Origin of the sequence: Butyrivibrio sp. XPD2006 (genome assembly GCF_000420865.1) — a bacterium.
In the GTDB taxonomy this organism is placed as follows: domain Bacteria; phylum Bacillota; class Clostridia; order Lachnospirales; family Lachnospiraceae; genus Butyrivibrio.
Map to the genome: position 1 here is coordinate 57,672 of NZ_ATVT01000004.1, position 115,343 is coordinate 173,014.

The 115,343-nt window shown below is 45.3% G+C and carries 91 protein-coding genes, 3 tRNA genes, 1 other RNA gene and 1 other annotated feature (2 of these 96 cut by a window edge); of the genes, 19 read left to right on the top strand and 76 right to left on the bottom strand.

The features are described from left to right. A protein-coding gene (gene ispE, locus G590_RS0105970; RefSeq protein WP_022764765.1) for a 4-(cytidine 5'-diphospho)-2-C-methyl-D-erythritol kinase crosses the window boundary here: on the bottom strand, positions 1-528 show its 5' portion. The gene continues 342 nt to the left of window position 1, outside the view; only the first 528 of its 870 coding nucleotides appear in the window; the start codon lies at positions 526-528; the stop codon falls past the left edge of the window. 231 nt (positions 529-759) lie between these two features. On the opposite strand from ispE, the gene G590_RS0105975 reads away from it, so the two are divergent. Further along, on the top strand, positions 760-1,383 hold the full coding sequence (locus G590_RS0105975) for a hypothetical protein (RefSeq protein ID WP_022764766.1): 624 nt from the start codon (positions 760-762) through the stop codon (positions 1,381-1,383). A 74-nt stretch (positions 1,384-1,457) separates the two neighbouring features. Here G590_RS0105975 and G590_RS0105980 read toward each other — a convergent pair whose 3' ends face one another. The 3 genes from G590_RS0105980 to G590_RS0105990 are packed head-to-tail and all read right to left on the bottom strand — an operon-like array spanning position 1,458 to position 4,504. After that, positions 1,458-2,357 (bottom strand): dihydroorotate dehydrogenase, encoded by a 900-nt coding sequence (locus tag G590_RS0105980; RefSeq protein WP_022764767.1) that lies wholly within the window; start codon positions 2,355-2,357, stop codon positions 1,458-1,460. A 23-nt stretch (positions 2,358-2,380) separates the two neighbouring features. Continuing rightward, positions 2,381-3,172 carry a dihydroorotate dehydrogenase electron transfer subunit gene (locus G590_RS0105985; RefSeq protein ID WP_022764768.1) on the bottom strand — a complete coding sequence of 264 codons (792 nt, stop codon included), beginning with the start codon at positions 3,170-3,172 and terminating at the stop codon, positions 2,381-2,383. Between the two features lie 9 nt (positions 3,173-3,181). Then, complete coding sequence (locus G590_RS0105990) at positions 3,182-4,504, bottom strand: dihydroorotase (RefSeq protein ID WP_022764769.1); 1,323 nt, start codon at positions 4,502-4,504, stop codon at positions 3,182-3,184. A gap of 118 nt (positions 4,505-4,622) precedes the next feature. Here G590_RS0105990 and G590_RS0105995 point away from each other — a divergent pair, with 118 nt between their 5' ends. Continuing rightward, positions 4,623-5,360: a lysophospholipid acyltransferase family protein gene (locus G590_RS0105995; RefSeq protein ID WP_022764770.1), complete on the top strand. Its 738-nt coding sequence runs from the start codon at positions 4,623-4,625 to the stop codon at positions 5,358-5,360. 54 nt (positions 5,361-5,414) lie between these two features. On the opposite strand, the gene G590_RS0106000 is transcribed toward G590_RS0105995, so the two are convergent. From G590_RS0106000 to tadA, 7 genes are all read right to left on the bottom strand, one after another. Continuing rightward, entirely contained in the window at positions 5,415-6,611 is a 1,197-nt protein-coding gene (locus tag G590_RS0106000) for a D-alanine--D-alanine ligase family protein (RefSeq protein ID WP_022764771.1), read from the bottom strand. A gap of 33 nt (positions 6,612-6,644) precedes the next feature. After that, the gene (locus tag G590_RS0106005; RefSeq protein ID WP_022764772.1) at positions 6,645-8,276 is read right to left on the bottom strand and encodes a Mur ligase family protein; all 1,632 of its coding nucleotides are present in this window, start codon (positions 8,274-8,276) and stop codon (positions 6,645-6,647) included. Positions 8,277-8,289: 13 nt separating this feature from the next. Beyond that, the gene (locus G590_RS0106010; RefSeq protein ID WP_022764773.1) at positions 8,290-9,084 is read right to left on the bottom strand and encodes an alpha/beta fold hydrolase; all 795 of its coding nucleotides are present in this window, start codon (positions 9,082-9,084) and stop codon (positions 8,290-8,292) included. Positions 9,085-9,111: 27 nt separating this feature from the next. Next, positions 9,112-10,623 carry a glycoside hydrolase family 9 protein gene (locus G590_RS20475; protein ID WP_022764774.1) on the bottom strand — a complete coding sequence of 504 codons (1,512 nt, stop codon included), beginning with the start codon at positions 10,621-10,623 and terminating at the stop codon, positions 9,112-9,114. Positions 10,624-10,660: 37 nt separating this feature from the next. Then, positions 10,661-12,952 carry a hydratase gene (locus G590_RS0106020; RefSeq protein WP_022764775.1) on the bottom strand — a complete coding sequence of 764 codons (2,292 nt, stop codon included), beginning with the start codon at positions 12,950-12,952 and terminating at the stop codon, positions 10,661-10,663. 95 nt (positions 12,953-13,047) lie between these two features. Then, complete coding sequence (locus tag G590_RS0106025) at positions 13,048-14,595, bottom strand: extracellular solute-binding protein (RefSeq protein ID WP_026493968.1); 1,548 nt, start codon at positions 14,593-14,595, stop codon at positions 13,048-13,050. Beyond that, the gene (gene tadA, locus G590_RS0106030; protein ID WP_022764777.1) at positions 14,588-15,109 is read right to left on the bottom strand and encodes a tRNA adenosine(34) deaminase TadA; all 522 of its coding nucleotides are present in this window, start codon (positions 15,107-15,109) and stop codon (positions 14,588-14,590) included. The genes G590_RS0106025 and tadA overlap by 8 nt, the downstream gene beginning before the upstream one ends. 94 nt (positions 15,110-15,203) lie before the next feature. Between tadA and G590_RS0106035 the strand changes: the two genes are divergently transcribed. Next, positions 15,204-15,605, top strand: a complete 402-nt coding sequence (locus G590_RS0106035; RefSeq protein WP_022764778.1) for an RrF2 family transcriptional regulator — start codon at positions 15,204-15,206, stop codon at positions 15,603-15,605. A gap of 72 nt (positions 15,606-15,677) precedes the next feature. Beyond that, an RNA gene (gene ffs, locus G590_RS21980) (signal recognition particle sRNA small type) lies at positions 15,678-15,777 on the top strand. Positions 15,778-15,890: 113 nt separating this feature from the next. Here the strand turns inward: ffs and G590_RS0106040 are convergent. From G590_RS0106040 to G590_RS0106175, 28 genes are all read right to left on the bottom strand, one after another. After that, on the bottom strand, positions 15,891-16,979 hold the full coding sequence (locus G590_RS0106040; RefSeq protein ID WP_022764779.1) for a PucR family transcriptional regulator: 1,089 nt from the start codon (positions 16,977-16,979) through the stop codon (positions 15,891-15,893). A gap of 111 nt (positions 16,980-17,090) precedes the next feature. Continuing rightward, a complete protein-coding gene (locus tag G590_RS0106045; RefSeq protein WP_022764780.1) occupies positions 17,091-18,200 on the bottom strand; it encodes an ABC transporter ATP-binding protein in 1,110 nt (369 codons plus the stop codon). A 207-nt stretch (positions 18,201-18,407) separates the two neighbouring features. Next, positions 18,408-19,850 carry a GGDEF domain-containing protein gene (locus G590_RS0106050; protein WP_022764781.1) on the bottom strand — a complete coding sequence of 481 codons (1,443 nt, stop codon included), beginning with the start codon at positions 19,848-19,850 and terminating at the stop codon, positions 18,408-18,410. 11 nt (positions 19,851-19,861) lie between these two features. Next, the gene (locus G590_RS0106055) at positions 19,862-20,656 is read right to left on the bottom strand and encodes a YesL family protein (protein WP_022764782.1); all 795 of its coding nucleotides are present in this window, start codon (positions 20,654-20,656) and stop codon (positions 19,862-19,864) included. A 16-nt stretch (positions 20,657-20,672) separates the two neighbouring features. Next, the gene (locus tag G590_RS0106060; RefSeq protein ID WP_051142122.1) at positions 20,673-21,095 is read right to left on the bottom strand and encodes a GNAT family N-acetyltransferase; all 423 of its coding nucleotides are present in this window, start codon (positions 21,093-21,095) and stop codon (positions 20,673-20,675) included. A 52-nt stretch (positions 21,096-21,147) separates the two neighbouring features. Continuing rightward, entirely contained in the window at positions 21,148-22,098 is a 951-nt protein-coding gene (locus G590_RS0106065; protein WP_022764784.1) for an alpha/beta fold hydrolase, read from the bottom strand. A 72-nt stretch (positions 22,099-22,170) separates the two neighbouring features. Continuing rightward, complete coding sequence (gene metG, locus G590_RS0106070; RefSeq protein ID WP_022764785.1) at positions 22,171-24,219, bottom strand: methionine--tRNA ligase; 2,049 nt, start codon at positions 24,217-24,219, stop codon at positions 22,171-22,173. A 22-nt stretch (positions 24,220-24,241) separates the two neighbouring features. Then, positions 24,242-25,117, bottom strand: coding sequence for a methionyl aminopeptidase (locus G590_RS0106075; protein ID WP_022764786.1), 876 nt, complete (start codon positions 25,115-25,117; stop codon positions 24,242-24,244). A 122-nt stretch (positions 25,118-25,239) separates the two neighbouring features. After that, the gene (locus G590_RS0106080) at positions 25,240-26,772 is read right to left on the bottom strand and encodes a bifunctional metallophosphatase/5'-nucleotidase (protein ID WP_022764787.1); all 1,533 of its coding nucleotides are present in this window, start codon (positions 26,770-26,772) and stop codon (positions 25,240-25,242) included. Between the two features lie 3 nt (positions 26,773-26,775). Beyond that, the gene (gene phnE, locus G590_RS0106085; protein ID WP_022764788.1) at positions 26,776-27,585 is read right to left on the bottom strand and encodes a phosphonate ABC transporter, permease protein PhnE; all 810 of its coding nucleotides are present in this window, start codon (positions 27,583-27,585) and stop codon (positions 26,776-26,778) included. Positions 27,586-27,601: 16 nt separating this feature from the next. Next, positions 27,602-28,429, bottom strand: a complete 828-nt coding sequence (phnE, locus tag G590_RS0106090) for a phosphonate ABC transporter, permease protein PhnE (RefSeq protein ID WP_022764789.1) — start codon at positions 28,427-28,429, stop codon at positions 27,602-27,604. Positions 28,430-28,434: 5 nt separating this feature from the next. Then, positions 28,435-29,208: a phosphonate ABC transporter ATP-binding protein gene (phnC, locus tag G590_RS0106095; protein WP_022764790.1), complete on the bottom strand. Its 774-nt coding sequence runs from the start codon at positions 29,206-29,208 to the stop codon at positions 28,435-28,437. A 98-nt stretch (positions 29,209-29,306) separates the two neighbouring features. Further along, complete coding sequence (locus G590_RS0106100; RefSeq protein ID WP_022764791.1) at positions 29,307-30,416, bottom strand: phosphate/phosphite/phosphonate ABC transporter substrate-binding protein; 1,110 nt, start codon at positions 30,414-30,416, stop codon at positions 29,307-29,309. A gap of 154 nt (positions 30,417-30,570) precedes the next feature. After that, positions 30,571-31,914: a glycoside hydrolase family 30 protein gene (locus tag G590_RS0106105; protein ID WP_022764792.1), complete on the bottom strand. Its 1,344-nt coding sequence runs from the start codon at positions 31,912-31,914 to the stop codon at positions 30,571-30,573. After that, positions 31,911-32,927, bottom strand: coding sequence for a LacI family DNA-binding transcriptional regulator (locus G590_RS0106110; protein ID WP_196802472.1), 1,017 nt, complete (start codon positions 32,925-32,927; stop codon positions 31,911-31,913). The genes G590_RS0106105 and G590_RS0106110 overlap by 4 nt, the downstream gene beginning before the upstream one ends. Positions 32,928-33,047: 120 nt before the next feature. Further along, positions 33,048-34,697 (bottom strand): DUF3502 domain-containing protein, encoded by a 1,650-nt coding sequence (locus G590_RS18595; protein WP_022764794.1) that lies wholly within the window; start codon positions 34,695-34,697, stop codon positions 33,048-33,050. Between the two features lie 42 nt (positions 34,698-34,739). Further along, positions 34,740-35,666 (bottom strand): carbohydrate ABC transporter permease, encoded by a 927-nt coding sequence (locus G590_RS0106120; RefSeq protein WP_022764795.1) that lies wholly within the window; start codon positions 35,664-35,666, stop codon positions 34,740-34,742. Between the two features lie 14 nt (positions 35,667-35,680). After that, the gene (locus G590_RS21635) at positions 35,681-37,108 is read right to left on the bottom strand and encodes an ABC transporter permease (RefSeq protein ID WP_022764796.1); all 1,428 of its coding nucleotides are present in this window, start codon (positions 37,106-37,108) and stop codon (positions 35,681-35,683) included. Between the two features lie 195 nt (positions 37,109-37,303). Next, on the bottom strand, positions 37,304-37,960 hold the full coding sequence (rpe, locus tag G590_RS0106130) for a ribulose-phosphate 3-epimerase (protein WP_026493973.1): 657 nt from the start codon (positions 37,958-37,960) through the stop codon (positions 37,304-37,306). Continuing rightward, a complete protein-coding gene (locus G590_RS0106135; RefSeq protein WP_022764798.1) occupies positions 37,957-38,898 on the bottom strand; it encodes a transketolase family protein in 942 nt (313 codons plus the stop codon). Before G590_RS0106135 ends, rpe begins: the two co-directional genes overlap by 4 nt. Positions 38,899-38,913: 15 nt before the next feature. Then, on the bottom strand, positions 38,914-39,747 hold the full coding sequence (locus tag G590_RS0106140; protein ID WP_022764799.1) for a transketolase: 834 nt from the start codon (positions 39,745-39,747) through the stop codon (positions 38,914-38,916). Between the two features lie 33 nt (positions 39,748-39,780). Next, the gene (locus tag G590_RS0106145) at positions 39,781-40,482 is read right to left on the bottom strand and encodes an L-ribulose-5-phosphate 4-epimerase (protein ID WP_022764800.1); all 702 of its coding nucleotides are present in this window, start codon (positions 40,480-40,482) and stop codon (positions 39,781-39,783) included. 77 nt (positions 40,483-40,559) lie between these two features. Next, positions 40,560-42,155, bottom strand: coding sequence for a xylulokinase (locus G590_RS0106150; protein WP_022764801.1), 1,596 nt, complete (start codon positions 42,153-42,155; stop codon positions 40,560-40,562). 33 nt (positions 42,156-42,188) lie between these two features. After that, positions 42,189-43,268 (bottom strand): GntR family transcriptional regulator, encoded by a 1,080-nt coding sequence (locus tag G590_RS0106155; protein ID WP_026493974.1) that lies wholly within the window; start codon positions 43,266-43,268, stop codon positions 42,189-42,191. A gap of 178 nt (positions 43,269-43,446) precedes the next feature. After that, positions 43,447-44,265: a DNA-3-methyladenine glycosylase family protein gene (locus G590_RS0106160; RefSeq protein WP_022764803.1), complete on the bottom strand. Its 819-nt coding sequence runs from the start codon at positions 44,263-44,265 to the stop codon at positions 43,447-43,449. Positions 44,266-44,267: 2 nt separating this feature from the next. Further along, positions 44,268-44,723, bottom strand: a complete 456-nt coding sequence (locus tag G590_RS0106165; protein WP_022764804.1) for a restriction endonuclease — start codon at positions 44,721-44,723, stop codon at positions 44,268-44,270. Next, positions 44,723-45,802, bottom strand: coding sequence for a PTS transporter subunit IIC (locus G590_RS0106170; RefSeq protein ID WP_022764805.1), 1,080 nt, complete (start codon positions 45,800-45,802; stop codon positions 44,723-44,725). The genes G590_RS0106165 and G590_RS0106170 overlap by 1 nt, the downstream gene beginning before the upstream one ends. A gap of 90 nt (positions 45,803-45,892) precedes the next feature. Further along, positions 45,893-46,762, bottom strand: coding sequence for a LysR family transcriptional regulator (locus G590_RS0106175; RefSeq protein ID WP_022764806.1), 870 nt, complete (start codon positions 46,760-46,762; stop codon positions 45,893-45,895). 122 nt (positions 46,763-46,884) lie between these two features. Here G590_RS0106175 and G590_RS0106180 point away from each other — a divergent pair, with 122 nt between their 5' ends. Continuing rightward, positions 46,885-47,403, top strand: coding sequence for a hypothetical protein (locus tag G590_RS0106180; RefSeq protein ID WP_022764807.1), 519 nt, complete (start codon positions 46,885-46,887; stop codon positions 47,401-47,403). Between the two features lie 23 nt (positions 47,404-47,426). On the opposite strand, the gene G590_RS0106185 is transcribed toward G590_RS0106180, so the two are convergent. The 7 genes from G590_RS0106185 to G590_RS0106215 all read right to left on the bottom strand — a co-directional run bounded on the left by G590_RS0106185 (position 47,427) and on the right by G590_RS0106215 (position 55,373). Then, positions 47,427-47,951, bottom strand: a complete 525-nt coding sequence (locus G590_RS0106185; RefSeq protein ID WP_022764808.1) for an adenylate kinase — start codon at positions 47,949-47,951, stop codon at positions 47,427-47,429. Between the two features lie 13 nt (positions 47,952-47,964). After that, positions 47,965-48,717 carry a GNAT family N-acetyltransferase gene (locus tag G590_RS0106190; protein WP_022764809.1) on the bottom strand — a complete coding sequence of 251 codons (753 nt, stop codon included), beginning with the start codon at positions 48,715-48,717 and terminating at the stop codon, positions 47,965-47,967. Positions 48,718-48,833: 116 nt separating this feature from the next. Continuing rightward, a complete protein-coding gene (gene rlmD, locus G590_RS0106195) occupies positions 48,834-50,294 on the bottom strand; it encodes a 23S rRNA (uracil(1939)-C(5))-methyltransferase RlmD (protein ID WP_022764810.1) in 1,461 nt (486 codons plus the stop codon). 32 nt (positions 50,295-50,326) lie between these two features. Beyond that, complete coding sequence (gene trmL / locus G590_RS0106200; protein ID WP_022764811.1) at positions 50,327-50,821, bottom strand: tRNA (uridine(34)/cytosine(34)/5-carboxymethylaminomethyluridine(34)-2'-O)-methyltransferase TrmL; 495 nt, start codon at positions 50,819-50,821, stop codon at positions 50,327-50,329. A 3-nt stretch (positions 50,822-50,824) separates the two neighbouring features. Continuing rightward, complete coding sequence (locus G590_RS0106205; protein WP_022764812.1) at positions 50,825-52,261, bottom strand: HAMP domain-containing sensor histidine kinase; 1,437 nt, start codon at positions 52,259-52,261, stop codon at positions 50,825-50,827. Beyond that, on the bottom strand, positions 52,262-52,963 hold the full coding sequence (locus G590_RS0106210) for a response regulator transcription factor (protein ID WP_022764813.1): 702 nt from the start codon (positions 52,961-52,963) through the stop codon (positions 52,262-52,264). It abuts the gene before it with no gap. Between the two features lie 16 nt (positions 52,964-52,979). Continuing rightward, a complete protein-coding gene (locus tag G590_RS0106215; protein ID WP_022764814.1) occupies positions 52,980-55,373 on the bottom strand; it encodes an endonuclease MutS2 in 2,394 nt (797 codons plus the stop codon). Between the two features lie 157 nt (positions 55,374-55,530). Between G590_RS0106215 and G590_RS18600 the strand changes: the two genes are divergently transcribed. The 5 genes from G590_RS18600 (at position 55,531) to G590_RS0106240 (ending at position 61,402) form a co-directional block, all read left to right on the top strand. Further along, on the top strand, positions 55,531-56,877 hold the full coding sequence (locus G590_RS18600) for a S1C family serine protease (RefSeq protein WP_022764815.1): 1,347 nt from the start codon (positions 55,531-55,533) through the stop codon (positions 56,875-56,877). A 24-nt stretch (positions 56,878-56,901) separates the two neighbouring features. After that, positions 56,902-57,846, top strand: coding sequence for a 3'-5' exoribonuclease YhaM family protein (locus G590_RS0106225; RefSeq protein ID WP_022764816.1), 945 nt, complete (start codon positions 56,902-56,904; stop codon positions 57,844-57,846). A 166-nt stretch (positions 57,847-58,012) separates the two neighbouring features. Beyond that, complete coding sequence (locus tag G590_RS0106230; RefSeq protein ID WP_022764817.1) at positions 58,013-59,494, top strand: ABC transporter substrate-binding protein; 1,482 nt, start codon at positions 58,013-58,015, stop codon at positions 59,492-59,494. Positions 59,495-59,574: 80 nt separating this feature from the next. Beyond that, positions 59,575-60,492: a carbohydrate ABC transporter permease gene (locus G590_RS0106235; RefSeq protein WP_022764818.1), complete on the top strand. Its 918-nt coding sequence runs from the start codon at positions 59,575-59,577 to the stop codon at positions 60,490-60,492. A 13-nt stretch (positions 60,493-60,505) separates the two neighbouring features. After that, the gene (locus G590_RS0106240) at positions 60,506-61,402 is read left to right on the top strand and encodes a carbohydrate ABC transporter permease (RefSeq protein WP_022764819.1); all 897 of its coding nucleotides are present in this window, start codon (positions 60,506-60,508) and stop codon (positions 61,400-61,402) included. Between the two features lie 63 nt (positions 61,403-61,465). On the opposite strand, the gene G590_RS0106245 is transcribed toward G590_RS0106240, so the two are convergent. The 8 genes from G590_RS0106245 to G590_RS0106280 all read right to left on the bottom strand — a co-directional run bounded on the left by G590_RS0106245 (position 61,466) and on the right by G590_RS0106280 (position 70,913). After that, positions 61,466-62,389 (bottom strand): ArsR/SmtB family transcription factor, encoded by a 924-nt coding sequence (locus G590_RS0106245; protein WP_022764820.1) that lies wholly within the window; start codon positions 62,387-62,389, stop codon positions 61,466-61,468. 43 nt (positions 62,390-62,432) lie between these two features. After that, complete coding sequence (locus G590_RS0106250; protein ID WP_022764821.1) at positions 62,433-63,938, bottom strand: alpha-N-arabinofuranosidase; 1,506 nt, start codon at positions 63,936-63,938, stop codon at positions 62,433-62,435. After that, positions 63,916-65,478, bottom strand: a complete 1,563-nt coding sequence (locus G590_RS0106255; RefSeq protein WP_022764822.1) for a glycoside hydrolase family 43 protein — start codon at positions 65,476-65,478, stop codon at positions 63,916-63,918. The genes G590_RS0106250 and G590_RS0106255 overlap by 23 nt, the downstream gene beginning before the upstream one ends. After that, positions 65,478-66,446: a glycoside hydrolase family 43 protein gene (locus G590_RS0106260; protein ID WP_022764823.1), complete on the bottom strand. Its 969-nt coding sequence runs from the start codon at positions 66,444-66,446 to the stop codon at positions 65,478-65,480. Before G590_RS0106260 ends, G590_RS0106255 begins: the two co-directional genes overlap by 1 nt. 200 nt (positions 66,447-66,646) lie before the next feature. Then, a complete protein-coding gene (locus G590_RS0106265; protein WP_022764824.1) occupies positions 66,647-67,804 on the bottom strand; it encodes an aminotransferase class I/II-fold pyridoxal phosphate-dependent enzyme in 1,158 nt (385 codons plus the stop codon). Then, complete coding sequence (locus G590_RS0106270) at positions 67,801-68,289, bottom strand: Lrp/AsnC family transcriptional regulator (RefSeq protein ID WP_022764825.1); 489 nt, start codon at positions 68,287-68,289, stop codon at positions 67,801-67,803. Before G590_RS0106270 ends, G590_RS0106265 begins: the two co-directional genes overlap by 4 nt. 51 nt (positions 68,290-68,340) lie before the next feature. Next, the gene (locus tag G590_RS0106275) at positions 68,341-69,309 is read right to left on the bottom strand and encodes an AIR synthase-related protein (RefSeq protein WP_026493976.1); all 969 of its coding nucleotides are present in this window, start codon (positions 69,307-69,309) and stop codon (positions 68,341-68,343) included. Between the two features lie 17 nt (positions 69,310-69,326). After that, a complete protein-coding gene (locus G590_RS0106280) occupies positions 69,327-70,913 on the bottom strand; it encodes a VanW family protein (RefSeq protein ID WP_022764827.1) in 1,587 nt (528 codons plus the stop codon). A 120-nt stretch (positions 70,914-71,033) separates the two neighbouring features. Between G590_RS0106280 and G590_RS0106285 the strand changes: the two genes are divergently transcribed. After that, complete coding sequence (locus G590_RS0106285) at positions 71,034-71,606, top strand: hypothetical protein (protein WP_022764828.1); 573 nt, start codon at positions 71,034-71,036, stop codon at positions 71,604-71,606. Here the strand turns inward: G590_RS0106285 and galT are convergent. The 4 genes from galT to G590_RS20480 form a co-directional block, all read right to left on the bottom strand. Then, a complete protein-coding gene (gene galT, locus G590_RS0106290) occupies positions 71,575-73,119 on the bottom strand; it encodes a UDP-glucose--hexose-1-phosphate uridylyltransferase (RefSeq protein ID WP_026493977.1) in 1,545 nt (514 codons plus the stop codon). The genes G590_RS0106285 and galT overlap by 32 nt on opposite strands. Before the next feature lie 38 nt (positions 73,120-73,157). Then, positions 73,158-74,321, bottom strand: a complete 1,164-nt coding sequence (locus tag G590_RS0106295) for a galactokinase (RefSeq protein ID WP_334291210.1) — start codon at positions 74,319-74,321, stop codon at positions 73,158-73,160. A gap of 189 nt (positions 74,322-74,510) precedes the next feature. Then, entirely contained in the window at positions 74,511-75,683 is a 1,173-nt protein-coding gene (locus tag G590_RS0106300) for a toxic anion resistance protein (RefSeq protein ID WP_022764831.1), read from the bottom strand. A gap of 46 nt (positions 75,684-75,729) precedes the next feature. Next, positions 75,730-76,974, bottom strand: coding sequence for a 5-bromo-4-chloroindolyl phosphate hydrolysis family protein (locus G590_RS20480; protein ID WP_155828731.1), 1,245 nt, complete (start codon positions 76,972-76,974; stop codon positions 75,730-75,732). A gap of 127 nt (positions 76,975-77,101) precedes the next feature. On the opposite strand from G590_RS20480, the gene G590_RS0106310 reads away from it, so the two are divergent. Beyond that, complete coding sequence (locus G590_RS0106310; RefSeq protein ID WP_022764833.1) at positions 77,102-78,016, top strand: AraC family transcriptional regulator; 915 nt, start codon at positions 77,102-77,104, stop codon at positions 78,014-78,016. Between the two features lie 45 nt (positions 78,017-78,061). Here G590_RS0106310 and G590_RS0106315 read toward each other — a convergent pair whose 3' ends face one another. The 14 genes from G590_RS0106315 to G590_RS20485 form a co-directional block, all read right to left on the bottom strand. Continuing rightward, complete coding sequence (locus tag G590_RS0106315) at positions 78,062-80,542, bottom strand: glycogen/starch/alpha-glucan phosphorylase (RefSeq protein ID WP_022764834.1); 2,481 nt, start codon at positions 80,540-80,542, stop codon at positions 78,062-78,064. A 187-nt stretch (positions 80,543-80,729) separates the two neighbouring features. Next, entirely contained in the window at positions 80,730-82,043 is a 1,314-nt protein-coding gene (locus G590_RS0106320) for a carbohydrate-binding protein (RefSeq protein ID WP_022764835.1), read from the bottom strand. 267 nt (positions 82,044-82,310) lie between these two features. Next, positions 82,311-84,479, bottom strand: a complete 2,169-nt coding sequence (locus tag G590_RS0106325) for a hypothetical protein (RefSeq protein WP_022764836.1) — start codon at positions 84,477-84,479, stop codon at positions 82,311-82,313. 18 nt (positions 84,480-84,497) lie between these two features. Further along, on the bottom strand, positions 84,498-85,727 hold the full coding sequence (locus G590_RS0106330; protein WP_022764837.1) for a protoporphyrinogen/coproporphyrinogen oxidase: 1,230 nt from the start codon (positions 85,725-85,727) through the stop codon (positions 84,498-84,500). Next, positions 85,724-86,437 carry a glycosyltransferase gene (locus G590_RS18610; RefSeq protein WP_022764838.1) on the bottom strand — a complete coding sequence of 238 codons (714 nt, stop codon included), beginning with the start codon at positions 86,435-86,437 and terminating at the stop codon, positions 85,724-85,726. Before G590_RS18610 ends, G590_RS0106330 begins: the two co-directional genes overlap by 4 nt. 10 nt (positions 86,438-86,447) lie before the next feature. Next, complete coding sequence (gene ileS / locus G590_RS0106340; RefSeq protein ID WP_022764839.1) at positions 86,448-89,639, bottom strand: isoleucine--tRNA ligase; 3,192 nt, start codon at positions 89,637-89,639, stop codon at positions 86,448-86,450. 40 nt (positions 89,640-89,679) lie between these two features. Next, positions 89,680-89,921, bottom strand: a binding site (T-box leader). A 51-nt stretch (positions 89,922-89,972) separates the two neighbouring features. Then, complete coding sequence (locus G590_RS0106345; RefSeq protein ID WP_022764840.1) at positions 89,973-90,911, bottom strand: ABC transporter ATP-binding protein; 939 nt, start codon at positions 90,909-90,911, stop codon at positions 89,973-89,975. Continuing rightward, positions 90,895-92,031, bottom strand: a complete 1,137-nt coding sequence (locus G590_RS0106350) for an ABC transporter ATP-binding protein (RefSeq protein WP_022764841.1) — start codon at positions 92,029-92,031, stop codon at positions 90,895-90,897. The genes G590_RS0106345 and G590_RS0106350 overlap by 17 nt, the downstream gene beginning before the upstream one ends. 6 nt (positions 92,032-92,037) lie before the next feature. After that, a complete protein-coding gene (locus tag G590_RS0106355; RefSeq protein ID WP_022764842.1) occupies positions 92,038-93,093 on the bottom strand; it encodes an ABC transporter permease in 1,056 nt (351 codons plus the stop codon). A gap of 1 nt (position 93,094) precedes the next feature. Beyond that, positions 93,095-94,030 carry an ABC transporter permease gene (locus G590_RS0106360; RefSeq protein WP_022764843.1) on the bottom strand — a complete coding sequence of 312 codons (936 nt, stop codon included), beginning with the start codon at positions 94,028-94,030 and terminating at the stop codon, positions 93,095-93,097. Positions 94,031-94,111: 81 nt separating this feature from the next. After that, on the bottom strand, positions 94,112-95,845 hold the full coding sequence (locus tag G590_RS0106365; protein WP_022764844.1) for a peptide ABC transporter substrate-binding protein: 1,734 nt from the start codon (positions 95,843-95,845) through the stop codon (positions 94,112-94,114). Between the two features lie 206 nt (positions 95,846-96,051). Next, a complete protein-coding gene (locus G590_RS0106370) occupies positions 96,052-97,113 on the bottom strand; it encodes a threonine aldolase family protein (protein ID WP_026493980.1) in 1,062 nt (353 codons plus the stop codon). 24 nt (positions 97,114-97,137) lie between these two features. Then, on the bottom strand, positions 97,138-97,602 hold the full coding sequence (locus G590_RS0106375) for a GAF domain-containing protein (protein WP_022764846.1): 465 nt from the start codon (positions 97,600-97,602) through the stop codon (positions 97,138-97,140). 95 nt (positions 97,603-97,697) lie between these two features. Continuing rightward, the gene (locus tag G590_RS20485) at positions 97,698-104,525 is read right to left on the bottom strand and encodes a hypothetical protein (RefSeq protein WP_022764847.1); all 6,828 of its coding nucleotides are present in this window, start codon (positions 104,523-104,525) and stop codon (positions 97,698-97,700) included. Positions 104,526-104,948: 423 nt separating this feature from the next. Between G590_RS20485 and G590_RS0106385 the strand changes: the two genes are divergently transcribed. Next, positions 104,949-106,238 carry a GNAT family N-acetyltransferase gene (locus G590_RS0106385; RefSeq protein ID WP_026493981.1) on the top strand — a complete coding sequence of 430 codons (1,290 nt, stop codon included), beginning with the start codon at positions 104,949-104,951 and terminating at the stop codon, positions 106,236-106,238. Between the two features lie 108 nt (positions 106,239-106,346). On the opposite strand, the gene G590_RS0106390 is transcribed toward G590_RS0106385, so the two are convergent. Continuing rightward, positions 106,347-106,419: transfer RNA gene (locus G590_RS0106390), tRNA-Gly, on the bottom strand. A gap of 250 nt (positions 106,420-106,669) precedes the next feature. Here G590_RS0106390 and G590_RS0106395 point away from each other — a divergent pair. Continuing rightward, complete coding sequence (locus G590_RS0106395; RefSeq protein ID WP_022764848.1) at positions 106,670-107,848, top strand: MerR family transcriptional regulator; 1,179 nt, start codon at positions 106,670-106,672, stop codon at positions 107,846-107,848. 45 nt (positions 107,849-107,893) lie between these two features. Here the strand turns inward: G590_RS0106395 and G590_RS0106400 are convergent, their stop codons facing one another. After that, complete coding sequence (locus G590_RS0106400) at positions 107,894-109,138, bottom strand: class I SAM-dependent rRNA methyltransferase (protein WP_022764849.1); 1,245 nt, start codon at positions 109,136-109,138, stop codon at positions 107,894-107,896. 102 nt (positions 109,139-109,240) lie between these two features. Here G590_RS0106400 and G590_RS0106405 point away from each other — a divergent pair. The 4 genes from G590_RS0106405 to G590_RS0106420 all read left to right on the top strand — a co-directional run bounded on the left by G590_RS0106405 (position 109,241) and on the right by G590_RS0106420 (position 113,607). Further along, a tRNA-Gly gene (locus G590_RS0106405) sits at positions 109,241-109,313 on the top strand. A 97-nt stretch (positions 109,314-109,410) separates the two neighbouring features. Then, positions 109,411-110,337, top strand: a complete 927-nt coding sequence (locus tag G590_RS0106410; protein ID WP_022764850.1) for an AAA family ATPase — start codon at positions 109,411-109,413, stop codon at positions 110,335-110,337. Then, entirely contained in the window at positions 110,334-111,404 is a 1,071-nt protein-coding gene (locus G590_RS0106415; protein WP_022764851.1) for a DUF58 domain-containing protein, read from the top strand. Before G590_RS0106410 ends, G590_RS0106415 begins: the two co-directional genes overlap by 4 nt. Continuing rightward, positions 111,331-113,607, top strand: coding sequence for a transglutaminase-like domain-containing protein (locus G590_RS0106420; RefSeq protein ID WP_081641002.1), 2,277 nt, complete (start codon positions 111,331-111,333; stop codon positions 113,605-113,607). Before G590_RS0106415 ends, G590_RS0106420 begins: the two co-directional genes overlap by 74 nt. Here the strand turns inward: G590_RS0106420 and G590_RS20490 are convergent. Further along, positions 113,604-114,695 (bottom strand): GGDEF domain-containing protein, encoded by a 1,092-nt coding sequence (locus G590_RS20490; RefSeq protein WP_022764853.1) that lies wholly within the window; start codon positions 114,693-114,695, stop codon positions 113,604-113,606. The genes G590_RS0106420 and G590_RS20490 overlap by 4 nt on opposite strands. Before the next feature lie 109 nt (positions 114,696-114,804). Between G590_RS20490 and G590_RS0106430 the strand changes: the two genes are divergently transcribed. Next, positions 114,805-114,878: transfer RNA gene (locus G590_RS0106430), tRNA-Pro, on the top strand. 66 nt (positions 114,879-114,944) lie between these two features. Here the strand turns inward: G590_RS0106430 and G590_RS18635 are convergent. Continuing rightward, positions 114,945-115,343: the 3' portion of a hypothetical protein gene (locus tag G590_RS18635; protein ID WP_022764854.1), read on the bottom strand. 534 nt of this gene lie beyond the right edge of the window; 399 of the gene's 933 nt are visible here — the last part of the coding sequence; the start codon falls outside the window, past its right edge — the gene reads right to left on this strand; it ends in the stop codon at positions 114,945-114,947.

The following is a 115,343-nucleotide window of genomic DNA, read 5'->3' on the forward strand; positions in this document are numbered from 1 at the left end:
AGATACAGCTATTGCAGGCTTGGCCACCACCAGATAAAAGTCAGGTATTGCCTTAATGACAGTAAGCTCTTCACCGATTCCCTCTGAAAGAGCTGTTCCTCCGATTATGCAGTAAGGAATGTCAGCCCCGAGCTTAACAGCGCGCATGCACAACTCTTCCTTGGAAAGTCCAAGGCCCCACAGCTCATTGAGAGCCAGGTAAGCAGCTGCTCCGTCGGTGCTTCCTCCTGCCATCCCTGCTGCCACCGGAATTCTCTTTTCCAAAGCTATATCAGCTCCGGCCTTTACACCAAATTCCTCTTTCAGCTGATTTGCCACCTTGCAGATAAGATTGCTTCCGTCCGTCGGAACAGTCTCGGAATTAGCCTTTAAGGTTATCCCACCCGACGCATTTTCCTCAAACGTTAACGTGTCGTATATATCTACGTTCTGCATTATCATCTTCACAAGATGATAGCCGTCATCTCTTTTTCCTATTACATCAAGTCCCAGGTTTATCTTGGCATAAGCTTTTCTGGTTATCTTCATCTCTGAAATCCGCTCCCCTGCTGGTAATTGTCAATAAAACGCTCTATATCCCCCACTAATAGACATCTTCTCACTATAGCTATTTCATTACAAGAAAAAAAATACAAAAAAATTGAAAAATTTTTATTTTAGGGGTTAAGTTTTTCCAAAATCTGCCGATAGTCAGATTAGGTAAACTATAGTTTCGTTTCAGCGCGGTATTAGTTAACCTGTGCGGAAAAGGAGTTCTATATGGGCGTAAACGGAGTTACCGAGGTTACTAACAACATCGCAACGACCTATACTTCAGCTGTTAATTCTCCTGTCGAAGACAAGAAGAAAGACAAAGAGGTAGAGGTCAAAAAAGAAGCGGCTGCCGTATACGAGAAATCCGAGGAAAATTCAAGTACCTCCAAGGTTTCATCGAAAGAGACAGACAGAACCAAGATCATTCAGCAGTTGAAAGCCGATGACGCGCTTCGCCAACAGCAACTTCTGGACATAGTCCACAAGATGATGGGCAAGCAGGCAAAGACCTATGGAATCGCTAATACTGATAATGATGAAGATTCTATCTGGAAATTCCTTGCAAAGGGTGATTTCACAGTAGACGCAGCTACCAAGGCGCAGGCGCAGGAAGACATTTCAGAAAACGGATACTGGGGCGTAAAACAGACCTCAGAGCGTATTCTTGATTTTGCCAAAGCGCTTGCAGGAGACGATCCTGAAAAGCTCGAGAAAATGAGATCCGCTTTTGAAAAAGGGTACAAACAGGCTGAGAAGACCTGGGGTGGAGAATTACCCGATATTTCAAAACAGACCTTTGACGCTGTCATGAAAGGTTTCGACGAGCTCACAGGAAAAGTAGAAACTTAATACCGTTGCTAGTAACACAAAAGAGGAAGGGCCCCAAAAAGCTCTTCCTCTTTTCCTGTCTTTATCCTCTGATATCACAATATCTTTCTAAGTTCGTTTATATCCTCCACTCCGTACTGTTTCATGTAGCTCTCTATTCCTTCTATAACATGAACAGTAGCATACGGGTCATGGAAGTTCATGGCACCGACAGCCACAGCGCTTGCACCTGCCATGATGAACTCAATGGCATCATCGCCGGTAGCTATTCCGCCCATACCTATTATCGGAATATCCACTGCATGAGCCGCTTCATAAACCATTCTTACTGCAACAGGCTTTATGGCAGGACCTGACATTCCTCCTGTCCTGTTGGCAAGAGCAAACTTTCTTCTGTGAATATCAATCTTCATTCCGGTAATAGTATTAATGAGTGAGATCGCATCTGCTCCTGCTGCCTCAGCCGCCTTGGCCATCTCTGAAATGCTTGTAACATTAGGGCTGAGCTTCATGATAACAGGCTGCTTTGCGTGCTTTTTGATCTCAGTGGTTATCTCTGTAAGCGCCTTGGCATTCTGACCAAATGCGATAGCTCCCTCCTTGACGTTGGGGCATGAGACATTTATCTCCAGCATATCCACATGCTCATCCGAGAGTCTCTCAACCACATCCACATAGTCCTGAATGCTCTTTCCGCAGACATTTACAATGACTTTTGTGTCATATCCCTTGAGGAATTCGAGATCTCTTTTGACAAAAGTCTCTATTCCGGGATTCTGAAGTCCGATGGCATTAAGCATTCCGCCGTAGACTTCCGTTACTCTCGGTGTGGGATTCCCCTCCCAGGGTATATTCGAAACACCCTTGGTCACCACCGCGCCAAGTTTGTTTAAATCAACAAAATCAGAATATTCCATACCGGAGCCAAAGGTTCCCGAAGCAGTCATCACAGGATTTTTAAACTTAACACCGGCTATCTCTACTGAAGTATTCAAAGCTTCACCTCCAACAGTCTTTATTACATATCTAGGTCATCTGCATCAAAAACAGGTCCGTCAGTACATATCCTGGCATTCTTAACCTGTGAGTGAGCATCGATCTCTTTTGTCTTGCATATGCATCCGAGGCAGGCTCCGACACCACATGCCATTCTCTCTTCCAGTGACAGATATGCCTTCATGCCGTTTTCTGCAGCATAGGTTTTGATTGCCTTAAGCATCGGCATCGGTCCACAGGCATAAATAACATCCGCCTCAAGACTGTTAGCCCTGATAGCATCGATTACATTTCCCTTTGTTCCAAGACTTCCGTCCTCTGTTGCGATAACAAGTTCAGCTGCCTTCTCGAAATCCTCACGAAGGAAAGTCTGTGAATCTCTGTATCCGAGGACACTGACTACCGATGCAGCCTTTCCGAGAGCCTTAAGCTCTTTTGCAGTCTGAAGAAGCGGAGGAACACCGATTCCTCCTCCCATGAGAAGAACTCTTTTGCCTTCTGACTTCTCAAGCGGAAAGCCATTTCCGAGAACGCCAAGGATACTGATATAATCTCCGGGTTGATAGAGTGTAAACTCGGCAGTTCCCTGTCCTACAACTCTGTAAACCAACCTTATCGCACGTTTATCTCTGTCCACTTCGCAGATACTTATCGGGCGTGGAAGCAGCGTCGCCTTCCCTGCCGGGTACACCCCGACAAACTGTCCCGGATTAGCATCTTCTGCCAGCTCCGTCTCAAGCCACATATCATATATCCCGTCAGCTAAGAGCTTCTGGGTGAGGACCTTCGCCTCTGTTTTCATCTTTTTTGCCATATCTCCACCTCAATCAGCTTTATATACTATTTTGCCCCGGCATATTGTGAAGAATATCTTCCCGGGAAGCTTCTCTCCCAGGAACGGTGTATTTGACGCCTTGGAAACACTTTTGTCAAATACCCACTCTTCATCGGGATTAAAGATCACAATGTCCGCATAGGATCCCTCTCTTACGGTACCGGCATCCAGTCCGTACAGCGCAGCCGGCTTGGCACTCATAACAGATAAAAGCTCCATCATGCTAAGGTGTCCGGGTCTTACAAGCTCCCTTATGCCAAGCGCAAGCGAGGTCTCAAGTCCTGTAATTCCGCTTGGAGCCTCTCTAAAGCTCTTTGCCTTCTCCTCTTTGGAGTGCGGAGCATGATCCGTTGCGATCATATCTATTGTTCCGTCCTTGAGGCCTTGAATTATTGCAAGTCTGTCGCTCTCAAAGCGAAGCGGCGGATTCATCTTGGCAAGTGTCCCATGAGTCCTGACTGCATCCTGAGTAAGAGTAAAGTGATGGGGAGTTGCCTCGGCGAATACCTTGACCCACTCTCTTCTTGCCTGCCTTATAAGTTCCACCGATTCAGCAGCACTGATGTGCTGGACCACGATCGTAGCTCCGGTCTTTTTGGCTATTTCTATATCTCTTTTGACCATTGAGATCTCAGCATCTCTTGGTGAGCCCTTAAGTCCTAGCTCTTCTGCGACCTCGCCGGCATTGATACCGTTGTCTGTTATAAATGAAGGATCCTCTTCGTGAAGGCTTATCACTCTGTCGAGCTTAACTGCCTCTTCGCAAGCCCTCTCCATTACTTTTGCATCAGTAATGGGTTTACCGTCATCGGTGAAAAGAACTGCTCCCGCCTCTACAAGCTTATCCATAGGCGTAAGTTCTTTTCCCTCCATATTCATGGTGACATTTCCGCAGGTGTACACGTTGATCCCGGTCTTGCTGCCTCTTTCAAGTACATCCTTAACAGTGTCAACATTGTCCATGTGAGGATCGGTGTTACCCATCATGATGACACTGGTAAATCCGCCTCTGGCCGCAGCTGCCGCACCTGTGTCTATATCCTCTTTATAAGTAAATCCCGGATCTCTGAAATGAACATGTCCGTCCACCAGACCCGGTGCAACAATGCACCCTCCGGCATCTATTTCCGTAATACCCTCTTCATGAGCCTCTCCGCCTGCCTCTCTCATGAAAAGGCTCTCTCTGGCCATCTCATCCAGGCTTCCGCTCATTCCGATCTTTACAATCCTGTCTCCGTCAATGAGCATGTCATAGACACCCTCAGTCTCTGTGGCAGGATCCATGATTCTTCCGTTCTTTATAAGTAACATGCATGCCTCCTTCGTGGTACGCTCCTATATACTTTAACATAAAACAAGAAATCTATTCCATTTTTGAGCCACTCATGAGAAAATAAATACGATATTTCTTAAAGAGAGGCACAGATAAATGATTCGTACAATAATTATATTTATATTTCTCATTATCTTCCTGATAGTCAGCCTGCCCATGCAGCTTGTGCTCTTCATAATGCACAAGTTCAATGATGAAAAGGCGAGAAAGGCATCTCTTGCCATCGTAAGCTGGGCTTTCAACGTGATACTGTTTATCGGCGGAATCAAACGCATCGTCATCGGCGAAGATAATGTTCCCAAGGACGAAGCTGTGCTCTATGTCAGCAACCACCGCAGTATCTTTGATATCGTAGTCACTTACCCAAGAGTCCCCGGACGCACAGGCTACATAGCCAAGCAGGAATCCATGAAGCTTCCGGTTATCAGCTTCTGGATGGTATATCTTGACTGTCTTTTCCTTGACAGATCCGACATCCGCAAGGGTCTTGAAATGGTACTGACAGCAATTGACAAGGTTAAAAACGGCATTTCAATCTTCATTTACCCGGAAGGCACCAGAAACAAAACTGATCAGCCCCTTGGTGAGTTCCATAAGGGAAGCTTCAAGATTGCTCAAAAGGCTGATTGTCCCATCGTTCCGGTAGTTGTAAATCATACCAGAGACTGCTTCGAAAACCATATGCCCTGGATCAAAAAGACCACTGTTGTTATTGAGTACTGTGAGCCCATCAGGATAAAAGAGCTTGATAAAGAAGACCAGAAGAACATCGACCAGTACGTTAAGAACATAATCGAGCAGACATATATAAAGAACGAAAATCTCGAAATCTGAGCATAGAAAACCGCTTTGCATCTCCCGAAAGGTGATACAAAGCGGTTATTTTTTTTACATCTTGCTTCCCTTGGCGCCTCCGCCGAGCTTAACGCCCTCAAGAACGTTGGTCTCAAAGGAATATACAACCTTGTGATTCTCTCTGTCTGCCTTAAGAGCCAGCTGGATCATGTTGTCCAGAAGATGCTCATACTTCATTCCGAGAGGCTCCCAGAGATAGAAAGCAAGAGATCCCGGAATTGTGTTGATCTCATTGAGATAAACTTCATTGGTGTCCATATCGATCATAAAGTCGATTCTGGATACGCCGCTGCATCCAAGAGCAATGAATGCGTCAACAGCCATCTTTCTGATCTTATCTCTCATCTCTGAAGAGATGTCTGCGGGAATCTTTCTCTTAAGAGAAGCCATTCCCTTAGATCCGCCTGTCTTGGCACCGCCCTTAGAGCCGCTGATATATTTATCTTCAAAAGAAAGGATCTCATCTGAGTTTACAGGCTCCTCACACTCGGAAGCTTCTGCTGACTCGTAGTCACCAAGAACTGAGCAGTTGATCTCTTTGAGATTTGAAATAGCTCGCTCTACAAGTATCTTCTTGGAGAACTCAAAGCCAAGGTCCAGTGCCTCCAAAAGCTCGTCCCTGTCCTTAGCAACCTTGATACCGATACTTGATCCAAGGTTCAAAGGCTTGATGATAACGGGATAAGTGAATGCTGACTCAATCTTTGAAACAAGAGCATCAACATCCTCGTAGTCTTTCCATGTGTAGCACTTGCAGTCAAGAACAGGAATTCCGCTGTCCTTAAGAACTGTCTTCATAACATATTTGTTCATTCCAACTGCTGAAGAGAGAACGTCACAGCCAACAACAGGAAGTCCCATTGTAGCAAGGTAGCCCTGAAGGGTTCCGTCCTCAACATTGGTTCCGTGAACTATTGGAAACGCAACGTCTACAGTAGTGATAACGTTGTTGCCAAACTTCTTCATAGGGTATCTTACAAGAGAAACCTTGTCACCGTCCTTAACCCAGATGACCTGAGTGCTCTTTGCGATAAGATCCTTAATGTGAGTGTACTCCTCGATATTTCCGATGGAATCACCAACATAGAAGTCATTGTTCTTGGTCATATAAACAGGGATGACATCGTACTTCTCCTTGTTGATATATCCGATTGCCTGGATTGCTGAGATAATTGAGATCTCATGCTCTGTACTTTTTCCGCCAAATAATACTGCTACCTTCAGCTTCATTTTGTTCCTTCTTTCATCTTGTATACTAAAAATTTACTTATAGTTATCCGGAAGATCATTCTCAAGTAGTATAACCTTTTCTCTGCCCGCGTCAAGTTCATACATTAAAGCGCTGGCTTCATTAAAGGTGTTCTTTACAAAAATCTTCTCGGGATCAAATCCCGCATCCACAGCGCCCTTCTTGATATCTGCGCTGTTAACATTTCCGACCAGAATGATGTAATCGCAGACAGCTGCTGCCTGAGCGCCAAATGCTGTATTGTACTCTTTAGCCTTGTCTCCAAGCTCAACCATACCCGGTGTTACCAGTATCTTAACGCAGTTCTCAAATAGAGAGAGTGTATTAAGTGCAACCTTTGCGCCGTTTGGATTGGCGTTGTAAGCATCATCAAGGATAGATACGTTGCCGTGTCTTGTCAGCTCAAGTCTGTGAGGCACAGACTGAAGACGCCTTACTGCCATCTTGAGCTTGGTCATCGGGATTCCGAGCGAGTTAGCACAGGCAATTGCACCGAGAATGTTCTGAACATTGTGCTCTCCAACAAGCTTGGTTGTAAACTCTGCACTCTCACCGCCGGGAGCTGTAACCGTAAATGCTGTTCCCGCTCCTGTGACCTTAACATCTGTTGCTCTATAGTCAGAACCCTCAGACATACCATAAGTAACGGCATCCGGGTACTTCATATTCTCTCTTATAACTTCGTTGTCGTAATTGACAAACTTAAGGTGTTTGCCCTTCTGTTTGCCGCCTTCAGCCTTCTCTTTTTCATCAACCGCATCAAGAAGTTCGTACTTGGTGCTTATGATATTCTCCATGGAATGGAATGTCTCAAGGTGCTGAGGTCCAATAGATGTGACAATACCGTCATCCGGATGAACGATGTCCGTTATCTCTTTTATATCATGAAGATGCCTTGCTCCCATCTCGCAGACAAATATTTCGTGAGTGGGCTGCATGTGCTCTCTGATGGTTCTCACAATGCCCATTGGAGTGTTGTAGCTCTCAGGAGTCATCAGGACTCTGAATCCCTCTGACAAAAGAGTGGTCAGGTAGTACTTGACGCTTGTCTTACCGTAGCTTCCGGTGATACCTATAATGCGAAGTCCCTCATGCTCCCTGAGAATCCTCTTGGCGTCATCTATGAACCACTTGTTGATCCTGTTCTCGATGGGCTTGTTGATAAGATTTGCAAGAGCTGTAACAAAAGGAAGAAGTCCGCAATAAATCACCATGCCAAAGAGCGCAAACAGCATCGAATTGATTTCGGAATACGCCTCATCTCCGCTCAGAATCCTCACAACGATGTAAGGAACCAGCACCATAATAAGCGCAAGTACAGCATAGGTTATAAATAATCTCTTTACCCTGTCGGTTACTACAAACTTTTTCTTGGCCTTCCTGGGAATATGGGCAATGATAAGCCCTATGAGAATCGGGAAGATAGCTATAGCTGCCACCAGCTGAATGCCCTTTATCACCGGAACCGGCGCAAATGCCATAAAAACACTGATCATAAAGAGCAGATGAAAAAGAGGCTTCACCCAGTTTGTCCTGAGGAACCTGAAATATCCTTGAAACTGATAACTGGAGAGCTGCAGCATGTGCGTATAGTATCTGAGTCCTAATATTGCCAAACATATGAGCGGCAAAAACAATAATATCATTGAGTATTACTCCTTACATTTCTATTCCGAGGAAGCTTCCAAGAATCTTGTAAAAAAGATACGGATTATCAAGGAACGAATAGTGACCGGCCCCTTCAATAACAGCGAGCCCTGCCTCCGGCATCTCTTTCTCCATCTTCTGCCCGTCCGATAACGGAGTTGCAGTATCCTGATCTCCCCAGATAAGAAGAGCAGGCATTGTAACGGACGACATATAAGGAACCAGATCTTCGTTGACCACCTTCACAAGACTCTGTCTCATAACGGGAGATGCTGCTGCGTAATCCGCACTTCCGAATTTCTTCTGAAGAGCATCGATGGTTCCGGGGAATGCCTTGGCAATTCCGGTTTTGATCAGAAGATTCTTGTAGAACTTGTATCTTCTGGTTCTCTTATTCTGCCCCTCCGTCCTTACAGGCTTAACTCCCGCAGCATCTGTCAGGATGATCTTGGGAATTGTAAATCCGGCGGTAAGTCTTCCGTCCTTAAGCCCTGAAGAGAGCTTGATGATGATCCTTCCTCCCATAGAGTGTCCAAGGAAGATGATCTCTTTCTCCTCCGGATAAAGCGTCCTGATAAACTCCAGAACAAAGTCCACATAGGCATCTACATCCATTGGCTCTGCCGGTTCATCACTCTTTCCAAATCCGGGCATATCCATGGCTACCACGTGGTACTTCTTTTTGGCAAAGTTTATGACTCCGGCAAAAAGATCTATGTTGGATCCCCAGCCGTGAAGCATCACCAAAAGCGGACCTGTTCCCTCATCTATGTAATTGATATTTAATCCATTAATTGTTGTATTCATGACCCATCCATATTAACACCACAGGCGCTACTTTTCCAGTACGCTCAGCATAAAAATGAACAGCGCATCACTTCCGGGATCCACTGCAATTCCCGCTTTTTTGGCAGTCTGGTATGTCCTGTCGGTATCCGTTGTCACATAATTGACGGCATCGGGGTTTCTGCCCATGAGAAAGTGTGCGTGATTCTCAATAATCGTGGTGTATTCGTAGTTGTAAATAATGTGATCTGTGATCGTAAGACATCTCATGTCCCTGAGCATCTTATCAAAATTATCTTCTCTTCCAAGATCCGTCACAAGATATGTTGATTTGGATGCTGCGGAAGCTATTGCCTCTGACTTTTTCATCAATGCCTTCATTAGGGCCTTACAGATATCCACATCCACAGACTGATTTATGGAAAGATATGTCACCCCTCCAATAAATATGTTCTCATCGGAGTCAAACAAATCGATAAAATCGTCTCTCCGAAAATATGAGTTGATGACTTCATTGTAAGACGCTGCCCCTGTCGCTCTGTACAGCTGAACTGCCGCCTTAAATGCAGCCGTATTGTCCGAAGCCTTCTGGTTGTTCAAAAAACAGCTGTATGCCCTGTCAGCCGCCTTGAGGCACTGCGTTGCAAACTCCGCGTCAAACTGCTGATATATATAGCTGAACCTCGCCATCATTGAGGCAAAAGAGATTGTGGCTTCCATTGATACCGGCGACACAATAACAGGAGCGTTGATCGCTTCTCCGCCCCTTACCGGATCAGTAAGAGCTGCTCCGTATTCTCCGCCGGTCCTTGGATCCTGCATCTTTAAAAGCCATTGTGCCTCGTACTTAACTTCATCCAGAATATCAGGAATGCCATTTCCGCTCTCCGGAATTCCCACTTCGTCGGTAAAGGCTGACGGATTCATCTCATAAGCCAGGAGCAGATTCTCTGCAATATTACTTCCAAGGGTTGTATCCCTGCCGGCCGATTCATCCATGTGCCATCCGCCTGTAACATCTATCTCTGTAGCTGGGTCCTCCTGAAGATGCGCCGGTTGCGTGTGACAAGCGCTGTGAGCATTATCTCCCGCATAGTTCTCGGAAAGCGCAATTCCGCATCTGTTGATGTAGTATTTCTTGCAAGCTTCGTCAAAGGCATCCTTAAAGGCGTTTTCCTGTATGGTAAAAGAGTACGACTCTCCCACCACATCTGTACTTATAAAATAGCTTCCCGCTTCGTCAAAATCGGTGAAATAGCCCATGCTGTCATACTCATCAAGCTCTTCATTATATACACCCTTAAGTATTTCTCCGGAAAAGACCTTTTTACCGCTCTCCAGGTCATAAACACCAAAAGTCTTAGGAAGATCTTCCCCCTTGAATACTACTGCCTTTTCCGAACCGACACTGTATCCGACCTGATCGACCATGATCCCGGGTATCTGTTCGGGCACTTCATAACTAAGAGTAGTCTCAGCTGTGCCCTCGTTCACAGAAACATCCGTTGTCATTTCAGCAGAAGAAGCGCCGCAGCCTGCGACGCTTCCTGTTATTGTCATTATTAACCCTAAACTTAGTATCTTTTTAAACATACTATTATTTTACGCGGTTGTAGTTTATAAGACAACCGTCGAGGATTATCTGCCTTTCGTCATCAGTAAGATTTCCGAGCTTAAGTGAAAACTCTTCCATCTTGCCGTCCTTGACAGCATATGCCTTGATATCATCACTCTTCTCAGCCACTGCTGTTCTGATTCCGGGAAGGAAGATGTAATCTTTATTCTTGAACGGAAGCTCTCCCTCTTTAATGAGGAACGGAAGCATTCCCCAGTTGATAAGATTGGATCTGTAACGCTTTGTAGCGTATTCATTGGCAATATTAGCCCAGCCTCCAAGTACCTTCTGGCAGGATGCTGCCTGCTCTCTGGCAGAACCGTCTCCGGGCTTAACAGCAAAGATTGTTGATCCAAATCCAAGATTTGAATTGTTCACATCGCTGAATTCCTTGCTGATAGTTGCCATTACACCTTCAAGCTCGCCCCATGCACTTATAGGATCACTGCCCTCTGTAAGAGCATCCTGAGCTGCTCTGATCTCTTTTGCAAGACCCACATAATTAGGATCCTTTCTTGAGAGTGTAAACTCAGCAAGGCCAAGAGGATTGGATCTGTATGATGAGGTTTCTCCTGATGGAATAAGCTCATCTGTTGTTGTTACAGGATCATGGATCTCTGAAACCACCCTGAGCACAAGATTCTCAGGAAGCGCACTCATCTTGGGCCAATCTTTGATGTTCGGACCGAGAACAAGCTCTACTGAAGGATCAGCCTTGCCCTTTGAATCAAATACTCTGTTCTTATAGATCTCACTGTCAAAGTGATATTTGTACTTCTTGAGGTCTGCATCAAACTCTGTTGCAGGTGTAAGAACACCCTGGTTAGCAGCTGTTGCAGCAATTGAACGTGCGTCCATAAGCGCAACTGAAGCCACCTGTCCGTTCTGTACCTTGGAACCTTCTCTGTTAGGGAAGTTTCTGGTTGAGTGTCTGATACTGAATGCATTATTGGCAGGTGTATCTCCTGCACCAAAGCAAGGTCCGCAGAATGCTGTCTTGAGTATTGCTCCTGTCTCAAGAATTGTAGCAGCAGCTCCGTTCTTGACAATCTCCATATAGATAGGTGTAGAAGCAGGATAAACGCTCAAAGTGAACTTATCGTTACCGATAAAGTGTCCCCTAAGGATATCTGCTGCAGCACAGATATTTTCAAATCCGCCGCCTGCACATCCTGCTATGATTCCCTGATCGACCATAAGCTTGCCGTCTCTTATCTTGTTCATAAGAGAATACTCAATCTTATCACCGAAGCTGACCTTGGCACGCTTCTCAACGTCAGCAAGGATATCTGCTGCGTTTGCATTTACTTCTGATATCTCATAGACATTGCTCGGGTGGAAAGGCATAGCGATCATAGGATTGAGTGAATCCAGATCAACCTTGACAAGTCCGTCATAATAAGCAACCTTGCCGGGCTTAAGTTCCTTGTAATCTCCGCTTCTGCCGTGGATATCATAGAACTCTTTTATCTCATCATCTGTCTCCCAGATTGATGTAAGACATGTGGTCTCTGTGGTCATAACATCAACACCGATACGGAAATCAGCACTGAGGTTCTTGACACCGGGGCCTACAAACTCCATAACTTTATTCTTAACATATCCGTCACCGAATACCTTGCCGATAATAGCAAGCGCAACGTCCTGAGGTCCGACGCCTTTCTTGGGTGCGCCCTCAAGATAGATTGCTACAACTCCGGGCATATCGACATCGTAGGTCTGGCAAAGAAGCTGCTTAACAAGCTCCGGTCCGCCCTCACCGATAGCCATGGTACCAAGAGCACCGTATCTGGTGTGCGAGTCTGAACCAAGGATCATTCCGCCGCCGGTTGCCATCATCTCTCTGGCATACTGATGAATGACTGCCTGATGAGGTGGTACATATACTCCGCCGTATTTCTGAGCTGCAGTAAGACCAAAGACATGGTCATCCTCATTTATTGTGCCGCCTACTGCACAGAGTGAGTTGTGGCAGTTGGTAAGCACATAGGGAATTGGGAATTTCTCAAGACCTGATGCTCTGGCAGTCTGAATAATTCCAACATAAGTGATATCATGTGATGCAAGCTTATCGAACTTGATGCAGAGCTTGTCCATGTTGTCAGATGTGTTGTGCTCTTTTAAGATTCCGTAAGCAATTGTTTTTTCTTTGGCGCTGCCGATCTCCTCGTCTGTGACGCCCATAGACGTCAGTGCTGCCTTAGCTTCGTTGTCATCAGGAATAATGGTGCTTCCGTTTACAAGATAGCACCCCTTATCCAATGTGGTTACCATCGCAATTCCTCCTAAACTTTTATCCGCTATACATGTATACAATTATCCATGGGCATTATTCTATCATTAATCCCACGGACTTGGTAGGATGTTTTTTATTGAGAATTATAAATTCTCTGGATTTTACCCGTTATTCTCTCGAATCCGGCCTTCATGAGTTCCTCTCTGAACTCGGCAACTTTCTTTTCAGCGGTTCCTGAATACTGTCCTGTGGCCAGCTGAGGTATATACTTGTCAAAGATCTCTTCGATCGGTCCAAGCTCCGCATTTATCTGCGGCGTAGAAAAGGGGACTCCGTCCCAGGGGTAGTCAATAGCAACATGCTCGTAGCTGTCCACCAGACTGTAGTATTTATCCCATGAATATGATGAGTCCGGAATCTCAAACTCATCCCTTCTGCCCCACCAGAAATCAGTCACAATACCGTCTGCGCTTTCATTATATCCGCTTGGTTTTTCAAGCATACCTTCCTTGGTGATCTCGTACTGTATTCCCTCAATGCCGTTTTTGAGAAGTCTGTAGCATTCCTTATCATTCCTTATCATGTCATAGACCATGAGAGCTCTCTCAGGATGCTCCGATCTCGCCGATACAGCCATTGCTCCATGGAAATTGCTTACTCTCATAAGAGTTCCGCTCTCTCTGCCAAACCAGTAAAATCCAAGCTGAACTTCCGGTATTGAAATATTCATTGTGGGTTCAATTATTGTGTAATAGTTTTGCGTATGATGCTGTACTACCGAAGATTCTCCGCGATAGAACTCATCCTCATTATTTCCCATCTGGGACAGATCGGCTCTCCAGACGCCAAGTTCATTCCACTGCTTCATCAGCTTGGCGTATTCTATAAGCTCATCGCCGCTGTAATACGGTGATATTATCTTGCCCTTGTTGTCCAGATCCTCACCCCAGATGCCATAGGTTGTCAGCTCATAGATAGGAACGTATCTCTTTGCAGACATGAGATATCCGAGTGTTGCAATCCCATTACTTCCGTCAGTATCCCACGGGATCATATCCGGATGATGATATATCACATTTTTAAAATAAACATCCAGGTCCTCCCAGGAGGCTACTTCTGAAAGTCCTGCTTCCTTAGCAAGGTCTTTTCTGTAAACAAAGCCATGATTTGTCCACTGAGTGTATTCATTCTCCGGGATAAGATATATCTGTCCTTCATAACTGCCCTCTTCCCACTGGGCCTTGGTAACATTGGTGTATGTAATGCCGCAGTATTTCCTCAGCATTTCCTCAGAAAGAGGCATAAAATTGCCATTAATGATATTGGGCCAGGCATCAAGCCAGTCCGTTCCCGTTCCGACAAGATCAACATGTATGTCTTCAGAAGCAAGAGTCCTGTCATAGTTTTTCAGATAGTCATTCCAGCCCACATAAAAAATATCCAGCTTGGCATTGAGTCTTTTGACCAGGATCTTATTGAGCCTCTCAATAGCCTCTTCCGTTCTTCCGTTTGTAGGCTTGTCTCCTATGGTCATGTAGGTGATGGTGATCGGCGGCTCTGTAAAGTCAATTTCTTCCATTGCCTGGCTGTGAAAATATCCGCCCTTTTCATCCTGGCCACATGCCACAACTGATAACAGCATTATAAAGACAAGTAGAATCGATGCAATTCTCTTATTCACCGGAATCGCCTTTCCGCTCTTTTTCAGCCTTATTCCTAGCTCTCAGTTCCACGAAAAATTCCTTCAGAAGTGCACTGCACTCTTCCTGTAAAACGCCCTTTTTTACTTTTACCTGATGGTTAAATTCAGGATTATTCAGTATATCCATCACAGATCCAGCACATCCTGCCTTGGGGTTCTCGGCAGCCATAATAACTTCCGGGATTCTGGCTTGAACTATAGCTCCCGAACACATCTGGCAGGGCTCAAGTGTAACGTAGAGCTTGCATCCTTCAAGTCTCCAATCCTTCATGAATTTGCCGGCCTTTTTGATTGCCGTGATCTCCGCATGTGCCAAAGGAGTTTTGTCTGTATTCCTTCTGTTATAGCCTCTTCCGATTATCTTGCCCTCATAGACAATAACACAGCCAATGGGCACTTCACCCAGGGCATATGCCTTTTTAGCCTGAGCAAGGGCAGCTCTCATATATTTAATATCCTGTTTTTCTTCTTCTGATAATTTAACTCTATTCATAAATCATACTAAAATGGTAGAAATTCCCATCCGTTTTTGCTATTATGTTTTTACGACTTTATACTTATTATATGTTTTTTAACCGAGGTACACAATGAAGATATCCACAAAAGGCAGATACGCCTTAAAAGTCATGACTGATCTTGCACTCCACAATGATGGAGAATACATAGCATTAAAAGACATTGCTGCTCGCCAGAATATTGCAGTCAAATATACCGAACAGATCGTTTCGGTTCTGGGTAAGGCCGGATATGTCGAAAGTATGCGCGGAGTGAGCGGAGGTCACAGACTGGCCAAGGCGCCAAGCGAATATGTTATTGGTGACATTCTGCGGACCATGGAAGGTCAGCTTGCTCCTGTAGGATGTACAGCAGATATCAAGGGCACAACCTGCCCAATGTCAGAGAGTTGCTCTACCGTTTCATTCTGGAGAGGCCTTGATAAAGTGATCAATGAATATGTAGACAGCTTTACGCTTCAGGATTTAATTTGACATAAGTCGCAAAAATAAGTATATTAGTATAGCGGTTTTGTAAAGGGTGTATGTAGCAGTCCTTCCGTGCTTAAGCGGGTCTTATGCAATGGAAATCTGCGAACCGTGTCAGGTCGGGAACGAAGCAGCACTAAGTAGAACCTTCCATGTGTTGTAAGGTCGCCTGTTTAGGCCGGGAGCAAACGTACATGCATCCTTTACAGAGCCGCTGAGAACACTTGCCGAGGTCTTGTCGAGGCTAGTGTGAACGTGTTCCCCCTCCGGAAGGTAGGGCGAACTTCCTTATTATTTCTTACTTTCTAAGTATCTCATATAGCTGACAACCATCATTGCAATCTTGAAGGTCAGCGCATCATCAAATTTCCTTACATCAAGTCCACAGCTCTTTTCCAGTTTCTCAATCCTATAAACAAGAGTATTTCTGTGCACAAAGAGTTGTCTTGAAGTCTCTGACACATTCAGATTATTCTCAAAGAACATATTGACGGTGTTAAGGGTCTCCTCATCAATCTCCTCCGGAACCTCTCTTCCACCAAAAATCTCATCGATGAACAGCTTGCAAAGGCTCTCAGGAAGCTGGTAAATGAGTCTTCCGATTCCCAATGTATTGTAGGCATTAACTCTCTTTTCAGCATAGAATATCCTGCCTACTTCAAGTGCCATCTTGGCTTCTTTGAAAGATTTACTGAGGTCCTTGAGTTCATCGACAATAGCTCCGTATGAAACACGAACATTGAGCATAGCCTCAGTGTTCATCATATCTACAATAGTTGTCGCTATCCTCTGAACATCTTCATAATTCTGATTTTTCTGGAGAGTCTTAATGAGGATTACACTCGTTTCATCAACAGCTGTAACAAAATCTCCCGAGTGAGTTCCGAACATACCGCCAAGCAATTCCTGAGCTGTATTGTCTCTGGCTGATCCTGTTTCCACAAGAATGATAACTCTCGGGGCATTTACCTCAATCTTAAGCTTTCTTGCTCTGTTATATACGTCGATAAGGAGCATGTTGTCCAGAAGAAGGTTCTGGAAAAAGTTGTTCCTGTCAAATTTCTCTTTATACGCCACGATAAGGCTCTGCAACTGGCTGACGCCAATCTTGCCAACCATATAGGCGTGTTCCGAATCTCCTTTTGCCAGGAGCACATATGCAGGTTCTGTCTCATCCAGAATCTTAAACAGATGAACATCTCCAATAACCTGTGAATCAACAGGTGAATTGGCAAAACTGGTTACTATTGATACGTCCAGAAAATCTTTGTCGCTGGTCGAAGCCACTTCAGATCCGTTTAGATCCATGACGCACAGGTCAACCTTAGTAATTGTGCCCAGTTCTTCAATACTGCTTTTAATAATCTGAGAAGAAATCATATTATAGCCCCTTTCAACAGTGAAAACCCTCTATATTCTGAGTATAACACGCATTTCTTTATTGCACAAAAAGAGCTGCGCAAAATCGCGCAGCTCTCATAAGTTTCTGAATTAGTTTGTGATTGTGAGCTCTGTTTCCTTATCAAAGATATGGATCTTCTCAACATCAAATGCAAACTTAACCTTGTCGCCAGGTCTAGCTGTTGTACGAGAATCAACTCTGGCTGTGATAGGGAACTCAGCGAGATCGAAGTACAGATAAACTTCTGCACCAAGAAGCTCGTATACGTTGATTGTTGACTCGAATACAGCCTTAGATGTGCTAACAACCATCTCTGAATCATCAACATCCTCAGGACGGATACCGAATGTAACGGTCTTTCCAGCGTAGCCACCATCGATAACCTTCTTAGCCTTTGCAGGAGGAAGCTCGATTGACTGTCCGGCGATCTTGAGGCAAGCCTTGTCGCCATTTACTTCTACTTCTGCATCAAGGAAGTTCATCTGAGGTGATCCCATGAATCCGGCAACGAAGAGGTTACCTGGCTTGTCATAGAGGTTCTGAGGTGTATCAACCTGCTGAACAACACCATCTTTCATAACAACGATTCTGGTACCAAGAGTCATAGCCTCTGTCTGATCGTGTGTAACGTAGATGATTGTTGTGCCAAGTCTCTGGTGAAGCTTAGCAATCTCTGTTCTCATCTGAACACGGAGCTTAGCATCAAGGTTTGAAAGAGGCTCGTCCATAAGGAATACCTTAGGGTTACGAACGATAGCACGTCCCATAGCAACACGCTGTCTCTGTCCACCTGAAAGAGCCTTAGGCTTACGATCAAGGAGCTTCTCAAGGTCAAGGATCTTAGCAGCATCTCTAACCATCTTGTCGATGTCTGCCTTAGGAACCTTACGAAGCTTAAGTCCAAATGCCATGTTATCATAAACAGTCATGTGTGGATACAGAGCGTAGTTCTGGAATACCATCGCGATATCTCTGTCCTTAGGCTCTACGTCATTAACTACTCTGTCACCGATCTTAAGTGTACCTGAAGAGATATCCTCAAGTCCTGCGATCATACGAAGTGTAGTTGACTTTCCACATCCTGAAGGTCCTACGAAAATAATGAATTCTTTATCCTCAATGTTAAGGTTGAAGTCTTTTACAGCTTCGAAACCGTTAGGATAAACTTTAGTTACATGCTCAAGTGATAAACTTGCCATACCGATTAATCCTCCTATTTTGTATAAAGCTTTTTGCCTATGTAAGAAAGTATATATTCCCCTCTGTTTATTGACTATTCACCAATTTCACAAATATTTTATTTTTCATTAGCCAATCTGCCAAGAAATCCTGTGAATAAAAGCTTCGGCAGAAATGTTGACGAAGAAAACAAAATAACACTGTGCAATTTGTATATTGCTTTATTTTCAGAATGATAATATGCCTCTGCCTATTGTCTTGGACCTTTCCAGCGCCTTTTCCGCCGCAGCAATGACGTCAGGCACATTTCTACCGTTATCGGGATAGAGAGCCGCTCCGGCATTCGGTGTTACTTCTTTGTCATCATCAAAGAATCTTGAATCGTGAAGGAACAGCTGCATCTCATCGGTTTGCTTTCTGATATCCTTCTGTTCAAAGATGTCCTTAAGGAAAATCATAAACTTGTCATCATCATATCTGGATACGATGTCAGTAGCTCTAAATCGTCCATAAAGTGTTCTGGAAAACTCTTTTATCTTCTCATCAGCAAAAGCATCGCCTCTGCTCTTACGTGCATTCTGAATATCCGGCAATTGCAGCACAAACAGGATTCCCCTCTTATTCCCTTCTGACTCTGCATACTTTCCTATTTCCGCCACTGCAGATTCTTTGGTCAAAAGTCCGGACAGTTCATCAAGCTCCAGGGCTTCATATCTCTTTTTCCTTGCTTTCTTCTCAATAAAATCGCTCAGATAATATGAGAGCATTACCAGCGCTATAAGACCTGCTGAAGCAATAATCAGCTTAAATGCCTCCGCACTGTAATCATCCATCGTTTCATCCGTCATGGCACGCATGGCATTTTCGTCAACAAAAGCGACCACTCCTCCGCTTGCGGAACTAAACGGCGACACAATGACATAACCGTAGTCCGGAACGGTCCCCATATAGACATTCTTTTGGGAAATGCTGAGTTTAATTGTATCTTTTGAAATACCGGGAGGAATCTGCTCCCAAAAAGATGCTTCCTCGCTAAAGGCTTCGGGTTTGTCATCCTTGCCATCCGCGAGAATATCTCCGTTTAGAGTGACTACAGCACATTTATCCAGAATAAAATGTTCTCTAAACAGCTGATCGGTTAATGTATTGATTGGAAGAGTGGCAACCAGATAGCCACTGTCCCTGTTTTCAAATTTTACTCCCGACACTATAAGGCACTCGGTGTTTCTTGCATTTTCGCTGCTGTCGGGAAGAACCATTCCGGTTCCGCCTTTGGAATACGCCGAAGTTATTGCAGAGAAGTATTCCTTGTTTCCTATCGAGATCTCTTTTCCCAAATAATCATAGCCCTTACCGTCTGCATCACAGACAAGGGCATAGATTATCTCGGTTTCATCCACAATATCCTTGAGAAGAATCTTGATCTGATTATCATTGTAATTCATGGCATAAAGAGACATGGCTCTACCGGACATGGTCATGGCAGAAATGGCATCGCTCATCACAATGTCCTTATCTCGAACCTCTTCACCGATGGCCAGAGCCATCGCTGTAAGTTTGGCTGAAGCTGCGCGTCTGTAAATGGTATCTTTATACACGCCCAGTATGATGACTACTGCTATAAGATATACAGCAATCGGAATAAGCCATCTCAGATGAGATCTCTTCATACCCACCTCTCTTAATCAGTGCTTTCTTCGTCATCTATCTTCTTTATTGCATTTTCAAGTTCCTGTTCTTCTGTTAAGACCTCTTCCTTTGGTTCAAATTTCTTGAAGGTATCGTTGTAAAGGGCCGCACACATATAACCCGGTCCGGCGATTCCGACAAGGATAAGGAACGGAACAACCTTAAGCTCAAAGAAATAAAGGAAAAGAACAGGCATCAGTGTAACTATCGCCATGGCAAAAGTTCTTGGAAGTGCCATGATCGAAACAAGGAAAGAATTCTTGATGGTTCCTGTAATCTTATTCTCAAACTTGGACTGAAGCGGGTAAATGTAAAGCGCTGCAAAAAACAATACGATAGCTACAGCTACGGTCACATATTTCAGAATCTGATTCTGTCCTCTCATCAGCAGGAAATCAATTACTATAATTCCGCCTGCAGCAAACTGAATGATCTGAAGGATCATACTCTGAACAAAGTTCTCTTTAAAGGATTTAAAGAATGTCTTTGTAATATAGCTTTCTTCTTCCCTTACTATCTTGAGCAGCACAAAATGCATAGCCGTAAGTGCCGGTCCGACTGGAATAGAAGCCACAATGCCAACAAGCCATGCCCAGAATACATAACTGATCACAACGCCCTGGGAAGCTGCTGCCTGTTCATCAAAAGCAATCGCTCCCAGCATGAGATACTGCTGTACTATCAGCGGAATGCAGAATATCAAAACAAGAATATTGAGCCACATCACATCCGCAAACTTATTTAATCCTCTGATAAGAGGGCTGTCCAAATCAAAAAATTTACCCATTACAAAAATCCTTTTCTTAATTCTTTAATACCAGTTCCATTGGCGTAAACCTGATGCCATCAGCCTCAGTCTCGCCCTGCAAATCCCGAAATCCCTTTTTGTGATAGAAATCCACCGCATATGGGGAGGAATTAACAGTCAGCCTGTCGATACCCTCTTCCAAAACCGCATATCTGCGCACAAATGCAAGAAGGGCACTGGCTACTCCGTGTTTGTGATATTTTTCGTCCACAAACAAAAGAGAGATATGCTTCTTTTCACGCAAAGAAAGCATACCTACACATCTGTCTTTGTCCGTGGCAATAAACAGCTGATAATGTCCTGCCACAAACATTTTTCTCAGCATATCATCATTAACAAATTTATAGAAATTCTCTATTCCCTCTTGAGAATAGTCAGGGGCGTCAAATCTTACAAAGGTATCCCATGCAAGCTTCATCGCCCCATCCCAATCAGAATGGTAAGCACACCTTACCATTATTTTTGATGTATCAATTTCCTGCTGCACTGTCGACTACTTTCTTGATCCATTCATACTGATCAGCAAATACCTGCTCTCTTCCGATCTCCTGCTGAAGCTCATGGCGGAAACCGTCATAAAGCTTGATATCAACATTCTTGATCTGAAGATCGTTCTTGTAGATATTATAAAGCTTCTCAGGTCCTTCGCCGTAGTTGCCTACAGGATCCTCTTTGCCGGCAGTAACAAGGATTGGAAGGTCCTTGGGAATATCTTCCATCTTGTCAGTATCCTGGACTCTCTTAAGGAGCTCAGCCATAGTCTTGAATCCGTTTAATGTGAACACAAAGTTACATGCCGGATCTGCTGCATATTTATCTACGCTGGCCTCGTTATGTGAAAGCCAGTCGAAATTGGTTCTTGGGTTAGGAATCTTCTTGAGGTAGCCCTTGAACGCCATGTTGTTAACCATAGTGCTGCGATATTTCTCGCCCATAACAACCTGAAGGAAGTTTACAAGTCCGCCAAGGCTCTTGATCGTTCCGCTTGGCATGAAAGCTGTTCCCTGAATAATTGCACCCTTGATACCTGTTCCATATCTGGTGATGTACTCTCTGGCAACAAATGATCCAAAACTGTGGCCAAGAATAAAGCATGGGATTCCGGGAAAATCTTCCTGAGTCATCTTTTTAAGTCTGTGAGCATCACGAACAAGAACGGTAGCAGGATCGTTCTTGCAGAAGTAACCATAGGTACCCCTCTCGCCGACAGAACCGCCGTGTCCGAGATGGTCATTACCTATTACGATAATACCTTTCTCAGCCAGGAAGTTTGCAAACTCGTCATAGCGGTCGATGTATTCCTGCATTCCATGGATGATCTGCAGAATAGCAATAGGCTCACCCTCCGGAATCCATCTAATCGCGTGAAGCATAGTCTGTCTGTCTCTAGATTTGTAAGTCAGTTCCTCTTTGCGTACCATTTGGAGTTCCTCCCCATAAGAATAGTTTATATATATATAATACTACAGATTGTTACGCTTAGGTCTATTAAATTAGCATATCTCGGCGCCTGCGGGCATATCCTTCTCAGGAGTCATAAGCGCAAGGTTTCCTTCTGCATCCTCTGCACAAAGGAGCATTCCCTCTGAAAGCACTCCGGCCAGCTTGGCAGGCTTTAAGTTAACGAGTACCATTACCTTCTTGCCAACCATCTCCTCAGGTGAATAGAACTTCCTGATTCCTGATACTATCTGCTTAACCTGGCTTCCTATCTTAACCTGTGAGCAGAGAAGCTTCTTGGAATTCTCCACAGCTTCACACTTTATGATCTCTCCTACCTGGAACTGCATTGCTCCGAACTGGTCAAAAGAAATCTCGTCTTTGGCAGGGATATCGATAGGTGCCTTCTCATCAGATCCGCCCTCTGCAGGAGCAGCCTCTTTTGCGGGAGCAGGTGCAAGGCCTGCCTTAGCAAGGTTAATAGCTGCCTTCTTCTGAGATTCCTCGAAATCTGCTTTCTGCTTCTTGGTGATCTCAGCTGCTTTCTCAAGGACATCCTTTAAGTCTTTTCTTGCAAAGAGCATCTCAGGAGCCTCTGAAACCTTGGTTCCGTTTGGAAGCTTGCCAAACTCTGAAAGAGTATCAAAATCTCTCTCAGGTGCTGAAAGCTGCTCTCTGATCTTCTGAGCTGTCTCAGGCATAAACGGATCAAGGAGAGCTGCACCGATGGAAATGGATTCAACAAGATTATAGAGAACAGTTGAAAGTCTGTCCTTCTTGGCCTCGTCCTTACCAAGGATCCATGGCTCAGTCTCATCAATGTATTTATTGCATCTCTTGAACAGAGCAAAAATCTCAGTGAGGGCATCAGCCACACGGAGCTCATCCATCTTGGCTTCTACCTTGTCATAGCATGAAGTAACAACTGCCTTGAGGTCATCATCTACAGCCTCTTTCACACCCTTATCAGCTACGACTCCGCCGAGATACTTGTTGCTCATAGCGATGGTTCTGTTCACAAGGTTGCCGAGCGTATTGGCAAGATCAGAGTTAAATCTCTCAACCAAAAGCTCCCATGTAATAACACCGTCGTTATCAAAAGGCATCTCGTGAAGAACAAAGTATCTGACAGGATCAACGCCGAAGAGGCTTACAAGGTCATCAGCGTAAATAACGTTGCCCTTGGACTTACTCATCTTCTCTCCGCCCTGAAGGAGCCATGGATGTCCGAAGATCTGCTTTGGAAGAGGCTCTCCAAGTGCATATAAGAAGATTGGCCAGTAAATAGTATGGAATCTGATAATGTCTTTTCCTATAAGATGAAGATCTGCGGGCCAGTATTTCTTGTAAAGGTCTGAACTGTTTCCGTCTGCGTCGTATCCGATACCGGTGATGTAATTGGTAAGGGCATCAAGCCATACATAAACAACATGCTTGTCATCAAAATCTACGGGTATTCCCCATTTAAAAGAGGTTCTTGATACGCACAGATCCTGAAGTCCCGGAAGAAGGAAGTTGTTCATCATCTCGTTCTTTCTTGCTACAGGCTGTATAAACTCAGGATGTGTGTTGATATGCTCGATAAGCTTGTCGGCATATTTGCTCATCTTGAAGAAGTAAGCTTCCTCTTCAGCGGGATGAACAGGGCCGCCGCACTCAGGGCACTTGCCGTCTACAAGCTGAGACTCTGTGTAGAAAGCCTCACACTCTGTACAGTACATTCCCTTGTAAGAACCCTTGTAAATATCTCCCTGATCGTAAAACTTCTTGAATATCTTCTGAACCTGCTTAACGTGGTCTTCATCAGTTGTTCTGATAAATTTGTCATAAGATGTATCCATGAGGTTCCAAAGACCTTTGATAGTATCGGATACCTGATCTACAAATTCCTTGGGGCTGCTGCATCCGGCCTCAATGGCTCTTGTCTCAATCTTCTGACCGTGCTCATCGGAGCCGGTCTGGAAGAATACGTCAAATCCGTCTCTTCTCTTGTATCTTGCAATTGCATCGGCAAGGACTATTTCATAGCTGTTTCCGATATGTGGCTTGCCGGATGTATAGGCAATTGCTGTTGTTATATAGTATTTCCCTTTATTCTGCATTGTTAATCACCTTCCTAATATATTACCAGCATAAAAGCTCGTAACCTGTCTCAGTCACAAGCAGCTCAACCTCCCACTGCGCAGAGGGCTTTAAGTCTGCTGTATAGACAGTCCAGTCATTTTCTTCATCAACGAATATCTCATTGCCACCCATATTGACCATAGGCTCAATGGTAAACACCATACCGGGTACCATCAGCATTCCTGTGCCGGGCTTACTTACAAAGCTTACCCATGGCTCTTCGTGGAAATCGTTGCCACAGCCGTGACCGCCGATCTCTCTGACTACTGTGTATCCGTTCTTAAGAGCGTGCTGATGTACTGCATTGCCCATATCTCCAATAGGTGTCCATGGAATAACTGCCTTAAGACCTTCCTCAAGGCACTCTTTGGTCACATCGACGAGACGCTTCTTCTCGGGGGAAACTTCGCCGATGCAGAACATTCGTGAAGAATCCGAATAATAACCGTCAAGGATAGTGGAGCAGTCGACGTTTATTATATCCCCTTCTCTCAGAATAATGTCTTCGGAAGGAATGCCGTGACATACTTCTTCGTTAATAGATGTACACACACTCTTTGGAAATCCCTGATATCCGAGATCTGCCGGAATACCTCCCATCTTGGTGGTGGTATTGTAGACTATATCATCGATCTCCTGTGTGGACATACCGGCGTGAATCTTCTCACCGATCTCATCCAGGACAGCCATGTTAATGACCGCACTCTTCTTAATACCCTCGATATCCTTCTCAGTTTTAAGAAGATCTCTGCTGGGTACTATCATGCCCTGGTGCTCGAAGTTTATTATCTTGTCATCAAATGCAGCATGGCAGTTTTTGTATTTTTTACCGCTGCCACACCAGCAAGTATCGTTTCTGTCTAATCTTTTGTACATAATTTACCTTCTTTTATCGATAGTTACACAAATATAGTATGCCTTCAAAAGCTTTTAGAGTCAAGGGAGTGAGTCAGTGGGGACGTTGTACCCACTGACTCACCACTGACCTACCCGCCGGTTTATGTTCTGCATGAGAACTTACTGTTAACAATATCCCCGACAGGACTGTTTCTTCTGATAAAATCGATCAATAAATCAGGCATCTCATCCGAGTAACTCTTCACAGTAGGGCTCTTGCCGATGCACTCATAGCCGCCGGTACCTGTTGCTCTGTAGTTGCTGGTAACAAGAGTGTACTGCTGATCATCGGAGAGCTCTGTGCCATCAAACTTTCTCAATGTGATAACTCTGTCTCCGACAGGTCTTGTAAGGTCAAACTCGTATTCAAGTCCGCCATAGAAGTCATAGTTGTAGTGCTCAACCTTAGGCTGAAGGAACACTTTGGAGATGCTGACTTCTCCTGTTTCCTTATCATAATCAAAATACTCCGCGCATCTCTCCAGCGCCTCTTTTAATACCGCCCTGGTGACACCTTTAACCTCAACGGTATTTGCAAACTGATAAATTCCAAGCACATCTCTGACGGTAATCTCCTTCTTAAGTCCAAGGGGATCATTCGATAATGAGGTGCATGAGAAATCTGCGCCTGTATATTCAAGCTCAACCTGGTTAAATATAGATGCAACCTTGCTTCCATGAAGCGCAGCATAGAGCTTATCCTCAGGAAGGATCTCTTTTTCAAGACATCCGATGGGTATATCCAGCCATTTATCCAGCTTAAGGCTAAGCTCATCCATAAAAGCATGCTCAGCCCTGATCTTGTTATAGGCCTCTCCCGGCTCGCCAACAGAAATCAGCGCAGATGAAATGTTCCAGACATCATCTTCTCTTACAGCCTCTATTTCGCAGTACTTCCTTGCCTTGTCCGGAGGCTGTACGCCATAGGTTCCGTCTATTACTACTCCCTCAACAGCCATGTGCTGATGCCCTGTGAGCAGGATGTCAAAATCCATTTCCCTTGCAATCCTGCACGCTTCATTCTCCCTTGTATCTGAGAGCTTCTTGCCTGTCAAAAGATCTTCTTCAAACCCTCCATGGTAGATGCAGACTGTAATGTCACACTTACCTTTTAGTTCTTCAAGCTCCTGCTTAAGGCACTCAACAGGGTCTTTTACCTCGAGCTCAGACAGGTTTTCCTTCTGCTCCCAGACATTGACATATCCGGTGACTGCGCCGGTTATTCCGACTCTTGTGCCGTCCTCAAGAACATGGATGACATTTTTCTTAATGCCAAGAGCGCCTCTTTTATCCACCACATTGGCGCATATAAGAGTTGCCTTCATAGCTGATACGTAGTCCAGAATTGCATCATATCCGAAGTTGAAGTCATGATTACCCAGCGTGTAGTAATCAAGTCCCATCTCATTAAAGCCCTCTGCCATTGGATGGAAATCATACTCGTTTCTGTGCTCAAGATAGTAAGAAATGAGCGGTGTTCCCTGAAGAGAGTCGCCTCCGTCTATGACAAGGGTGTTACCGTCCTTTTCAATTTGCCCGGCAACACAAAAAAGCCCCGTGTTCTCGGGGCGATTCTGTGCATAGTTTATCGGATATAAGCTTCCGTGAGTATCTGATGTAAAAATGATACGCATATATTATCCTCTTGTAAGTTTTACTCTGATCCTGGTTGATATGAACTCAATGATAAGAATAAGGACAATAAGTCCTGCCAAAAGAGCTCCTGCCTCATTCCATCTGTAGGAGTTCATCGCAAAGATAAGCGGAGCACCAAATCCACCGGCGCCAACCATACCAAGGATTGTAGCATCACGAAGGTTGATATCAAATCTGTAGATGGCTGTTGATGCAAAGTTTGGCATAAGCTGCGGAAGAATACCGTAGCGGATCTTCTGCCAGGTGTTACATCCTGCTGCATCAAGTGATTCGATGACACGGGTATCAAGGTCCTCAATTGCCTCAATATACATCTTGCTTATCATACCTATTGAGCATACACCCATAGTAAGGAGACCTGCAAAGGCTCCGGGTCCTGTTACACGGATGAACATAAGGCCGTAAACAAAGGCCGGAATTGTACGGGCTGCCATGATAATAAGTCTTCCTGCGAATGCTATCGGAAGTGGAGTTAAGTTTGATGCTGAAATAAATGCCAGCGGGATTGAAATGATAGCTCCCACGATTGTACCCAGGAATGCGATACAAACAGTCTCAAGCATCAGGTAAGGAACTCCCTTTGTTGAAAAATCAAATAAAAAGCCAAGGTCAGGATGGAAGATTCCAGATAAAACGTTAAGTGCAATCTGTCCTCCGTCCTGTGTGGATCCGCTGGTTTCAACAGCACTGCCGCTCCAGATAAGGAGTCCCACAACAATCACGGCAGTTATCAAATTGTAAACCCAGTCCTTGGGTCTTTTGTCATATGCCTCTTGTATTTTCTGATTCATTTTGCTACCTCCGCCTTCAGACGAGCTTCTTACGAAGCATACGGCTGACAGACTCTATGATGAAGACTGTCACAAAAAGTGCCACAAGGATCATTCCCACACTCGGGTACTCTCTCCAGCTGATCTTCTCGTTAAGGATAAGACCGATACCGCCGGCTCCTACATAACCAAGAACTGCAGCATATCTTACATTACCCTCAAAGTTAAATAGGCAATTTGAGAGATAGAATGGAAGAACCTGCGGAACGATTGCTGAAATGAAAGCCTCAGATCTTGTAGCTCCCATTGCCTGCATAGCTTCAAACGCTCCCATATCAACAGTCTCGATCTCCTCGTAGGTAAGCTTTCCGATGTAGCCAAAAGAGAAAACTGCGATCGCAACAGTACCTGCCAGTGTTCCAAGTCCAAAAACAAGAGTTGCAACAAGGGCAATTACGATAGTGGGCAGTGTTCTGATAAGAGAGAACATAACTCTCATCACGGAAACCACAATCTTGCTTGGGCACACATTGGTGCTGGCAAGCATTGCAAATGGTACGGACAAAAGAGCTCCTACCACCGAGCCAAGCAGTGACATCTTAATGGTATCAAAAAGAGGTTCCCATATCTTGGGCATGTAGTCAGTCTTAGGCGGGAACATCTCTCCCAGGATAACAAAAAACTGTCCTATCCTGTCTACCAAAACCTCCATATCAAATCCTGTTATCTTAACCGAAAGCACACACATTGCAAGAACAAGGATGGTATAGATAGGTGCTCTTGATGCCTTCTTGTAGGCCTTTTTGCCATTGGGAAGAACGTATTCTTTCGGCTTAAAAATCTTGTCATAAAAAGTAAGATTCACCTAAATCACCCCTCTTCCTGAATATTGCCTTCGCGGTCAACCTTTCCAACATAGATAGAGTCAAGTACCTTATCCCACTCTGTACCCTTTGCAGGTCCGTCAAAGACAATCTTGCCTTCTCTGATACCGATTACTCTGTTGGCATATTTAAGAGCAAGGTCTATGTGGTGGATGTTAATGAGAATTGTGATGTTCATATCCTCATTGATCCTCTTGAAGTCTCCCATAACCTGATTGGCAGTTACGGGGTCAAGAGCTGCAACAGGCTCATCTGCAAGGATGATCTGCGGATTCTGGGCAAGAGTTCTTGCAAGAGCAACTCTCTGCTGCTGTCCGCCTGAAAGCTGGTCTGCACGAACAAAAGCCTTATCGAGAATTCCAACCTTATCAAGGCACTCAAGGGCTTTGATCTTTTCTTCCTTGGTATAGATTCCGAATGCAGATCTGTACCATGGCATATCAGGAACAAAAGCTGTGAGCACGTTCTTTATAACAGTTGTACGTGTGATCAAGTTGAAGGACTGGAATATCATTCCTATCTTTCTTCTGAATCTCCTGAGAGTCTTGCCGGAAAGACTCATGACATCAACACCATCCACGGTGAGTTTACCACTGGTTACATCGTGCATCCTGTTGATGGTACGAATAAGTGTAGACTTACCGGCTCCGGACAAACCGATGATAGCAACAAATTCTCCCTGTTCAATCTCGAGGTTGATATCCTTTAATCCCTCGAAACCATTGGGGTATACTTTTCCTACGTTTTCAAACTTGATCATTTCTTTTCTCCTGAATCTATCTCCAAACTCGAAAAAATAGGGGAGGCGTTATGTCCTCCCCCATATAATATTAACAAATCAGTTCTGCTAAAGCGCGATCACTGCATTGATTTAATAAGCTCCTGAGCAGCTCTCTCTGACTCGTAGTCCTCAGCCTTAGCCTCTACATAACCGTTGTGGTTGTAGATAGAGATAACTTCCTTACCTGCATCTGAGTTTCCGATGTTGATGAATGCCTGTGTGATAGCAGCCTTGAAAGCATCATCCATAACCTTGGATGTCTTGCTTACGCTGATTGTATCGTTGTAGATACCATCTGTAACACCGATAACGTTTGTCTCATCCCAGATAGAAGCTGTTCTTCCGAACTCTGATGTCCACTTCTCCTCGTTGTCACGTCTTGCATCTGCATAGCAGCAAAGTACGTCGATCTGGCCTGAAGCAAGTCTTGCAAAAGCGTTACCGTATGAATCAGCCTGTACAGCATGTGTAAGGTCTGTGATGTGCTTCTCATAGTTCTCCTGAAGCCAGAGTGAAGGATAGATATATCCTGCAGAAGATGAAGAGTTCATAACGCTCCAGTTAAGACCGTCAAGATCTTCCCATGTTACTTCCTCACCATTGTTAACCTTCTCAGCGATAGCCTGACCAGCCTCTGAAGGACCTGCGATGATAAGTCCGCGATAGAATGTTACCTGCTCCTCTGTAGGCTCTGTAGGCTTGTTGTCGTTCCAAGTCTTAGCATCAGGGCTCTCGATTGAAAGACCATCTCTTGTAGCTGTAAGGATAACATCGCAGCCATCCTCATAAAGTACATAAGTACCACCGGGGATAAGACCTACATCGATAGTACCTGCTGAAAGGCCCTCACCTACTGCCTCGTAACTTGTTCCAACTGTAATGTCAACTTCGCCAACCTCATAGCCAAGTCCTGCAAGCTCTGTTGTAAGGAGCTCCTTAAGTGGCTCTGTAGCTGTAACGATCTCATCAGGATCACGTGAAGGTACGAAACCGATTGTAAGCTTGTCAACCTTTACGTTCTCAGCTGCAGCGGGAGCAACTTCTGTTGTCTGTGTTGCCTCTGCATTCTCTGCAGTTTCTGTTGCAGCAGGTGTCTCTGCTGTCTCTGTTGATGCAGAATTGCCGCATCCTGCAAGCATTGTCACGCATGAAATGCCTGCGATCATCATTGCGAAAAATCTCTTCATAATTCCTCCTGCCTAAATAGGCGTCTTTAAAATTTGTCGCAAAAAAATACCCACGTGAATTACACATGGGTACTCCTTGCTAATTACACGACAAGCAATTTTAAGTGATACAAACCTTTTTGTCAATGAATTCTTTAATTTATGTAATCCTGTTTTATTTATAATATGTCAAAGTCTGGATAGAATGCGCTTTAACAATGAGTTTTGCTGAAGACTCTCCCTCAGCAACCGTAACTGCAGTGTCTACATCCGATTCGCTGAGCAGGATCAGTACTCTCTCTCCATCGGGATTTACAAATCCCACACTTTTAATCCTGTCTGTGTAACAAGATGTCCAGATAAGTTTCGCGCCTTCCTTGATGTATCTTGAGAAGTGGCCTATATAATAATAAGAAAGTTTCTTCTCATAATCATCGCCGGCCTCATTGGCCTTGATAGGTGCATCACAGTAGTTGCCCACATGATTGGGGCCGCCCTGATAATCAACCATAAGATTCCAGTCAAAGATTGCAGTTATGCCATTCTTCAGATTGCCCAGCATCTGGTGCGCGTACATCTCTGCATTGTGAATGTCACCCTCTCCGGCAAATCTTGAATACTCTACACATCCTTCGGTAAAGAAAATCTCTTTTGCCGGGAAGTGCTTCCTGATAAGGCCCAGGTTCTCGAAATGATCTCCTGTATACCAGTGAACAGCGCAGCCGAAAATATACTTGTCGGCTCCGTCTTTGCTCATTATATCCTTAAATCTCTTGTAGCTGACTTCCTTGTTGTGATCCCAGACAAGTATTCTGGTATCTTCAAGCATTCCCGCCTTCTCAAGCGCAGGTCCCAGAAAATCTACTGCAAAATCCGCTTCCTGCTCGGCTGTATATCTGCAGGAATCCCATGTCTGTGTCGCATTGGGCTCGTTCTGTATAGAGGTAAAAGAAATCTCGAGTCCCCTCTTCTTGTACTCCTGTATGAATCTTACGAAATAGTCTGCCCACAGCTGTCTGTACTCAGGCTTAAGTTCTCCTCCGTGATTCATCTCACCGTTGGTCTTCATAAAAGGTGGTGGAGACCAGGGGGCCATCATAAGAACCAGAGGCTTTCCAAGCTCTTTTTCAGCCGCTTTTATCATAGGAATGATCTCTTTTTCATCATGCTCTATGTTAAAGCTCTCAAGGCTTTCATCACCCTCATCAATGTAGGTATAATTGCCCAGAGCAAAATCACAGCTGTTCATATGGATACGCCCAATGTTGTATCTAAGGCCGTCTGCCCCGAATATATCGGAAATGAGTCTGCTGCGAGCCTCCTTATTAAGGCCGCTGTATGTATGCGCTGCTGCCTCAGTGAAAGCGCCACCAAATCCGCGTATTGTGGTCTCCTCTTCCTCCGGAAAAACCACCAGGGCTTTCATCTCACCGGCAGGACCTGCATCCTCTAAGGCTGTGCAGCTCCAGTACTTGCCACCGGCAAGATGGGTCTCAATTGCTGTTATATTTTTCATCATAAATCCTTTGCTATTGTAGAATCGCGCGGGATTATCCTTCCGTTTAAGGTTATCAGTCTTCCTTCCTCTCCGCCTATCATACGGATCAGTTGTTCCACTGCTATGATGCCCTGTTTTTCAAAGAATGTTCTGATGGTGGTGACAGATGGGCTGACAAGTCTTGTGAGCTCAATGTCATCGCATCCCATAACGTTTACCTGCTCCGGTACCTTTACTCCACTGTCCCTGAGTGCCTCGAGCACACCGATAGCACTAAGATCGTTAGCTGCAAAGATTGCATCCGGAAGCTCTTTTCCCGAATCGATGAACTTGGTAACTGAGTTATACGCTGCAAGTCTCTCGAACTTACCGGGAAGAATATAATCGTCCTCAACTACAATTCCCGCGCGCTTTAAAGCTTCAAAAAATCCACTCCTACGCTCATGATTATCGTAGTTATCCTCTTCGCCTTCTATATACATGAATTTCTTATGGCCAAGCTCAAGTAAAAACTTCGCAGCCTGTTCGCCGCCGTTGCGAGAGTCAAATACTACGCTCGAAGATTTTTCTCCCACAAGGATCCTGTCAATGTACACCGTAGGAATCTGCTGATTCTTGAGGATTTCTTCCTGAGCGGGTCCGATAGCCGAATTCAGTATGATGGCCCCGTCAACTCTGTGTCCCAGTATATTGGTCATAATATGTGAAGGGTCAGAGCTTAAAAAAATCTCAAGTTCATATCCGCCTTCTACGCAGGCTCTGTAAATTGAATCAGAAAGCTCACCGTAATACGGTCCTCTTATGGCTCCAAGGAACAGTCCAAGAACGCCTGTGGCCTGTGCCTTCAGATTTCTTCCGTTGAGGTTGGGCGTATAGTTAAGTCTTCTTGCCACCTCAAGGACTCTCTCCTTGGTGTCGGGATGAAGAACATTCACATTATTAAGGGCATTTGAAACAGTAGAGATTGATACTCCCGCTTCTCTTGCCACATCTCTTATTGTTATCTTTTTGTTAACGTTTTCCCTTTTTGCCAAGGTCTGATCCTCTTTTCCTTCATTCAATCCGCTGTTTCTGTATTCAGCAGAGGGCAAAAACGTTTTTCACCCTCTGCTATTATAACATATCAAACTCAGGTCAAGAGATGATCGCCCTGATTAGTTGTAGTTATACTCCTCGCAATATGCCTTCCACTGCTTGGTGTATTCTTCACGGCACTTATCAATGCCGGCCTCAGTCATCTTATTTCTGAACTCTTCAACTGCTGCATCAACATCATCAACAAGTCCTGCCTCAAGTGGAGCGAGATACTGTCTCATTACGTTGCTGACTGCTGATCTCTCAGCACTATATGAATCATAGTTCTCTGAGAATCCATCATAGATGTTTACGTTAGGGAACTTTGTCTTTTCACCAAGAGCTGCGTACTTGTCAAACATCTCCTGAAGCTTAACGTCTGTCTTCTGAGGAAGTTTTGTATCGCCGTTACGAAGGTTCCATGTGTTGAATCCCTCATAAGGGAATGTAGCTGTCTCGCCTGCTTCTTCCTGAAGGTTCTTGTAGATACCGTCAGCCACGTCATAGTGTGTTCCCTTGATACCGTACTGAACGATAGAGTTGATCTCGTCATCGCAGAGCATTGCCTGAAGTACAAGAAGTGCTCTCTCAGGATCCTTGCAGCCTCTTACGATAGCTGTTCCGTTCTGTGTTGCGTGTCCGGGATAGATAACTCCGTTTGTCTCGCCGTATGCTACATAAGCTGACTCCCAGCCCTGCCCTGCATTCTCAAAATCAGCGATAGCTGTGATCTGCTTGTTAGGGTTCTGACCTGCAACTTCTGCTACACAAAGACCGTTCTTGTATGCATCAGAGTTGTTTGTATCAGAAAGTGCACTCTTACTCCAGAATCCAAGATCTGCCCACTTCTTCATGAGCTTCATATCATCTACGAAATCATCTGAGTACCAGTAGTCATAAACATCTGAAGGTGTGTCATAGTTTGCTGCAAGACCATAATCAAGACCATTGTTAGCAACCCAGTTGTACTTGAAGTTAAGTGCCCATGCTGCATCGAAACCGGTCTTAAGACCCTGGCTCTCTTCTGTTGTTACTGTAAGAAGTCCCTGGCCCGGCTCATTCTCCTTGATTCCAAGAAGGTATGCCTCGAGGTTCTCAAGTGAATCAGGTACAGGAAGATCATACTTTGCTCTGAGGTCCTCTCTGTACTTAACACCGTTGCATACGTACTCAGCCCATGTGTTTGGAACTGCATAGATCTTGCCACCAACTCTGCACATGTTGAGGTTTGCATCACCTACAAGTGCCTTGAGATCAGGTGCTACTGTGTCGAGCATATCATCGAGCTCTTCGAAAGCACCGCTGCTTGCAAGCTGGCCATAGTTGAGCCAGTTAGCGATGTAGATAAGATCAGCGCTCTGAGCTGTGATCTCGTTAGCATACTTCTGCTGGAAATCTGTCCATGTTGAGAACTGCATGTCAACTGTTGCATTGCACTTCTCAAGGAGCTTCTCGTTGAGAGCTGCCTCTACAAGCTCCTCATCCTGTGGTGCATCACCCATTACATAGAATACGAGATCAACCTGCTGTGACAGGTCAAGCTCTGCAGGCTCAGCTGCAGGTGCTTCTGCCTCTGTAGCCTCTGCTGTAGCCTCAGCTGCAGGAATTTCTGTAACACCCTGCTCTTCAAGCTGATCAGCAGCTGACTGTGTTCCGGCTCCGCCACAACCTGTGATCACGCCGGCAACCATTGCCATTGATAACAATGTTGCTAAAACTTTCTTTTTCATATTTGCCTCCTTTTAATATATAAATTTACTTTTTTACTTCTCTCAGCCTTTTACCGCGCCTACTGTAATTCCTGAAACGAAGAATTTCTGTACGAAGGGGTAAAACAAAAGTACAGGTCCTGTTGCTACCACCGCCATTGCCAGCTTAACCGACTCTGTAGGAAGGTCTGCTGTCTTCATGCTGACGTTGGATGCCATCTGCTTCATGGCTGTTGTGGCATTGAGCAGATCATAAAGGTAGAACTGCAGCTGCCAGGTGGAAGAGTTGGTACTGAACATTGAAGATCTGTACCAGTCATTCCAATAGCCAAGAGCCAGGAAAAGACCTACTGTAGCAAGTCCGGGTTTAAGCACCGGAAGTACTATCCTGAAGAAGATTGTGAAATGTCCAGCTCCGTCAATCTTGGCTGACTCTGTGATGGCATCTGGAACGGCTCCCACAATAAAGGTTCTCATAAGGATTACCAGGAACGGACTCATCAGAGCCGGGAACCAGATAGCCAGTGTTGAACCCTTAAGCCCAAGTACATTGGCATACATAAGATACCAGGGGATCATTCCTCCTCCGAAGATGCTGGTGAAGTAAATAAGGAATGACACTGTATTTCTGTACTTAAACTCTTTTCTTGAAATAACATAGCCCGTCAGGGTTATCATCATAAGTCCGAGGCCGGTACCAACAACCGTGTAGTAGATGGTCATCTTATAGGCCTGAAGGATGTCCTTGGGAGACTTGAAAATCGTCTGATAAGCAGACCATGTGAAGTCCCTTGGAAGAAGTGAATATCCCTGTGTAAGTATCGTTGCGTTATCCGTAAAGGAACCCGAAACGATGATAATGAAAGGCAGCACGCATACAATTGATCCTATTACAAGGAGAGTATATGCAATGGCCTCAAAAACCTTGGTGCCTGTAGACTTCTTTATGGTCTTTGGCGCTGAAGGCTCATAGTCTAAATCTTTTGCCATTTTGTGCTCCTTTCTCAGAATAATGCGTATTCCGGATTTCTCTTTTTAACAACATAGTTCACAAGTACGATGATCAGGAATCCGAACAGGGACTGGTAAAGACCTGCTGCCGTTCCAAGTCCTATTGAAAGAGGCTGTGTCATTGTAATTCTGTAAACGTAGGTGTCAAAGATATCCGTTGCATTGAACAGTACGCCGTTGTTACCGATGAGCTGATAGAACAGCTCGAACTGTCCCTTCATGATGCTTCCAAGTGCATACAGCAGAAGGATGATGAAGGTGGGCTTGATATGGGGCAAGGTAATGTACCATATCTGCTGAAGTTCATTTGCTCCGTCAACTCTGGCTGCCTCGTAAATCTCATTGTCAATGCCCATGATGGTTGCAAGGTATACAACCATTCCATATCCGATGTTCTTCCAGAGATAGAAGAATGTGATCAGGAAAGGCCAGTAGGACGGATTGTTGTAGAAGTCAATCCTCTCTCCTCCCATAGAAGTAACCAGGTTGTTGATAAGACCGTACTGATATTCAAATACGTTGTACACAATAACCTTCAGGATAACGAAGGATACGAAGTATGGCATGAACATCAGGGTCTGTGAAGTCTTTTTAAACCACTTCACTGTTACTCTGCTGACCAGAATGGCAAATATTATCTGAAGAATATTGCCGACACCGATGAACACAACGTTATAGAGCACCGTATTCTTGGTGAGTCTGAACAGGTCAGCTTTGATCAGGAACTCGAAGTTCTTAAATCCTGTAAACGGAGAGGACCAGAGTCCGTCTCTGAAGTTGAAGGATGTGAATGCAAAGTACACACCAAGCATTGGCAGGTAGTTGTTGATCATGAAATACACAAAGGTCGGTATCAACATAACAAACAGTACCCAGTTTCTTTTAAGCTCAACCAAAAGTCCGTGTTCTCTGTATTTCTCCCTCTCCTTTTTCTCCAGTATCTTGATGTAGATGTAGGACAAAAGAGATATCACCAGCGAAATTATTACTGCTGCACCGGGAACAAATCCGGTGGTTCCGAAGCGGCTGTTTGAAAAAACTATAAAAACGATTGTTGCAAGTGCAGTCAGAAACTGAAACAGGAATGCACATTTACCTGCTGCCAGAAGGCCAAGCTCTCCTTTTCCCTTCTTAAGGCCGAAGATAGTTCGGATGATAAATGCTGCGTTGAAGTAGATAGCTGCTGCTGCAAGTATTAGCAGGACCATTGCGAACAGTCCCAAAACTCCCTGATTTGCATACTGGACGAAGGAGAGCAGATTGTACAGGTTGTATCCTGTTAGCAGATCTGCAGCCATGTCCTTGGTAACACCTATTCTCGAAAACAGATCCACCAGGTTCACGACCCTTATCCAGTTGAAAAATGGGAGTAACAGGATCAGACAAACTGCGCTGATCCCGCAAATCCATTTTTTCCTCATAAAACCTCCCAAAAGCGCTTGAAGCCATAATAAAAACGTTTTTACTTATTTGATATCCGTAGTCTAGCATTTTGTAGCTATGTTGACAATATACTTGGTGTATTTTTGTATAATTACGACAATTGGAGCAATGAAATTTCTACTGTTTCCACAAAAACGTTTTTATTCATGTGCAAATAAAAAGCTCAAGGAACTTTAATGTTCCATGAGCTTTAATAAATCTTTGGTATTCTGCGAAGCATCACCTCTGTATACTGTGGATCCCGCAACGATAACATTGGCTCCGGCAGCGATAACGCTCTGAATATTCTCTTTGGTGATTCCGCCGTCCACCTGGACATCAGTTTCAAGTCCTCTTTCTGTGAGCATAGCTCTTACAGCTTTTATTCTCTCATAGCTGGCTTCAATAAAGGGCTGTCCTCCGAATCCAGGTTCAACTGTCATGACAAGTATCATGTCAACTTTGTCCAGATACGGGATAAGCTCCTCAACTGCTGTTCCGGGTTTGATTGAAATTCCGGCCTTTTTGCCAAAAGAATGTATCTCATCAATTACAGCCTGCACATCAGGTGCAGCCTCAAGATGGAACGTAATTATATCTGCTCCTATCTCTGCAAACTCCTTTATGTATCTGATGGGATCCACGATCATGAGATGCACGTCAAACACCTTGTTTGTCGCACTCCTTATGCTCTTTATCAGTGGCATTCCAAAGGAAATGGATGGCACAAAACTGCCATCCATAACATCAATGTGAATATACTGGGCACCGGCAGTATCTACATCGATAATCTGCTGGCCCAGGTTTTTAAAATCTGCTGCTAAAATTGAAGGACTTAAAATGTTCATCAACCAAGAAATTCCTTTACTGATGCGTAAACACCATCGCCGTCAAGACCGTACTTCTTAACAAGGTCTGCTGCAGATCCGGACTCACCGTACTTATCCTGCATACCGATCTTCTTAACAACAGTAGGGCACTCCTCTGAAAGCACATCACAAACTGCGCTTCCGAGACCACCGATTACAGAGTGCTCCTCAACAGTAACTACCTTGCCTGTCTTCTTGGCAGTAGCTACAACAAGCTCTCTGTCGATAGGCTTGATGGTGCAAATGTTAACAACCTCTGCACTGATTCCGTCAGCAGCAAGCTTCTCTGCTGCCTCAAGTGCAGATCCAACTCCGATTCCAGTAGCAATTATACTTACATCTGTGCCTTCGCGCAATACTGTTCCCTTGCCGAGCTCAAATTTGTAATCAGGTCTGTCATTAACAACAGGGCAAGCAGCACGTCCGAATCTGATGTAAACAGGGCCCTCGTGCTCAGCTGCTGCTCTTACACATGCTCTTGCCTCGATATCATCTGCAGGGCACATAACAACCATTCCGGGGATTGTTCTCATAAGAGCAAGATCCTCATTACACTGATGGCTGGCTCCGTCCTCACCTACTGTGATTCCGGCATGTGTTCCACCGATCTTAACATTGAGATGTGGATATCCGATTGAGTTACGAACCTGCTCGAAAGCACGTCCTGTAGCAAACATAGCAAATGTACTTACAAAAGGAATCTTGCCTGTTGTTGCAAGTCCTGCTGCAATTCCCATCATGTTGCACTCTGCGATACCACAGTCAATGTGACGATCAGGGAACTCCTTCTTGAACCATCCGGTTCTTGTTGCTGCTGCAAGGTCTGCGTCAAGTACTACTACCTTGTCATTAACCTTTGCAAGCTCTATAAGTTCTTTTCCATAGCTGTCTCTTGTAGCTATCTTCTTAACTTCACTCATGCTTCAACCTCCTTCTCAACCTTCGAGCTCTTTGCCGATCTTCTCAAGATCTGCCATAGCAATAGCGTACTCTTCATCATTAGGTGCTACGCCGTGCCATGAAACCTGACCTTCCATGAAGGAAACGCCCTTACCCTTAAGGCTGTGAGCGATGATGGCTGTAGGCTGACCCTTAGTCTCTCTGGCCTCCTTGAAGGCTGCTCTTATTGCATCAAAATCATGTGCATCTATATTGATTACATGGAAGTTGAATGCTTCAAACTTCTTATCAATAGGATATGGTGAACATACCTGATCGATAGGTCCGTCAATCTGAAGTCCGTTGTTGTCAACGATGACTACCAGGTTGTCCAGCTTGCGGAATCCTGCAAACATAGCTGCTTCCCAAACCTGTCCTTCTTCGATCTCACCGTCACCTAAAAGTGTGTAAGTTCTGAAAGACTTGTTATCAAGCTTGGCTGAAAGAGCCATACCACAAGCAACTGAGATTCCCTGACCGAGAGATCCGCTGCTCATGTCAAGTCCGGGAAGGTACTGCATACTGGGATGTCCCTGAAGTCTTGAACCGAGCTTACGAAGAGTTGTGAGCTCCTCAACAGGGAAATATCCACGCTGAGCCATTGCTGAATAAAGGCCCGGAGCTGTGTGTCCCTTTGAAAGAACGAAACGATCACGATCCGGGTTCTTTGGATCTTTTGGATCGATGTTCATCTCCTCAAAATACAGATATGTGAAAATATCTGCTGCTGACAGAGATCCACCGGGATGTCCTGCCTTAGCTGCGTGAACCGCTGTAACAATGCCCTTGCGGACTTCGTTTGCAATTTTCTGCAATTCTTTGTTCTCCATAATTCCTCCACTTCCTCTTATCTTTTTCTTTGGTTATTTGGATGACTGACCGTAATACGCATTTGCTCCGTGCTTACGATAGTAGTGTTTGTCCTGAAGCTCCTGTGGAGCAGGTTTAACCTCAGGATTTATCATTTCACAGCGAAGTGCCATCTTGGCAACTTCCTCTGTAACCACTGCATTGTGGACCGCCTCATGGGCGTCCTTACCCCAGGTGAACACACCGTGATTCTTGCAAAGAACCGCAGGAACTGCCACAGGGTCTTTTCCCATGCGCTCAAACTCATTGACAATCAGATGTCCTGTGTTCTCTTCGTATGCACTCTCGATTTCATCCTTGTTAAGGCATCTCACACATGGAATCTCTCCGTAGAAATAATCCGCATGAGTTGTTCCGTAGCATGGAATGCTGCGTCCTGCCTGAGCCCAGCTTGTAGCATAGGATGAATGTGTGTGCACAACTCCGCCCACTTCCTTAAAGGCTTTGTAGATCTCCACGTGTGTGGGAGTGTCCGATGAGGGATTGAGCTTACCCTCAACCTTGTTGCCATTAAGATCCATGACAACCATATCATCCGGAGTCATTGTATCATATTCTACGCCACTTGGCTTTATTACAAAAAGACCTGACTCTCTGTCGATAGCACTTACGTTGCCCCAGGTGAAGGTAACAAGGCCGTACTTAGGCAGTAAAATATTTGCTTCATATACTTTTTTCTTAAGTTCTTCTAACATAATCTCACTCCATTTTTCATTATATTACGGAGCATCATTACAATGCTCCGTAAATATTGCGCTTTATTTATCAAAAATTACTTAAGAGAATCCACTGCTGCTCTCTCTACTGCGAGCCCTGCATTGTAATCCTTCATGAACTTATCAAATCCTTCAACATCCTCTTTTACCGGATCACAGGTCTCAACCTTACCGCTCTTGAATACCTTGTTGGCAAGATACTGCTCTAATGTCTCACCCTCTTCCTTCTGGCACATGAAGCCTGCAAGGATAGCCTGTCCCCAAGGACCACCTTCTCCTGCTGTCTCCATAAGCTTGATGGATGTGTTCAGTGCTGCTGCCATTACTCTGTCACCAACTCCTCTAACCTTGAAGAATCCGCCCTGGCCAAAGAAGAAATCAGCCTTGACGTTTTCTTCCTTCATAAGGATGTCGTTACCAACCTTGAGCGCTCCGAGTGCTGTGTAGAGATGTGTTCTCATGAAGTTTGAGAGATTGAACTTGTCGTCAGGTCTTCTTACGAAGAGAGGTCTTCCCTCGTTGAAGCCTGTAATGCTCTCACCTGAGAAGTAGTTGTATGCAAGAAGTCCGCCGCAGTCAGCATCGCCTTCCATAGCCTTGCGATAAAGTGTTCCGTAAAGTGTGTCGTCGTCAACGTCCTTGCCGATAGCGCCAGCAAACTCTCTAAAGAGTCCTACCCACGCGTTGAGGTCGGAAGTACAGTTGTTGCAGTGTACCATGGCAACTTCTTCGCCGCTTGGAGTTGTAACAAGATCAAGCTCAGGATATGCCTTTGAAAGGCTGTGCTCAAGAACAACCATTGAGAATACAGATGTTCCGGCTGAGATATTACCTGTTCTTACGCCAACGGAATTGGTTGCAACCATACCTGTTCCTGCATCTCCCTCAGGAGGACATACTGCGATTCCTGCCTGAAGTGTTCCGGTAGGATCAAGCTTCTTAGCGCCTTCTTCTGTAAGCTTACCTGCTGATACGCCTGCAGGAAGTGACTTCGGGATAATGTCTCTGATCTTCCAGCCAAGGTTCTTAGGCGCAATGAGCTCATCAAACTGATCCAGCATCTTCTCATTGTAGCTGCAGGTAGCCGAATCGATGGGGAACATTCCTGATGCATCGCCGACACCAAGAACCTTCTCACCTGTGAGCTGCCAGTGAACATAACCTGCAAGTGTTGTGAAGAAATCAATCTTGGAGATGTGCTCTTCACCGTTTAAGATTGCCTGGTAGAGATGTGCAATGCTCCATCTCTGAGGAATGTGATATCCGAAAAGATCTGTGAGCTTCTCGGAAGCCTCTTCTGTTATTGTGTTTCTCCAGGTTCTGAATGGAACAAGGAGATTTCCGTCCTTATTAAATGCCATGTAACCGTGCATCATAGCCGAGAATCCCATGGCTCCTACTGTAGTGAGCTTCTCCCCATACTGCTTCTCAACATCTGCTGCCAGATTCTTGTAGCAATCCTGAACACCGCCCCATACATCATCCAGTGTGTATGTCCAGATACCATTGTCCAGTCTGTTCTCCCAGCCGTGTGAGCCGGAAGCGATGGGGTTGTACTCCTCATCTGTAAGTACTGCTTTGATCCTGGTCGAGCCAAACTCGATACCAAGAAATGTCTTTCCCTCTGCAATAGCCTTTTTTGCGTCTCCCATAATAAACCTCCATTTTATAAGTGTGTTTATAGTTTAAGCCCTTGGGCTAATTGAATCCCTGATAATAACATCCTCTTCAAACTCGTAAGTGGCGTTAAAAGACAGCTTTCCTTCATGTATCATCCTGATCATATTCTGCGCTGCCTTCTCCCCAAGCCTCTCCTTGGGATGGGGAATTGAAGAAATTGTAACTCCGCAGCTCCCCTGTCTTGCTATATCCGAATCATCCATTCCAATCACCGAGATATCCTGCGGAACTCTGATACCCTCATCGGCGAGCATCTCAATCATCAACCCTGCCACCTGATCGTTGTAGCAAAAGACAGCTGTACAATCCCCAAGTCTCTCCCTCGCCTTGATAAGGCAGCTCTTGCCTTTCCCGATGTCTATGGTATCAATCCAGTTGACATGATCATAGGAAAAAGACAATCCGGCTTCCGTTATTGCCTTAAGATACCCCCTGTATCTCTCGCGTCCCTGTCCGTCGTCCAGCTTGAGTACACAGCCTATATCCCTGTGTCCTGCCTCAATAAGCGCATGCACCGCCTTGTAGGCGCACCGGGCATCGTTCAGGGAAACATGAGGAATATCCAGCTCGGGATAAAAAGAATTGATGAAGAGTATCTTGATCTTCTTGTCCATAAGTTTCCTGTACAAGTCCATGTTAGGATTTGGAAGGGCACTCTTTACCGGCTCCATGATAAGTCCCGCCACATCATTCCTTCCAAGCAGTTCATGAAGAATCTGTCTCTCCTTGCCAACAGTGTTGTTGGACAGAGATATCTGCATCGAGTAGCCCTTGTCACTCAATGTTCTCTCTATACCTCTGATGGTGCTGGGGAAAATGTAGTCATCCACATAAGTTGTAACTACAGCGATGACATTTCTCTCACCATCTTCAGCCCTCTGGTCTGCCACATAAGTTCCGCTTCCCTGACGGCTCTCCAAAAGTCCGTCCTCAGCCATCCTGGCAATAGCATGCCTGATGGTCTGACGGCTAAGGCCAAACCTTGCGCAGAGCTCATTTTCCGAAGGAATCCTCTCCCCCGGCTTAAGGGCTCCGGAATCTATGTTTTCATTTATCCAATTAATAACATTTTGATATTTTGCCACGTCTGTATTCTCGCCTGATTGTGTTTTTTCCTGCACAACCATGTTCCCATAACCCGTACAGGCAGTCAATGTGAATATTATACATTTTTATCAACTTGTATATGTACAAATTTCTGATAATGGTCCCTGGGGACGGAGTCAAGGGGTCATTTTCGCCCAACAAAAAACTGCCTTCGATTTACATCGAAGACAGCCTTGAATAAAAGAATAAATATTGCTGCATGATCCCGTTATACGGGGCATATTTCTCAAACAAAAATCCATTTGGATAATGATTCTCCAAAACCCTGTTGATCCATACATCCTTAGGGAAGGCATCCAGTCTGTGGTAGCCGAAGAGTATCTCGCAGTTGGCAACCTTGACTCCGACGCCGAAAAGTTTAAGAAGTTCTTCCATAAGCGCCTCGTCATCAAGAGACTCAAAAGCCATCAGATCCACGGCTCCGCTTGCCACATCCATGGCAGCTTTTTGAACGTACTTATCTCTGTAGCCGAGGCTGCAGGATGAGAGCTGCTCCAGCGTAAGCCCCGCCAGCCTCTCAGGAGTCGGGAATGAATAGATGGGATTCCCGTCCGCATCCTCTTTTATAACGTCACCAGCCATTGCACACAGTTTCTCAATAGAAGCCTTGATCGCCGGAATGTTCTTGCGCTGGGATATGATAAAAGAGATGAGCATCTCCCATGGGTCCTGTCTTAATATCCTGATTCCCTTGCCAAATTCAGCGGCCGCAAAGAGGTATTCATCTTCCTCTTTGCTAATCCTCTTTCTGAGGCTCCTATAATCCAGGTCAAGATCAAAGTACCCTCTCCAGAATCCGTCAAACTCATCCTTGCTGCAATCCAACTCGTACTCACCACTTCCAAGACTCTTTATAAAAAGATTCTTATCAAGAGCGGTAGCACTGTAGCCATCGGCCACAGCATTGAATCTGAAGCACTGTCCGCTGTCTGCTATTTTTGAAAGATCAAAATCATCCTTAATGGTAATCTTCATAATTACTCCGCTTTATCCATATCGTCCAGGTATCCTCTGTCCCAGAGCATGATGTTCAGCTTCCTTGCAAGTTCCACTGCCGGCTGCGTAAAGTACTGATTGGTCATGACAACACCGACCATTCTGTCATAGTAATCACGGCCTGCATAGACCTCCTGAACTGCCTTGACACCAATAGGCTTGTCGTAGCACTTGCACTGAACAGCATAGGTAATACCGTCTTTCTCTGCCAGAATATCAGCCCCGAAATCTCCGCTTCCCTTAGTGACCTCAACTTCCAGAAAGCCATTAGCCTTTAAAAGATCCGCACAGTAATACTCAAAATCATGGCCTTCCATCTCGTCCATAGGAAGTTCATGGGGCAGTCTGTTTATGATTGCCCTCACCACAAGCACAATCAGAAGCACGACGATAATTGCAAGGATCAGATATAGGATCACTACAGGTATCTGTGTCATTAGAGTTTAAGATCTCCTTCTTTTACCCATCCAAGCTTCATAACGCCCTTGTGGATTACCAGTGAAAGAACTGCAGGAAGCACAAAAGAAATAAGGACAAGCCCCAACCAGTCAAAGCCTGTGATGGCTGTCTTGGTTCCGTTTGCTATGTCGTTAACCCAGCCGGTGTAAACACCAATCTGTCCTACAAGTCCGCAGGTTCCCATACCTGATGATACAGGAGCTCCGTTCATCTGAAGCCTGAAGATGCATGTTGCTATCGGTCCTGTGATGGCCGATGCCAGTGTAGGTGCGATCCATACTCTTGGGTTCTTGATGATATTACCCATCTGGAGCATTGAGGTTCCGATACCCTGTGAAACAAGGCCTCCCCATTTATTCTCCTTGAAGGAAATAACTGCAAAGCCCACCATCTGAGCACAGCATCCTGCTACAGCTGCTCCACCCGCAAGACCTGTGAGTCCGAGAGCCGCACATATAGCTGCGGAAGAAATAGGAAGTGTAAGCGCCATACCGACAACAACCGAAACGATTATTCCCATAAGGAACGGCTGCTGCTCAGTTGCCCACATGATAATGTTTCCAACCCACATTGCTGCCTTGCCGAGAGGCGGCGCGATGAGCCATGAAAGGAACACACCCACTGCTATTGTAACAAGTGGAGTGACCAATATATCGACCTTAGTCTCTTTTGAAACTGCTTTTCCGAATTCAGCGGCGATGATTGCCACAAAAAGAACCGCCAGAGGACCGCCGGCTCCGCCCAGTGCGTTAGCTGCAAATCCAACTGTGATCATAGAGAAAAGAACCAGTGGCGGACACTGCAGTGCGTAACCGATGGCTACTGCCATTGCCGGACCACTCATTGCTGTTGCGAGGCCACCAACCGTGTAATCAACGCCTGCAACTGTAGCAACAGTCTTCATTAAAAACGGTATATGGAACTGAGTTCCGATGGTATTGATGATGGTTCCGATAAGAAGGGAACAGAAAAGTCCCTGTGCCATTGCTCCCAGGGCGTCAATACCATAGCGCCTTAGGGAAATCTCGATGTTTTTCCTCTTTAAAAACTTTTTCATACCTTATTTTCCTCCAGTCGACGCCGCACCTTGTTGTGGGTCGCCGCATTTATTTGCAAATGTTACCATATCCCATTCAGTTTCACAAGTTCATTCTATAACCTCCACCAGGCTACTGATTGCTTTGCTTATATGCTTATCTTTATGAACGAATATCTGTGAGTAAATGGGAAAAGAGCTGCCTCTCCAGTCCAGTTTTTTGAGGCTTCCATTCTCCACTTCTCTTGTCGCAGTCATATCGGGGATAAATGCGATCCCCAAACCGTTTGATGCAAATTGTTTGAGTATTTCCTTGCTGCTGGTTTCTATCAGAGATTTTGCTTCTACTCCGCATTTCGCCAGATCCTCCATGAGCATATGCCTGAAGCTGCAATTATGTCCGGTCAGAAGCAGTGGATAGTCTGCCAGATCCTTCTCTTTTATCTTCTTCCCAACAAGCTGATGATCCGGCGAAGCATAAAAGCCCAGCGTCTCTTCTTTCTTATACAGCATGGTCAATCTGTCATCCTCCATGTAAGGATTTAATGTGTAAACCAGGTCCAGTTCTCCTTTTTGCAGCATGTCGGGAAATGTATCATGCGTAATGAACACAAGCCTGATATCTATTCCCGGAATCTCTTTTCTATACTTCATAAGTGCCTCCGGAACACGGCTATAGCACAGAGATTCGGAAACGCCGATCTTCAGCACTCCGGTCGGCTCTTCCTCATCCGATATTTCAAGATGGATCTCGCGCTCCAGCTGAAGCATCTTTTCCGCATATGCTATGAGCTTCTCTCCCTGCGGCGTAAGAACAATCGTCTTACCAAGTCTGTCGAACAATTGGCACCCAAGTTCTTCCTCCAGCTGCTTTATCTGCGTTGTCACCGTGGATTGTGCATAACCAAGGCTATCAGCTGCTGCCGAGAAACTGTTTTGCTCTGCAATTTTCAAAAACGTACTTAACTGAGTTATTGTCATGATCACTATACCTCTTGAATTCAATTATTTTGAACATTTATATTATTTGTTTCAATTTTACAGATATGTGTTTCAGCGTTATTATACATTCAAAATAAAGCAGACACAAGGAGGTACCACAAATGAACGAATTATGTATGATCATCAAGGATACGGTAGAGCCCAATTTCCTCAACATCCGCACAGCAATAAGAGCTTATGACAGGGATGCTCTCTGCGTAGGCGCACCTTGCTGGAGATGGGCTTACCACGCACTTCATTCTGCGGACAAATGGTTTATCAACCCATTCGATTACGAAGAGCCTTCCTTCCACGTAGAAGGATTGGACAATCCGGATGTTCCGTGCGATGTCGTCCTTTCAGACGAAGAACTTCTTTCCTATCTTGATTCTATTGAAAAGAAAACTTTGGAGTACCTGGACACTCTCACAGACGAAATGCTTTACGAAAAGCCAAAGGGTTGTAAATATACCAGAATGGAACTGGTTCTCAGGCAGTACAGACACCTCTCATTCCACACCGGAATGTTGAACGGACAGACTGCCCTGGCTACCGGACAGTTTCCCATGTGGGTATCGGAAACCGAGCAGTTCCTGGATGATGGAATACTCTTTGGAAGATACAGAAAGTACAGAGTTTAAATGTAAAAAGACCTCTCGTCCGCCTATAGACGAGAGGCCTTCTCTATAACCTGTTCATAATTCGAATCTATGAGTTCGATATGTTCACCTGTCTTTGCAAATCCTTCTATAAATCTTTTGTTATCTGCTTTTATCAGGTCGACCGTGCAATACGAATCATCCAATCTTGATTCTATGTCGGAAGCATGGCCCCTAATCTTATCGAAATTCGCATCAATGTAGCTGTCTGTCAGCGCAAGACAGATAAATCTGATATCCTGCAGATACTCTTCGCCAAAATCCCTGCGCCAGTCAAAGGGGATATAGCATCCTTCAACGATCAGATTCTGTCTGTTCTCTATAGCAGTCTTTATCATCTCCCGTACTATAGGCCAGATATACGTCGTCATCTCCTCATCATCTTCAGGAGTAAGATGAGTATTTCCGCTTCTGATAAGTCCCATCTTCAGATGATCGATAGACATGTACGGATATTTATATTTTTCAAGCATCCGCTGCGCAAGTAATGTCTTGCCTGTATGGGATGCTCCCGTTATTAGTATTACCACGTAATGTATCTCCCTACTTGTGAATGACTGTGTTTATCCTGCATGGATTAAAGCCAACGCTGAGCGCAGTTTTCTGCGAACCTGCATTTGTTTCAGCATGCGCCCACACGGGTCTCCTGCCTTGCTGTATGATTTCTTCACACATCCCGTACGCAAGGTATGATGCCAGTCCATGGTGTCTATGTGCTTCAGCAGTCTCAACTCCAATATCCACTTCTTCAGGACTGACAGCACCGGAAAAAGCCACCGCAGCAAAGCTGCCATCCGCCTTACTTTTGGCCGCGAATCCGAATCCATTTCGAAGAAACGCTTCGCTGTCTTTCCAGGAAAAAGAGGGTGTGATCCTTCCCGAAATGTCACCTATATTGTCTGCTGTGATGCGCTCAACAACATAGTTATCATCAAGTATCGGCAGGTGTTCAGGAATCCCGCCATGGTTATATTCAATCCTTTTATCAATTCGAAGGGCGTTATTGCCTGAATAGTAATTCGAAACAACCTCCGAATCTGTGATCAATACAAATCTTCGTTCCGTTTCAGACACAAAAAACTTTTGATATATTTCTTCAAGAACATCCTCACTCACATTCCCCGAGATATATGCAAAGCCGCAATAATGCCAAAACAATACGCATCCCTTATCATCTGTATATATATCGCCATCCTGAGTTCCGGTCACAATTGATATTGGATAAACACGGTTCGCTATACACTCATTAGCAAATTCAAGATATTCTTTATATTCATTTCTGTCGATTTTTCTCAAAATTCTCCCTTCGCATCCCACCACTACTTCACAAGGAAGTTTCAGCGGTTCGCTGTTTCTGCTCTGTCTTCGTCCGAAGGACTTGCCAATCGCAGACAGCTATCGCATGGACAGCGTTAGCCTTCTGACGTCGTCCCTTCGGTCCTAGTCAAAAGGACTACTGTCTCAACATGTACGCTCCAGCTGAACATATCGCAGGGGCGCACCTTCTTTATCTCATAGCCGCCGTCGCACAGGATTCGTAGGTCTCTGGCGAGAGTCGCAGAGTCGCAGCTTACATAGACGATGCGATCGGGCTGCATCTTGAGCATGGTTTCAAGGCAGGCGCTGTCGCACCCTTTACGGGGCGGATCTACAACGATGACATCCGGATGAAGCGCAGCATCTGACACAGAATCTCCCTCTGCACCAAGCCTCTTCTTCTCATAAAACTCAGGCAGGACTTCCTCAGCCTTACCACAGTAGAAGTCCGCGTTATCAAGTCCATTCCTGTCAGCATTTCTCTTGGCATCCTCCACGGCGTCCGGAATAACCTCAACTCCGTAGACATGGCCTGCTGCCTTTGCCATGGACAAAGAGATTGTTCCTATTCCGCAGTAGAGGTCCCAGACAGTCTCTTTTCCCGTAAGGCGCGCATACTCAATGGCCTGTCCGTAGAGCTTCTGGGTCTGAACAGGGTTAACCTGATAGAACGACAAGGGCGAAATCTCAAACTCTAGGCCGCACAAAGTATCGGAGATAGTATCCTTCCCCCAGATCGTGCGGATCTTAATGCCCATGATCACATTTGTCTTCTCTGTATTTATGGAGACGGAAATGCTGGTCATTCCGTCAATTTCAGACAGCCTATCCGTAAGCTCCTTCTGCCCCGGAATATACTCTGTGCCTTTTCCGGTGAAATTTATCACAAGACAAACCATGATCTGACCACTGGTAAAGCCTTTCCTTATCAGCACATGCCTTAAAAGTCCCTTGCCGCTTACTTCGTCATAAGCAGCGACCTTATATTTCTCCATGTGGGAGAGGATAACGTCAAGGATCTCCCGATTCTCTTTTACCCCGATAAGACAGTCCTTAACAGGGATGATGCTGTGAGTTCTTCCCGCATAGTACCCGGCAACGGGCTTTCCATCCTTGCCTGTGCCGATCGGGTACTGGGCTTTGTTCCTGTATCTCCAGGGTTCGTCCATTCCGATGATGGGCTCCATGACACTGTCAACAAAAGCTTCATCAAAACCGCCAAGACGCACAATGTTGTTCCTGACCTTGTTCTGCTTGAACTGAAGCTGCCTATCATAGGTCATGTTCTGGATCTGGCAACCGCCGCACTGACGGGCGATGGGACACCTGGCCTCCTGCCTGAACGAAGAAGCCTCCAGCACTTTTTCAAGATGCGCATAAGCGTAATTCTTTTTGGCCTTCATGATCTTGGCGCTTACCTTATCGCCAATTACCGCATCTTTAATAAAGAGGGTATAGCCATCAATTTTGCCTATGCCCTCTCCGTCGTTTCCGATATCGACGATGTCAACAGTCAGAACATCGTCCTTCTTATAAAGAAAATTTTCTTTTCCCATTTATAACCTCTCACAAGGAAGTTCTGCTCTCACTACGTTCGCCAATGCAGTCTGTGAAGCTCTCCCTCTCTCTCAAGCCCTGCAAAATCATTCTGCCTCAGGGCCTCGTAGAGCACAATAGCAACAGAATTAGACAAATTCAGCGATCTTATATCCTCGCCCATTGGTATCCTGATGCAGGTCTCTTCGTTGTCCACCAGGATCTCCTCCGGGATTCCCGCGCTCTCTTTTCCGAACATGATATAATCGTCCATGCCAAAAGACACTTCGGCGTAGGTGCGCTTTGCCTTGGTGGTGGCGTACCATATCTTAGCCCCGGGGTGCTTCTCTAAAAAGTCCTGATAATCCATGTACCTTGTGACATCGAGCTTGTCCCAGTAATCCATCCCGGCTCTCTTTAGCTCTTTTTCTCCGAGACGAAAGCCCAGGGGTTCTATAAGGTGAAGACTTGTTCCCGTCGCCACACAGGTTCTTCCGATATTGCCGGTGTTCTGCGGAATCTCCGGCTGGTGCAGTACTATATGCATTTATTACTCCTCGTCATCAGCATCCATCACAGCGGATTTGGGCAGAGAAAAGATAAACTCGGTTCCCACACCCTGGGTACTGATAACATTGATATTTTCGTCGTGGGCCTTGATGATTTCTTTTACTATTGCAAGGCCAAGGCCTGTGCCCTTCTTGTCCTTACCTCTTGAAGCATCGGACTTATAGAACCTGTCAAAGACGAGCTTCTGATCCTCTTTGGGAATTCCGATACCGCTGTCCTTGACGGAAACAAAGACCTTGCTGTGCTTCTCCGTGGTCTCAATCTTGATGGATGAGTCGTGATGGCTGAACTTGATGGCATTATCAACCAGGTTGTAAAGCACCTGCTGTATCTTGTCAACATCAGCATTTACCAGCATCTTGTCATCGGTAAGGACCAGTTCTATGGATATGTTCTTGTCCATACAGCTTCCGCCGAAGGACTCGGCAACCTTTCTGATCACGGCATTTATGTCAAAGTCGCTCTTATCAAGGAGCATTCCCTTACTGCTCATATTATTCAGCGTAAGGAGCTCATTGGTGAGCTTGGTCAGTCTGTCAGTCTCATTGATGACAATCCCGAGATACTTCTCATGCATCTCCTCGGGGATCGTTCCGTCCTGCATCGCCACCAGATATCCTCTGATGGAAGTAAGGGGTGATCTGAAGTCGTGGGAAACATTGGCCACAAACTTTTTCTGGTCATCCTCCTGCCTGGCGATCTCACCTGCCATGTAGGACAGGGAAGCTGCCAGATAACCCATTTCATCCTCCGACTCCACCGAGAACTCATAGCCCATATTTCCGGCAGCATACTGCTCCGTCGCCTTGGTGATCTTGCGAAGAGGCACATATACCAGCTCAGTGAAGAAGATAAGGATTATCAGGGACAGCAGGAAAAGAACTATCAGCATCAGGTAAGAGATATTAAGGAAGGTATTGGCTTTTTTCTCCAATGCAGCCATAGATGTGTGGATTACAACATAAGCCTGTACCTTGTAATTGGCGGTTATCGGCGCAAACACGCTGAGCATGTCCTGGTTAAAAGAGCCCCAGAAATTCCCGGTGGTGTAATAACTTGAGCCGATGGCTGTGGGATCAAATCCCGATATCACAACCTCTTTTCCCGGATCAAGCTTCCTGGAGGAATCAAGAACCAGTCGACCTGAAGGATTGACAATCCATATTGGGGAGTTGTCCATGTACTTGGACAGAGACGACAGTTCTCCGTGCACAGTATCAAGGGACGTCTCCGCGTTGTAAAGATCTGCTGCATAAGTGTTGGCAATCTGTGTCGCAACCTGATACATGTTATCTGCCTTATCACGCCTCAAACGGTCAAAGGTCATTCCGTACACAAAGGTCGCAACCACAATAAACCCAAATATGCCGAACAAAAGATATGCCAGCAGAAATTTGATGTAAAGGGTCCGTTTCATTTACTGTTGTACCTCAAATTTGTAACCGATTCCCCAGATGGTAGCAAGTCTCCAATTCTCGTGGTCACTCAGCTTCTCACGAAGTCTTTTGATGTGAACATCTACTGTTCTGGTATCTCCGATATACTCATAGCCCCAAATCTGGTCAAGGAGCTGCTCTCTGGTAAATACGTGATTCGGTGATGCAGCAAGGAAATACAAAAGCTCCAGTTCCTTGGGTGGCATGTCAACTCTCTCGCCCATATATGTTACTGAGTAGTTGGTCATGTTGATCTCAAGGTCAGGATATCTGACAACCTTGTCATCAGACTCCTGAACCTCCTGAACCTGAGGTTTGTATCTTCTGAGGACAGCTTTTACTCTTGCCACAAGCTCTTTTGAATCAAAGGGCTTCTCCATGTAATCATCAGCCCCCATCTCGAGTCCGAGAACCTTGTCAAAAACCTCTCCCTTGGCAGAGAGCATGATCACAGGCACCTGACTCTTGGTGCGAAGTTCTCTGCAGACCTGATATCCGTCAATTCCGGGAAGCATCAGGTCAAGGAGCACAAGATTCGGCTTAAAAGTATCAAAGGTATTGATGGCTGTCTCGCCGTCGTTGCAGATCTTGGTCTCAAAACACTCTTTTACAAGATAAAGAGAAATAAGCTCTGCAATGTTATTGTCATCGTCTACGATTAAGATTTTCTGTTTGCTAACCATTTTTACCGTTCCCCTCTTACTTAATAAAAGTAACTATTGTAACCCCTGCGTCTCCCTCGCCGAACTCGCCCAGCTTAAAGGACTTCACATAGGGTACCCCCTTAAGATATTGATGCACAGCCTGTCTCAAAGCTCCTGTGCCTTTGCCGTGGACAACTCTTACATTGTTGAGATGCGACATGTAAGCATCGTCCAGGTATTTATCCAAAGCAGCGACTGCATCATCGCTGTTTTTTCCTATAAGATTGATCTCCGTCCTGATGGTTGAAGCCTTGGAAAGGTCCATCTTGCCGCTGCCGGCAGTGTTTCTTCCGTAGAACTTCTTCATGGCAGCCTTTGGATCCTCATCCCCTATAAGCACAAGGTCTTTTATGTTGGCCTTGGTCTTCATGATTCCGCACTGAATAAAGAGATTTCCGTCCTTGTCAGGCTTGGATGAGACGGTTCCCTTAAGTCCCATGGATACAATCTTGACGCTTTCTCCAAGCTTAAGCTGAGATTCCTTGAGTATCTTGTGGTCAGCAGGAATCTCTTTCTTTTTGGAGATGGCCTTATTCTTATCGGAGATCTTCTCGTTGAGCTTGGTCCTTGTTCTCTCAAGGTCCTGCATGGAAGCATTTGGACCGGCTTTTCTGTATACCTTAATGGTCTCATCGGCAACGTCTTTGGCTTCCTGGAGGATCTGCCTTGCCTGTTCGTGGGCCTCGCGCAGGATGTCTTCCTTTTGCCTGTCGAGCTTGTCAGTTTTCTGCTCGAGCTGTCTGCGCAGTTCCTCTGCTTCCTTCTTGTACTGCTCTATCTCAAGGCGCTCATTCTCGATGGTCTTTCGGCTCATCTCAAGATCTGCTATAAGATCCTCAAAGCGCTTGTCCTCTGTGCTTATCTGCTCACTTGCTGCCTCGATGATCCTGTCCGGAAGCCCAAGCTTTGAAGAAATCGCGAAGGCATTACTCTTGCCCGGAAGTCCGATGAGCAGCCTGTATGTTGGCTTAAGCGACTCCACATCAAACTCACAGCTTGCATTCTGAACACCCTTGGTGTTGAGCGCGTAGACCTTGAGCTCTGAGTAGTGCGTTGTTGCCAGGGTCCTTACCTTCCTCTTATGAAGGTCATTGAGAATTGAGATCGCAAGCGCCGCTCCCTCAGTAGGATCAGTTCCTGCACCGAGCTCATCGAAGAGACACAGGCTGTTCTCATTGGCGTTCTCAAGGATTGCCACCGTATTTGTCATATGTGATGAGAAGGTTGAAAGAGACTGCTCAATACTCTGCTCGTCCCCTATGTCTGCGTAGACCTCTTCAAACACCGACAGTTCCGACCTGTCCCCGGCAGGAATCGCCAGCCCCGCCTGTCCCATCAATGTCAAAAGACCTACCGTCTTTAATGTAACTGTCTTACCTCCGGTATTTGGTCCCGTTATGATCAGCATGTCAAAGTCGCGCCCGGCGTATACGTCAATGGGAACCACCTTGTCTTTTGCTATAAGAGGATGTCTTCCCTTCTTGATATCAAAAATGTGCTGTTCATTAAATATAGGAGTAATGGCATTTATTTCCAGGGCATAAGAGGCCTTGGCAAAGACAAAGTCGAGGTCTGTCATGATCTCGCAGTTATACCTTATGGCATCAACATGCTCAGCCACAGAAAGACTGAGTTCCATAAGAATCTTCTCGATCTCGGCACTCTCCTGAAGTGCCATCTCGCGGATCTTGTTGTTGAGTTCAACAACTGCTGCCGGCTCAATAAAGAGCGTCGATCCCGAGGATGACTGATCGTGCACCAGACCGTTTACCTGGGATTTGTACTCAGCCTTAACCGGGATACAGTATCTGTCGCCTCTGACTGTTACCACCGCATCCTGAAGGTAAGTTCTGAGCGGGCCGTTGATCATCCTGTTCAGCTGTTCATGAATACGGTCACTCGCCAGCATCATTCCGCGCCTGATGTGCTTAAGCGCAGGGCTTGCGTCAGAGCTCATCTCATCTTCCGATACAATGCATCTTCTGATCTCAGCCGATACAAAGGTGAGCGGCTCAAGCATCTGGAAAGACTCAGTGAGTGAATCTCCCGCCTCATCATCCCTTGGAGGTCTGCCGTAGCTCTTTACCCTGTTTACGTTATCCAGAAAAGAAGCGAGTCTAAGGAGCGATGCCATATCCAGTGACGATCCGATCTTCAGCGCTTTCAGAATTCCGCCAAACTCCTTGTTGTCCCCAAAGCTTATTGAACCCTTCTTGAAGATTCTGGCAATAGCGTCATTTGTCTTTTGCAGGTTCTTCCTTATCTCCTTAATATCCGACGACGGCTCAAGCTCAAGGCAGAGCTTTCTTCCGGGCTCAGAGCTTGCGTGGTCAGCAAGTTTTTCTATTATTTTGTCGTACTCAAGTACGTGTAATGCTTTTTTGTTCATTTCCTAAAACCTTATTTTCTGCCTATTTACATAATTGTCCAAATTACAGTTTACCATTTAAAGCGCTCCGTGACTAGTGAGTCAAACTGCGAATAGCAACAACAGCCAATCTATAATATAATGTATGTAATGTTTTGAGTCAGGGAAGGGTAAAGATATGCCTCTTAATCAGGATGAGAAAAAAGAAGTATTGGCGGATACAGGTTTTATCAGCGAAAAGATAAAGCAGCGCCCCATAAACAGAAAAAAACTCTTAAGAAGAACGGCTATCACGTTCTTTCTTGCAATAGTATTCGGAATTGTTGCGTGCTTCACGTTCCTGTTCCTGCAACCGGTATTCAGTGACAGGCTCTATCCGGAACCGGAACCCGAGCCAATCTCATTCCCGGAAGAAGACGTCCAGGACGAGCTTACTCCCGAGGAGATGTTTGCGGACGAGCATGCCATCGCTGAGATTGAAGCCCAGTACCTTGAGGCCAACCAGAAGGATCAGATCGATGAAGCCATTGCATCCTACACCTTCTCAGCCTCTGACTACGGCAAAATGATGACTTCGCTTAAGGCAGTAGCCCAGAGCGTCGGAAGCAGCATCGTTACTGTTACGGCAGTTTCCAATGACACCAACTGGTTCAGTGAATCCTTTGAGAGCAGCGGATCTGCTTCAGGTGTGATCATTGCCAACAACGGAACCAACTACTATATCGTCGTTCCATCTTCAGCAATAAGCGATGCCGAGACCATAAGAGTCACATTTTTTGACGGTGCGGTTGCAAATGCTGAGGTCAAACTGGCCGATGATGTTACAGGCATAAGCGTGATCAGTGTCAGCCGTACTAATCTTTCAGACAGCACAAGGCAAAAGGTAACCACAGCCTTCCTCGGAAGCTCCAACAACGGAACAATGACAGGCCTTCCTGTAATTGCGGTCGGAAGCCCTATAGGAGTACAGGGTTCCATCTCGTACGGAATCATAACAAGCGAAAAGACAACCCTTGACCTTGAAGATTCCTACTACAAGCTTCTTACCACCGACATTTACGGAAGCACCCTCGGAAGCGGAGTTCTTGCAAACTTAAACGGACAGATCATTGGCATTATCGATATGTCTTTTAACACAGATGATCTGCAGAACCATATATGTGCCATCGGTATCACAGAATTAAAGTCCCTGTTCGAGGACCTATCAAACGGTCGCAACAGAGCATATCTTGGCGTTCACGGAACAACTATTCCCGCTGATATCCAGGATCAGCAGAATATCCCTGCCGGAGCATACATCACCAAGACCGAGCTCGGTTCACCTGCCATGCAGGCCGGAATCCAGAGCGGAGACATAATCACAGCCATAGAAGGTACAGAAGTCGCATCCTATGAGCAGTTCATATCCAAGCTTGCGCAGTGCTCACCGGATGATATAATAACTGTTGCAGTAAAAAGACAGGCTCCAAATGATTACATAGAGCTTGAAATAGAGGTGACTTTAACAAGCGCCACCCACAATTAATTTATTGTTAGAAATGAGGTTTTTATGAAATTTATCAAGGATCTTAAACCTGGAGACAGAGTCGCTGACATCTACATGTGCAAGCACAAGCAGTCAGCCACTACCAAGAACGGCAAGGAGTATTATTCAGTAATCCTCCAGGATAAGACAGGTACAGTCGATGCCAAGATCTGGGAACCGGGAGGAGCCGGTATCGATGAATTTGATGCTCAGGACTGCATCGATGTCTTCGGCGAAGTTACCAGTTTTAACGGAGCCATCCAGATCAACATCAAGAGAGCCAGAAAGTGCTCTGAGGAGGAATACGATCTCTCCAACTTCCTTCCTGTATCAAGCAAGGACAATGACACAATGTATAAAGAGCTTCTGGGGATAATAGACACCGTAGAGAATCCTTATTTAAAGAAGCTCCTTCAGGAGTTCTTTGTAAACGACAAGGACTTCATAGAGAAATTCCGCAAATCAAGTGCGGCCAAGACCGTACACCACGGCTTTATCGGAGGTCTTCTGGAGCACACCCTCAGCGTTACCAAGCTCTGCATCTATATGGCAGGTGCCTATCCGATGCTCAAGAGAGATCTTCTTATCACAGCTGCCATCTGCCACGATATAGGTAAGACAAAAGAGCTGTCTCTCTTCCCTGTCAACGATTACACCGATGAAGGTCAGTTCCTCGGTCACATCGTAATGGGCGTAGAGATGGTCGGCGAAAAAGCCCGTAATATTGAAGGCTTCCCTGAGCTGCTCAAGCAGGAGCTCCAGCACTGCATCGTAGCTCACCACGGAGAATTCGAGTACGGCTCACCCAAAAAGCCCGCCATCATGGAAGCTGTTGCCTTAAACCTTGCAGACAACACTGACGCCAAGATGGAAACCTTCACTGAGATCCTGCAGAATATCACTACTCCGGGATGGCAGGGATACAACAAATTCTTCGAGACCAACATCTACGAAACCAAAATAGACTGATTACCATTTATAGATTAACAAAAACAACTTTAGTTTTTTGTGTAAAACGACAAAAATTTAAAATATTTAAGAAAAATCTAAAATACCCATTGACGCCCAAATATCCTGTTTAGTAAAATTGCTATAACAGATGCTAGTTAACGCAATTTTTTTAGGAGGATTTGCTATGAAGAAGAAAGTTTTGAGTATTCTATTAGCTGGCTGCATGTCAATGGGTATTCTTGCAGGCTGCTCAACAACAACTGTTGAGGAAGCAGGCGAAGCTACTCCTGACACAACTCAGACAGACACAGCAGCAGCTGAGACCACCTCAGAGTCATCAACCGAGACACTCGCAGGTGAGGGCGACGAGACCATCCATGTATTCCTTTACATGCAGGAGCACGAGAAGGAAATCTATCAGCAGCTCATCGATGAGTTCGTTGAAGAGCACAAGGATCAGGTTAAGGAAGTTGTATTCGAGGTTACAACTCAGGATGAATACAACCAGAAGATGATCGCCAACATGACAGCAGGCGATATGCCCGATGTATTCTATGTAGGACCTGCAGCAGTTCGTTCTTATGTAGACAACGGATACATCCTTCCACTCGACAACTATGTTGACGATGCTACTATCAGCAGCATTTGGGGAACAACTCAGGAAATCTACCGCTATGACGGCAGCGAGATCGGAAAGGGTTCACTCTACGCATTCCCTAAGGATCTCTCATGTTTTGCATTTGCTTACAACCAGGACCTCTTCGACGAGGCAGGTCTTGAATATCCCGATCCCAACAAGCCATACACATATGCAGAGTTCGAGGAAGTATGCAAGGCTCTTACCAAGGACAAGGACGGCGATGGAGAAATTGATCAGTGGGGTGTTGCCTGCGCAGATCAGTGGGGCATGACACCTATTCTTTATTCAAACGGCGTTAAGTTCCTCAATGACGACATGACCAAGGTTAATGTTGCCAATAACCCTCAGCTCACAGAGGCTCTTACATTCTACACAGATCTTACCAAGAACGGCCTTACACCTTCAGTTGAGCAGGATACAGCTCTTGGCGGATACCAGAGATGGCTCGATGGACAGGTTGCTTTCTACGCTTGCGGTACATGGGACGTTGCAGCATTTATGGATGATGCCACATTCCCTTACAAGTGGAATCTTTGCGGATGGCCTGTAGGACCTTCAGGTGACGGAAGATCACATACATGGATGGGATCAGTTGGATACTGCGTATCAGCAACAACCGAGTACCCAGACCTCTGCGCTGAGCTTGTTTCAAAGCTTTCAACAGACGCTGACGGACAGAGAGCAGTTTCAGGTATCTCAACCGGCGCTTCCATCCAGCTTCCTAACATCACAGAGCTTGCATACGGCGAGTTCAAGGATGCTGTGAACAGTGGCAAGGTTCCTTACGCTTCAAACGTAGACGTTATCTTCGGCTACTTCGATGGTAATGACAACTATGCAGCAGCTCTTCAGGAGACAGATTACACATACAACTCAGAGTGGTTCACACCTTTCTGGTCAGGTGTATTCAACATCAAAAACGGCGATATCTCTGTAGAGGATTACCTCAAGCAGGTAGAGCCTGAGATGCAGGAGCTTCTTGACGAAGCTATTGAACTTCAGAATTCAGCTACCAAGAACGGCTGATAAACGCTTAGAACCAGACAGAGCCCCTCTGTATACTTTGCTGAGGGGCTCGTTTTATAAGATTTTCAGGGGAAGAGAAAATGGCAAAAACAAAAGTTAAAGTACACAGATCGGCCATGGCAAAAAGGGAAGAACGCTGGGCCTGGCTCTTTATCGCGCCGCCCTTCATCGGATTCATGCTCTTTATGGCATATCCTATCGTATTCGCCCTTATAGCCAGCACCAGTAAATGGACAGGAATGAATTCCCTTTGGGGAAATATCGTAGGACTTGGTAACTACATCAAGATCTTCGGCGATTACAAATTCTGGAGATCCATGGGCACAACCATCATCTACATGATCGGTATTCCCATCGGTATGATCCTGGGCATCCTCATTGCTATGGGCCTCAACAGGAAGATTCCCGGCAAAAGAGTCCTTACCACAATGTACTATGTTCCTGTGGTTTCATCTCTGGTTGCTGTTTCTATTCTGTGGGCATGGGTTTTCAATTACGACTACGGTCTTTTGAACGGTATTTACAAAGCACTCACAGGAATGCACGGTCCCAACTGGCTTGGCGACGAGCACATGGTCAAGATTTCACTTATCATCTTCATGGTCTGGAAGGGTCTTGGCGGAACTGTAATCCTGTATCTGGCAGGACTTCAGAACATCCCCAGAGACTACTATGAAGCAGCCATGATCGACGGAGCCAACGGCTGGAATAAATTCACCAACATCACTCTTCCGCTTCTGTCACCTGTAACATTCTACGTACTTATCACCTCTCTCATCGGAGGTTTCCAGGTATTTGTAGAAGTTCAGGTCATGACACCAAACGGCGGACCGAACTACAGCTCAGCAACTGTTGTATTCTATCTCTACGAAAAAGCCTTCACCAACGGCCAGCTCGGATACGGGAGTGCAGTTGCGGTAATTCTTGCGACAATAATATTCATTATCACGGCCATCAACTTCTGGGGCCAGGATAAATGGGTTAAGACCATAGACTAAGGAGGTGTGACAAATGGCTACAGCAATATTATCAAAACCCAAAAGCAGCCAGAAAGACTATATGAATGACCGCGTCACATCCCCCAAGGAGAGAGCGCTCAACATTATAATCTTTATCCTGCTGTTCTTGTTTGCAATAACAATGGTGTTCCCGCTTATCTACATGGTGGCAACATCCTTTATGACCAAGAATCAGATCCTTTCAGGAACACTTACAATCATTCCCGATCCGGTCCTTATCGGTAAGTACAGCGAAGTTATGAAAAAGGGACAGTTCATAAGCGGTATCATCAACACCATCAAGGTTGAGATCCCCGTGCTCCTCATCGGAGGCTTTACTTCATCCCTTGCAGCTTTTGCCTTCGCCAAGATGGAATTCAGAGGCAAAAATGCCCTGTTCCTGGCACTTCTTGCAACGATCATGATTCCCTTTGCGGTTGTTATGATCCCACAGTACGTACTGTTTACCAAGCTTCACTGGACCAATTCCCTGGCACCCCTTATCATTCCCGGATGCTTCGGAAACGTCAGCATGATATTCTTCCTGAGACAGAATCTCTACAGCATCCCTTCAGACCTTATGGATGCAGCCAAGATTGACGGATGCAACTACTTCGGTATCTACTGGAAGATATTCCTTCCGCTTATGAAAGGCGCACTTGGCACACAGCTCATGCTCTGGTTCATGGGAATATGGAATGACTACCTTGCTCCCACAATTTTCCTTAGAAGCGAAAAGACATGGACCCTGCAGGTAGTTATCAGATCCTTCAACCACTACTACGCGATCCAAAGCGATTATGCTCTGATCATGGCAGCATCGGTAATAGCAATGCTTCCTACTCTGATACTGTTCTTCCTGTTCCAGAGAGTTATCATTGAATCCATCGCGATCAGCGGAATCAAGTAATAAGGCAAAAGATATAAATAAAGAGGTTAACCATCCAAGGCTAACCTCTTATTTTGTCTTTTTTTATGGCATTTCTATAGGGCTGTATGCCATCTTAACGTTAATATCCTGATTGTAATTACCAAAGCCTCTTCCAAAGATTGTAAGACCGCCTACATGCTCAGCATTCTCAGGAACCTCAAGCTTGAACTTGAGAGGACTCTTGGTGGTGATCTTGAACTGATCTATGGTGACGTCTGAAATCTGAAGTCCGTCGATAAATGTGCCCTTGTGATTTATCACAAGCATTTTGAGAAGTCCGTACTGATTCCAGTTAGGGAACCACCAGTCCGGTGTGAAAATACCCTTTACATCGCCAAAATCTCCGGGTGATGTCCATGTTCCAAGCAGCGTCTCATTCAGATAAAAATAAATATCAGAAGGCCATACATTGTTAACACCCGGCGCCTCAGAGCTCAGCTCCATTGAAATACATATCTCATCAATCTTCTGATTGGAAGGAACAAAGTTAGGAATGGCATATTCCACATATCCCTTGGTAAACCAGAGAATATCAGCTTCATATCTGTCAGGATGAGCAAAGTATCTCGTGTCATCAACTTCACCTATAAGCCTGTTGCTCGTTGCAAGACCACATGTCGGATAGACACAGTAGTCAGCAAAAAGCCCAACCTTGATATCCGTTGTGTAGATATTCTCATTCTCAGGCTTATCCTGGAGCTCTATCAGTATCTTGTCCAGATGGACAGAGCATACCTTTTGGTTGCCGTGGCCGGATGCCTCAGAGGAAACAGTAACCACTCCGCATTCTTCCAGCTTCTTGATATGGCTTGTGAGTGCGCCGTTTGTGATATTGAGGCGACTTGCAAGCTCATTCATGTTCATGGCATTTTCATTTAGAAGTATCTTGATTATCTCTACACGAATGTCAGAACCAAGAGCCTTAAAAAGCTCCAGTCCCTCATCCAGCGACTTGATATGCAGCATATTGAACACCCACCCTTTTATATAAGATTAAAACATTATACCTTTATTTTAGTCTAATCTCAACTACACTTGCTGCAGGAATGTTAAGTTTAAGTCCGCCTTCTGTCTTATAGTCCTCAAAATCCTTCTCAACTACCTTCTCAGGATCTTCAAAAGTGTTGTGATCATGAGGATCAGCGCCGCCTACAAGCTTAGCTTCAACGATCTCAAAGCTCTTCTTCTCAGCAAATATTACATCAAGCTCTTTTGCATCGGTAAGAGACTGATTGCTGACTGTGATAGTGATGATTCCGTCCTTCTCTGATACAGACTCTGTGAGATCAGGAACCTTAAATCCGTCCTCAACACCGATCTCTGTTGTACCTGTGATGCTGCTGCCAAGAAGCTCAGCTCCCTGGTGATGACGATACATGTGGAATACATGATATGTAGGAGTCTTGATCATCTTCTCTCCGTCTGTAAGGATAACGGACTGAAGAACGTTGACCATCTGTGCAATGCAGGCCATCTTGACTCTGTCGCAGTGCTTGTTGAAGATATTGAGAGTAATGCCTGCTACCAGGGCATCTCTTATTGTATTCTGCTGATAGAGGAATCCGGGATTTGTTCCGGGCTCAACCTCGAACCATGTTCCCCACTCATCAACAGCAAGTCCGATCTTCTTGTCTGGATCGTACTGATCAAGGATATCGCAGTGTCTTGATACATACTCATCCATTACATATGCCTTGTTGAGGGTTCTGTAGTAGCACTCATCATCAAACTTTGTAGCACTTACCTTGGGATCCCATCCGTAAGGCATGTCATAATAGTGCAGAGAAATAAGATCCATAAAGCCATGCTCGTGCTCAGGTGAATGATCAAAACATGTCTTAAGGACTTCCTCTGTCCAGTGATAGTCGTTATTATTAGCTCCGCAGGCGATCTTCTTGAACTTCCTGTCAGGATTGTACTGACGAAGATATGTCTGATATCTGCGGTAAAGATCTCCGTAGTACTGAGGTCTCATGTTTCCGCCGCAGCCCCAGTTCTCGTTTCCTACTGCAAAATAGTCAAGCTTGTAGGGCTCCGGATGTCCGTTCTCTTTACGCAGGTCTGCCATTGGAGATACTCCGTCCAGGGTCATGTACTCAACCCACTGGCTCATCTCCTGTACAGTTCCGCTACCGAGATTTCCGTTTACGTATGTCTTGCAGCCAAGCTGTCTGCAGAGCTCCATGAACTCATCCGTTCCGAAGCTGTTGTCTTCCATTACTCCGCCCCAGTGAGTGTTGATCATCTTTTTGCGCTTTGACTTATCGCCTATACCATCCATCCAATGGTACTCATCAGCAAAGCATCCGCCCGGCCAGCGAAGCAGCGGAACCTGCATCTCCTTAAGGGCTTCGACTACGTCCGTTCTCATACCGTTTACGTTAGGAATATCTGAGTTCTCTCCTACATAGAGTCCCTCATAAATACATCTTCCCAGATGCTCGGAGAAATGTCCGTATACTTCAGGTGCTATCTCTCCCATTTTCTTTGTTTCATTGATCACTAGTTTTGCCATATCTTACTCCCCATATTGAATGATTATTGTCACCGACCGCACTTATGCAGAAGGTGTTGTTTCCTGCTTCATCTGTCATCTCCACCATAACTCCCTTAAAGGTTGTATCCCCGGATTTAACAGTGATAAAGTTTGTACCCTCTTTTACTTCGTAGGTACCGGTCATTCCTCCTGTGATATTTCCGTCTGCAAACTTGCATTCCACAGGCTCATTAACCAGGTTGTTTATATCAAGGCCGTGGTCAACCACGTAGAAAGTACCCTGGATGTCTTTTGTCTTATACCCTTCTTCCGAAAGCGTCTCACCGTTTGTGGCAAAAGGGAAAACACAAGGCCAGCCGTCTTCATTCATGGCCATCTGATGAACCCTTACCGAATGGAATTCACCGTTATTCTTGAATCTCTGATGATATACAATGTATAAATTGCCATCTGCCCCCTCAAAAGTGGACTGACCACCCGGTGCCATATAGGTAACGTTAAGACTTGGCAGTGTGTAGTTGCCCATTAACTTAACGCCGTAATCTGCATAAGAATCCAGATCTCCCTTTATGCCAAGGCTGTTCCCCTTAGCATCAACATATGGACCGTCCGGGTTCTCGGACCTTAAGACTCTTATCTGATATCCGCCGTCTGTCTGAAGATTACCGTAGGACAAAAACAGATAGTAGTAGCCTGATGCCTTGTCATAGTGGATATAAGGCCCTTCTATAGAGTGATGGAATCCTCCGATGAGTCTTTTGCCAAAATATGCATCGACCTCGCCGGCGTCATCTGTCTCAGGATGAATGGGCTCTCCCGTCTCCTTATCAAGCTCCAGGATGAAAATTCCGCCTGACCACGAGCCGTACACCATCCAAAGCCTGTCATCAGCGTCATAGAACATAGCCGGGTCAATGGCGTTTGGCCAGAGCTGATTATTGTATGCCCCACCCGAAACATAACGGTTTCTCGTGGCAACATCCTCTCCCATTATCTCATAAAAGTTTGTGAGGTCTATATCAGATTTTGCGAATCCTGAGTAAATTATTGTCTTTTCGTAATGATAGGGACCACCGATATTATCTGAGGTCGCCAACACAATATTTGATTTGATGTAGGACGAGGTTGTGCAGAAGTACATCATGTACTTGCCGGTAGTCTTATTGTAGATAACACTCGGAGCCCACACAGAATAGCCGTTCTGCTCATTCTTGCCAACAAAAGAAAAGGCATCAAAGGGTTCGGTCAGCAGATTGTCATAGATCTTGTTGCTACCGTTCACCCCATCAGCCCAGGTGTCCCACTTTAAAAGATCTGTAGATGTTGCAGCAGTCATGTGCGTTCCATAACAGTAATATGTACCATCATCCCCCACAATAACCTGAGGGTCATGAAGCGATGCTCCCGAATTTACCGAACCCTTCGCTATTTCCTCCATACTTGCCTCCTTAGGAAGGTCCATGCTCTCACCGTCAGAAGCAGAAGAACATCCGGTCCCAAGAGCAGCAAGGACAATGCTCAATCCCGCTGCAATACATTTATATATTTTCCCGCGCATCATTTCTCTCCCTGTGTAAAAGAAAATACAGGTCTGCCATCCGCGTCCCACACAACCGGCATCAGTCTGGCGTGTCTGTTGGGGTTATAGAGAGGATCGCCTGTTATATTCTCCTCATTTCTCGCATGATATACACAGATATCCCTTCCCTCTTCATCGACGGTAAAGCTGTTGTGCCCGGGGCCGTAGATACCGGCCTTTTCATCGGATTCAAGAACCGGATACCTATCCTTGGTCCAGCTCTTAGGATCAAGAAGATCGCTGTCCTCGTCAGCACTGAGCATTCCCATGCAATAAGGCTTGCCTGTCTCACTTGCAGAATATGTCAAAAAGATCTTGCCTCCATGCTTTATCACCGAAGGGCCTTCATTTACCCAGTATCCAACTCTCTCCCAGTCGTAATCAGGAGTTGTAAGCATAACCTGGACCGTTGCAAGCTTCCACGGTGTCTGCATCCTGGCAATATAGAGATTACTGATCTGTCTTCCGACTCCAACCTTCTCAGCCCAGACGTAGTACCTCTCGCCGGCATTTTCGAAGACCGTACCGTCAAGTGAGAATGCTTCAAAAGAGAATTCATCTTCATCTGCTCTCTGTATCTTGCCAAGTTCTGTCCACGTCCCTGTAATCGGGTCCTCATCCTTGCACTGAAGAACATATGGCCTTATCTCCCAGATGTTATCCTTGTCTCCGCCTGCATAGTATATGTACCATGCACCATCCAGATAGTGGAGTTCCGGAGCCCATATATGAACGCTCATAGGTCCCGACTCATGCTTGTGCCACACTTCAACTTCTTCTGCTTCTGCAAGACCTGTAAGAGTATCGGATTTTCTCAGAACAATCCTGTCATATTCGGGAACAGAGGCTGTAAAATAATAGCTTCCGTCCGTATGTCTGTACACATAGGGATCTGCTCTCTGAAGTATCCACGGTTCATTGTATTTAAGCTCTTTTTCTGCTGTCATAATGTCTGATTTCTCCTAATACACCTTGTTATGATTAATTCTAAAGTGCGAGAAATCCCAAGTCAACGAATATTTTAGATTTTAATGAATTATTTTAGATGTTTTCGCTTTTTCACAAAAAAACTCCTGCTTTTTGTGCATTTTTGCTCACAAAAGCAGGAGATTTTAGTTTTGACTAAAGATATTTAATTCATTATACATCAAAGTTTGCTGATAAAGCGCTCCAGTCTCTCCATGGCAGCTTTCAGGTTCTCAAGAGAATAAGCATAGGAAACCCTGATGTAGCCCTCTCCGCAGTCACCGAACGCTGTTCCCGGCACCACAGCAAGCTTCTCTTCCTTAAGAAGTCTTGTGCAGAATTCATCGCTGCTCATGCCAAACTTCTTGATACAGGGGAACACATAGAAGGCTCCGTACGGCTCAAAACAAGGAAGTCCGATCCTCTCAAACTCGCTGAGCAAGAATCGTCTTCTGTGATTGTACTGCTCCTTCATCATAACGACATCGTCATCACCATTTCTCAAGGCCTCTACAGCTGCGTACTGACTGGTTGTAGGTGCACACATGATAGCAAACTGATGGATCTTGACCATCTGCTCCATAATAGCCTGAGGTCCGCAGGCGTATCCAAGTCTCCAGCCCGTCATGGCATAAGCCTTGGAAAATCCGTTTATAAGGATTGTTCTCTCTTTCATACCCGGCAGAGATACAATGGAAACGTGCTTGCCGCTGTATGTGAGTTCGCCGTATATCTCATCGGATATGACATAAAGGTCTTTTTCTATAACAACCTTGGCGATTGCCTCAAGATCTTCCTTCTCCATAATGGCACCGGTTGGGTTGTTGGGGAACGGAAGAACCAGAATCTTAGTCTTGTCTGTAACCTTATCAAGAACTTCCTGAGCTGTCAGTCTGAACTGATTTTCTTCCTTGAGCTCGATGATAACAGGAACAGCATCTGCCAGAATTGCGCAAGGTTCATAGGATACATAGCTGGGCTGCGGGATAAGAACCTCATCCCCCTCATCGATCATTGCGCGAAGAGCAAGGTCAATGGCCTCAGATCCTCCTACTGTCACAAAGATCTCTTTTATCGGGTCGTAGCTTACTCCCTGAGTCCTGTATATATAATTTGATATCTCTGTCCTGAGCTCTTTAAGTCCTGAATTGGATGTATAGAAGGTACGTCCCTTTTCCAGGGAATAGATACCCTCGTCTCTTATATGCCAGGGAGTATCGAAATCCGGTTCACCAACACCGAGGGAAATAGCCCCTTCGGTCTCAAGGACGATGTCAAAGAACTTTCTGATACCCGATGGCTTTATATCTACTACTTTCTTTCCGATTGGGTTTCTCATGGTGATACTATCTCCCTTGTGTCTTCATATTTCTTGGTCAGAATTGTTCCATGGTCCTTGTACTTCTTAAGAATAAAGTGTGTAGCTGTGCTCAGGACCGTATCAAGCGTTGAGAGCTTGTTGCTGACAAAGCTTGCCACCTCATGAAGAGACTTACCCTCCAGGATTACCATAAGATCAAAACCACCGCTCATGAGGTATACGCTGGTAACTTCCGGATACTTGTAGATCCTCTCGGCAATGCTGTCAAATCCGATTCCTCTCTGTGGTGTAACCTTAACCTCAATAAGGGCATTGACCTTCTCTATATCGGTCTTGGACCAGTCTATCATTGTGTGATATCCGCAGATGATGCCCTCATCCTCAAGGCTTTTAAGCTCATTGGCAACCAGAAGCTCGTCTGCTCCCAGAAGAACGCTGAGTTCATGTACATCTATACGGCTGTTTTTCTCAATAATACCTAGAATTTCTTCTCTTGTGCTCATTCTTGTTATTCTCCCCTTCTGACTTTATTTACTATAATACCACTAATTACGTCATAAGACCTTATGTATCTCATCTGCTTGAGGTGATTCGAGATATCTCTTCTCATCTCCGTTGACAATTATCTTGTCATTGCCTTCTCTCAAAGAGCCTATGACAGCTGCAGGAATTCCCTCCTGCTCAAGTTTTCTTACCAGTCCTTCTCCGTCAGATGTCGCTATCAAAAGAGCTCCTCCCGACGTAAGCTGATAAGGATTCACCTCAAAAAACTCGCAGATCTCGATAGTCTCCTGTCTCACAGGAATCTTTCTAAGGTCCACTTCAAGTCCGCAGCCTGCTTTTTCTGACATTTCCCACAGGCAGGCATAAATCCCCCCTGAAGAAACATCATGTATAGCGGTGACTGAGGACTCCACCGCGACTGCAGCCTCCGCTCGTATATCAAGCAGCTCTTTAAAACGCTGAGCCTCCTCGATAAAGGGTACCGGATATCTTGCAGAAAGCTCCTCCATTTTCTCTGAGGCCAGCATGGCTGTACCTTCTAGAGCTATCCACTTCGTGACCACAAGGTCATCTCCTGCAACGGGCTTTGATGTAGCCAGGGAACTCTCTGTACTTCCGGCGACTGCGCAGGCTGTAACAAGTGCTCTGCTCACAGCTCCGGTAACCTCAGTGTGTCCGCCACAATACTGAACATCGCAGAGCTTTGATGCAGCTATAGCTCCCTTTACGATGTCTTTTACCGTCTTCTCCTCTGCATCTGCAGGAAGCATGACAGAGACTGTTACATGGTCAGGTATTATACCCTGCGAGAAAAGACCTGTAAGCGCCTTCACAACTGCATAAAATCCGGGATCTGCAATATCCGCAGTAACAGTTGCCACTGCACTGAATGCATTTTTATTTGAAGAAAAAGCGCAGTCTGACCCTACAGCTGCGCTTTTAACATCTTTATATTCTGTTCTAAGTAGCTTTAAAACCGAGCGCTTAAGAGCATTCTCAGTTATCTTACCAATTCTCATATAATCTCCGGGAGGCATTAGTTAGTCTGGATGGATTCTGCATCACCTTCTGGCTGCTGTGCCTGTGCTGCCTGCTCAGCCTGAACTCTCAGCTGCTCATTGGCGGCATTAACAGCATCTGCTGCTGCCTGATTGGCTGCCTCAGCGCCCTCTGTTCCGGCTGCATTTCTAGCTGCTGCCAGAGCACCTGCTACTGCCTTGACCGTTCCGACATCCCTTGTTGCTATTGCTGTCTGAAGCTGTGAAAGAGCTGCCTCATCTGCTCCTGCGGTTCCGACGGTAACAATCTTGGGCACCATCTTATAAGTGCTGGAATTAACAACTTCTCTGGAAGTCTCACCGTTCTCTGTTACAATCTTCCAAAGCTGCGCCTTGTAGCCAAGGTGAGCCGACTGTGTTCCAACATATCCAACGCCCTGAGACGGATCTGTTACAAATTCATCAGCAGAAGCCGGAGTTGTCTCCAGAACCTCGCTCTCGTAAGAAACCTTACGGCCTGACGGTCTGGTCTCCACACCATAAATAGTAAAGGTAATGTGCTTGTCTGATGTAGTGTACCCCTCGATATAAATAGGGTGCTCGGTACTGTTTACAAATTTAAAGTTCTTGCCTCCTGACTCTGCAATAGCTGCATCAGCCGAAGGAGAAACATATGTTACGATCATTGAATGGTTGTGTCTCTCAGTAACTTCCAGCTCTGAAAGAAGCACAGCGTTATAAAGAGTTGTTGAAACCTGGCAGATACCGCCACCAATACTCTCAACAACAAGTCCGTTCAGATATGAACCTGCAGGAAAATATCCGTTTGACTCTGTGAATGGTGTAATGGTATCAAGTACGGAGAACTCCTCTCCGGGGTAAATTGTTGATCCGTTGATCAGTCTGCATCCGTTGGCAACATTGGCACTTCTCGATGCTCCTGATGTCTTGTAGCTTGTTGTGTATGTTCCCAGAACATCTCTTACAAGTGCGAGTTCTTCCTCGCTTCCCTGAGGCTCATCAGCCTTAACGGAGAGCTGTACAGTATTATCGCCGCCACCGAGCTTGTTCTGAATAAAATCTTCTACTATTGATACTGACTCCGGCTGGTCTACAAGATATCCTGTCTGTCCGTCTGATACCTTAAAACCGTCCTCTGTCTTGGTCAGTGTATAATTGATCTTCTCCTGATCGTAAGCCTCAGCACATGAAGCTATTATGCCCTCAAGAGTTTCTCTCTCATATCCGTAGGCAATATCATAAGTATGATTCTGATGCTGAAGATCTTTGAGTGCCTTGTATCTCTCTATTACGTTGCCCTGATGACCAAGGGAATACGCATCCTCAACAACTGATGTATTACTCCAGTATAGTCCTATATCCAGGCCAGTGAACTGCTGCTCCTTGCCTTCACCGACAACCAGGGTAATGGGCTGCGTCGAAACCTCATCTACATATGAAGTAACTGCACTTTCTGCCTCACTAATGCTCATACCGGAAACATCAACCGGTCCAATGAACACGCCCTTTGCGATTTGTCTGCCATCTGAAGCATATGCTCTTGTTGATGGGATAAGTACCATCAGCAAAACCGCAATTCCAACGGCCCCAAAAAATTTTTTCATAATACTTCCTCTGTGATATTATGTAAATGGAATCACCACGTTTTTACTGAAAGGATATTATAGATGAAATTCCCCTTTTTAGCAAGCTTCATACTCATATGCATTGTTGTGAATCTACTGATGCGCAGAACCTCAAGAAAGACAGAAGAGCAGGAAGCCAGCTTCTGGGAAAAAGAGCTTGCGTCGAACAATGTCAGGAAAAAGAGTCTTGAAAATCTGGAGTACATACACATTCCCTTCGACCTTCTCCCCTTCGGAACAGCAGGCGATGATTCCGCCCTTCAGACTGCGGAAGATGAACTTACCGCACTCAAGGATGAAAAGATTGTAAATCTCACCGGTATCAGCAATACCGATCTTAAGCTTGAATACGGCACAGCCAATATAACCCCTCTTACGCAGTATGACCAGAACTACACAGCTCTTGTCTGCTCACTGCAGAAGTGGGGTCAGGCTCTTTATGACCGTGGCAGATTTGAAGATGCTGCAAGTGTCCTGGAGTTTGCCGTCAAGACCCGCACAGATATCACTGCAACCTACAGGATTCTCATTGATCTGTATAAGACAAAGCTTGGTCTTAGCGAAGAAGAGATCCGGAAAAAACTGGACGGTCTCGTTCCAATCGCCAAGAACCTCAATGCCCTCAGCAGACAAACTATCCTTAAACTGCTTCAGCCGGAAGAGAACGAATAAATCTGTCGAACGCTTCCTGTCCGTCAGGTGTGCGTTTGTAAACACCTGCGTCCTCAAGAACGTGCATGAAGACCTCTCCGATCTCATTCTGAATTATCTCATCTATATTAGATTCGTCTATATTCTCATATTTTGTCTTAAAGGCATCCACCCAGTCTGCGTGCTTCTCAAGCTCTTTGTCAGCTCGCAGGTCTGCGCCTTCAAGCATGGCCTTTTTAAGAGAAGCCATCTCACCTTTAAGTCTCGCAGGAAGAACTGCAAGTCCCATTACCTCTATAAGACCGATATTCTCCTTCTTTATATGATGTAGCTCAGCGTGAGGATGATATACCCCCAGAGGATGTTCCTCTGTTGTTATGTTGTTTCTGAGTACAAGGTCAAGCTCATAGTTTTCTCCGCGTTTTCTGGCAATCGGAGTTATGGTGTTGTGCGGTGTTCCGTCAGTCTCAGCATAGATAAAAGCCGCTTCATCGGTATAGCTTCTCCACTTGCCAAGGATGACATCCGCAAGAGCTATTATCCTCTCATAGTCCGGAGCAGAAAGCCTTATTACAGACATCGGCCACTTAACAACTCCGCTCTTTACATCCTCAAATCCTTTTACGGTAAAAGACCTCTCGACAGGAGCCTTGGCCATTGCAAATGTATAATGTCCTCCCTGGAAATGATCGTGGCTTAAGATCGATCCGCCAACAATCGGAAGGTCAGCATTTGATCCCACAAAATAATGCGGGAACTGCTTAACGAAATCAAAGAGCTTGCAGAAAGTGTCATGCTCTATCTTCATCGGAATATGCTTTGAATTGAACACGATACAGTGCTCATTGTAGTAAACATACGGAGAATACTGGAATCCCCACTTTGAATCCTGAATGGTAACCGGGATTATCCTGTGATTTTCTCTGGCAGGATGATCAACTCTTCCTGAGTATCCCTCATTCTCCCAGCAAAGCTGACACTTGGGATAGCCACTCTGCTTGGCATTTCTGGCTGCCGCAATGGCCTTGGGGTCCTTCTCCGGCTTGGAAAGGTTGATGGTAATATCAAGATCCCCGTACTCGCAAGGTGCGATCCACTTCATATCTCTGGCAATTCTGTAGCGCCTGATATAATCGGTATTCTTGGAGAAGTTGTAGTAATAGTTCGTCGCTTCTTCAGGACTCTTTTTATAAAGTTCTTTAAACTTTGCGATTACAGCGCTTGGTCTCTCTGTCAAAAGACCCATTACCTTCGTGTCAAAAAGATCTCTGTAGACAACACTGTCATTCTCTATCAGTCCTTTTTCGACAGCAAAATCATCGATCTCCTTAAGAACACCTTCAAGGTAGGCTGAGAGTTCTTTTTCGTCAGTAGAAATCTCTCCGGCAAGAACCTCTATATCTGATATCTCATACTCTGCGCTCTCCAGTCCCAGCGTAAGAAGCAGAGAATTTACAGTATAAATGATATCTTCTTTTTCAATAAGACCTGTGGCAAGTGCATATGCAGCCAGCTTTTTAACAGCTTCCATCATATCTCCTTTGTATTCCTCAAGATACGGATCACTCCAACTTAGCAAACCTGTGGGCCTCCACCAATTTCTACAGTATAGAAAGTAGCGTCATAGCCGATCTTCTTTTTGTAGTTCTCGCCTACTGTCTTCTTGAAGTTCTCAATGGCTTCATCCTTGACAATAGAAACAGTGCAGCCTCCGAATCCGCCGCCTGTCATACGTGAACCGATGACTCCCGGAATCTTCCATGCTTCCTCGGCAAGAGTATCAAGCTCTACACCTGTTACGTCATAGTCGTCTCTGAGAGACTCATGAGACTGTCTCATCAGCTCACCGAAGTGATTGATATCACCGGCCTTAAGAGCCTTAACAGCTTCGATTGTACGCTGATTCTCATATACAGCGTGTTTTGCCTTCCTCTGCATATCAGGGTCTGTAAGCAGGTGCTTGTTGGCTTCAAACTCTTCAATAGTAAGATCTCCCAAAGTCTTGATATCAAGGCTCTTCTGAAGAATTGCAAGAGCTGCCTCGCAGGTACTGCGTCTTGCATTGTACTGGGAATCTGTCAGTTTATGTTTCTTATTGGTATTGGTGATTATGATCTTGGCACCCTCAAGTGCGATAGGTGCATATTCAAAAGAAAGATCGGCAGTATCGAGGAAGATCGCATTGTTTTCCTTACCCATGGCTGCAGCGAACTGATCCATGATTCCGCAGTTGCAGCCGTTGTAATTGTTCTCTGAATACTGTCCGATAAGGGCTATATCCTGGTTGGCAACATCAAAGCCATAGAGGTCTCTTAAGATAAATCCTGTGAGTACCTCAAGGGATGCTGAGGATGAAAGACCGGAACCGTTAGGGATATTTCCGTAAATGACCATATCAAATCCGGTATCAAGCTTCATGCCTCTCTTTTCAAACGCCCAAACAACTCCCTTTGGATAGTTGGTCCAGCCGGCTTCATCATAGGGCTTAAGATCATCGAGAGATGTCTCGACAACTCCGCGTCTGTCCTGATTAACAGAATAGAACCTCATTTTGTTGTCATCTCTTTTAACAGCAGCGCCGTAAGTTCCGATTGTCAGCGCGCAGGGAAAAACATGTCCGCCGTTGTAATCGGTGTGCTCTCCGATAAGATTTACTCTGCCCGGGGCAAAATAAGCCTTTACCTTATCGTTTTTTCCAAAAACCTTCTCAAAGTTTTCAAGGACCGCTTTCTTCATCTCCTGATCGATCATATAACCCTCCTGTTTGTTACAAATAAATTGAATTGTCTTATGGCATAATCATACCTTCTTAATCAGCTATTTTCCATACCACATTGTTCACATAACCTGTCGAAATGTTAAAAAATACGCCCCGTGACCAATCGGTCACAGGGCGCATGTAGCAATCTTATTTTTAAACACTTATCAGTTCTTAGCTGCTTCGATGAGCTTATCCTTGAGCTGGTTCTCGATCTGAGCAAGCTCAGCCTCAGCCTCACGGCGCTTAGCCTTACCTTCAGTCTGGATCTTAAGAACTTCATCAAGAGTTGAGATAAGGGACTCATTGGTATGCTTAAGAGTCTCAATATCAACAATTCCTCTCTCAGCCTCTTTAGCACTCTCAATTGTAGCAACCTTAAGAGCATCTGCATTCTTTCTAAGAAGGTTATTGGTCATATCGTTAACCTCTCTCTCTGCTCTTGCAGCCTGAGTAGCGTGCTCGATACCCATAGCGATAACCATCTGGTTCTTCCAGAGCGGGATTGTATTAACAATTGTAGACTGGATCTTCTCAGCCATCATTGTGTCAGATGACTGTACCATACGGATCTGAGGACCTGTCTGCATTGCAATTGTTCTTGTAAGCTCGAGATCATAGAGCTTTTTCTCGAATCTGTCGCACTTGTTGGCGAAGTCCTTGGCTGCCTCTGCATCCTCAGGAAGTCCTGACTGCTCAGCCTTCTTCTGAAGCTCTACAAGAGTTGTGCTTCTCTCCTCCTCAAGTCTCTTCTTACCTGCAAGGATATACATTGTAAGCTCCTTGTAGTAGTTGAGGTTGAGGTCATACATCTTATCAAGTACATCAACGTCCTTAAGAAGCGTAACCTGATGCTTCTCAAGCTCGTTGGCGATTGTCTGAACGTTAACTTCAGCCTTGGCATATTTAGCCTTCATGCCCTCAAACTTGTTGGCACTCTTCTTGAAAAGAGCTCTGATTCCCTTCTCATCCTCTTCGATCTCAAAACCTTTAAGCTCGGTAACAAGATTTGTGATCATGTTTCCAACTTCGCCCATATCCTTGGTTCTGACATTCTCGATAGCCTTCTCTGAGAAGTCTGCAAGCTTCTTCTGTGTGCCAACACCGTAGTTCATAACACCTGTGGTATTGGAAATGTCGATCTGTTTGCTGAATTCATCAACCTGCTTGAGTTCCTCAGCAGTAAGCTGTGCCTCAAGTGCGATGTTTCCGTTTGATGCCTCAGCTTCAGGTGTTGCCTGCGCTGCCTGTGCTGCAGGTGCCTCCGCTGTCTGAGCCTCTGCTCCGAAACTAAGTGATGGTGCAGCAGGTGCTGCTCCGAATTCTAACTCTGCTCCCATTGTCATCCTCCTAAAAACTATATATTCATATAAAATCATTTACAAATTATTCAGGCTTGGTCAGAGTCTGTGCTCCGCCCTGTGACTGAATCTGTGCCTGCGCCTGAGCTGCTCCTGCGCTCATGCCCATAACCTGTGCCGAAAAGCCCTGGCTCTCATTGGTAAGACCGTCCTGAGCCATCATAGTCTTCATTACAGAAATATCCGATGAGATATCCCATGCCATATCCTGGAACAGGCTGTCCAGAAGATTTTCAAAGGCCATGTTGATGGTATCGATAGCTGCATCTATTTCAAGCTTGGTCTTGGTAATATTATCTCCAACCTCAGGCTCTTTATCCAGTTCCACATAAGCATTAAGAAGCTTCTTGGTTGTGGGCAGATAATAATTCATCAGCTTGTGAAGCTCATCTGCACTGGATGGATCCTTTTTAACCTGTGCAAAGATCCTGTTCATGATCTCTTCAAGTCTGTAAAGCTTGTTTGAAAGCTCTTCCGTATCAGGAATCTTGTCGTTTATTCCTCTTACAAAGTTGATATACTCTTTGCCCTCTTCCAGGATTGAGATAGCCGCCTCGGGAAGTTTGGCATATTCGGCATTCCTTGCCTTGAGCTGCTCCATCTCGGCTTTCTTTTGCTCGTTTTCTCTCTGCTCTCTTGCAATCCTGTCCTGCTGAGCTCCGAGGTACTGCTCGTATGCTCTGTCTGTAACCATGCAGACCGTTTCAGTGCTGTCGAGCCTTGCTCTGGGAAGGAAGCCAAGCTTTATCATTCCCTTGATGTCTTTTAATACTTCTTTGTCGCCCTTAACTGCGACCTTGGCAAGATCTGCTATATTGAAGTATTCAGCCTCACCCAAGATGTTTCCGTACTGGTAATACTTCTTGGCAAGGTCGTATTTCTTCATTCCCCTAAAGAATCCAAAAGTACAGCCTGCTGTAATAAGTCCGGTTGCAATGATTCCCCCTACAGATCCTGTAAGCAGCGCTCCAAGAAAACTCATGAAGACGAAAGATCCGATGGCTCCTGTAAAGACCATCTGCGGTACTCCGAGGTACTTGCTGATCCTCTTCTGGAAGAACGGGATTATCCTGGGCTGAGCCTTGGCCGCCCTCTGTCCGTTTTGTCCCATCTGACTTGCGTAGTTGACTCTTCTCTCTATGTTGACGGACTTGATTGCCCTTGCAACATCTGCATGGAGCGTACTGTAGTCATTCCTGTCAATAGCGCTGGAAACACTGTCCAATATTTGATTTCCTGCTTGTAAAAATTCCTGTATATCTTTTGCCAAAACTACATCCTTTCACACTTTGAAGCTATTATCAAAATGCAACTTACATTGTACAGTAAAAATAAGGAAAAGACAATTACTGCTTCTGTCACTTGAAGCCCTATAATTTGCATATTACAATAACTTTATGGAAAAAGCATACAAATTACTCTTTAATACAGAAGAATCAGATGATCTTTACGTATATTGCTGCGGCCTCTCCCAGACGCTTCCGGGGCACAGTTTCGGACCGGCTCTTAAGCCTCACTTCATGATCCACTACTGTCTGAGCGGGAAAGGGAAATTCACTATGGGCGGCAAGACTTATCCGCTAAAGGCCGGATACGGATTCCTGATTGTCCCGGATGAACTTGCCTATTATGTCGCTGACGACAAAGATCCATGGACCTATGCCTGGGTAGGCTTTGGCGGAAACAGGGCTCAGGCCATTGTGTCTCAGCTGGGGCTCTCCGTCAATCAACCGGTCTTTAAGAGCACAGCCAGCGAGGACATCTATGACCTGGTAAAAGACATGATGGACCACAATACCTTCAGTGTAGAAGATGTTCTCAGAAGAAACGGTCTGCTCTCAATGTTTTTGTCAGTCATAGCCTCCGGCATCAGCGTTACAGCAAAAAGCGATCAGGGAAGTGCCAATGACTATGTGACCAAGGCTCAGGACTACATCCGCAGCAACTACTGCAATCCGATCAAGGTCTCTGATATTGCCAATTATGTCTGCATCAACAGGAGCTATCTGTACACTCTTTTTGAAAAGACCCTTGGGATATCCCCACAGCAGTACCTGACCAGTTACCGCATTGCCAAGGCTGTTGAACTTTTACAGCTCACAAGGCTTTCCATCGAATCAATAGCCATATCATGCGGATATTCGGACCCTCTTGTATTCTCCAAAGCTTTTCGCCAGGAGAAAAAGATGTCTCCGTCCCAGTACAGGAAGTCGCTTCCAAAGAGTGACTCCCAGGCTGCCAGCAAGGAGCATCTGTTGCAGGTGGAAAAACTTATCGAAGAAAGACATTTGGAATCCAACGATCCCAACTAAAAAATGCCCTCCACGCGTTGTGGAGGGCTTTCTTATCGTATTATCTTATTTTACTTCAATCTGAAGCTTGTCGAGATGCCATACTTCATCAACATATTCCTGAATTGTTCTGTCAGATGAGAACTTACCGCAGCATGCTGTGTTCATCAGTGACATCTTAGCCCAGCGCTTCTTGTCAGCGTAGGCATCAGTGATCCTCCTCTGAGCCTCAAGATATGCCTCGAAGTCCTTAAGGATGAAGTACTGATCTGCCTTGTTGGAGTTGATGGTGTTAAGCAGGCAGTTGTAAAGCGGTCTGAAGAGCTCTCTGTCCTGTGAGAAAGTACCGTCCACCAGCTTATCCAGAACAGATTTAACGTTAGGATTACTGTTGTAGATATCCATCGGATTATATCCGCCGTTTCTCTCATAGTCCATAACCTCCTGGGAGGTAAGTCCGAAGATAACAGCGTTCTCTTCACCAACTTCATTAACGATCTCAACGTTGGCTCCGTCCATGGTTCCAAGAGTTACCGCTCCGTTGAGCATCATCTTCATGTTACCGGTTCCGGAAGCCTCTTTACTTGCAGTTGAAATCTGCTCTGATACGTCAGCTGCAGCAAATATAAGCTCTGCATTGGAAACCTTGTAGTCCTCAATGAATACAACCCTGAGCTTGCCCTTGATATCGGGATCATTGTTAACAACATCCGCAACGGAGTTGATGAGCTTGATCGTAAGCTTGGCTGTAAGATATCCGGCTGCTGCCTTTGCTCCAAAGATATAAGTCTTGGGATAAAAATCTTTTCCCGGATGCGCCTTGATATCGTTATATTTATGGATTACCTGAAGGATATTAAGGAGCTGTCTCTTGTATTCGTGAAGTCTCTTAACCTGAACATCAAAAATTGACTTGGGATCAACATCAACACCGTTGTGCTCCTTGATGTACGCGGCAAGACGTTTCTTGTTCTGATACTTTATGTCCATGAACTCCTCAAGGGCCTTCTTGTCGTTAACAAATGCCTTGAGTTTCTCCATCTCAGACAGATCTGTTATCCAGCCGTCCCCGATCTTGTCAGTAACCCAGTCTGCCAGGAGCGGATTTGCATGCAAAAGAAATCTTCTCTGAGTGATACCGTTAGTCTTGTTGTTGAACTTCTCGGGCATCATCTCGTAGAAGTCCTTAAGTTCTCTCTTTTCAAGGATCTCGGTATGAAGCTTGGCAACACCGTTTACCGAATGACCTCCTACAATGGCAAGATGAGCCATCTTAACCTGGTTATCATAGAGGATAGCCATACTTCTTATCTTGGCCTGAACATCAATTCCTGCATGGTTTGTGTACTTACGCATGATCTGGTCAACGAATCTTCTGTTGATCTCATCTACTATCTGATAGATTCTCGGGAGCAGTCTCTGGAAAAGATCTACCGGCCACTTCTCAAGAGCCTCTGCCATGATTGTGTGGTTTGTATAGCAGCATGTCTTGATCGTAACTTCCCAGGCCTCGTCCCATGAAAGATAATACTCATCCATAAGCAGTCTCATAAGCTCTGCAACAGCCACTGTCGGGTGGGTATCATTGAGCTGGAACACTGCCTTCTCATAGAATTTTCTTACATCGTCATGATGCTTTAAATATCTCTTTATCGCGGTCTGAACCGAAGCAGAGATAAAGAAATACTGCTGCTTTAATCTAAGCTCTTTTCCCGCAATATGGTTGTCGTTGGGATAGAGGACTTCACATAGCTGGCTGGCAAGGTTCTCCTGCTCTACAGCCTTCTGATAATCGCCCTTATCAAAGGAATCAAGCTGGAAGCACTGAACAGGCTCAGCGTCCCAGATCCTGAGCGTGTTAACAACACCGTTTCCATATCCAACAATAGGAAGATCATATGGTACAGCCTTAACTACCTGATATCCCTCCTGTGTAAACACGGTTCTTCCACGTTCATCGGTGTGCATGTTCACATAACCGCCAAATTTAACTTCCTTAGCGTATTCATTTCTTCTAAGTTCAAAAGGATTTCCGTTCTCAAGCCAGTTGTCAGGAGCCTCAATCTGGTAACCATCATGGATTTTCTGGCGGAACATACCATATTTATAGCGGATTCCACAGCCATAGGCCATGTATCCAAGCGTTGAGAGCGAATCAAGGAAGCAAGCTGCAAGCCTTCCAAGACCACCGTTCCCTAGAGCCGGATCCGGTTCCTGATCCTCTACAAGATTTACATCTATGCCGAGTTCATCAAGAGCTTCTTTAACAGGCTTATAAGCCTGGAGATTGATAAGATTATTACCAAATGCCCTGCCCATAAGGAATTCCATGGACATATAGTAAACAATCTTTGGATCCTGTTCGGCAGCTGCCTTCTGTGTTGTCATCCAATGATCAACTATGGCATCCTTGATAGCATATGCCGAAGCCTGATACAGCTCCTGAGGCGTAGCCTCTTCCATCGTTTTTCTGTAAAGGGTCTTTACGTTATACTGGACACTTCTCTTGAAAAGATCCTTGTCAAAAGAAAGCTTTTTCTTTCTCATGTTCCCTCCTCAAAGAATTTGTTACTCTTACCTGTCTGAATTGTACAAATAATATGTACACCTTTATATTTTACCGCAAATGGACGCTCTTTTCTATAAAGAATCCCTAAAATCAGCATACAACAAGGGCTACCCACTATATGTGGGCAGCCCCTGCCATGTTTTCCCAAATTATTCAATCATTCAATCACTCAAGTGTATAAGAAATGCTGCTTCCAATTGCTCCGCTTCCCTGGATACCGAAATCTGCTGTCTGACCGTTTCCTACTGTTGAATTCCAGGATTCAGGTGTGATTACATAGTAATCGCCCTCTGATGCAACCTTTACGCACCAGCTTGAATCGATCACAACATCGCTCTTAGCGAGTTTAAGCTTCCAGCCGTTAACAACATTACCTTTATTAACAACCCTGAAGTTTACTGTATAACCTGTTCCCCAGCTGTTGATCTGATACTCAAGGCCAAGATCTCCTGTTACTACAGGCTGTGGCTCCGGCTGAGGTTCCGGCTCTGGCTCAGGCTGTGGCTCGGGCTCTGGTTCAGGCTGTGGCTCGGGTTCGGGCTCCGGATCCTGCTGTCCGGGTTTTGCAAGAACCTTCCAGGAATCTACATTAACTGTTCCAAGCTTAGCTATAAGATAAACGTCATGTGTTCCATCAACCTGTGTAACCTTAGCGTTTACAGTTGCGAACTCATTGTTTGTGTTTGAAAGTCTTGCAAATGCAATCTGTGTTCCGTCAACACCATCAAGTCTTACGTCAAGTGCTGTTGCTGCGTTTGTTGCAACTACTGCTGAAAATGCACCTTCTGCCTGTGAGAAGTCTACATTCTTAACTACTAAATAGCCGTTCTGTCTGATGCAAGCATACTGTGTGCCGTTCTTTGAAAGAACTACTGCTGCGTTAAGCTCACTTGATGCTTCTGCTTCTACAGTCTCATAAGGGCTGACTGTGGAAGGCTGAGGCTCCGGCTGTGGTTCTGGCTCGGGCTCAGGTTCGGGCTCCGGATCAACCACAGGAACAGGAGGCATCTCCTTCTTCTGTGTGCATGACCAATAATCGAAATCAACACTGCCCATTGCGCCAACAAAGTAAAGAGTATTCAGGCCTTCATCAACACCTGTCATTGTTGCTGTAAATGCCTTAAACTCGCCGGCTGTGTTGCTAACCATAACGTTTGCAAGCTTCTCGCCGTCAGCACTGCCCTTTCTGACTTCAAGAACTGATGGGCCATCTGCTTTTACCTGAACGGTAATGGCTCCAACACCTTTATCGAAATAAACATCTGAAACTTTGAAATAATCACCTTTATCAATTCCCTTAACATAAACCTGTCCGGGAGTTCCTTTTTCTTTTTCAACTCCTGAGCTCTCAAACATAAGCTCTGCCTGAACTGTGTTATAAGGATCAATCTTTGGTGCTGCGAAAGATGTTACTGAATTTGAAAGTACTAATCCCCCTGCCAGGAATAAACTCGTGGCAAATGTTACAATTTTCTTCATACTTCACCTCCGTATACCACTACTTTTCACGTAATTGCGTACACAATTTATAAATATACATCCTCGAGTAAGACAATTGTAGCAGAAAACGTTTAAGTAAACCACTAATTTGTTACAAAAAATGTCACAATCTTTTCGGTCAAAAAGTAGTCCTTTTTACTTAAAATAAAAGTTTCGTTATTGGAGGAGACTTAGAACGCCCTGATTTCGGGCAAAAAAAGCCCCATTCCTTTCAGAACGGGGCTAATCCTCACCGGTTTAAAACACTCAATTGCCTATAACTATGTACTTGTTTCCGCTTGGGGTACTCTCAACAGCCTTCTCAAGCTCTTTTGTCAGAGTCTCATCGTACTCTCCGCTCTCTGCGACTGCCACAGCGTCCTCTCTCTTCATACAGATATATTCAGACGGGCTGTACCTGTCAGTAAGGCTCTGCCATGTATCGTCCGGCAAAAGCTCGCCGTTATATACATCAGGCCTGTACCAGGAGCTCCTGTAGTCGATATCGTTCCAGATGATCGTGCTCTTTACGGGTATCTCCTTGTAAGCTTCATCCCACTCGGCGCAGGTAATGTCATAATAAGTGTTCTGTCCTGCCCAGTCTCCGGCTTTGTCTGCCATATCAATCAGCGAAACCACAGTGATGACGCTCATAAGGGCTGCCATAACCCCAAGAAGCTGCTCCGGCAGCAATCTCTTTTCCAACACCAGGTCTATGATCCCCATAACCAGAAGGACCGTAGCGGGAGCAAAGAACCTGAAATAGAAGGTATCCATGCTGGATCTGTACCTGACAACAATAAACATCACGTAGTAAAATGCCGCCATTGCAACAAGGACCGCTCCTCTGTTCATGATGCCCTTATCCAGGCACATTCTGACAACAACTGCGATTAGCACGATAACCAGCAGTACAAACAAAGCCTTGTAGCCCATGGACATCTCACTTATATACTCAGGAACGCTCAGGGAAAAGACATTGAACACCTCCGTCACAAGACTGTTAAAAAGGTCATCTGTCAGAGTAACATAGTCATCCCACCAGGTTCCTCTTGCAACGCCGGTTGGGTATCCGTTCCTTAACTTATTCATCACAAGGTATGATACGCAAGCCACTCCGCTGCATGCAGCGCTTATGAAAAGACCTTTGAGCTTTCCAAAAACAGCTCCGCTCTCATGACCGTTTTTCCTGCCCTTTATATATCCAATAAGCATGACAATCCAGTAGAATCCCGCAACAAACCAGGCATATATTCCGAAGTATCTTGTAAGGAACGCTGCTGTTCCAAATACGCCAAGAAGCACATAGTGCCTGATTCCGGGATTATCCTGACTCACAATCTTCCCAAGCATCAGAGCAAGCAGAAGAAGAAACAGCTCAAAAGGCACTTCACTCCAGGTGTAGTAGCATAGTGTAAGAAATCCTATATTGGTAAAAGCAAGGGCATATAGCCATGCTCTGTCCCTGAACTCAGCCCAAAGGATAATAAATATCAGAGCAACGATGGCCATTGCCACAAACTTGCTGGCAAGATACGCTCCGGTTCCTGTAATCGTCATCATAGCTGCGATCAGAGCCGGGTAAATGATAGGCCAATTGGCGAAATGACTGTTATATCCGGCCAGTCCTTCATAGGAAAAGCCATTGCCGGCCACAAGATTAACCGCCTCTCTGAGATACCCGTCTGAATCAGCGGAAATATATACACCGTCCATAAATCCGGCCTGATAGATCTTAAGAGAAACAGCTGCAAACAAAGCTGCCAGAAATGCCATGTTCCAGATCTTTTTAAATCCCGCTGAAGCAAGCACCCCTGCAATCCCGGCAAAAAGCGAACCACCAAAGATCATGTACAGCACAAAAAGCGCTGTAAGTATGATCACCAGCGGCGCAGAGAAATAAAACATCTCGGCAAGTGTCACGTGGTCATCCAGGACAACCATAAACCCTGCAGAAATTCCCATCTCATATCCTGCAACCTTCATAAAGTAAGGCTCGCAGTTGTTGGCTGTGAAGGTGAAGCTGTACGTCCGACCCTTCTCCATATCAAAAGACATTGATACATCATGCCATGAACCGGCCTCAATTTCAGAAATATCAATGACCGCATCCGAAAGAGTATCCCCGGATTGAGCATCCTGAACCTTAACATCAACCGTTGCCTCAGTAGTTCCTGTCGGAACATCGGTATTGACCATGAGTACCTTAAGAGCCTGAACGCAGTAATTATCGCCCGCAGTATAAGGAAATGTCATGCTCTCCCCGCTCTTCATTTCAACATAAACCGGTTCTTTTCCGAGTCTCGGAAGAATATCTCCGGTCCTGACAGACCCCGGCACCTGTTTTTGAAGAACAAAAAGTAGTCCAAGGCAGACCACAACTGCCAGGACTACTCCAATAATTTTTGTAATTGAAAGCTTTTTTGAATTTGTCATATGCACCCCAAACCGGTCTTAAAGCTCTTTTGCCAGCTTCATTGCCAGCTCGACCGTAGCATCTGAATTGTAGTGATTATGCTCGCCCCAACGGCCAAGGCCATAGACACCACACCCTTTCATATATCTAAGTATACTATCTATTGCTTTCGGTTTGTCTATCGTGTTAACAGGATAAGCATATTCCATGTGGAAATTGATATCTCCGGCTTGCGCGTGATATCTCTCGGTTCTGGTCTCTGTCCAGTAGCCCTTAGCTCCCTCATAGAAGTTGCCGCGAACCAGTATCCTGTGATGGTCCATGTTGTTGCTTGGATAGTATATCCACTGCGCGTCTGTGTTCATGTCTTCAGGATGATAAGTAACTTCAATTGATGTGTGGATGAGCTTGCTGACAGCATCTGTGATTTCCTGCGGAACACCTGTCAGCTTCATGGATGTCCACGGAACTGTCGACACGATTATTTCTGCCTCTATAACGGTTCCGTCCGAGAGCGTAACTCTCTTGTCGGCAGGACTAAGCTCAGTGACGCTGACACCTGTAATGAGCCTCTCACCAAGCGCCTTGCCCATCCTGAGCCACAGCTCGCCGTAACCGTATTCTTTTGGGTAAAAGAACTGTGCGTGTCCCGGCTGTGAACCGGCGGCCTTTTTTTCTCTGCAGGACTTAAGCGTATCCTCATAACTTACATTGGGGAGCTTTTCGAGCCAGTATGTACCAAGCGCGTTGAGATTATCACCAAACATCTTCATGTTATAAGGAAGCATGTACTCTTTGGCGATGAGATCTCCGAGTTTCCAGCTGATCCAGTCCACGAACTTTTCAGGCATCTCCTGCCCAGCATTACATCCTGCAGCTGCTATGGAGTCGAGGAAAGGCTTTTGAATATTCTCAGGGAGCTCCCACAGATTGGCCTCAAAGGGATGATGGATCTCATATTCGCGCTTATCTGCATCCGGAACAAATCCCGGTGTAAAGCGGATCCTGCTGTCCCTGTCATATTCACGCCACTCATCCTTTGGCATAAAGCCAAAAAGAAACCGACAAACTTCAGGTCTCCTAACATCAAGAAAATGGCCTCCTCCGATATCAAGAGGAGAACCATCTACATCCTGTGACCTGCACAGTCCGCCGGCCTGCGCTTCTTTTTCAATTACCGTAAAATTTTCTTCGCCGCGCTGCCTGAGCACATTGGCGAAAGATAGCCCCGCAGGGCCTGCTCCGAGAATCAGATACTTTGTCTTCATGGTAATTTCTTAACCCTTTTCTCATTGTCTTTTAACATAAAAAGAATTCTGAGTGCCTCTGTAACTGACTTAAACTTCAAAGAAGAACTGCTGCCCGTGTAATGGATAGGAACTTCCACCGTATTAAGATCACGGCAGTAATATCTCATCTCTGTCTGATACATATGACCCGTTGAAAGAAATGCATCAAGATTCATATTCCGGAGAACTTCAGCCTTAAATGCCTCAAATCCGCTGGTCATATCCTTGAGCCTTGTGTGAAGCACAAGGTTTGCCAGAAATGTTCCGCCACCACTTAGTACCCTGCGATACAACGGAAGATTCTCAATTCCTCCGCCGGCAGCAAAGCGAGAGCCCCAAACGCAGTCATAGCCCTCACCAAGCTTCTCAATGAACTGCGGGATTTCCTCGGGTTTATGGCTTCCGCCTCCATCCATCTCAATGATCTGCTCTGCACCATCTTCAAGAGCTCTTCTAAAGCCCTCAAGATAACAGCTTATAACGCCGGTACTCTCTTTAAAATATATGCATTTTACACGTCCCGTGTGCTCGTAGCTTCTGATCACCTCAGCTGTATTGTCGGTGCTGTAGTCATCCACCACCGGATAGATGCTGAGATTATCATAGGGAAGTCCCAGAATTCTATCCAGGACCTGCCCCATGGTATCACCCTCGTTTGCAACGGGCATAACAATTATAGTTTTTTTCATCTAAGCGCCATCAAACTTTCTCTACGCCTATTGTAACCTTTTCTCCGTTGATATCCCACTCTTTTGCGTTTTCAACATCAGAGCCGTATACAACTTCGTTGGCAAGAACCTTAGTAGAGATGCTGCTCTCATTGGCCTTAACGATCTTGGCAAGCTTATCGTTGCCGTTTAAGGAAACCTTGATGTGATCCATTACTTCGAATCCGGAATCCTTACGCATGGTCTGAACCTTACTGATAACCTCAAGAACGAATCCCTCGTTGATAAGCTCTTCTGAGAGGTTTGTATCAAGAACTACCGTGATGCCCCAGTTCTCCTGTGAGATGAAGCCCTCTTTCTGAGCCATCTCGATGAGGAGATCATCCTTAACAAGCTCAACATCCACATCATTTACAGTGAACTTGATGTTTCCGTTTGTGTTAAGCTCATCCATTGTGGCATTTCCGTCAAGTCCCTCAAGGTATGCCTTGATAGCACCGATGTTCTTGCCGTACTTAGGTCCCAAAGTCTTAAGCTGCGGCTTGAAGCTGTAGCTTGTAAAGTCTCTTACGTCATCTGTGAAAGCAACGTTCTTGACGTTGAGCTCTTCTCTGATGATATCTGTATAGAACTCGCCTACAGTCTGCTCAGCCTTTACATACATCTGGCCGATAGGCTGACGGTTCTTGATGTTTGCTGCATTTCTTGCTGCTCTTCCAAGTACTACGATATCAAGGACTTCTTCCATATCCTTCTCAAGCTTAGCATCGATGAGAGACTCATCAACTGCAGGGAAATCGCAGAGATGGATAGACTCGGGAGCATCCTTAAAGCTGTTTCTTACAAGGTTCTGGTAGATCTCCTCTGTCATGAAAGGAACCATAGGAGCTGCTGCCTTGGCTACAGTTACAAGAGCAGTGTAAAGAGTCATGTAAGCAGAGATCTTATCCTGCTCCATTCCCTTAGCCCAGAATCTCTCACGGCTGCGGCGTACATACCAGTTACTCATCTCATCGACAAAGTTATCAAGAGCCTTACCTGCTTCAGGGATTCTGTAGTTTGCAAGGTTCTCATCAACTGCCTTTACGCAGCTGTTAAGCTTGGAAAGAAGCCACTTGTCCATAACTGTGAGCTTATCCTGCTCAAGCTTATAATTTGCAGCATCGAAGCCATCGATATTTGCATAAAGTACAAAGAACGCATAGGTATTCCAAAGTGTTCCAAGGAACTTGCGCTGTCCCTCCATAACCGCATCACCTGAGAAACGTGAAGGAAGCCATGGAGCTGAGTTTGTATAGAAGTACCATCTGATAGCATCTGCACCGTACTTCTCAAGGGCATCGAAAGGATCTACCGCATTGCCCTTACTCTTACTCATCTTCTGTCCGTTCTCATCCTGAACAAGACCAAGAACGATAACATTCTTGAACGCAGGCTTGTTGAAAAGAAGTGTAGCCTCGGCGTGAAGTGAGTAGAACCATCCTCTTGTCTGGTCTACAGCCTCTGAGATGAATTCTGCAGGGAACTGCTTCTCAAAGAGCTCCTTGTTCTCAAATGGATAGTGGAGCTGTGCAAACGGCATTGCTCCTGAATCGAACCAGCAGTCGATAACTTCTTTTACCCTGTGCATCTTCTTGCCGCACTTAGGGCATGTGATCTCGAACTTGTCGATGTATGGTCTGTGAAGCTCTGTAGTCTCAGCTGAAGGATCTCCTGAGAGCTCTGCAAGCTCTTTTCTTGATCCTACTGAAAGCTGATGGCCGCAGTCATCACACTCCCAGATATTAAGAGGTGTTCCCCAGTATCTGTCACGGGAGATACCCCAGTCCTGAATGTTCTCAAGCCAGTCGCCAAATCTTCCCTTACCGATTGACTCAGGAACCCAGTTGATCTCTTTATTGTTGCGGATAAGGTCATCCTTAACCTCTGTAACCTTGATGAACCAAGATGAACGAGCATAGTAAAGAAGTGGTGTAGAGCATCTCCAGCAGTGAGGATAATCGTGCTCCATCTTGGGTGCTGAGAAGAGAAGTCCTCTTGCATCAAGATCCTTGAGCACCTCAGGATCTGCGCTTACTGCACCCTCATCCATTTCCTTCTGTGTAGGCTTACATCTGTAACCTGCAAAAGGAGTCTCAGGTTTAAGACGTCCCTCTGAATCAACCATCTGTACAAGAGGCGCATCGTACTTACGTCCGACTCTTGCGTCGTCTTCACCAAATGCAGGAGCGATGTGTACGATACCTGTACCATCTGACATTGTTACGTAGTTGTCGCAGTAGATATAGAATGCCTTCTTGTGCTGCTTGTCAGCCTCATCCTTGGCACACTGATAAAGAGGCTCATACTCCTTGTACTCAAGATCTGTTCCTACATAAGTCTCAAGAACTTCATAAGCCTTCTGACCTTCCTCCTTGGCAAGTGATCCAAGAACTGTGTCAGCAAGGGCTTCAGCCAGATAATATGTGTATCCGTCTGCCGCCTTAACCTTGATATACTTCTCATCAGGGTTTACGCAAAGGCCGATGTTTGAAGGAAGTGTCCATGGTGTTGTTGTCCATGCAAGGAAGTATGCATCCTCTCCTGACACCTTGAAACGTACAACCGCTGTGCGCTCTTTTAATGTCTTATAGCCCTGTGCTACCTCGTGAGATGAAAGAGGTGTTCCACAGCGAGGGCAGTAAGGAACTACCTTGAAGCCCTTGTAAAGAAGACCCTTCTTCCAGATCTCGTTAAGAGCCCACCACTCGGACTCGATAAAGTTGTCATCATATGTGATATATGGGTGCTCCATGTCAGCCCAGAATCCGACTGTACCGGAGAAGTCCTCCCACATTCCCTTGTATTTCCATACGGATTCCTTGCACTTCTTGATGAAAGGCTCCATTCCGTATTCTTCGATCTGCTCCTTGCCGTCAAGGCCAAGCATCTTCTCTACTTCAAGCTCAACAGGAAGACCGTGAGTATCCCAACCGGCCTTACGGGGAACTGTATATCCCTTCATTGTTCTGTAACGAGGGATCATATCCTTGATGGCACGTGTAAGAACGTGTCCGATATGTGGCTTACCATTAGCTGTTGGCGGTCCGTCATAGAACATATACATCTCGCCCTGGCTGCGGGTATCAACGCTCTTCTGGAATATGTCTTCTTTTTTCCAGAACTCTTCTACTTTTTTCTCTCTTCCGACAAAATTCATATCGGTTTCGACTTTGTTATACATCTTGAGCTCCTTTCAATAATGAAAAGGCCCCGTCCTTTGTAAAAAGGACGAGGCCAATAATGTACTCTCGTTATACCACCTGTTTACATACGCGCCCTGCATTTGCAAGGTTGAATACGCTTCTCTCTAACGTGGAGATTCACGTCAGGCTCTACTCGCTTACGCTTTCAACCCTGAAGCTCGGAAGTGATTTTCGGTCATCTATTACTCGCACTGCCTCTCACCAACCGGCAGCTCTCTGGATGCTTTTGTAGAGCCTACTGTCTTCGTCATAGCTTTTTTATTCGATTTAATGCACACATTCTACTACCTTATCAAAAAATATGCAAGAGATTATTTTCCCGTCCAGGCAGCAAATTCCTCATCGGTGCACTTAACAAAGTGAGTGCCATCAACCAGGTGATCTGTACCTTTACTATAATCAATTCCGGAAGTCTTGTAATCATAATTGATGACTTCGCGGTTCTTCTCAAGCTCCGGATTGGGAATCGGGATTGCAGACAAAAGACTCTTCGTATACGGATGAACCGGATTGGAAAAGATCTCATCTGTAGTTCCCGTCTCAAGAAGGTGCCCAAGGTGAAGAACACCGATCCTGTCGGAGATGTATTTTACCATGGAAAGATCATGGGCTATGAACAGATATGCTGTTCCAAGCTCTTCCTGAATATCCTTCATAAGATTTACTACCTGAGCCTGAATTGATACGTCAAGAGCCGATATGCACTCATCTGCAATTACCAGCTTGGGATTAAGCACAAGAGCTCTTGCTATTCCTACTCTCTGTCTCTGGCCGCCTGAAAACTGATGCGGATATCTGTCTGCATGCTCCTTGGCAAGCCCGACCTTTTGCAGGATTGCTTCAACCCTTGCATCCCTCTCTGCTCTGTCCACGTAATGATTGTGAATGTCCAAAGCTTCGCCGATGATGTCTTTTATCTTCTTTCTGGGATTTAAAGATGCCATCGGATCCTGGAAGATCATCTGCATCTGTAACCTCAAGTTCTTCCTGGTTTCTTTCGACATCTTCCCGGAAATATCCATTCCGCAGAAATTTATTGTTCCTTCTGTCGGATCGTAGAGCCTTATAATACTTCTTCCGATTGTTGACTTTCCCGAGCCTGATTCTCCTACAAGGCCGTAGGTCTCGCCGGGGTAAACCTTAAAGCTGACATCGTTGACAGCTTTTACGGTATAGGTCTTGCTCACAGGGAAAAACTGCTTAAGTCCCTTTACCTCCAAAAGAGGCTCTGCATTATAATTTGCTGCCATTTGCCTGCGCCTCCTTCTTCATTCTCTCAATCCTGTTCTTTAACTCGACAGGCATCTCAACCTTGGGTGCTCTTGGATCAAGGAGCCATGTGGCTGCAGAGTGAGTCTCTGTTATCTGGAACATAGGAGGCTCAAGCTTGTCATCAATTTCAAGGGCATAAGCATTTCTCGGTGCGAATGCATCTCCCTCCTTTTCATGAAGAAGGTTTGGCGGCGATCCCGGAATAGTATAAAGCCTGACATCGTCTGTACCAAGATCAGGCATCGCTGACAGAAGGCCCCATGTATACGGGTGCCTTGGATCGTAAAAGATCTCGTTGATGTTTCCTACTTCTACGATCTTACCCGCATACATTACGTTTACATAATCAGCAACCTTGGCAACAACACCCAGATCATGGGTGATATAGATTACTGCGATGTCTCTTTCCTTCTGAACCTTTTTGATAAGCTCAAGTATTTTGGCCTGAATGTTAACGTCCAGGGCTGTTGTCGGCTCGTCACATATAAGAAGGTCAGGGTTACATGAGAGGGCAATGGCGATTACGACCCTCTGTCTCATTCCGCCTGAGAGCTGGTGAGGATACTGCTTCATTCTCTTTTCCGCATCCTCGATACCAACCTCCTTAAGAAGACCGACAGCTCTGTTATATGCATCCTTCTTGTCGATCTTGTAGTGCCAGATCATACCTTCCATGATCTGTTTGCCGATGGTCATTGTGGGGTCAAGACTGGTCATGGGATCCTGGAATACCATGGCGATCCTTCGGCCGTTAATGTGCTTTCTGATCCACTTCTTGTCCATCTTCAGGATATCGGCTTCCTTCCAGACTGCATTTGCATCGTCTTCCGGGTTGTAGTCGATTCCGCCCACATTGTCGCGGTATCTGTAGATGATCTCGCCCTTGTTGACTACTGCGTTCTTGGCAAGGATTCCCATTGCAGCACGCATGGTTACTGACTTACCGGAACCGGATTCACCAACAATGGCTACCGTCTCGCCCTGATACAGATCTATATTTACGCCTCTGATGGCGTGGACCTTACCGGCCGTTGTCTCAAAAGTGATGTCAAGATCTCTGACATCAAGTATTTTTTCACGTTTCTTTTCTTCACTCATCTGTGATCACATCTCCTTAAGCTTTGGATCAAGGGCTTCTCTGAGGCCGTCTGCCACCAGGTTAAAGCTGAGCATGAGCAGAGCCATAACCACAATTGGCGGTATTATCTGGTACGGATGGGTCGTGAAGCTGTTAAAGCCCTCTGAGATCAAAGATCCAAGTGAACATCTCGGTACCGGTATTCCAAGTCCCACAAAGGAAAGGAAGGCCTCTGTGAAGATGGCTGTAGGAATAGAGAACATAACCTGAGTTATGATGGGTCCTATGATGTTCGGCAAAACTTCACTGAAAATGATGTGCATGCTTCCTGCGCCAAGAGTTCTTGATGCCAGAACAAATTCCTGCTCCTTGAGCTTTAACATCTCTGCTCTTGCGATACGGCTCATTCCCACCCACTCAGTGAGCATGAGAGCTACGATGATGGTGAGCATTCCGGGCTTAAATACAAGAAGAAGGAGTGTCACAATGACAAGTCTTGGAATTCCGTTGGCGATCTCAAGGATTCTCTGCATCACCATGTCGACTTTGCCGCCGAAGTATCCCGATATAAGACCATAGCTCATACCGATGATCATATCGATAATGGCTGCAGCAACTGCGATGATGAGTGAAACCTGCGCTCCTGACCAGGTCCTGGTCCAGATATCTCTTCCGAAGTTATCGCTTCCAAACCAGTAGAAGGTATCAGCGAGCTTATTTTCAAAGTAGAGATTTATTGTCTTTGTTCCTGATGTTGTGGATATATTCTCATGTCCGTCAAAAAATCCCGTGTACTCGATAATAGGGATTCTCGGCGCCAGGTTCTTTTTCGAAAGATCCTGCCCCGAATATGTGTAGTCATTCATCACAGGTCCGACAAAAGCAAAGAATGTGATGACGAGGACAAATATAAGACCAAAAACCGCGCTCTTTTTCTTCTTAAATCTCGCCACAACCTCTTTCCAGAAGCTCTGGGAGGCGAAGTTTGAATCAACGAGAATGTCCTCGGTGTTGTTCTTTAATCTGAAATCCGCTTCAGTGGGAACATAAGGCTCTTTTACTGCTGCTATAGTATCTGCCATATCAGTCTCCCTCCTTTGCTACACGGATTCTCGGGTCAATGATGCCGTAGAGGATATCTACCACCAGCATGATCCCGATGTACATTGCTGAATATATGAAGCTAAGTGCTATAACAACGTTATAGTCATTAGACTGGATTGCGTTTACAAGAAGTGACCCGACTCCCGGGATGGAAAAGATCTTTTCCACAACAAGGGATCCTGTCATAAGGTCAACAATGAGTGGTGCCAAAACCGTAATGATCGGAATAAGGGCGTTTCTGAGGGCATGGCTGAAGATCAGCTTGTTTCCCGAAAGACCTTTTGATTCCGCAAGGAGCATGTAGTCCGATCCCAGAACTTCTATCATCTCAGCCCTTGTGAATCTGGCAATTGAAGCCATGGTAAACATGGACAGTGAGATTGACGGAAGGACGCTGGATCCTATTACATCCTTGGCCGAAAACAGCATTGGAAACCATTTGAGTTTAAATCCGAACTGGTAAGACAGTGCCAGCGCAAACACATAGGAAGGCACCGAGACACCGATAACCGATATGATCGTTGCCAGAGTATCCCAGACTGTATCCTTTTTAAAGGCAGCAAGGAGTCCCAGCAAAAGACCTATAAGTGCACCTATCATTACTGCTGCAAAGCCAACTCCGATGGAGATAGGAAGTCTTGATGCGATGAGCTGCGTAATAGGTGTGTTCTTGGAAATCTTGTAGCTAACCCCCAGATCTCCTCTGAACATATTAAAGACATACTGAAAGAACTGGACTACGATTGGCTTGTCCAGACCGTATTTGGCATAAAGTGATGCTCTCTGCGCATCGTTGAGCTTCTCGTCGTTAAACGGAGAACCCGGCATGAGCTGCATCAGGATAAAGAGAATCAGTGTGATGGCGAGCAGTGTAAAGACTGCTGTAACTACTCGTTTAAGTACGTATTTTTTCATGACTACCCCAACAAAAAGGAAAATATACGCGGGGACGGATAGCTTTAAATCCATCCCCGCGCTAAAAGTTCTTTTAATCTATCAGTTCTTTACTGCGTTCTTATATACTCTGTTAAGAGCTACAGGGTGGAACTCGATTCCGGAAACGCTTGTGGAAATAAGCTCAGCATTGCACTGTGTGTAGAGAGGGAAGATAACTGCCTCATCCATAACTATCTTCTCTGCATCGTAGAGTGCTGCCCAGCGAGCTGACGGGTCCATAGCTGTCTCACCTGTTGTGCAATCTGCGATGATTGAATCATACTCAGCATTGCTCCAGAAACCATAGTTGTTTGAGTTGTTTGTGATCCACATTCCGAGGTATGTCATAGGATCTGCATAATCAGGACCCCAGCGTGTAAGAGCGATCTCAAACTCGCCTTCCTGCATACGCTCAACTCTCTCCTTCTTGGGCATCTGCTGAAGATCAACAGTAAGTCCGGGAAGAGTTGTCTCAAGCTGCTCCTTAACAACCTGTGCAACCTTGATTGGTGCATCATCTGCGTCGTGGATCATTGTGAGGTTAAGCTCTGTGATTCCGAGTTCCTCAAGTCCCTTTGCCCAGTAATCAGCAGCTGCTGCTGCATCATATCTGCATACATCCTGGAATCTTGTCTGATCCTCTGAGAAATCGGATCCGTCAGGACCTGCTGCAAAGTCCATAGGAACTGCTGTGAATGTAGGAGCTGAACCATCCTTAAGTACGTCTGTTGTGATGGCCTCACGGTTAAGAGCCATTGTAATAGCGAGACGGATATTGAGGTTATCAAGCTCTTTTACTTCCTTGATATTAGGACTGATGTACCAGAGGTAACCGGCACCGATTGCTGCAAATGCAGGATCGTCCTTAACCTGGTCTACCTGCTCACCGTTTACAAGAGTTGTATCAAGATCACCGTTCTGGTAGCTCATAAGAGCCTGCTGTGAATCCTGGATAACCTGATAGTTAAGTCCTGCAAGCTTAACGCTGTCTGCGTTGTAGTAATCAGCATTCTTGGTGAGGTGGATTGCTGTTGCTGCAGGCTGATAATCATCAAGTACAAATGCACCGTTTGAAAGTGTTGTCTCGGGACTTGTTGCAAATGTATCTCCAACGCTCTCATAGAAAGCCTGGTTTACAGGATAGAATGTCGGGAAATACATAAGGCTGAGGAAATAGCTGACAGGAACATTGAGCTTAACCTCAAGAGTCTTGTCATCAACAGCTGTTACGCCGAGCTCTGACTTATCCTTAGTTCCGTCAATGATCTCCTGAGCATTTACGATCTGGCCGATATCACTGAGCATGTAAGAATACTCTGAAGCGATCTCAGGATCAACTGCTCTCTGCCATGCAAATACAAAGTCGTTTGCTGTTACAGGCTCGCCGTTGCTCCAGTTAGCATCAGCGCGGAGATGGAAAGTATATGTAAGTCCGTCATCAGAAATGTCGTAGCTCTCTGCTATGGCATTAACTGCCTGTCCGTCTGCATCCATCTGCATAAGGCCGTCTGTGTAATCGGCAATCACTTCAAATGATGTTCCGTCTGTTGCCTGCTGTGGGTCAAGTGACTCAACAGGTGTCTCAAGCATTACATTGAGGTCCTCTCCTGAACCCTCTCCTGCAGGCTCTGCTGCAACATCTGTTGCTGTTGTGTCTGCGGGCTGTGCAGAATCTGTGCTTTCAGTCTGTGCAGGTGCCTGTTCTGAAACACCGCTGACAGCTGAGCTTCCGCATCCGATCATGCTCATGGCCATTACTGAAGCGAGCATGACTGACAAAAACTTTTTCTTCATACGTATGTCCTCCTAGTGAAATTAATGCTTATACATGTATACAATTGATGTATATTAACCATAGTAAGGTCTCGCAGCAGTATATGTCAACAAAAACTTTAGCACTTTAAATCGAATCTACTTCAACGCGCCTAACAGACAAAGCGGAAACCCATAAAAATAGGGCATCCGCAACTCTGCGAATGCCCTGAGTTATTGATAAACTTTTACAGACACTTCATCAATGTGTCAATATTTTCCCTGGTTGTAGCCCAGTCTGTGGCAAGTCTGATGACTGTATGGGTATCATCATACTTCTCCCAGAAACTGTAGCCGACGTTTTTTTCAAGTTCAGCGAGTTTATCATCACTGATGATGATGAACTGCTGGTTTGTCGGTGAGTCCAGGAAAAACTCATAGTTCTTTTCCTGTAATCTCTCCTTGAGCAGTTCTGCCATATCTATTGCGTTTCTGCTTATGTCCAGGTAAAGATTGTCTGTAAAAAGAGTGTCGAACTGAACGCCAAGGAGCCATCCTTTGGCAAGAAGAGCTCCGTGTTGCTTGATGATCGGTATGTGGTGAGCAGGCTTTCCACCCTTTGTAAAAACAACAGCCTCTCCAAACATGGCTCCCACCTTGGTTCCGCCTATGTAAAAGACATCTGTCAGCTCCGCAATGTCCTTTAGGGTGACATCAGTTCTTTTACTCATAAGACCGTATCCGAGCCTTGCTCCGTCCAGAAAAAGCGGAAGGTTAAACTCCCTGCAGACTGCAGAAATGTCCTCAAGCTCTTTTTGGGTGTAAAGAGTTCCGTACTCAGTGGGGTGAGAGATGTATACTGCTCCCGGAAATACCATGTGCTCGTGGTTATCATCTGCAAAAAAGTTGCTTACATAATCCTTTAACTCTTTTGCGGAAATCTTGCCTATGTTTGATCCGTATTTATCCGTATTGGTCTCTTCTCCTTCTGCAGGAAGAGGAAGTACTTTATGTCCTGAAAACTCGATTGCTCCGGCTTCATGAGCTGCAACGTGTCCTGTCTGAGCCGCCACAACTCCCTCGTATGGCTTAAGAAGCATATCTATAACGGTCTGGTTGGTCTGTGTTCCGCCCACCAGGAAAAAAACTTCTGCCTCCGGGCATTCACAGGCTTTCTTTATTTTATCCGCAGCGCTCCTGCATATATCATCGCTGCCGTATCCCACGTTCTGCTCCATGCCCATATCCAGGAGCCTCTTTAGAATTGCAGGATGAGCGTTTCTTGTATAATCACTTGAAAAAGAAATGATCTGTGCCATGATGATCTCTCCTTATTAACTTAACTGAGTAAAATCTGCTGTCTCTTCCAACGCCTTTACGAACTGCTCAAGGCCTTCCCTGTCGGCCTCATCAAACCGGCCAAGGCTCGGACTGTCGATATCAAGCACAGCGACTACCTTTCCACCACAGTGAATCGGCACAACAATCTCAGAATTTGATGCGCTGTCGCAGGCAATATGCCCCGGGAACTGATGAACATCTTTTACCAGCTGAGTCTCATCGGATGCTGCTGCCGTTCCGCATACACCCTTGCCAAGCTCTATCCTTATGCAGGCAACCTTGCCCTGGAAAGGGCCGAGCATAAGAGAGCCCTTGTTCATGATATAAAATCCTGCCCAGTTCAGATCTTCCATGTTTTCAAACAGAAGCGCTGAAGCGTTGGACATAACCGGAATAAAATGCGGCTCATCCTCAGCAAGTGATCTGATTTGAGCTGCAAGCAATTTGTAATCAGTCATCTAAATATCCTCCAAATGAAAATGGATGTGACTTTAGTTTCCCAAAATCACACCCATTATCCTAACATCAATTTACCTTGTGCACAATCATTTTATTATGCGTTCTTCTTATCTTCCTCTTCGTCCTTTCTTTTCTTTACAGGTGCGAAAACAAAGAATTTAAGAATAGTTGCCAATACCATTGAGAAGAATCCAAATAATACGATACCGAGTACCATAAGCTTGTTAGGAGCCTTCATAGGTATCATGGAACTTCCGATACTTGAGCCTTCAATAGATGAAGTTAACATTACATCTGAAGCAGGATCCATACGATTCTGATATTTGTCATCTTTGTCAAGAACAAAATCGCTGCTTACTTTTGAAGCATCTGTATTAGTGTTGCCCATGCCTGACTTTGTTGGTACACTTGCCTCATCAATGGTTGTTGATGTCACACTCTTAGTGGTCTTTCTTACTGTACTGCTCTTCCTAGCAGGCTTTGCTGTAGTTGTAGTTGTAGATGCAGTAGCTCCTGTAGCTGCATTGTTTTCAGGTGTAGCTGCCTTGCTTGTAACTGCTCCTGAAGGTCTGTAGCCGGATCCTGAAGAATATGAATAGGAAGGACTGCTGTAAGTATATGTTCTTCCGCTTCCACTGCCTCCTGCATTAGTGCTTGAGCCTGTGCTGTTGTCATTTCCTGTAGTCAAAGTTACAGTATTCTTGTTGTTATCTTTATCGGCAGGTTTATTCTGAACATCTGCAGATACAGGATTGTTCTTGATATCTTGAGGTGCAGGTTTATTCTGAGCATCCTTAGTTGCCTGCTCAACTGCTTCAACATCAGCTACTGCCTGATCTACTGCATCCTGAGCAGCTTTTTCATCCTCTGCCTTACCTGCCGCTATCTCCTCTGCTTTATCTCTGATAGCCTCTGCCTCATTCTTCTTATCCCTGGCAGCCTCAAGTGCTGCTTCTGCTGCTGCTCTATCTGCTGCTGCCTTCTCAAGATCTCTCTCTGCCTGATCTACTTCTCCGGATAATCTGTCAACTTCTTCTGCAAGTTTGTTTACATCCTCTGAGATCCTGTTAACTTCACTTGCTATAGCTTCTAACTCTTCAGCAGCTGCAGGGTCTTCATTGTTTGTGTTTTCTCCGGATTCCTCACCCGTTTCCTCGCCGGTTCCTTCTCCGGATTCTCCTGAGCCTTCAGCTCCTTCTCTTGCTGCTCTCTCTGCCAATTTAGCTTCAGCCTCTTTAAGTGCTTCCTGTGCATCATCTAAAGCTTTCTTTGCATCTTCTAAGGCTTTCTTGGCTGCTTCTAAAGCTTTTCTTGCTGCTTCTTCTGCATCGGCTTTTCTGATAGCTTCTGCCTCAGCTTCCGCCTCAGCATCCGAAGCGTCGTTTACTGCAGCTGCTGCTTCCTGAACTGCCTTATCTGCTGCTGCCTTTTCATCTTTAGCGGTATTAAGCGCATTCTGAGCATCCTCTAAAGCCTTTTTTGCATCCTCAAGATTTTTATTTAATGCACCGTCTTCAGCATCCCTTAATGCTTTTTTAGCATCGTTGGCTGCATTTACAAGCTCCTGTATTGCACCAGAAAGTGCTGATGCTGCATTGTTTGCATTGTCTTTGGCTGTAGCATCGTCTGTTCCGGCTGCTGCCTCTTTTGCCTCTTTCACTATTCCATTTGCTTCATCAACAAGGCCTTGAACACCTTTAAGGGCTTCTTCTGCTGTTTCGAGATCTGAAAGCTTACCAATTACATCGTTTATTTTTCCGATCTCATCACTTGCTGTTTTTGCTGCATTGTTTGCCCTGTCTATTGCTTCCTGCCTAGCTTGATTCGCTGCATTTGCTGCTTCTGCTGCGGCTGTATCTGCATTTTTCTTATCTGTTATTGCCTGCTGTGCTGCGTTGGCTGCATCTACAAGGTCTTTTATTGCTCCGGAAAGGGCTGATGCTGCATTGTTTGCATTGTCTTTGGCTGTAGCATCGTCTGTTCCGGCTGCTGCTTCTGTTGCCTCTTTCACTATTCCATTTGCTTCATCGATAAGTCCCTGAACACCTTTAAGGGCTTCTTCTGCCTTTGCAGAATCGGTAAGATCTGCGATTACACCATTTATTTTGCCTATTTCGGCATATGCTGCTTCTGCTGCGTCGTTAGCCCTGTTAATTGCTTCCTGTCTTGCCTGCTCTGCTGCGGCTGCCGCTTCTGCTTCAGCTTCTGCTGCGGCTTTTGCATCATCAAGCTCTTTCTGGGCCTGAGCTATCTTTTCAAGCACTTCGCTAAGATCTTCATCTGTTGCTCCAAGATCTTTTGCCTTCTCTACCGCTGCATTTGCTTCGCTTATCTTTCCTTCTTTATCCTTGATATCTGCGGATACTGCTGCGTCTGCTGCTGCATCTGCTGCTGCGATTGCTTCCTGCTTTGCCTGCTCTGCTGCGGCTGCCGCTTCTGCTTCAGCTTCTGCTGCGGCTTTTGCATCATCAAGCTCTTTCTGGGCCTGAGCTATCTTTTCAAGTACTTCACTAAGCTCTGCATCTGTAGCTCCAAGGTCTTTTGCATGGTCTACAGCTGTATTTGCTTCGCTTATCTTTCCTTCTTTATCCTTGATATCTGCGGATACTGCTGCGTCTGCTGCTGCATCTGCTGCTGTAATTGCTTCCTGTTTTGCCTGCTCTGCTGCTGCGGCTGCCGCTTCAGCTTCAGCTTCTGCTGCGGCTTTTGCATCATCAATAGCTTTCTGTGCTTGTGCTGCTGCACCCTCAAGGTCACTTATTGCCGTGGAAAGATCTGATGCTGCCTGCTCTGCATTGCCTTTAGCTGTAGCATCATCTGTTCCGACTGCTGCTTGCTCTGCTTCTTCTTTGATTCCGGTTGCTTCATCAACAAGTGCCTGAACGCCTTTAAGTGCATCTTCAGTCTTTTCAGGATCTGAAAGATCCGCAATTACATTCTCTATCTTTCTTATTTCTTCTGCTGCGTCTGCTGCTGCATCCTCAGCTCTTTTTTTAGCTTTCTCCGCTTTGGTTAAATCTTCCTCAGCTTTATCAGCTGCCGCATCTGCTGCGTCTGCTGCTTCTATTGCTTTTTGAGCCCAATTTGTTGCTGCGCTCTTTGAATCCTCATCATCAGTTCCTTCGGCTGCTGTCTTCGCTGCACTTGCCGCTTCTCTTGCATCCTGTGCTGCTCCTCTTGCTGCATCTATTGTTTCCTTGGAAGGATGATCTTTTACTTCCTTTTTTGCTGCATCTGCTGCGTCTGCTGCCCGTTTTGCTGCGTCTGCTGCCTTTTCTGCTTTCTGAGCTGCATCTAAAGCTGCATCCTCTTTTGCCTTAATTGCCGCTCTTACTTCTTTTGCTGCCTTTTCTGCTTTCTGAGCTGCTGCATCTGCTTCATCGGCCTTTGCTCTGGCATTTTCAGCTTCTTGACGAGCCTGTGCGGCTGCTTCATTGGCCAATCTTATAATCTCCGGATCAGCGATACCCTCTGCTGCTGTAGCTGCGGCTTCTGCATCATCCGCTTTCTTATCTGCTGTAGTTGCCGCTGACCTGGCAATACCTGCAGCTGTCCATGCATCTCTTGCTGCTGTTTCTGCAGCATCTGCTGCGGCTTGTGTCTCTTCTGTTCTTGCTGTAGCTGCTGCAGTTGACGCTGTTGTGGTTGCACTACCGGCATCATCTGCTTTATTTTTTGCGGTGTCTTTCGCAGAATTTGCTGCTTCTGTTGCATCTTTTACAGTCTTTTCACTATCAAGCTTTGTCTGAGCTTTCTGCCATGCTTCGCTCAGAGCCTTCGCAGCTAATCCGGCATCTCTTGATTTTTCTTCAAGTGTACCTGCTACGCCATCTGCTTCATCCGCTTTTGCATTTGCTTGAGACTTTAACTCACTGTTATCTGTTGCTTCAGCTGCTTTTCTTGCATCATTTGCCTTACCTGATACTTCAGCTATGAGATTAGATGCATTTGCTGCTTTTTGGACAGCGTTTTCTGCTGCTTTCTTTGCATCTTCTATTGTTTTCTCTGTAGGATTCTTAAGAGCTTCTTCGAGCTCTTTAGCTTTACTGATTGCGTCATCAGCCTCATTGATTGCAGTATCTGCTCTTCCGAGTACTTCCTCAATGTCTGAAATAGCTTTTCTAGCTGCCTCTTCTGCGTCCTTAGCTATTTTTTCACGGATTTTCTCTACAATTCCCTCTGCGTATCCTGCCTGTTTGTCAGCTTCACTGGCTTGTGTAGATGCTTCGCCAGCTGCTGCTCTTGCATCGGATTCTACATCAGGATATTTTTCTTTGTTTACTGCCTCAGCAGCTGCTGTTGCTGCTTCTGATGCTTCTCTTGCTGTATTTGCTGCCTCTCTTGCTGTCCTTGCAGCCAGTTCAGCCTTGTCCGCATCCTCTTTCTTACCTGTTTCGTTTGCCTTATCTGCTGCATCTTTTGCTGCTTTAGCTGCGCCTTCTGCATCTCCGGCTGCGGTTGTTGCTGTCTGCGTTGCCTTTATTGCTTTGTTTTTGGCATCTTCATCAAGCTCATCCTGAGCAGCCTTTGCTGCCTCTCTTGCTGCTTTTGCTGCTTCATCTGCTTCCTCAGCATATTTTCTTGCATCGCTTTCTGCTGTTTTTGCAGCTGTCTTTTCTTCCTCGGTTACATTTGGATCAGCAGCTGCATTTTTGACAGCATCAGCTGCCTTTATTGCGGCATCTCTTGCAAGCTCTGCTGCTTCTGCAGCAGCAATGGCTGCAGTTATTGTCTCAGGTGAAGACTTATCAACGCGCTCTGCTCTGTTATTGGCTGACTCTGCTGCTACTTTTGCTGTTTCTGCAGCATTTTTTGCTTCGAGTGTTGCTTTCTCAACTCCGGCCTTTGCATTCTTGATCTTCTCATCAAGCTTTGCCTGAGCCGCATCAGCTGCAACACCTGCATCTTTTATTGCCTGTTTTGCATCTTGAACTTTTTGCTTAGCGTTTTTAAGTGTTTCTTCTGTAGTTTTTTTGTCTTTGGCATTACTGAGTGCCAGTGCGTTCTCAGCATCTTCTATTGCTTTTTCAGCTGCCTGTACTGCAGTTGCTGCTTCACCGACCTTGACTCTGGTTTCACCTATTGCGGTTGCTGTTATCTTAGTTTCATCTTCTAATACTTTTGCTGCATCAGTTGCCAGACCTGCTGCTGTCTTTGCCTTATCTGCCAGCTGAGCTGCTTTTGTTACTGCTGTTTTTGCTGCATCATTTAATTTGCCCTGTGCATTGTTTGCAGCATTTCTTGCATCATTCGCGGCTTTCTGAGTATCTTCGATTGCCTGTACCGCAATGTCTCTATATTGTAACACACCATTTGTATACGCATTATCACTCTCTCCAAGATATTGCTTGGCTATTATATATTCATTAGCTGCATTTATATATTTATTTGCTGCATTAGTTAATTCAGTTACTGCATTTTGTGCATCTGTTGCGCTGCTATTCGCACTGTCTATATTTGCCTTTGTTGCCTGACCCATTACTGCAGTTGTTGCATTTTCAGCTTTTGTTTTTGCAGCATTTGCAGTTCCATAAGCAGACTGTAGTCCTGGAAAACTTTTATCTGCTTCATTTTTCAGCTTCTCTACTGCTGATTTTGCTGCCTGTTTTGCGCCTTCTCCCGACTTATTTGCCGTATTTACCATGCTCTCTAACTGCTGGTATGCACTTAAAGCATTCTGATTCTGTGTGCCAAGGTAAATATCCGCAACTTCGGCTGCTGCCACTTTTGCCTTTTCTATAGCAGCATCTACAGCCCCGGCTGCCTCCATAGCCTTTTTAACATTCTCAGCTGATGGGGTTTTATTGACTTGATTCTTCCAATAATTTGCGTTCTGATTTGCTGTATACAACTCTCTGATTACAGCATTTGCTTTATCTATTGCCGGCTGAGGATCGATTGTCGGATTTACAGTCTCCTCATCAGCCATAGTAAATGTGACGCTATTTATTGTTGCGTATTTGTAGTCATCACTGTCAAAAGAATTGTCCCTATAGTAATTCGTAGCATAATCGTCTATGTTAGACATTACACCAAAATATTTGGCTATTCCTCCATTTGTCTTAACGCTGTAAGTGCCGTTTCCGGTACTATCATACTGAACAAAAAGTTCATTCCAGTTTTCATCGTAGAGCTTATATGCAAGAAGAAGATTCTTGCTCACATTTGATACATTAACGTTTATGCTGATAAGTTTACTAAGATCAATTCGCTGATCCAACTCAATATATGTGTCCTGATAGTCTCTCTGGAACTTAAGCTGACCATTACTATAGCTATCCCTACCATCAACATTCGGTATTCTGTTGACGAAATTCAGTTGATTCTTTGAAAGCTGAATTGTTTGGGGATTGTCTACCTGATGCGCCTCCTCCTTACTTTCACCCTTCATAGTTACTTTAACATAGTCAATTCCGATTGTATTACCTGCGGACTGAGACATGATTCCGATGTGATTGAATCTTCCGCTGAATTTAGGCTTAATGACTATTTCGCCATTGCTATTTGCAGCCAGATCATAATATGTCCACTTATCGGTTTTATCACTAAGTGTGAGATCATTGTGGAGCTTAACTGCAATCAGATTATCCTGCCTGTTAAGCTTGATTGTCACACTGTCTACCTGATATCCCCAATATTCCTTTTGAAGATCAAAGATATATTCCTGATTTTGTTTTTCCAGATATACTTCGTTAGACCATCTACTGTCACTTTGGTCCCATCTGGCAACAACCAGGTTATCGTAATTCTTTTCACTTTTTCCAACTGTAGTATTATTGCTGTAATCCCACTTGACGTTCATTGACACGCCACTCTGGGTTGCTCCTGCAGCCTGTACTCCTACAGTATTTACATCAACCGTACCGACTATCAACGCGATTGCCAGTACAAATGTAATTAAGCGATTGACTAAGTTTTTCATAACTTGCTCCTTTCACATCACACGACTTGCATTGTAGAGCTTCTTTTAAAAAAACGTAAGCGTTTTCATGGCGAAATTATGAAAAAACTGTGAAATCCGAAACCGTATTTCGTTAATCAGTTTCCAGTTGAAACAAAATCTCAGATTCTCCCCTGTTGACACAAAAGAGTCTGTCAATTATACTAGCTTTTAAATAATTTTCTGAAAGAGAACGAATATGTTAGACACATTACTCATCAACTCAATAACACCATCCAATAAACCCGTGAATAATAATCAGGGGTCTAATAATGCTGAGTTTGATGAGGATAAGCGAAGATGTATATTCAATTAACGAATATATATATGATCCATTGATAAAGACCTCATCAGACTATAAGGGTTTGATGAGGTTTTTTTATATTATGATCAGGAGGAGAAAATATGGAACTAATAAGAGTACAGGATTCAGATTACCAAAAAACCTACGAGCTTTATATGTCTTTTCCCGAAAACGACAACGGATATATGAACAATGTGTATGGCTATAATTATGATCAGTTCCTCGCCTGGATAGAGATGAAGCGCAACTGGTCTTTGGGAAAGGAGCTTCCGAAGGGATTTGTGGCTGACACAACATATGTGCTTGCTGATGGAGATACCTATGTGGGAGTATTTAACCTTCGACACTACCTGAACGATTTTTTAAGAGAAGGTCCCGGTCATATAGGCTACTGCATTTCCGAGAAATACCGCGGAAAGGGCTACGCCACAAAAGGCCTTGCGCTCACACTTGAAAAAGCAAGACAGATCGGTATACATGAAGCATATTTATCAGTAAACAAGGATAACCCCGCAAGCCTTCGTGTTCAGCAAAAGAACGGCGCATATATTCATCATGAGAATGAAACCGAGTATTTCACCAGAATAAACGCTATTACAGACGGTGAATCCAGAGAAGAAATCATAGGAAAGTTCTACACCCAGTATGATGAGGATACACGTCTTGAAAGATCAGTGCACGGAAGACTTGAGTTCGAAACCACCATGAACTATATCCACAGATATGCAAGGAAAGGTTCAAAGGTTTTAGAAATCGGCGCAGGTACAGGAAGATACTCCATCGCTCTGGCAAAAGAAGGAATTGACGTGACAGCCGTTGAGCTGGTAGATAAAAATCTATCTATACTAAAGGAACGAAGTAAAGATACAGATAATTTGAAAGCATATCAGGGAGATGCCACAAGACTTGATGCTTTTGCCGACGAGTCTTTTGACGTAACCCTTGTGTTCGGGCCTATGTATCACCTGTATGATGCGGAGGAAGTAAATAAGGCTATTGATGAAGCCATAAGAGTCACCAAAAAGGACGGCGTTATACTGTTCGCATTCATCTCAGTCTTCGCTATCATGTACGCAAACTATTTCTATGGTAACTGGGGAGAAGGACAGGAAGAGAACTTTACAGAAGATTACAGGATAAGGCACTTCAAGGAGCAGCTCTTTACCGGATACGATATAACCGAATTCGAAGACCTGTTCAAGGATAAGCCTGTGACATGGATCACCACCACCGGTGTTGACGGCCTCTTAGAGCCCATCGAACACAGAGCAGACTTTAAGGTGTCGGAGGAAGATTTCAAAAAGCTCGCCGACTGGTATCTCGCCTTCTCAGAAAAACGCGAACTCCTCGGCCACACCAACCACCTTCTCTACATCTGCCGCAAAAAATGACCCCCGGGGACGGAGTCATGGGACCATTTTGAGTCACCGGGGACGTTTCAGTTTGACTCACCACATAAGGCAAAAAAAAGGACATCCGATCGGATGTCCTTTTCTTAGAGCGATAGACGGGGCTCGAACCCGCGGTCTCGACCTTGGCAAGGTCGCGCGTTACCAACTACGCCACTATCGCATATATGTAAAGTCGCTTTCGCGACAGCAAAGTAAATATTATATTATTTTAAGTGGGTTGTCAACAGATTTTTTAAAAAATATAATATTTTTTGTTGTTGACTTCGCCCTTGGGGCACGCTTTATCCTTTACTTAAAGATGATCATCAGGTACAGAACATAGTGTTGACTTCAGAAAGGATGAGAAAGCGAATGAATATTGGGGAACTCATACTAATAATAGATACCGGCAGTAAAAGGGAGGCACATGCATGAAGGAAGTTATGACATCGGGAGAGATCGCCAGGAAGGCAGGTGTATCCCAGAAGGCGCTCAGAATATATGATGAAAAAGGTCTTTTGAGACCTGTAGGTTACTCTGAAGGGAATTATAAGCTGTACGACAAGAGTTCCTTAATGATCCTTGAAAAGATCATAGCGCTGAAGCATGTGGGATTCAGCCTGGAGGAGATCAAGAGTAACCTTGAAGATGACAGTCAGGAAACAATAGAAGAAACCCTCAAAAAACAGCTGGCACTCATGGAAAAGAAAATCTACGAGATGCAGAAGTCTGCTGAATGCATAAAGGTGGCGCTAGCAAGACTAAAAGAAGATCCGGATTGGGACAACGTGGCTGATGTCATCCGTAAGATGGAAATGGCCCAGGGTCAGGACGAAAGAAGATGGTACGCAGCAAACCATGCGGCTGACGGTATAGAGTGGTATGTAAAGATATTTGACTCACTGGACTTTAATGAAGGAGAAGATGTTCTTGATCTTGGCTGCAGCTACGGACTTTTGTGGCGCGAGAACTGGGACCGGATTCCTGAGAAATTCGTTGTGGACGGCATAGACATACACGATAGCTGGGCAGATGATCTTGCAGATTATCTCAAGGAACAAAAAGACACTCTTCCGAAAGGTTCAGATATCAAGGTAATATTTGAGAATCTTGAAGAGGAACAGACCTGGGATAATATCTATAAAAAGAAATATGATAGAATTATTGCGCACTACCTGCTTTCCTATTTTGAAGAACCCGGCAGGATCATTGATAAGGCTTCTAAAGCTCTAAAGGATGGAGGAATGCTTTCATATACCTATGTAGGAACCAGTAGAGAACATGACTATTGGGAAAGGTTTTTTTCTGAAAATGGATTTGATAAATCTACTCCGGTAAAAAGAAGAAAAGAGCTTACCGAAAGGGAGGATGCGCTGATAGCTGAAATTTCAGGATGCTTCTCCAAGGTGGAGAAGGTACGGCTTCTTGCTCCAATATCCTATGACGACTCCGAACTATTATTTGAGAGAGTTGAAAGAAGGTATCCCGGCGCAAGCAAATATCTTGCTTCTGTAAAGGACAAGATGATCGAGTGTTTTGACAGACTTATAGAAAAAGATGGTGTGATAATAGTGGATAGTGACACTACTTTTATACACTGCTTCAAATAACAGATAGTTAAAGCCCCCGGATCACAATGATCTGAGGGCTTTGTTTTACATTTCATCGCATACCTGGAAGATGACGAATTTCAAATAGTATGAAGCAGCTCCGCCCCAGAGGATAGGATGGTCTGCTGCCTGCTGTCTGAATTCAACCTGGCGAAGGCGCTTGTGAGCGTCTCTTGCAGCGTCTGCAATAGTCTTAAGAAAGAGCTCTTCATCCATGAAATGAGAGCAAGAGCAGGTTGCCAGGTATCCGCCGTTCTTGACAAGACGCATTCCACGAAGGTTTATCTCTTTGTAGCCTGTAGCAGCTTTCTTGATGGATGCTCTGGACTTGGTAAATGCCGGAGGATCAAGGATAACAACATCAAACTTCTCACCCTTTCTCTCAAGGTCAGGAAGAAGCTCAAATACATCGGCGCACTGAAAGCTTGCGATATTCTCGAGGCCGTTAAGGGCAGCATTTTCTCTGGCCTGCTCACAGCCAAGGTCTGAAGCATCTACGCCCAAAACCGAAGCAGCACCGGCTGCTGCTGCATTAAGTGCAAATGAACCTGTATGCGTGAAGCAGTCCAGAACCTTTTTGCCCTTGCACAGACCTCTGATGGACTGTCTGTTAAACTTCTGGTCAAGGAAAAATCCTGTCTTCTGACCGTTCTCCACATCCACATAATACTTTACGCCGTTCTCTTCTATAAGAACCTTGGTGTCAAAAGACTCTCCGATAAAGCCCTTTGTTCTCGCAAGGCCTTCAAGTTCACGAACCTTGGCGTCACTTCTCTCATAGATTCCGCGCACCTTAACGCCATCCTCTGCAAGTACTTTTTTACATGCATCAAGTATCTTATCCTTCATTCTGTCAGTTCCCAGCGCAAGAGATTCTATAACAAGCACATCTGAGAACTTATCTATTGTAATCCCCGGCAGGAAATCAGCTTCTCCGAATATAAGTCTGCATGAAAGCCCGGTAAGCGCATCATCTCTATTGAGATATTCTGCCATGTAATCAGCCATTACAGCCTTCCTGTATTCCCAGGCATTGCGAACCCTCGTCTCAATAAGCTCATCCGTAACGGGGTTCTCCTTCTTTCTGGACATCATGCGAACCCTGATCTTGGAATTCTCATTTATAAAACCGTATCCCAAAAAGAAGTCATCAAAATCGTGAAGCTCGACAATGTCGCCATTCTCATAGCTTCCCTCAACTCTGTCAATCTCATTATCATAGATCCAAAGTCCGCCTGACTTGAATTCTCTACCCTGACCTTTTTTTAGTATTACCTTTGCGTTCATCATTTCTCCGATCAAATCTGATTTGTTTTGAAATATATGTTGACAATACAACAATATTATTCTAAAATCAATTCGTTGTCACATTTATTATTGTAACAGCGAAATGCGATAGTGGCGTAGTTGGTAACGCGCGACCTTGCCAAGGTCGAGACCGCGGGTTCGAGCCCCGTCTATCGCTCTTTAGAAGGACATCCGATTGGATGTCCTTTTTTTGTATCATTTCCTCCCCATACATTCTATAATGATTAAAAAGGTATATTTTCGCGGGGGACATAATGATGAACGACAGAATTGCGAAACTAAAGGGAAACATCGAGCAGAGAATTGTCGGAAAGGGAGACGTGATCGACAAGATCATAACCGCCCTTTTGGCCGGGGGACATGTCCTGTTGGAAGATGTTCCCGGAGTCGGTAAGACCAGTCTTGCCAAGGCCCTTGCAGACTCACTCTCACTGTCTTTTTCAAGGATCCAGTGTACGCCTGACACCATGCCATCTGACATCACAGGCATTTCCATATACAACAAAGATACAGGGGCGTTTCAGGTTATGCCGGGACCGGTTCTTAACAACATTGTTCTGGCAGATGAGTTAAACCGCACATCGCCCAAGACTCAGTCTGCACTTCTTGAGGTAATGGAGGAGCACAAGCTTACCATAGACGGAACCTCCTACCCTGTCCCAGAGCCATTCATGGTCATTGGAACCCAGAATCCCGCAGAGATGGCCGGCACTTATCCCCTTCCGGAATCTCAGCTTGACCGTTTCATGATGAAGCTCTCCGTAGGATACCCGGAGGCAAAAGCTTCCAAAGAAATGGCAAAAAGATTTCTCGACGGTGATCTCCACTCAGAGACCGACGCCGTTCTCACCGGAAAAGACATCTGCGACATGAAGGAAGAAGTTTCCAAGATCTCTGTCCACAATAATCTCCTGTCCTACGCCTCTGACATTGTAGATGCCACACGCTGCAAGTCCGAGATTTCAGTAGGGGCTTCGCCGAGAGCTCTTTTATCCATGATCCGCTGCTCCCAGGCCATCGCCTATCTCGCAGACAGGGACTACTGCATTCCCGAAGACATCGCATGTGCTGCGGAACTCACCCTTCCCCACAGACTGATACTCACCGGCGAGGCAAGACTCAGCCGCATCACAGGCACCGATCTGTTAAAAGACATTCTGAAAAAAGTCAAAGTGCAATGAAAATTACTTTCGCAAAACCAAACCTACTGATCTATCTTGCAGCGCTGGCTGCCGTCACCGTTTTTGCGAGCTTCTACGGCGGACCGGTAGCTTTCGCACCGCTATTTGTGCTGCTTTTACATATCCCCGTTTCCATAATATACATCCTGATAAGCTTTAAGTTTCTGATGATCTATCAGGAGATAGAAGTTCACAAGCTCACAAAGGGTGAAGTCCACAAATACCGGGCTTATTTTGAAAACGCCGGACTCCTTCCCATACACAATATGGCCCTTGGCATATACACAGACCGCTGCACTCTGTATGAGATTCCATCTGAAACCCGCATATCTCTTGATGTACACGAGGGAAAAGAGCTTTTGTCCGGTATCAACTGTCTTTTTGCGGGAGCATACGATGTGGGAATTGAGAACGTCTCTTTTAGCGATCCTTTCCACATTTTCACCATCACACTGAAGGTCCCTTATTCTTTCAGAGCCATCGTAAATCCCAGGATCACGGATATCGCCGGCAAGTCTCTTGACTTTGAAAACCTCATAAACAGCACCGGGCAAAAGAGCTACAGCCTCTTTGAAGATACTCCCGGAAATGATATGCGCCCCTATCAAAAAGGCGACAGCATGGCAAGCATCAACTGGAAGGTATACGCCAAAGAATCCGAGCTGATGGTCAGAATTCCGGACAAAATGGAAAAGAGATCCGTATCCATCATCATGAACGCGCGGAACATCCCTGAAAGAGACAGGGATACAGAGTTTTTAAGAGCACGCGATTTCTTCCTGGAGTTTGTGGTCTCTTCAGCCAAGCACTTCACCGATCAGGGAATCCCCCTGACCATCATCTACCCTGCCGGTACGATCCGGGAGGAAATAATTGATTCAAACAGAAGCTTTACAGAGTTTTACGGAAGCGTCTCCGACAGACTCTTTTACTCTACGGATTCAGATTATAAACAGCTGCAGGATCTGATCTTAAAGCACAGGAAAATGAGCGATGAAAGACAAACATGGATCATCATTAACGAAGCCCCTGGAGAGGGCGAGCATTTCATCAATATTCTCGAATGAGGTGGCAGGCCATCTTCTTGCCTTTTCTTTTGCTGCGCTTTTTTCCGAGATATATCTGCTCTATAACGAGGATGCAGACCATGCCCTGATATCTCTTTTCCCATTTCTGGTTACGGGGATATTCCTTATGTGCTGCATTTTAGAGAACATCTTCAGCCGCTTTGTATCAGGGGCTGTTTCCATTGTCTTTTCGATAATTCCTTCCCTGGTCCTTGCGTTTATGTTGCGGCGCTTTAATGTGCTTTTAGTTCTTCAATCCGCAATTATTATGGCTGTTCTTCTAAGGCTGTGTCTTTCTCCCATATTGAGAAAATGGCAGCTTCTTATCACTGTGATCCTGCTCCTTGATATCGCCGCTTTATATCTGTTCTTTTCTGAAGATGCCTTTAGCAATCATTTCCTATCCGAAAAGCTCTTTTGCATAAGCCTTGTGATCCTTACTCTGTATTCAGGACAGGCCGTTCTTTTTCCAAAAGAGAGATCTCTTTTCCCGATACATTTCTTCCTGTGTGTCGGGATCCTTGCATCGCTCATTTCCATGAAGAAAACTCCCATTGACTGGTCTTTTGCAGTTCGCCTAGGACAGAAAATTGCTGAGGGCATAGAGACTGCTGCTGACAATACTTCCTATTACTTCTCTTCTGCTTTTGGAAGCACCTACTCCACAGGCTACAGTTCTTTATCCGCAAACGGTGGAAAGATCGAGCGCTCCGACAGGCTGCAGATCATTCTTGAGACTGACGAAATGCCCTATCGCACATATCAGGATGAAGAAACAGGTGAATTTGAAAACGTGCGCAAAACACTGTATCTATCCGGTGGTATCGGCTCAGATACCACGCAGTTTGTAAGTTTTCTGGGATTTCTGAATCAGAACGGCATAGACAAAGATACGGCAGCTTTATTCACACAGCCGTCAGCTGTAGACATTGAATATGTCTACCTTGATACCCACGATGAAATCGCGCCCCGGTCAGCTTTTCTGCTAACAAGATGGGATCAGAAGATTACAGGAGGCGTCAGCACATCACTTCATAATAAAGGCTATCGCATAAGCGCACAGTATCTGGACATAGACTATGCAAGTCCTTATCTTACTCATCTTCTCAGATCCGGAAAGGGCGCATCAGCCCTTAACTACGAAGATGCCTGTGCTTACGCAAAAGACCTGTGGGATATTGAGCTTAGTGAAGTCCTCTCCGCTGATGAATATGAGAAAGCACTCGCGGGGCAGGCAAAGACTGGCAGCGACATCAGAAAAGAGTATCTGGACATAACCGGTACCGATAACAGGCTCCTTTCTCTAGCCGATGAGATTACTTCAGGCTGCAGCTCAGATTATGACAAGTGCAAGCAGATAGAAAGCTTTCTCAGACAGTACGCCTACACCACTGACTCAGAGGGCGGCTATGACGAAAGCTCAGATATGAGCAGCTCAAAAGGCATGGCTGACATCTCCGAAAGATTTCTTTTTGATACTGGCAAAGGTTACTGTGTCCATTTCACATCATCCATGGTGATGCTCCTAAGGCTCTCCGGCATCCCGGCAAGGGCCGTAACAGGCTATAGATATGCCTTTCCTTTTGAAAAAAATGATGAGTACCGGATAAATGCAAAATGTGCCCACGCCTGGCCAGAAGCCTACATCAATGGCGCCGGCTGGATTCCCTTTGAGCCAACTCCGGCCTATTATACCCAGGCTGACAGCTCCTGGCACAAAGCTCCTGCTCTTTTGGAAAAAGCAGAAGAGAGTCCTGTAAAAGATGTACCAAAGGCTTATGTTCAGCCGCAAAACGAACCCTCCCCTGAAGACTCTTTTGCCCAAAACTCACTTCTGGCACTTAAAGTCCTGTGGCCATTCATCCTTTCAGCAATTCTTCTTGTAGTTCTGCTGATAGCCGGCACAAGGCTCCTTAAGTATCTGCGCTACAAGTATGCCTCGCCCACAAGGCAGCTGCTGTTTGATGTCGAGCAAATAAAAAAGAGCCTCGTCAAAAGCTCCGGGCTTCAGATCTATGACAGAGGCCATTTGTCGGATTATGTCCCACTGGCTCCCGACGACATGCAAAGTGACCTCACTGATATTTTTGGCACATGTTACAGACTTATGTACAGCGCAGGAAAAGACAATGCGCCTACCCCGGCAGAAAATGCCCTGGCCAGAAGCATTAGAGAAAAGCTTGAAAAGAACAAAAGCCACTAATCCAGTATTACTTTATTTCTTCCGCTTTCTTTGGCGCGATATAACCTGTCATCAGCTATCTGCAAAAACTTATCCAGATCCAGACCACTTTCATAAGCCGCAGCACCTATGGATGCTGTGGCTTTTATTGTCTGTCCGCCCACCGTAAACTCGCAGCTTTCAATGCACTTCCTGATTTCCTCAAGCATTTTTCCGAACTCATCGTAGGAAATCAGTTCGGGAGATATCAAAAGAAATTCTTCCCCACCCCATCTTCCGTACAGAAGGCCATTTTCCTGATACTTTCTAAAACAGCCTGTTATCTCTTTTAAGACGGCGTCTCCTGCCAGATGGCCATAGGTGTCATTTATCTTTTTAAAGAAATCCACGTCAAGAATGGCAATTGACAGTTTTCCTCCAAAACCTTCTACCTTCCGCGAGATCTCAGCCTCAAGAATGTTCTGTATCTTGTACCTGTTATAAATCTCAGTAAGTGCGTCGTGCTCAGCCACATATTGCAGCGCTTTGTTCTTCATGGTCATTCGCTGGTTGTAAATTGCTGTATAGATCATTATGGATATAAAACCCAAGGCTGCATTCACGTAATACAGCACAGATGCCAATTGCTCATCCGCTCTGAACTGTGTAGGTAAAAAGCCATGTCTGTCCAGATATACCAGCAGCTCAAACCCCAAAATTATCGTAAGTGAATATATGCCGATCTGCTTTTTGGGTCTCTTACTTAGATTTGGAATAAAAAACGGAAGAAAGACACTGGAGAGAGTTCCGAAGAGCCATAGATGATATCCACAGGCAAGACCCATGAACATACAGGCAAAAATCACATGCCAGGAAATCTCACTTTCCATGATCCATACAGTGACCAGATGACGCCCCTTAGCTATGAGCATGGCACTTACAACATATATCAGAATACTGATAATGTTGATAAATATCATCGGTGTACATCCAACCCATATATAGAATATCTCCATCAGGCTATGTACCACGCCAAGAGAAACAGCCACCACCATATACTGGCTGTTATCCAGATAGTCACCATTATATATTTCCTGATAAGTTCTGTCTCTTAAAGATTCGTTTTCCATATAATAATTGTAATTCCGTAACAATATTTATTCAAATAAACAAACCATGAACTTTTTACTTGCTAAAGAATCGATAATTGCATATAATATCTAAGTTGACATATTTCATCGAGGCGTGGCTCAGTTTGGTAGAGCGCTGCGTTCGGGACGCAGAGGCCGCAAGTTCGAATCTTGTCGCCTCGACTCATTAAAAAAGGAGTTTGCAAATCTGCAAACTCCTTTTTTGTATTCATCTGATTCTTTTGATCATCAACCTGCCATGTAGCTGTCGTTGCCCAAATTGCTGATCTCGCTTTCAGCGCGCTTGCAAAGCTCTTTGAACTTGCCTGAAAGCTTGCTGAGCTTGCCATATAAGTCAAAGGATATCTCAGTTGTTGGTGCAACCTGCATATATGTGCTCATCATTCTTACAAGGATGTAGCTGTCAACAAAAGCATATCTGACAACACAGCCGACTACAACACCTGCTACAAAACCTATAACCGTAAACCAGCCAAGCGCTCTAAACAGCAGCACAAAAGCATAAACAGGTACAATACTTGCTACTACTGTGCCAAGGATCACAACAAGAGAAATCTTGACTGCATCCTTAAGAAGTGTCTTCCAGTTCTGGAAGTAAATAACCACGCCGTCTGCTGCGCTCTTAAA

What these genes read in the sequence shown, in the direction of transcription:
- G590_RS0106330 (WP_022764837.1), bottom strand. Translation starts at nt 85,727, where the DNA reads ATGAAGACAAAGTATCTGATTCTCGGAGCAGGCCCTGCGGGGCTATCT.
- G590_RS0106385 (WP_026493981.1), top strand. Translation starts at nt 104,949, where the DNA reads ATGGAACTAATAAGAGTACAGGATTCAGATTACCAAAAAACCTACGAG.
- ileS (WP_022764839.1), bottom strand. Translation starts at nt 89,639, where the DNA reads ATGTATAACAAAGTCGAAACCGATATGAATTTTGTCGGAAGAGAGAAA.
- G590_RS0106365 (WP_022764844.1), bottom strand. Translation starts at nt 95,845, where the DNA reads ATGAAGAAAAAGTTTTTGTCAGTCATGCTCGCTTCAGTAATGGCCATG.
- G590_RS0106230 (WP_022764817.1), top strand. Translation starts at nt 58,013, where the DNA reads ATGAAGAAGAAAGTTTTGAGTATTCTATTAGCTGGCTGCATGTCAATG.
- G590_RS0105995 (WP_022764770.1), top strand. Translation starts at nt 4,623, where the DNA reads ATGATTCGTACAATAATTATATTTATATTTCTCATTATCTTCCTGATA.
- G590_RS0106050 (WP_022764781.1), bottom strand. Translation starts at nt 19,850, where the DNA reads ATGAAGAGATCTCATCTGAGATGGCTTATTCCGATTGCTGTATATCTT.
- G590_RS18595 (WP_022764794.1), bottom strand. Translation starts at nt 34,697, where the DNA reads ATGAAAAAGAAAGTTTTAGCAACATTGTTATCAATGGCAATGGTTGCC.
- G590_RS0106245 (WP_022764820.1), bottom strand. Translation starts at nt 62,389, where the DNA reads ATGCTGCATATCAAGTCGCTGGATGAGGGACTGGAGCTTTTTAAGGCT.
- G590_RS0106400 (WP_022764849.1), bottom strand. Translation starts at nt 109,138, where the DNA reads ATGATGAACGCAAAGGTAATACTAAAAAAAGGTCAGGGTAGAGAATTC.
- G590_RS20485 (WP_022764847.1), bottom strand. Translation starts at nt 104,525, where the DNA reads ATGAAAAACTTAGTCAATCGCTTAATTACATTTGTACTGGCAATCGCG.
- G590_RS0106165 (WP_022764804.1), bottom strand. Translation starts at nt 44,723, where the DNA reads ATGACACAGATACCTGTAGTGATCCTATATCTGATCCTTGCAATTATC.
- G590_RS0106350 (WP_022764841.1), bottom strand. Translation starts at nt 92,031, where the DNA reads ATGAGTGAAGAAAAGAAACGTGAAAAAATACTTGATGTCAGAGATCTT.
- G590_RS0106325 (WP_022764836.1), bottom strand. Translation starts at nt 84,479, where the DNA reads ATGACAAATTCAAAAAAGCTTTCAATTACAAAAATTATTGGAGTAGTC.
- G590_RS0105990 (WP_022764769.1), bottom strand. Translation starts at nt 4,504, where the DNA reads ATGTTACTTATAAAGAACGGAAGAATCATGGATCCTGCCACAGAGACT.
- G590_RS0106260 (WP_022764823.1), bottom strand. Translation starts at nt 66,446, where the DNA reads ATGACAGCAGAAAAAGAGCTTAAATACAATGAACCGTGGATACTTCAG.
- G590_RS0106310 (WP_022764833.1), top strand. Translation starts at nt 77,102, where the DNA reads ATGGAAAAAGCATACAAATTACTCTTTAATACAGAAGAATCAGATGAT.
- G590_RS0106160 (WP_022764803.1), bottom strand. Translation starts at nt 44,265, where the DNA reads ATGAAGATTACCATTAAGGATGATTTTGATCTTTCAAAAATAGCAGAC.
- G590_RS0106140 (WP_022764799.1), bottom strand. Translation starts at nt 39,747, where the DNA reads ATGGAGAACAAAGAATTGCAGAAAATTGCAAACGAAGTCCGCAAGGGC.
- metG (WP_022764785.1), bottom strand. Translation starts at nt 24,219, where the DNA reads ATGCAGAATAAAGGGAAATACTATATAACAACAGCAATTGCCTATACA.
- G590_RS0106250 (WP_022764821.1), bottom strand. Translation starts at nt 63,938, where the DNA reads ATGGCAAAACTAGTGATCAATGAAACAAAGAAAATGGGAGAGATAGCA.
- phnE (WP_022764788.1), bottom strand. Translation starts at nt 27,585, where the DNA reads ATGAATCAGAAAATACAAGAGGCATATGACAAAAGACCCAAGGACTGG.
- G590_RS0106280 (WP_022764827.1), bottom strand. Translation starts at nt 70,913, where the DNA reads ATGAAAAAATTTTTTGGGGCCGTTGGAATTGCGGTTTTGCTGATGGTA.
- G590_RS0106100 (WP_022764791.1), bottom strand. Translation starts at nt 30,416, where the DNA reads ATGAAGAGATTTTTCGCAATGATGATCGCAGGCATTTCATGCGTGACA.
- G590_RS0106080 (WP_022764787.1), bottom strand. Translation starts at nt 26,772, where the DNA reads ATGCGTATCATTTTTACATCAGATACTCACGGAAGCTTATATCCGATA.
- G590_RS0106170 (WP_022764805.1), bottom strand. Translation starts at nt 45,802, where the DNA reads ATGAAAAAGTTTTTAAAGAGGAAAAACATCGAGATTTCCCTAAGGCGC.
- rlmD (WP_022764810.1), bottom strand. Translation starts at nt 50,294, where the DNA reads ATGGGAAAAGAAAATTTTCTTTATAAGAAGGACGATGTTCTGACTGTT.
- G590_RS0106395 (WP_022764848.1), top strand. Translation starts at nt 106,670, where the DNA reads ATGAAGGAAGTTATGACATCGGGAGAGATCGCCAGGAAGGCAGGTGTA.
- G590_RS0106275 (WP_026493976.1), bottom strand. Translation starts at nt 69,309, where the DNA reads ATGAGAATTGGTAAGATAACTGAGAATGCTCTTAAGCGCTCGGTTTTA.
- G590_RS20490 (WP_022764853.1), bottom strand. Translation starts at nt 114,695, where the DNA reads ATGGAAAACGAATCTTTAAGAGACAGAACTTATCAGGAAATATATAAT.
- G590_RS0106300 (WP_022764831.1), bottom strand. Translation starts at nt 75,683, where the DNA reads ATGGGAGCAGAGTTAGAATTCGGAGCAGCACCTGCTGCACCATCACTT.
- G590_RS0106150 (WP_022764801.1), bottom strand. Translation starts at nt 42,155, where the DNA reads ATGGGAGACGCAAAAAAGGCTATTGCAGAGGGAAAGACATTTCTTGGT.
- G590_RS0106135 (WP_022764798.1), bottom strand. Translation starts at nt 38,898, where the DNA reads ATGAGTGAAGTTAAGAAGATAGCTACAAGAGACAGCTATGGAAAAGAA.
- G590_RS0106075 (WP_022764786.1), bottom strand. Translation starts at nt 25,117, where the DNA reads ATGTACAAAAGATTAGACAGAAACGATACTTGCTGGTGTGGCAGCGGT.
- G590_RS0106105 (WP_022764792.1), bottom strand. Translation starts at nt 31,914, where the DNA reads ATGATGAAAAATATAACAGCAATTGAGACCCATCTTGCCGGTGGCAAG.
- G590_RS0106035 (WP_022764778.1), top strand. Translation starts at nt 15,204, where the DNA reads ATGAAGATATCCACAAAAGGCAGATACGCCTTAAAAGTCATGACTGAT.
- G590_RS0106235 (WP_022764818.1), top strand. Translation starts at nt 59,575, where the DNA reads ATGGCAAAAACAAAAGTTAAAGTACACAGATCGGCCATGGCAAAAAGG.
- G590_RS0105975 (WP_022764766.1), top strand. Translation starts at nt 760, where the DNA reads ATGGGCGTAAACGGAGTTACCGAGGTTACTAACAACATCGCAACGACC.
- G590_RS0106040 (WP_022764779.1), bottom strand. Translation starts at nt 16,979, where the DNA reads ATGATTTCTTCTCAGATTATTAAAAGCAGTATTGAAGAACTGGGCACA.
- G590_RS0106410 (WP_022764850.1), top strand. Translation starts at nt 109,411, where the DNA reads ATGATGAACGACAGAATTGCGAAACTAAAGGGAAACATCGAGCAGAGA.
- trmL (WP_022764811.1), bottom strand. Translation starts at nt 50,821, where the DNA reads ATGCATATAGTACTGCACCAGCCGGAGATTCCGCAGAACACCGGCAAT.
- G590_RS0106295 (WP_334291210.1), bottom strand. Translation starts at nt 74,321, where the DNA reads ATGAAGAAAGCGGTCCTTGAAAACTTTGAGAAGGTTTTTGGAAAAAAC.
- G590_RS20475 (WP_022764774.1), bottom strand. Translation starts at nt 10,623, where the DNA reads ATGACAATAACAGGAAGCGTCGCAGGCTGCGGCGCTTCTTCTGCTGAA.
- G590_RS18610 (WP_022764838.1), bottom strand. Translation starts at nt 86,437, where the DNA reads ATGAAAAAAACTATAATTGTTATGCCCGTTGCAAACGAGGGTGATACC.
- G590_RS0106320 (WP_022764835.1), bottom strand. Translation starts at nt 82,043, where the DNA reads ATGAAGAAAATTGTAACATTTGCCACGAGTTTATTCCTGGCAGGGGGA.
- G590_RS0106415 (WP_022764851.1), top strand. Translation starts at nt 110,334, where the DNA reads ATGAAAATTACTTTCGCAAAACCAAACCTACTGATCTATCTTGCAGCG.
- G590_RS0106285 (WP_022764828.1), top strand. Translation starts at nt 71,034, where the DNA reads ATGCGCAGAACCTCAAGAAAGACAGAAGAGCAGGAAGCCAGCTTCTGG.
- G590_RS0106315 (WP_022764834.1), bottom strand. Translation starts at nt 80,542, where the DNA reads ATGAGAAAGAAAAAGCTTTCTTTTGACAAGGATCTTTTCAAGAGAAGT.
- G590_RS0106270 (WP_022764825.1), bottom strand. Translation starts at nt 68,289, where the DNA reads ATGAGCACAAGAGAAGAAATTCTAGGTATTATTGAGAAAAACAGCCGT.
- G590_RS0106145 (WP_022764800.1), bottom strand. Translation starts at nt 40,482, where the DNA reads ATGTTAGAAGAACTTAAGAAAAAAGTATATGAAGCAAATATTTTACTG.
- G590_RS0106255 (WP_022764822.1), bottom strand. Translation starts at nt 65,478, where the DNA reads ATGCGCGGGAAAATATATAAATGTATTGCAGCGGGATTGAGCATTGTC.
- G590_RS0106045 (WP_022764780.1), bottom strand. Translation starts at nt 18,200, where the DNA reads ATGGCAAGTTTATCACTTGAGCATGTAACTAAAGTTTATCCTAACGGT.
- G590_RS0106240 (WP_022764819.1), top strand. Translation starts at nt 60,506, where the DNA reads ATGGCTACAGCAATATTATCAAAACCCAAAAGCAGCCAGAAAGACTAT.
- G590_RS0106055 (WP_022764782.1), bottom strand. Translation starts at nt 20,656, where the DNA reads ATGGGTAAATTTTTTGATTTGGACAGCCCTCTTATCAGAGGATTAAAT.
- G590_RS0106010 (WP_022764773.1), bottom strand. Translation starts at nt 9,084, where the DNA reads ATGAATACAACAATTAATGGATTAAATATCAATTACATAGATGAGGGA.
- G590_RS0106345 (WP_022764840.1), bottom strand. Translation starts at nt 90,911, where the DNA reads ATGGCAGCAAATTATAATGCAGAGCCTCTTTTGGAGGTAAAGGGACTT.
- G590_RS0106375 (WP_022764846.1), bottom strand. Translation starts at nt 97,602, where the DNA reads ATGACTGATTACAAATTGCTTGCAGCTCAAATCAGATCACTTGCTGAG.
- galT (WP_026493977.1), bottom strand. Translation starts at nt 73,119, where the DNA reads ATGATGGAAGCTGTTAAAAAGCTGGCTGCATATGCACTTGCCACAGGT.
- phnC (WP_022764790.1), bottom strand. Translation starts at nt 29,208, where the DNA reads ATGATCAAGTTTGAAAACGTAGGAAAAGTATACCCCAATGGTTTCGAG.
- G590_RS0106020 (WP_022764775.1), bottom strand. Translation starts at nt 12,952, where the DNA reads ATGGTAACCACATTGGATAAGGGGTGCTATCTTGTAAACGGAAGCACC.
- G590_RS0105985 (WP_022764768.1), bottom strand. Translation starts at nt 3,172, where the DNA reads ATGGCAAAAAAGATGAAAACAGAGGCGAAGGTCCTCACCCAGAAGCTC.
- G590_RS21635 (WP_022764796.1), bottom strand. Translation starts at nt 37,108, where the DNA reads ATGAGGAAAAAATGGATTTGCGGGATCAGCGCAGTTTGTCTGATCCTG.
- G590_RS0106005 (WP_022764772.1), bottom strand. Translation starts at nt 8,276, where the DNA reads ATGATATTATTGTTTTTGCCGCTCATATGTTTGGCAATATTAGGACTC.
- G590_RS0106210 (WP_022764813.1), bottom strand. Translation starts at nt 52,963, where the DNA reads ATGGTTAGCAAACAGAAAATCTTAATCGTAGACGATGACAATAACATT.
- G590_RS0106120 (WP_022764795.1), bottom strand. Translation starts at nt 35,666, where the DNA reads ATGGCAAAAGATTTAGACTATGAGCCTTCAGCGCCAAAGACCATAAAG.
- G590_RS0106215 (WP_022764814.1), bottom strand. Translation starts at nt 55,373, where the DNA reads ATGAACAAAAAAGCATTACACGTACTTGAGTACGACAAAATAATAGAA.
- G590_RS0106065 (WP_022764784.1), bottom strand. Translation starts at nt 22,098, where the DNA reads ATGGTACGCAAAGAGGAACTGACTTACAAATCTAGAGACAGACAGACT.
- G590_RS0106175 (WP_022764806.1), bottom strand. Translation starts at nt 46,762, where the DNA reads ATGACAATAACTCAGTTAAGTACGTTTTTGAAAATTGCAGAGCAAAAC.
- G590_RS0106360 (WP_022764843.1), bottom strand. Translation starts at nt 94,030, where the DNA reads ATGAAAAAATACGTACTTAAACGAGTAGTTACAGCAGTCTTTACACTG.
- G590_RS0106205 (WP_022764812.1), bottom strand. Translation starts at nt 52,261, where the DNA reads ATGAAACGGACCCTTTACATCAAATTTCTGCTGGCATATCTTTTGTTC.
- G590_RS18600 (WP_022764815.1), top strand. Translation starts at nt 55,531, where the DNA reads ATGCCTCTTAATCAGGATGAGAAAAAAGAAGTATTGGCGGATACAGGT.
- G590_RS0106225 (WP_022764816.1), top strand. Translation starts at nt 56,902, where the DNA reads ATGAAATTTATCAAGGATCTTAAACCTGGAGACAGAGTCGCTGACATC.
- G590_RS0106355 (WP_022764842.1), bottom strand. Translation starts at nt 93,093, where the DNA reads ATGGCAGATACTATAGCAGCAGTAAAAGAGCCTTATGTTCCCACTGAA.
- G590_RS0106180 (WP_022764807.1), top strand. Translation starts at nt 46,885, where the DNA reads ATGAACGAATTATGTATGATCATCAAGGATACGGTAGAGCCCAATTTC.
- tadA (WP_022764777.1), bottom strand. Translation starts at nt 15,109, where the DNA reads ATGAATAGAGTTAAATTATCAGAAGAAGAAAAACAGGATATTAAATAT.
- G590_RS0106265 (WP_022764824.1), bottom strand. Translation starts at nt 67,804, where the DNA reads ATGAGAAACCCAATCGGAAAGAAAGTAGTAGATATAAAGCCATCGGGT.
- G590_RS0106000 (WP_022764771.1), bottom strand. Translation starts at nt 6,611, where the DNA reads ATGAAGCTGAAGGTAGCAGTATTATTTGGCGGAAAAAGTACAGAGCAT.
- G590_RS0106420 (WP_081641002.1), top strand. Translation starts at nt 111,331, where the DNA reads ATGAAAGACAAACATGGATCATCATTAACGAAGCCCCTGGAGAGGGCG.
- G590_RS0106060 (WP_051142122.1), bottom strand. Translation starts at nt 21,095, where the DNA reads ATGAAGCTTGCATGGGATACCTTTGTAAGATTTGACGCCCCTGACTAT.